Origin of the sequence: Deinococcus radiotolerans (assembly GCF_014647435.1) — a bacterium.
In the GTDB taxonomy this organism is placed as follows: domain Bacteria; phylum Deinococcota; class Deinococci; order Deinococcales; family Deinococcaceae; genus Deinococcus; species Deinococcus radiotolerans.
Genome location: NZ_BMPE01000002.1, coordinates 226,269 through 336,458, shown reverse-complemented (window position 1 = coordinate 336,458; position 110,190 = coordinate 226,269). Strand labels below are relative to the sequence as shown.

Here is a 110,190-nt window from a genome sequence, read left to right as displayed (position 1 = left end):
CGACCGGCGCGGCGAAGGTCCTGACGGGCGCGCTGTCGGGCGTGCTGGAACCCCTGGGGCCCTACGGGCTGCTGGGCGCGCTGTTCCTCGTGACGGTCGCGCTGACCCAGCCCATGAGCAACCAGGCAGCGGCGCTGGTCATGCTGCCGCTGGCCATCGGCACGGCCAAGGCGCTGGGCTACGATCCGCGGCCGTTCATCATCGGGATCACGGTCGCGGCCAGCAACTCGTTCGTGACGCCGCTGGAACCGTCGTGCATGCTGGTGTACGGCCCGGGGCGCTACACCTTCCTGGACTTCGTGCGGGTGGGGGCGGGCCTGACTGCGGTGACGTTCGTGGTGTCCCTGCTGATCATTCCGCGCATCTGGCCGTTCTGAGCGCGTTCAGCCGCGTGGGGCACCCCTCTGGACTGAGGTGGTGCCCCACGGGCGTGCTGGGTGGCGCCGCGTTCAGATGAACAGGGGCGCGTCGGGATCGTCGGGCAGCGGGCGGTCCTTGCGGGCCAGCAGGGCGGCAGCGGTGCCAATCCCGATGATCGCGCCCAGGGCAATCACGATCAGCGCCCAGGTGAGGGCGTGCGATTGGTCAGGATTGCGGTCTGAAGCCATGCGGGCAGGATACCAGCCTCCTGCCGGACCTGGCGCTTACACCGCGTTCAGGGTTCCGGTCCGGCGGACGGCCGCGTGAGCCCGCGCGGCGGCTGTCCGGTGTGGGCACGTGGGGTTCAGGCCCTCAGTCGTCCCCGGCGGGGCGGGTCAGGGTCCGGGGCAGGCGGGTCCAGAGAAGCAGCACGGCGATCAGGCCCAGGGCTGCCAGGGTGATCAGGCCGATGCGGGGCCCCAGGAGCCAGTCGCGGCTGATCAGGGTACTGGCGATCAGCGCGCCGGGTGGGCCCATGCCGACCAGCACGAAGGAGTACAGGCTCATGACCCGGCCGCGCAGCTGGTCGGGAATGGTGAGCTGAACGGTGCTGTTGGCGCTGACCAGCAGGCTGAGCATGCCGAAGCCGCAGGCGGCCAGGACCGGGAAGGCCAGGGTGGGGCCGGGCGTGAGGGCCAGCAGGGCCGCGCTGACGATCAGGATGAGCGCGCCGACCCGCAGGTTACGCAGCGGATTGGGCTTGCTGGCCTGCCAGAGTGCGCCAGCCATCGCGCCGATGCCGAACGCGGCGGACAGCGCGCCGAAGGTCGCCTCGCGCGCGCCAAAGACCACCCGGGCGTAGTAGGGAATGATCACGTTGAAGTTGACGATAGTGAGGCTCAGGGCGCCCACGAGCAGCATGACGTTCCGCACGGCGGGCGTGGCGCGCACGTACCGCAAGCCTTCTTTCACGTCGCCGAGCATGCTGCCGCGCGGACCAAAATCCCGCTCGGGGAAGGGCAGCGTGGCGATCACGTACAGCACCACGAAAAAGGACGCGACGTTCAGGTAGAAGGGCAGCGCCAGCCGCGAGATGTTCTCGGCGTTGCCCCCCGCGAGCAGGCTGACGCCCAGCGCGGCCACCACGCCGAACAGCGCCTGCCCCAGGGTACGGCTGACGTTGAAGGACAGGCTGTTCAGGGCCACGGCGTTCGGCACGTCACTCTTAGGGACGAAATCCACGACCATGCTCTGCCGGGCAGGCATGTCGAAGGCGTTCGCGGTGCCGCTGACGAACGCGATCAGCATGACCAGCGGCAGGGTCACGACGCCCAGGTGCGTGGTGACGGCCAGTGCGGTGGCGGTGCCCAGCAGGGTCAGCTGCGTGGCGAGCAGCACGCGGCGGCGCGGCACGCGGTCAATGACCGCCCCGGCGAACAGGGAGAGCAGCAGGCTGGGCATGAACTGCGCGACCGTGACCCAGCCCAGCGCGGCGCTGCTGCCGCCCGAGAGTTCCAGCACGAGGTACTGCTGCGCCGTCGCCTGCATCCAGGAGCCGACCAGGGACAGCAGCTGCGAGAACCAGTAGCGGTGGTAATGGGGGTGGCGCAGGGCGCTGAAGGTGCGCGAGCCCCACGCGCGGGAGCGGGCAATCACCCGCCCACCATACGCCCGCAGGGGGCGCGGTCCGTGTGGGCGTTCCCACTGGCGGGACCCCGGGGCCCGGCGGGTGTTCTTGCAGTGTGGCAGGGGGCGTGTTACGGTGCGCGGAGTCCCACACTTCCTTCACTGCTCTCTCACGGTGAAGCGACTGATCCCATGCCTGAAGCCCGGTTCCTGCCCGCCTTTCTGCTGCTCGGCGCACTCCTCGTGGGTGGCGCGCACGCTCAGGCGGTCTTCACGGAACCCAGCAGCTCAGGGCCAGCCGCCGCCGCGGACGGGCCGTCCTCTGTCACCGTGCAGCCCGGCGATACCGCCTTCAGCCTGGCGCGCCGCGCGGGCCTGAGCGTCGCGGACCTGCTGGCCCTGAATCACCTGAGCAGCGCGGACCTGAAAGTGGGGCAGGTGCTGACCCTGCGCGTGGTACCCACGACCTATCAGGTGCAGCCGGGCGACACGCTGTACGCCCTGGCCCGCCGGTTCAACGTGACCGTGGAGGCCCTGCTGACCGCCAGCACACTGCCCACGGGCACGGTGCTGAAGGTCGGGCAGATGCTGACCCTGCCGCCCGGCGCGGCGCTCCCCGCCGGGCCCAGCGCTGGTGCGGCGGTCCTGTCCACGCCCGCCCTGACCGCCGCGCCGGTCCCCACTGGACGGGTGGATTCCCCATTCCAGCCTCTGAACCCGGCGCAGCAGCTGCCCAGCCTGCAGCCGGGGCGGCCCATGCCTGCGCCGCACCCCGGCGGCCCGCAGGGCGTGACCGCGCCCGCCACGCCGCTGCCGGACTGGCGGAATGCCGCGCTGAATCTGCTGAACACGCCATACGTGCTGGGCGGCGTCACGCGCAGCGGCACGGATTGCAGCGGCCTGGTGCTCCAGGTGTTCACGCCGCTGGGCGTGAACCTGCCGCGCACGAGTGCCGAGCAGGCCAGGGCGGGACAGCCTGTGGAGACCGACGCGCTGGAGCCGGGCGACCTGGTCTTCTTCGACACCGAGGGCAGCGGGAAGGTGTCGCACGTGGGCATCTACCTGGGCGACGATCAGTTCATCAGTGCGAACTCGTACCAGGGGCGGGTGACGGTGGACCGGCTGCATGCCGACCGGTACTGGGCGCCCCGCTACGTGGGGGCCCGGCGGGTGCTGACCCCCGTGACGGCCTTCGCGCCAGGCCACTGACCCGGCGGGTCATCAGGTGCTGACAGGCCGGTCCTCTCCATAGAGGCGCCCGGCCGGTCTGCGGTCGGCGTCCCGGCCGGGTGTCTGTGTTGGGCTCCGGGCTGGGGGCGTGTACTCAGGCTTCGTCGGCGACGGCTTCGTGGTCGAGGATGGCGCGGTACTGTTCGAGGTTCTCGCCTTCGCCCAGTTCGCGGGCGATCTTCTCGATGGCCAGGCGCACGACCTCGCTTTTGCTGATCAGACGTTCAGGGCTGGACAGTTCGTAGGCGGTGCGGGTGAGCAGGGCGTCCTGTTCATCGCTGATCACCACTTGCAGCCGTTTGCGTTCCTTCTTGGGCATGCCTCTCCTGAAAAGGGACCGCGCCGCACGCGTGTGAGGGGGCGGGGGCCGCAGTCCGTGGGGGCAGCCTACCACGCACGACACAGCTCAACAACATGAGCTGGATGTGACTGTTTTCCCTCAGGTGAGCTCATCCCACAGGCTGGCATCATCTGTATGGTCAGTGTGGACGATGGGTGAGCAAGATGTGTAACATGCACCCATGCCGCGCGTTGTCCGGCCGACCACTCTGACCCCCCCGGCGAGCCACGCACGGCCCGACCGTCGAAAGGAAATCTGATGCACCTGACCCCACTGCACGTCCAGGGTGGCCGCCCCCTCAGCGGCCAGATCACCGTCCAGGGCAGCAAGAACGCCGCGCTGCCCGTCATTGTCGCCACCCTGCTGACCCGCGAGAAAGTCACGCTGCACGGCATTCCCCGCCTGAGCGACGTCCTGACCATCCTGGAACTCATGGCGCACCTGGGCACCCATCACGCCTGGGTTGGCCCGAACAGCCTGGAGTTGCACACCCCGGAGATCCTGCACACCGACGCCCCCTACGCGCTGGTCAGCAAGATGCGCGCCAGTTTCATCGTCATGGGCGCCATCCTGGCCCGCGCCGGACAGGCGACCGTGTCCATGCCCGGCGGCTGCGCCTGGGGCCCCCGCCCGGTCGATCAGCACGTCAAGGCCCTGCGCGCCCTGGGCGTGGACGTCACCGAGGACAACGGCAACTTCGACGCGAAACGCAGCGGCAGCCTCAGCGGGCACTTCATCTTTGAACTGCTCACCGTGGGCGGCACGCACAACGCCCTGCTGGCCGCCACCCTCGGGGACGGCGTGGTCACGCTGGAGAACGCCAGCATCGACACGGATGTCGTGGAACTCATCGAGTTCCTCAATCACCTGGGCGCCGACATTCAGGGTGCCGGCACCCACACCCTGACTGTCCGGGGCGTGCCCGCCCTGCGCGGCGGCGAGTACCGCGTGATTCCCGACCGTATCGAGGCTGGGACGTTCATGATGCTGGCCGCCGCCACGCGCAGCCGCTTCACCATCCACAACGTCCGCCCGGACCACCTGCGCGCCGTGATCGGCAAGTTGCAGGAAGTCGGCGCGGACATCACCGAGGATGGGCAGAGCGTGACGGTGGACGCCACGAACCGCGAACTGAAGCCCGTGAACATCACCACCCAGAGCTACCCAGGCTTCCCCACGGACCTGCAGCCGCAGATGAGCGCGCTGCTTGCCACGATTCCCGGCACCAGCGTCGTGCAGGACCCGGTGTACCCTGACCGTCTGACGCACGTGGCGGAACTGCACCGCATGGGCGCGACCATCACGGTCAGCGGGTACACGCAGATCATCCAGGGGGGCGCGCTGCGCTCCGCACCCGTGAAGGCCGCCGACCTGCGGGCCGGCGCGGCGCTGTTCATCGCGGGCCTGACCTGCGAGGGCGACACGGTGATTGACGGCGTGCAGTACCTCAACCGCGGGTACGAGCGTCTGGCCGAGCGCCTGCAGGGCCTGGGGGCGGACGTCATGCAGCGCGAGCCTGAACTGGTCCCCGCCGCCGACTGACCTGCCCGACCGGGAACGCCGCCCCTCGACGTGAGGGGCGGCGTCCTGCCTGAACGGCGCGGGGGCCCTCTCCCCTGTGGTTACATGACCGTGTCGCTCTCGCGCAGCAGTAGGGGCGCGCGGAACGCGGCGGGCCGCCAGTGGGTCTGCGCGTGGATGGCCTGGGGCGGGCAGGAGTGCAGGCAGGCCATGCAGCCGGTGCAGGCGCCCAGGTTCAGAAGGAGTTGCACGCCCCCGTCGGGTTGCAGGTCGCGGGTGATGGCGCCGGTGGGGCACACGTTGGCGCAGACGGGGCAGTCGATGCATGTGTCGTCCACGAGGGGCGCGGGCCAGAGCACCGCGGCGTCCTCCGGGGGCGTGGGCCTGAGGCTGCGTTCGCGCCACGTCCACTCCTGGGGCGTGCGGTCCTCGGGGACACTCCAGTCCACGAAGGGCAGGGGACTGTCGGGGATGCTCTGCGCGAGGTGCTGCTTGCCTGCGCGGAACAGGGCCCCGAAGGCGCTGCGCCGCGAGACGGTCAGGGAGCGGCTGGTGTCCTCCGGCGTGGCGGGGCGGATGGTGACCTGCGCGGGTTGACCTGTGGGCGCCCGCAGTTCCTGCGCGGTGTCCAGCACACGCGCCAGCCGCTGTGGTACGTCGGGCGCCCCGACCGGGCATCCGGCGCAGTCCCCGTGAATGAGGGTCAGGGGTGCGCCCCACGCGCCGGCGGCGGAGAGCAGCGCGGGCGTGACGCGGCCCAGGCACGTCAGGCTGGGGCCGCCAGCGCCGCTGCGCGAGCAGGTGAGGCTGGCGTCAGGCGTGGCGCGGGCGGCCGGGTCCTGCTGGTCGCGCACGCTCTGCATGGCGGGTTCGAGGTTGTATTCCAGCGCGCCGCTGGGGCACACCTGCACGCACAGGCCGCAGCCGGTGCACAGGTCGGGGTCGATCTGGACGCTGCTGCCCACCATGCCAAGCGTGATGGCCGCGTGGGGGCAGGTGGTGTGGCAGGCGTCGCAGCCGCCCACCGCCTGCCGCTCGAGCAGGCAGCGGGGCGCGGTAAAACGCGGCACGTGGTTCCCGGCGTCATCCAGCCGGGCAAGGACACCCTGAAGCATGCGTGGAGTCTACGCGCCCGGTTCCTGGGCGCGCCGGGTGGGAATCTTCATTGTGATGTACGCGACGCCCGCCAGCCCGACCAGGACCCACGCGATCTGCCCGATCAGGGCGGGGATGCGGCCCACGCTGAACGCCACCGCCACCACGATGCACGCGCAGGCGATCCACTTGGCGCGCAGCGGCATGCCCAGCCCCGCGCGGTAATCGCGCACCAGCGCCCCGATGACCGGCCGGGACAGCAGCCACGCCTCCCAGCGCGGGTCACCCCTGGAGAACGCGGCGGCCGCCAGGACGAACCACACGGTGCCGGGAAAACCAGGGAGGAGCAGGCCCAGGACACCCAGGCCGGTCATCAGGAACCCGGCGGCCACCCACAGCGGGCGGCGGCGTGGCGTGGCGGCTGGCGTGGGGTCGGGGGCCGTCATGGGGGCAGCGTACCGCGTGGCGCGCCCCAGGGTGTCCCTCCCTTCGGCGGCGTTCAGACGGGGAGGATCAGGATGCCGTCCTCGTCGGCGTGCACCGCGGCGCCCGGGTGAATGGTGACGCCCCCGAAGGTGACCGGCACGTCCCGGTCGCCCAGGCGTTCCCTGCCGCTGCGGCGCGGGTGGGCGGCCAGGGCGCGCACGCCGAGGTTCAGCTGGGCCAGTTCACTGATGTCGCGCACGCAGCCGTTCACGATCACGCCCGACCAACCGTTCGCGGCGGCCAGTTCGCCCAGTTCACCGCCCAGCAGCGCGCACGTCAGGTTCCCGCCGCCGTCCACGACCAGCACGCGGCCCGCGCCGGGTTCCGCGAGCGCCTCACGCACCAGCGGGTTGTGGCCGGGCACGCGCAGGGTCACGGCGGGACCGTTGAAGCGGGGGCGGCCACCGAACTCGCGCCAGAGGGGCGAGAGGATGGGCGCGTCGGGCCGCAGGTCGCTGAGATCCGTGACCGGCAGGTCCTCGGTGGGCAGGTCCGGCGTGGACAGCTCCGGGGTGGTTTCGTCGGCGTGGCGGGTCATGCCGCAGTACAGCAGGTGCCCCCAGCGCGCAGCGTTTACCGCGTGGGGGACGTTCCCGCGCCGGTGACGGGTTCCGGTTCCAGGGGCGGCGTGACCGGGTGGGTGGGCTCGTGGTGAATGCGGCCCGCGTGCCCGCTGAGGAACGACCCGTCGTAGCCGCGCCGCCACGCCATGAGTTCCGCCAGGATGCTCAGCGCGACCTCCTCGGGCGCCTCGGCCCCCAGGCGCAGGCCGATCGGGGAGCGCAGGCGGGCCAGCTGATCGGGCGTGAAGGTCACCCCCTCCTCTTCCAGGGCAGTCAGCAGGTCCAGCGCGCGGCTGCGGGGGCCCAGGACGCCCACGTACGGCGCGCCGGAGTGCAGCGCGTGCGCGAGGCACACCCGGTCGCGGTCGATGTGGTGGTTCATGACGATCAGGTGCGCCCGCTCGCCCGGCATGAACGCGCCCAGTTCCTCGGGCGTCAGGGCGTGCAGGGTGGCGCCGGGGAAGCGGCCGGGCGTGAGGTACGCGCCGCGCGGGTCAATGACGTGCACGTCGTAGCCCAGCGCGTGCGCCTGAGAGGCCAGGGGCATCGCGTCGTGGCCCGCGCCATACAGCACGAGCTGCGGCGGGGGCGTGCTGACGTCCACGAACACGGGCGTGCCGTCCGGGGCCGCGAGGGTCGCGGCGCGCGGCTCCAGGTGCGTCAGACGTTCGCGGGCGGCGGCCAGCGCGAAGGGCCGCAGGTCGGCCCGCAGGTCCCCCAGGGCCTCCCCTTCCGGGGTGACCAGCAGCCGCCCCGCGCCGGGGCCCAGGGGCACGATCAGCGCGGCCTTCTCCCCGGCCTCCAGCGCCGCGAGCCACGCCGCCGTGACCGGGTCCTCCGGGTCCACGCGTTCCACGCGGACGTCCACGCTGCCCCCGCAGCCGATGCCCAGGCCCCAGGTGGCGTCCTCGGAAAGGTCGTAGTGCGTCAGGGCGCTCTGGCCGGTGCGGATGACCTCCAGCGCGACCTCGACCACCTCGGCTTCCAGGCAGCCGCCGGAGAGCATGCACACCTGCGCGCCGTCATCAAGGACGAGCATGCGGGTGCCCTCGCGGCGGTAGGCGCTGCCGCGCACGCCCACCACGGTGGCGATCGCGGCGCGCTGGCCCCGGGCGTGGGCGGCGCGCAGCGCGCTCAGCAGCGCTCTGGTCTCGGCAGCGTTCATGGTGAGGTCACTGTAGCAACGCGCAGGTTGGCAGAAGGTGGAGGGACACCCAGGGTTCCCCTAAGCTGCGCCTCACGCCCCCGCGGGCTGCGCCGTGCACACTGAGGGCATGCTGGACAACATCCTGAACACCGTCAAGCGCGGAGCGGAGCGCATGCAGCGCCGGGGCGAGGAGGTCGCGTCCGCCACGCGGCTGCGCGTGGAGATCTTCAGTCTCAGCCGCGAACTCGACGCCCTGTACGGCCGCCTGGGCCGCTCCTACCACGCGGGTGCGGACCACGACGTCCTGGGTGGCGTGCAGGAGGACATCCGCCGCGTCGAGGAGGAGATCAAGGCCCGCGAACGCCTGATCGAGGAACTCGGCGAGCACGAGGACGAACCCGGCGGAACCGCCTCAACCGCGCCGGTCGGCAGCGACCTGTCAAGCGCAGCCCCGGCGGCCACGGGCGTAACGGCCACCGCCGCGTCCAACAGCCCGGCGTTCACGTCCAGCCCAGCCCAGACGCCCCGCGCGGAACCCACCGTGCCCGCCAGTGTCCCCCACCCCGGCCAGGAGGCCCGCATGCCTGACAACGACCCCTACCGCACGCCCGCTGACCAGACGCCCGACCAGCGCCCCGCCAGGACGCCCACCTCGCCCGACCCGACCATGCAGCACAGCGACGAGCGACTGGTCCCCGGTGACGACCGCGCGGGCGTGGCCCTGGAAGCCGAGCGCGACAAGGTCTTCCGCCACGACAACATGATCGAGGAAGGCAAGGCCGCCAGCCGCAACCCCGACCCGCTGGATAAATAATCCCCGGAAAGCAAGCGCGGGCCGCCGATCAGAGCGGCCCGCGTTCCTGTCCCGCTTTTACTGGGCGCCGCGGATGAACTGGGCGGGGCGCTTCTCCTTAAAGGCCGTGACGCCTTCCTCGTGCTCCCAGTGATCACCGGCAATCTGTTGCAGGGCGGCCTCCTGATCCAGCGCCTCGTCCAGCGTGTGGGTCTGCGCGAACACCAGCGCCTGCTTCGTGAGTTTCAGGGCGTTCGCGGGGCGCGCCGCGAGCCGCTCGGCGTAGGCCTGCACGTCCGCCCGGAAGGTCTCGTCGGGGAACACCTGCTCGCACAGGCCCAGGCGCAGGGCGTCCTCGGACCGGACGCGTTCGGCGAGCGCCATGAGTTCAAAAGCGCGGTGGTACCCCACGAGGCGCGGCAGGAACCACGTGCTGCCCGAATCCGGCACCAGGGCGATGTTCGAGAACACCTCGATCAGGCTGGCCGACTGCGCCCAGAGCCGCAGGTCCCCGGCCAGGGCGAGGCTGGCCCCGGCGCCCGCCGCGACGCCGTTCACGGCGCTGATCACGGGTTTACTCAGGGTGCGGATGGTGCGGATCAGGGGGTTGTAGGTGTGGTTCAGGTGCTCGGTAAAGGTCATGTCGCGGCCCGACACGTCGCCCAGGTCCTGCCCGGCGCAGAAGCCCCGCCCGGCGCCGGTGATGACGACCACGCGCACGTTGTCTTCCGTGTCGGCGCGGCGCAGGGCGTCCGTCAGTGCGAGCAGCAGGGCGTCGTTCGCGGCGTTCAGTTTGTCCGGGCGGTTCAGGGTCAGGGTGCGCACCCCGGCCTGGGTGGTTTCGGTGATCACGGCTTCGCTCATGCCCACCAGCCTAACGCGCGTTTGGCCCCGCTGGGGGCTGCTACACTCCGGCGCATGAGCGTCCCCACCCCCGATCCGCTGCCGACCACGCTGGCGCTGGACGTCAGCAAGCACCGCATCGGCTTCGCGGTCAGCACCGGGCGACTGGCGTTCGGGCGTGGCAGCGTGGACCGCAAGCGCCTGCCGCTGGACCTGAAGGCCGTGCGCCTGAAAGTCGAGGAGACCGGCGCGCAGCAGCTCGTGCTGGGGTTGCCGCTGCGGACCGACGGCGCCCAGAGTCCCAGCGCGGACCGCGTGCAGGCCTTCGGGCGGGTCCTGACCGAGAAGGGCTACCGCGTGATCTACCAGGATGAGCGCTTCACCACCCGCCGCGCCCGCGACCTAGGCGCGCAGGACGAGGACGAGGCGGCCGCCGTGCAGATCCTGGAACTGTACCTGCTGGGCCAGGACCGCTCCCTCACCTGAGCGCGCCGCGGGCCGCGCTGGAGGTGCGTGCCCCGGCTGACTGATCCGGGTTCAATTTTTTCTATACTTCCGGCATTCACAGTGAACCGGTGGGCCCGGCGGTGAACCGTCACCGCGCCCAGGGCTCATCACGGAGGTGTTCATGCAGGGCAACATGATGGACGTTCAACTGACCGTGCCGACCATTCTGGAACGCATCCGCACGCAGTACGCCGGGCGCGAGGTCGTCAGCCTCCTCGTGGCCGGACGGGACGAGCACGGCAACCCCGTGCCGCACAAGCACCGCACGACGTACGGGCAGGTCGCCGACCGCGCCCAGCGCCTCGCGGGGGGCCTGCTGGGCCTGGGCCTCACGAAGGGTGACCGCGTGGCGACGCTGGCTGTGAACTCCTTCCGGCACCTGGAGGCGTACCTGGGCGTGCCCAGCGCGGGGCTGGTGCTGCACACCGTGAACATCCGCCTGCACCCGGAGCAGATCTGCTGGATCCTGAATCACGCCGAGGACCGGGTCCTGCTGATCGAGAACGTGTTCGCCGCGATGATCCCCACCATCAGGGCCGGCTGCCCGCACCTGGAGCACATCTTCGTGCTGGGCCCCACGCCGCAGCCCATCCCGCTGCCCGGCGTGCACGATTACGACACCTTCGTGCAGGAGAGCGGGCCCCTGGCCCGCTACCCCGACCTGGACGAGCGGGACGCGGCCGCCATGTGCTACACGAGCGGCACCACCGGCAACCCCAAGGGTGTCGTGTACACGCACCGCAGCACGGTGCTGCACTCGCTGGCCAGCGCCCCGAAGGACGCCCTGAACGTCGGCGAGGCCGACAGTGTCCTGCCGATCGTGCCGATGTTCCACGTGAACGCCTGGGGCCTGCCGTACACCTGCGCCATGTACGGCGCCAAGCAGGTGTACGCCGGGGTGTTCGCGGACGGCCGCAGCGTCGCCACGCTCCTCCAGGACGAGGAGGTGACGATCACGGCGGGCGTGCCCACCATCTGGATGGGCCTGCTGGCCGAACTGGACCGCGCCGCGCAGGCCGGGGAGCCGTACCAGCTTGGCGGCCTGGAGCGCCTGATCGTGGGGGGCAGCGCCGCGCCCGAGGCGATGATCCGCGCCTTCCAGACCCGCCACAACCTGGCGCTGCTCCAGGCCTGGGGCATGACCGAGACCCACCCGCTGGGCACCGCCAGCGGCGTCCCGTACGGCGTGGACCCCACCAGCGACGAGGGCTTCACCCTGCGCGCCAAGCAGGGCCGCACCGTCCCGCTGATCGAGCTGGACGTCCTGGACGACCAGGGCGCGCGCCTACCGCATGACGGGAAGACCATGGGCCGCCTGATCATCCGTGGGCCGTGGGTGGCCAGCAGCTACTTCAAGGGCGAGGGCCAGAGCAACTTCTTCGACCTGGACGGCCAGCAGTGGTTCGACACGGGCGACATCGCCACGCTGGACGAGCGCGGGTACATGCACATCCAGGACCGTGCCAAGGACCTCATCAAGAGTGGCGGCGAGTGGATCAGCTCCGTGGACCTGGAAAACGCGATCATGGCCCACCCGGCCGTGAACCTGTGCGCCGTGATCGCCATGGACGACCCCAAGTGGGACGAGCGGCCCCTGGCGGTCGTGACGCCCAAGCCCGGCCAGAGCGTCACGCACGACGAACTGATCAGCTTCATCGCGCCCCGCTTCGCGAAGTGGTGGCTGCCCGACGCGACCGTCGTGACCGACAGCATTCCCATCGGCGCGACCGGCAAGATCCTCAAGCGCGAACTGCGTGACCAGTACCGCAGCTACAGCAGCACGCAGGGCCTCGTGACGCCTGCCGCGCCCGACCGCAGCGAGTAAGCACCGGGAGGCAGAGCGTGGGCGGGCGTGACCTGCACGCCCGCCCACGCTCAGGTGATCCAACAGGTCTCTCCGGCCAGCCTCTAGGCCACGCCCACTGCACGAGCGACACTCCACTGCCCAGCCTCACCCGGCCGTACACTTGCGGGCATGGCTGTTTCGGTGGATGGGCAGTGGGTGACGTTCTCGCCTCCGGCGGGCGCGGTGGGCTTGATCGGGGACGTGACGGACTGGCGCAAGCGCGAACCGATTCCCGTGGTGGACGGCGTGCCGCTGCGGTTGCGGTTGCCGCGGGGGGCGTGGGTGGAGTACGCGTGGGTGGACGCCGCGGGTGAGGCGTTCGCGGACCCGGACAACGCGCAGCGGTCCCTGAATCCGTGGTGGCCGTACCCGCGCGCGGCGGTGGTGGGCGCGTACGCGCGGCACCCGCTGTGGCAGATGCCCGACGCGACCCTGAAGGGCACGGCGCACCGCCTGACCTGGGAGGGTACGGTATTCCCCGGGACGCGGCGGGTGATCGTGTACACCCCGCACGGGTACGCGGGCGGGCCGCTGCCGGTGTACTACGTGCAGGACGGCGTGGCGTTCTACCGCACCGGGAAGCTGGGGGACGTGATGGACCGCGCCGCAGAGGCCGGGCTGGCGCCGGGCGCCGCGCTGGTGTTCGTGGAACCGGGGGACCGGAACGAGGAGTACTACCTGAACCCCCGGTACCTGGACTTCCTGACGACCGAGGTGATGCCGCGCGTGGAGGGTGAACTGGTGGAGGCGTCCGTGCGGGGCCTGTGGGGCGCGAGTCTGGGCGGCCTGACCAGCCTGTTCCTGGGGGCGCGCCACCCGGAGCTGTTCGCCCGGGTGGCGAGTCACAGTGGGGCGTTCATCGCGCGGCCCGGCGCGACGCGAGAGGGCGTGATCGACACGACCACGGCGGGCGAGTGGCTGCTGGACGAACTGCGCGCGAACCCGCCCACGCACCTGACGACCAGCCTGGATACCGGGACGCTGGAGTGGCTGACCGGCCCGAACCGCCGCATGGCGGGCCTGTTCGCGGACCTGGGGCTGGATCACCAGTACCGGGAGTACCCCAGCGGGCACAACTGGGTGACGTGGCGCGAGGCGCTGCCCGAGGCATTCCTGTACCTCCAGGGCCGCTGAGGGGACAGACGACACGGCGGACGCCTCAGCTGGAGCGTCCGCCGTCTGTGCTGCGGTTCAGGGGGTTTTCAGGGCGTACCCGATGCCGCGCACGGTGCGAATGATGCCGTACCCGTCGAGGTCGCGCAGCTTGGCGCGCATGTTCGCCATGTGCACGTCCACGACGTTGCTGTTGCTGGGCAGCTCGCCGTTCCAGACCTCGCGTTCGATCTCCTGGCGAGAGTACACGCGGCCGGGCTGACGGGCCAGGAAGGTCAGCAGGTCGAACTCCTTGGGGGACAGCCGCACCTCGTGCCCGTTGTAGTGGCACAGGCGCTTCTGCGGGTGGATTTCCAGCGGCCCGATGCTGATGACCTCGCCGTGCTGCTGGTGGCGCAGCTGCACCTTCACGCGCGCCACGAGTTCTTCCGGGTGGAAGGGTTTGGTCATGTAGTCGTCCGCGCCGGCTTCCAGCAGGTTGACCTTGCGGTCCACGGCGTCCATGGCTGTCAGGATGATGATGGGCACGCTGCTGGTCTTGCGCAGGCGCCGGGCAATCTCCGCGCCGTCGAAGTCGGGCAGGCCCAGGTCCAGGATGACCAGGTCGGGGCTGTGTTCGCGCGCGGCTGTCAGGCCGGTCACGCCGTCCGGGGCGGCCAGTACGCGGTACCCGGCCTGTTCCAGCTCGTACTGCACCACGCGGGTAATATCCGGGTTGTCCTCGATTAGCAGAATGCGTTGCTCCATAGTGACTGTTCAATCTCCTCAGCCCCGACGAGCGGGGCGCTCGGGGTACCCCGGGTTGCGGGACACCTTGCGCGGCGCTGGGGCCAGAGTGCGCCCTGTATTCCGGCTCATCGTAGGGCGCGCCGTGTCCAGTTCGGGGAAAGGCGCTGTTTATGGTTCTTTAACAGCCTGTCAGCGGCCGGGCACGTGAATGCTGTCCACCTGAACCCCGAAGCGCAGCAGTACGGTTTTCAGGCGCTGCGTGGCGCTGATGGCCCGCTCACGATCCTCAGGCCGGAAGGCCACAATCAGGCGCGCGGGCTGCCCGGCGCGGGGTTCCTGCGCCTGCACCTGTAGGGGCCGCGCGAAGATGGGGTCGCGCAGCACGTCCCGCAGGATGCGCGTGAAGGTCAGGTCATCCACGCCGTCCAGGGTGAAGGCCACGCCCTGCACGTCCTGATCATCTGCGGTCATGCGCGCAGGGTAGCAGTGTTCAAGGCAACCGTGGGCCACGTTGCCGCCCCTTCTGGCGCAGCCCGCCTAGAATGGCGCGCATGACCGGCCCGAACGCAGATGACCCTGACTTCATGAACGCGGAATTCAACGGCGCGGACGGCGTGTACTTCGAGCGCCTGAACGGCGCGGACCTGCATTTCGAGGTGCAGGGCGAACCCGGCGAGCCGCCCATCGTGTTCCTGCACGGCGGCCCCGGCTACAACAGTTACTCCTTTCAGGCGCTGTTCGGGGACCGCATCGAGCGGCAGGTGGTGTTCCTCGACCAGCGCGGCTCGGGCCGCAGCGGCGCCCTGGAGGACACCGAGCAGGGGGCCGACACGCTGGATCTCGACACGCTCGTGGCGGATGTCGAGGCGCTGCGCGACTTCCTGGACGTCGAGCAGATCGTGCCGCTCGGACACGGGTTCGGCGCGCTGATCGCGCTGGAGTACGCCCGCCGCCACCCTACCCGCACCTCGCGCGTGATCACCGTGAACCCCTGGGTGCACTTCCCGGACCTGGCCCGCACGCTGCTGGAGGAAGCCAGCGCCCGCCGCGGCGCGCCCTTCACGGACCCGGCCGATGAGCTGCGCGCCGCGGCGCCCGAGGGGCAGCACCCGGCGGTGGGCGGCGCGCGGATCGAGGCGGCCTTCGCGCTGCTGAACGCCCGCGACCTGCTGAACGCGCTGCAGTTCAGGGATCACGCCAGCCGCATGCACCTGGAATTCAGTGACGCCGAGGGGCAGCTGATCGGCGGGGGCGAGGTGCAGGAGGCGCTGGTGAATCAGGGCCTGTGGGAGTTCGAGTACCCGCCGTTCCTGGCCGAACTGCGCCGCCCGGTGTTCGTGATTGCCGGCGCGCACGACCGCACGAGTTACCCCGAGCAGGTGCAGTGGGTGGCGGACCTCGCGGACGCGGACGTGACTGTCCTTGACGCCGGGCACTACCCGTGGCTGGACGACGAGGACGCCTTCGCGGAAGCGCTGGGCGACGCCCTGAACCGCTGATGCGCCGCATGCACCGCCCCTCACCGCTGCATGCCCTGAACCGGTCGGCGCCCCGCGCGGCCCGTATACTTCCCGCACCGCCCATGACCGCTCCCCGACCCTCAGCCAGCCCCCGGTGCCGACCGTGAAGGGCCTGATCCTGGCCGCCGGGCGCGGCAGCCGCCTGCTGCCCCTGAGTGCCACGCGGCCCAAGCACGCCATGCCGGTCGCGGGCGTCCCGATCATCGCGCGAGCCGTGCAAGCGCTGCGTGACGCGGGCGTGCAGGACATCGGGATTGTGACCAGCCCGTCCAGCGAGCAGGACCTGCGCGACGCCACGCAACACAGCGGGCACCTGACGTTCATCCGCCAGTACGACCCGCTGGGGACTGGGCACGCCGTGCTGACCGCCCGGCACTTCCTGGAGGGCAGTTCCACCCTGCTGTACCTGGGGGACAACCTGTTCGAGGACGCCCTGACGCCCCTGGTCACCGCGCTGCGCTACGGGGACGCCGTGATCGGCGTGAAGGAAGTCCCGAACCCGCAGGCGTACGGCGTGGCGGTCGTCAAGTCCGGGCGCCTGCTGCGGCTGGTGGAAAAACCCCGTACGCCCGAGGGCAACCTCGCCGCGTGCGGCGTGTTCAGCTTCAAACCCGGCCTGATTGACGTGCTCGAAGACCTGCCGCACAGCACCCGCGGCGAGATCGAGTTCCCGCAGGCGCTCACGGCGCTGCTCGCGCAGGGCGGGCAGGTGCGCGCCGTGGAATTCAAGGGCTTCTGGAGCGACGCGGGCGCCCCCGACGACCTGCTGACCGCGAACAGTCACTACCTGAGGCACCTGACTCCCTGCACGGACGGCCGGGTGGAACGCAGCACCGTGCAGGGCCCCGTCGTGATCGAGGCGGGCGCCCTGGTGGAAGACAGCGTCATCCAGGGACCGGTGTGGATCGGGCCGCACGCCGTGGTGCGCGGTGCGACGCTGGGACCATTCGTGAGTGTGGGCGCGCACGCCCGCGTGGACAGCGCGCAGGTCACGGTCAGCCTGATCGACGAGTTCGCCCGCGTCCTGCACCCGGCCCGGCCGATTCACCGCAGCCTCATCGGGCGGCACGCCCTGATCACCGCGCCCAGCGACACCGGCCTGCAGATGGTCATTGGCGACCGCAGCGTCATGCGCATGTGACCCCAAGCGGCGCGCCCCTGCCCTTGAGCGTCCCCACACCCGCCGCGCGCCCCCCGGACGTATGCTCGGGGGTATGACTCAACGTGACGGGACGGCTCCAGCGACCTCGACTTCCGCCCCGGCCGTCAGCACCACGGGCGAGGTGCTGATCAGCGGACTGGACACCGGCCCGCAGGCGGCCGAGCGGGAGAACCTCTCCCCCACGGACAGTCACGCCCGCTTCCGCCCGCAGGATCACCCGGCGCAGGAACCCACCGACGAGGACGGCTGACCCGGCCCGCAGCCCGCGCGGCCCCTGCGCTAGAATGCTCCCTGCATGCGCCCCCGACTTACCGAGTGGGCGCCGTTTCACGCAAGGAGAGTCCTGAACATGGCCGGTCACAGCAAGTGGTCTCAGATCAAGCGGAAAAAAGGTGCCAACGACAGCAAACGCAGCGCAATGTACTCCAAGCACATTCGCGCCATTCAGGCCGCCGTGCGCTCCGGCGGGACCGGCGACCCGGCCGGGAACCTCAGCCTGAAAAACGCCATTGCCGCAGCCAAGGCCGCCACGGTTCCCGTGGACAACATTGACAACGCCATCAAACGCGCCGTCGGTGCGGGCGAAGGGGCCGCGGACTACAAGGAACAGACCTACGAGGGCTACGGCCCCGGCGGCACCGCCATCTTCATCGAGACGCTGACCGACAACGTCAACCGCACCGTGGCGGACATCCGCGCGGTGTTCAACAAGCGCGGCGGCAGCCTGGGCACCAGCGGGTCCGTGGCGTGGCAGTTCGAGAAGAAAGGCGTGATCCTGCTGACCGACACCAGCGAGCAGGCGCAGGAAACCGCCATCGAGCACGGCGCCGAGGACATCCAGGAGTCCGAGGAGGGCCTGGAGATCAGCACCGGCCCGGCCGACCTGTACGCCGTGCAGGACGCCCTGGCCGCCGCCGGTTTCGCCATCGAGAACGCCCAGATCACCATGCTGCCCAGCAACACCGTCGCAGTGGGCAGTGACGACGCGAAGAAACTCATGACGCTGATCGAGGCGCTTGAGGATCTCGACGACGTCCAGAACGTCTACAGCAACGCTGACCTTCCCGACGACGAGGAATAAGACCAGCGCCACGCGGTGAGCTCCTCAGGGTGACTGGGGGACTCACCGCGCTCGCCTGTCTGCCCCCCTGGCTCAGCCGTGGCTTATCTCGTGTCTCCACCCTCTGCTGGCGGGTGACTGGAATGCGGCCTGAACCCTGTGGGCTGATCTGATGCGCCTGCCCTGGCGCGGCCTTCCTGCTGCCTGGCCCTAAACCATAAATGACCCATCACCCAATTGGGGGATAGGTCACGCTGTGCTGATCGTCTACCATATTGTCGCCTGATCTCCTGAGATCATCTTCATCTGACACGGGGACCGCCCAGCGCCTCCTCCGGACCGTCCCCTGACTGGACGACGGTACCGGTCCGTGACGCCGCGCGGGCCAAGGCCAGCCCGAGCAGACGCCCTGAACCCGCACCCAGACCTGATCTACCGCGCGGCGGCCCGTCACCAGCCTTGACGTTCACAGGAGGGACACCATGTCCAGACGGCACTCCCTGAGCTTCATTGCCCTGTCCATCAGCCTGCTCGTCAGCAGTTGCGGGCAGCACCCCGCCCCGGCGGCCCCAGCAGCGGCAGCCCCCCGGGAGACCACGGTGACGCAGGCCCCAGCGGGCGCAGTTCTCAGCGCCCAGACCGTCCCGATCCCCACCTTCAGCAGCGCCCTGGCCTTCCGCGACCCGCTGGTCAACGGCGTGGCCAGCCTGCCCAACCTGGACAGCAGCCTCCTGCCGTGGCTGTCCGTCACCGTCTGCAAGGTGACCGGCAGCGCCTGCACCACGCTGTCCACCCTGACCGGCGCCGCGGGGCAGATCACGCTGGACAAAGACGGCGTCACGTACGTCACGTCCTGGGCGGCCGGGAAGAGCGGCGTGACCCCGGGCAACACCGTCCGCATCTCCGTGTCGGTCGGCACCCTGCTCGTGTCCTCGTACACGCTGGGCATCGAGAAGAACGACCGCACGGCCGGGAACGCACTCGTCGCCATCAACCCGAGCCGGACCCTGCCCATCAAGGTGCAGATTCAGAAGAACCCGGTCATCCGCGCGTACTTCCTGAAAGCGGCCGGGCAGACCGCCACGCAGATCGCGCAGGCCATCCGGACGGAATTCGGCGTGGCAGCCGACGTGACCGGGCAGATCCTGAAAAACCTGAACTTCACGTCCGAGGACACGGCCGCCGCCCTGAAAACCGTGTTCACCCTGACCGATGCGCAGAACGCCGACGTGCTGTTCCGCGTGGACTACACGGGCACGCAGACCGCCCGGGCCCTGAACACCGTGTACGGGCTGAGCGACCTGGCCAACGCCACCCTGCTTAAAGCGGTCGGGTACGGCGTCACAGCGGTATCCACAGCCCTTCAGAGCGTGTATGCCCTGGGGGACGCCGCGAACGCCGCGGTGCTCAAGACGGTCGGCTTCGTCGCCACCGACATTGCCAGCGCCATGAAGGTCGTGTACTCGCTGGCCGACCTGGCCACCGGCACCATCCTCAAGGGACTCGGTTTCGGCGCGGACGCGATCGCGGGCGCCATGAAGGTTGTGTACGCCCTGACGGGCGCCGCGACCGGCGCCGTGCTCAACGCCCTGAGTTTCGGCGCGAACGCCATCACGGGCGCCCTGAGCAGCGTGTACAGCCTGGGCGGCCAGGCCATCGGCGGCATCCTGCAGGGCCTGAATTTCGGCGCGGACGCCATCACGGGCGCGCTCAGTCAGGTGCTCAGCCTGAACGCCGACGTGATCGGCGGCATCCTCAAGGGCGTCGGCTTCGGCGCGGACGCGATCGCCGGGGCGTTCAAGACCGTGCTGGGCCTCTCCGCGGGCGCCGTGACCACCATCCTCAACGGCCTGAGCTTCGGCGCGACCGTGATCGCCCAGACCCTCAAGGACGTGTTCTTCCTGCCGGCCGACGCGGTCGCCGCCCTGCTTAAGGGCGTGGGCATCGACATCACGGGCATCACCACCGCTCTGAAGACCGTCTTCAACCTGGGCGCGGACGCCGTGGGGGGCATCCTCAAGGGGCTGGGCTTCGGCCTGAACCTCATCACCGGCGCGCTTAGCAGTCTCTTCTCGCTGTCAAATGACGCCCTGACCGGCATCCTCAAGGGCCTCGGGTACGGCGCCGGTCAGATCGCCACAGCCCTGCAGACCGTGCTCAGCCTGACCAGCGACGTGACGGGCGGGCTGCTGAAAGCCGCGGGCTTCGGGGCCGAGGCCATCGCGGGCGCCCTGAGCACCGCGTACGGACTGGCCGGGGACGCCGTCGCCACGCTTCTCAAGGGCCTGGGCTTCAGCGCAGGCGACATCGCCGCCGCCCTGAAAAGCGCGCTGGGCCTCGGCGCGGACGTCGTGGGCTCACTGCTCAAGGCGCTGGGCTTCTCGGCGCAGGACATCGCCAACGCCCTGAAAGACCTGTTCAGTCTCTCCTCAGACGCCCTGGAAGCCCTGCTGGGCGGCCTCGGCTTCGCCGCGGACGTCATCTCTGACATCATCTGCTTCTTCTTCTGCTGAACAACAGGCAGGCCCCGGCCCCACGTGACCTGAGCCTGCCTGAGTTCACAGCACCAGCGCCCGCGCGTTCCCGCCCAGGCGATCCCACAGGGTGAACGCCGCGCGGGACCCGGGCCGGATGACGCCCTCATCGTCCCAGCCCGCCGCCAGGGCGGGCCCGCGCGTGTGCGCCCACAGGACCTCATGCTCCGTCAGCGCCTGGTCCGGCGCGAGGCGCGCCCCGCTGTCATCCACGCGCGTGATCGCCGCCGCAAAGTTCGCGCGGTACTCGGGCGGGGCGACCGGCGCGTCACTGCCAAACGCCAGGACCGCCCCGGCCTCCTTCAGGGACCGGAAGGCGTAACTGAGGCCCTCCAGGTGCGGCATCAGCTCACGGATCATCGGGCCATCCGCCTGCAGATGAATGGGCTGCACACTGGCCGTCAGGCCCCGGAAACGCGGCAGGTCCTGCGCGCGCAGATGCTGGGCGTGCTCGACGCGCAGGCGGATGCCGCGCGCCTCGGCGTGCGGGCGCAGCGTGTCGTACGCGTCCAGCACCTCGGTGTTCGCGCGGTCCCCGATCGCGTGCGTGACGGGCGTCAGGCCCAGCTCGATCGCCTCACGGCCCAGCGCCGCGATGAGGTCCGGCGGGTCCAGCGGCATGCCTGTCCCGGAGCCGTCCGCGAAGCCCGGCGCGTGCAGCCACGCCGTGCGGCTTCCCAGCGCGCCATCCGCGAAGAACTTCACGCCACCCCACTGGAACAGCCCGCCCGGCGCGCGCGCCAGCCCCAGCGCCCGCGCGTGCCCCAGCCGGTCATGCGGCAGGCACGCCCACACGCGCAGCGGCAACTCGCCCCGCTGCGCCAGGGTCTGCAGCGCCCGGGGCGCCTCGGACGCCTCAAAGGCCATGGTGTGCGCACTCACGTACCCCCGCGCGGCCAGGTCCTCCGCGCCCGCCCGCGCCGCCGCCAGGTAATCCGCCTCCTTGGGTGCGGGAATCACGCGCGCCACCAGATCCGAGGAGTGCTCCAGCAGGCAGCCCAGCGGGCGCACGACCCGCCCCCCCTCCGGGTCCGGCGTGCCCTCGTGAATCCCGGCCAGCCGCAGCGCCGCGCTGTTCACCCAGCTCAGGTGCAAGTCCCGCGAGTACAGCATCACCGGATGATGCGGACTCACCTCATCCAGCAGCGCCGCCGACGGGTACCCACCCAGACCCAGTTCCGACAGCAGGAACCCCCCACCACGAATCCACGTGCCGGGCGGCGTGTTCATCACCTGCTGCGCCACGCGCGCCTGCACCTCCGCAACACTCCGCGCCCCATGCAGACTCACCTGCGACAACGAGAACCCGTACGTCACGAGGTGAATGTGCGCCTCCGCCAAACCCGGCGTGAGCAGCAGATCCCGGTGATCCAGCACCCCCGCACCCGGCGCGAGCGCCCGCATCTCCTCCCGCGAACCCACCGCCAGCACGCGCCCACCCCCCACCAGCACCGCGCCCACCTCCGGCCGCGCGTCATCCAGCGTCCACACGCGCGCCACCACGACCTGCACATCCTGAGTTCCCATGCCCGCCCAGCCTACGCCACGCACGCCACCCCCGCCCCACCCCGCGCCTGTTAGACTCAGCGCATGCCCCGCATCCTCGTGGTGGATGACGACGCCGCCATCCTCAAGCTTGTCAGCGTGATCCTCTCCCGCGCCGGGCACGAGGTGCGCACCAGCACCCACCCCGTCGAAGCCCTCGACCTCCTGAAAGTCTTCACGCCCGACCTCGTCATCAGCGACGTCGTCATGCCCTACATGACCGGCCTGGAATTCCTGGAGAAAGTCCGCGCGCACGAACAACACGCCAGCCTCCCCTTCATGCTGCTCTCCAGCCACGCCGAACGCGGCGACGTCCGGCGCGGCATGAACCTCGGCGCGGACGACTACCTGCCCAAACCCTTCACCCCCCAGGACCTCACCGGCGCCATCGACGCTCGGCTGCGCCGCGCCGGCCTGAACCAGCAGAACGAAAACCAGATGCAGGCCAAAGGCCTCGGCACCGCCCAGGTCATCTGGAAAGGCAGCACCGTCACCTGGGTCAGCCGCAAAGCCCTCGAACTGTTCTTCTACCTGCTGGAACACAAAGAAGTCACCAGCTGGGAAGCCGCCGAGGCCCTCTGGCCCGAAAAGGACGAGGCGCGCGCCAGCAGCCTCTTCCACACCACCCTGCACCGCCTGCGCCGGTCCTTAAGCAACGAAGCCGTCGTCAGCACCAACCGCCGCTACGCCCTCGCCAGCGACCTGAACCCCGAATACGACGTGCAACGCTTCGAACTGCTCGCCGCGCAGGCCGAACAGGGCAGCCTGGGCCTCGAAGAACTCCGTGAACTCGTCGCGCAGTACGGCCACTACCTTCCCGGCACCGACAGCCCCTGGGCCGACGACGTCCGCGCCCGCCTCGAACAGAAACAACTCACCCTCCTCGGCATTGCCGCCCGCGCCGCCACCTCCGCCGGACGCGACCGCGACGCCGCCCAGTTCCACCAACGCGCGCTGGCCATCGACCCCATGAGCGAACACGACTGGCAGGGCCTCGCCAAAGCACTCGACACCATCGGCGACCCCCGCGCCCGCCTCGCCGCGCAACGCGAAGCATGGTGGGCCGTCGACCTCGACTGACACAGACAAAACAGCAGGCCCGGCACACCAGTGACCGGGCCTGCCTCACATGAGGCACACCCACAGTACACCGCCCGGTACCCTAACTGAACCGGAGGTCACATGTTCGACACCAGAGAGCCCCTCACCGGCAAAGCACCCCAACCCAAAACCCCCACCCCAGCCGCACCCCGCCCTCTCAAAGCAGGCACCCAGAGCTGGCAACGCACCTTCCGTGGCACCGCCAACGGCATCACCTTCCAACTCCGCATCATCCGCCAACCCAACGGCCACCTCACCGCCCGCTACCAGGCCACCCCCGGCCAAGGCAGAGGCTGGCACCTTGAAGGGCAACTCCGCGACGACAACACCTTCAACCTACAAGGCACGGAAAATAATGCCGAGTTTCAGGGGAAGATCAGCCCGGACGGTAAGACTGTCACCAGCAATTTCTCCAATGAAACTGCATCTGGTGCCTTCAAAGCCTCGAGTTTGACACTTTCAGCTATTCCAGTTGCACTTCTCCCTACGCGCGCTCCTGCAACGGTTTTAACTCAGACACCTTCAGTTGAGAATACGGAAAGTCCAGCGCAGACGGCGCATATAGATAGATCCAAAGTTTCCCAGAGTGTAATCGCCGCTCTTAATTCTTCAAATTACACGCCAAAAACAATGGTGAAGAAGGACCGACACGAAGTATTTTTTAATATCGTTAAATCATTCCGGAGTTTAGGGGTGCCGCACCCCGAGCTTATTGCTGCACAGTGGGCCACCGAGTCAGGATGGGGACAATCACACTCAGGAAAGAACAACGTATTTGGAATTAAAGAATTTGACCCTAACAGGCCCAGAACATTTGCACCAACAAAGGAGTGGGATCCAAGGCTTCAAAGATTAGTTAACAAAATGGAACCTTTTGCTGATTATAAAGATTATGCAGACGCATTTATAGCTCGAGCGAATTTTACAATTGATAATCCAAGATATGCAAAAGCTGGATATTTTGAGGCAAAGACCTTGAGGGAGGCGGCATACGCAATAGATAGAGCCGGGTATGCCAATACAGGCAAACCAGGGGCATACGCAGAAAGTCTAATCGCAATCATGAGAGGATGTGGGATTGATGTCGAGAAGACCATATCGGTCGCCGCAGGCAGTTCTCAGTCACAAGCAGCGGTTGGAGGAAGTCAGAGTGCAAAATCTTCGACACCTCCAGATCAGCTGGATAAACTCATCAATCTCAATTCATACAAAAAAGCCTATACCATAAAAGAAATAAACCTGGCTCGCTCTTTGATAGTTAAATTACAAGATAATAAGATGAAGGGCGATTTATTCGAAATACTTCAAACTAAGATACCTTATCGCAATCAGAGGAACAATCAATCCATTGGCTTGCAGTCCGACCGATGGTCCTATACAGGTCGGGATGGAAAAACTCATTGGGTGATCTATACGGGTAAGCCTATAGGCGATATTATGTGTAATTTGACATCTCTAACAATGGTTATGGAAACATTGGGCATAGAAAATCCTTCCGATGGCCAGTATGAGGATTTCCTAGAGAATGTGAGACGTAAAAACAGCTTGCCGCCCAGAACAACAGAGGGCGGTTGGGAAGGTGTCGCTCGAGAGCTTAAAGCGAGGAAGGTAATGCGAAAGGACAAGTTTAGAGGCGACTACACTGAGTGGAAAGATGAGATTCTTCCATGTTTAAGAAATGGCAATGGAGTTATGATGAGCCTGAACGGCCATATTATTAGACTCCAGTCAATCACAAACGAGGGCATCACAGTTGACGACCCCTACGGCAGGCTGCCCAGCCTGTTGAACTACAGGCCGAGCAACGTTACAGGAAGTTATAATGGAAATCTCAATGGAAAAACCAAAGAGGCGGGAGTTGGCGAAGATACAGTTTTCCCCTGGAATCAGGTCAGTAAGTTTACATTTCATTGGATTGCTGCGTTTGAGAGGAAATAAATGAAGATATTCATTAGTAGTTTTGCCATACTTGCTTCATGCTCAATCAGCGGCGCAGTCAGCATAGATTCTATGTGGCAAATTCTGCCCCCATACGCAATACCAATTCTTAAGTATGATCCAGAAATAGTAAAAATGCAAACCCTAACGTCCTCATCAAGGGCTAGATTATTAACTTCTCCCAATAGCATGGTAGACCGCAAAAATCAGTACGCAATCCTCGATCTCGCCGAAGGCGGCTATCTTGAATTCACCGTCTGGAATGGAAAGGGTGGGTCTGGCGCGGTGGGTTTAAACCGTTATCGTGGAGATGAGGATGTGCAGGCGTTATATATGTTTGATTCAGCGTTCAAACTGCGAAACATCACCAATATTTTGCGGGTTTCATCTACAGACGCTGAGGCGTTTTACAGAAAGATCACGGGCGTCAATCCGAAAGGTCCGGTGCGGACGTCAGTGAACCTACCAAGGTTCGGGACGAGCATCGTGATCTCCCTGAAACCAGATGACGCCCGGCTGCTCGCAAAGTGTACGGTTCTGGCGAATAGCGAGTACACATGTGGGGATCGTCTGGACGTGTTGAAGCTGGTGTGGACGGGCTCGGGATTCAAGCGGGTTCCGTTGCGGTGAAGCTCCGTCTGCTTACGCCTGGGCGTCCTGCCTGGGCGTTTTTGTCTGCCTGGGTAGGCCAGTCGGCGTGCGCGTGGGCCGTCTGTTAGGCAGGGTGTGCGTTCTGGGTGGGCGCGCTAGACTTTGCGTTATGACGGTTTCGCTGACGACGGCGCAGATTCGGGAGAAGTACCTGCAGTTCTTTGAGGGGAAGGGGCACCTGCGGTTGCCGAGTTACAGCACGGTCGCGCCTGATCCGACGACGCTGTTCACGGTGGCGGGGATGCAGCCGTTCAAGGATCAGTTCATGGGTGCCCCGGCGGTGTTTGATGGCGTGGCGAACAAGCGCGTGACGACGGCGCAGAAGTGCCTGCGGATCGGGGATATTGAGAACGTGGGCCGGACGCTGCGGCACTGTTCGCTGCTGGAAATGTTGGGGAACTTCTCTTTCGGCGATTACTTCAAGCAGGAGTCGCTGACGTGGGCGTGGGAGTTCCTGACCAGCCCGGAGTGGCTGGGTCTGGACCGCGCGCGGCTGTACGTGACCATCTATGAGGAGGACGAGGAAGCCTTCCGCATCTGGACCGAGGTGAATGGTCTGCCGGCGGATCACATCCTGCGGTTCGGGGCGGATGAGAACTTCTGGCCGGCGGACGCGCCGAAGGAAGGACCGAACGGACCGTGCGGGCCGTGCAGCGAGATCTTCTATGACCGGGGCCCGAAGTACGGGAATGACACCTGGGCGGAGTACGCCGAGACCCGCGAGAGTGCGCGGTTCCTGGAGATCTGGAACAACGTGTTCCCGCAGTTCGACCGTCAGGACCCGCTGCCGGACGGTACGCCGGTCCTGAAGGACCTGCCGTTCAAGAACATCGATACTGGCATGGGCCTGGAGCGCATCGCGACCGTGGTGCAGGACGTGTACGACTTCTACAGCAACGACGTGTTCGCACCGATCGTGGCGAAGGTCGCCGAGCTGAGCGGGCAGGCGTACGAGGGGCCGCAGAGTGTGTCCCACCGCGTGGTGGCCGAGCACATCCGTAGTGTGAGCATGGTGATCGCGGACGGCAGTGTGCCGAGCAACACGGGGCGCGGGTACGTGGTGCGGAAGATTCTGCGCCGCGCTTGCCGTCACGCGTACCTGCTGGGTCTGCGCGAGCCGAGCCTGTTCAAGCTGGTGCCCATCGTGGCCGAGCGCATGGGTGATGCGTATCCGGAACTGCGCGAGAACCTGGCGAAGATTGAGGCGACGGTCCAGTCCGAGGAGGAGCGTTTCCTGAAGACGCTGGAGGGCGGGATTCAGCGTCTGGGTGGGCTGCTGTCGGGCATGGAGCGCGGCGCGGTCCTGTCCGGGCAGGACGCGTTCGTGCTGTACGACACGTACGGCTTCCCGGTGGACCTGACGAAAGAGATCGCGGAGGAGTACGGCATCACGGTGGATGAGGCCGGGTACGCCGAGAGCCTGGAGAACGCGCAGGAGATCGCGCGGGCCGGGAGCAAGTACGGCAAGAGTGAACTGTTCGGCGGGAATCAGGAGGCGCTGGAAGGCCTCGCACGCACGGAGTTCGTCGGGTACGACGAGCTGAGCGTGGAGGCGGACGTGGTGGCGCTGGTGGGCGCGGGCGAACGCCTGAGTCACCTGCCCGCCGGGTCGGAGGCGACGGTGGTGCTGTCCCGCACGCCCTTCTACGCCGAGGGTGGCGGTGAGGTGGGCGACACGGGCCGCCTGGAGTGGGACGGCGGCGCCGGGATCGTGCGGGATACCCGCAAGACGCCGCAGGGCGTGTTCCTGCATGACGTGCTGGTCGAGGAGGGCGAGCTGCGCGAGGGTCTCAGCGTGCGCGGCGTGGTGTCCGGTGAGCGCCGCGCCACCGAGCGGCACCACACGGCGACGCACCTGCTGCACGCGGCGCTGCGGGCGGTGCTGGGGGACGGCGTGGCGCAGAAGGGGTCGCTGGTCGCCCCGGATCGCCTGCGCTTCGACTTCTCGCACGGGGCGGCCCTGACCGCGCCGGAGATCGCGGCGGTAGAACTGCTCGTGAGCCGCTGGGTGAGTGCGAACTTCCCCGTGACGTGGCAGGAGATGCCCATCGCGGACGCGAAGGCCGCGGGCGCGACCGCGTTGTTCGGCGAGAAGTACGGCGAGACCGTACGCGTCGTGCGGGTGGGCGGCAGCGTGGAGTACGCCGGGCAGCCCGTGAGCAGCATGGAGCTGTGCGGCGGGGCGCATGTGCGCCGCACAGGGGACATCGGCGCGTTCGTGATCCTGGGGGATGAGAACGTGGCCGCCGGGGTGCGCCGCATTGAGGCGCTGGCCGGGGACGCCGCGACCGCGTGGGTGCGCGAACGCCTGAACGCCGCCGCGAAGGTCGCCAGCCTGCTGAACACGGGCGTGGACGGCCTGGAAGCCCGCGTCAGTGGCCTCCAGTCGCAGCTGAAAGCGGCCGAGAAGGACGTCACGGCCGTCAAGCGGCAGCTGGCCGAGGCGCAGATGGGCGGCGGGAGCGGCGGCGCGGCGCAGACGCGCGAGCTGGGCGGCTTCAGGGTCGCCGCGCTGAAACTCGCGGGCCTGGAAGGCAACGAGTTGCGCGGCGCGGCCGACAAGCTCCTCGACCAGAGCGGCGCGGACATGGTGGTCGTCGCGGGCGAGAAGGGCCTCGTGGTGAAGGCCACGAAGGACGCCGTGGGCCGCGGCGCGCACGCCGGGCAGCTGATCGGGAAACTCGCCGCGGCGGGTGGCGGTAAGGGCGGCGGCCGGCCCGATATGGCGCAGGCGGGCGTGACCGACGCGGACGCCGCACTGGGTGCACTCGACTCGGCCTTCTGACGTCTGACGCGCGAGGGCGGCACTGGCATCCCAGCGCCGCCCTCTGCGTGGGCTTCAGGGGGTGGGTGGCGGCCCGAAGCGCACCCGGAACCCCTGCTCTTCCTCGTACCACGGCGCCCCTGGGATCGTGCGTGCATCAGACCAGTGGCGTTTCAGCGTCAGGAACTGCAGGTTCAGGCGGATCACCTCGCACAGCTCCTGAAAGTCCACCTCGGCCTCGGCGGTCCGGTCGAAGTAGGTCATGCCGGACCAGAGGTGCGCGCGCCCGCCGCGCCGGATCACCTGGCCTTCCTCGCGGAGGTTCACGCCGTGGCCGTCCAGCAGACTGAGGATTTCGCGCAGGAAGGCGGGGTCCTCGCTGTCTTGCAGCCAGGAGGCGTGCAGGAAGGCGCAGGTGGCCACCAGCCCCTCGGGGGGGCCAGTGGCACTCAGGGTCAACTGCACCTGTGCGGTGCGGGGGTGCAGGGTCATGCCGGTCAGGCGCAGACCAGTGAGGATCGGGACGGGCAGGGTGTTCACCGCAGCTGTTCGAGGATGGTGGGGTCCTGGATCTGGCGATCCTGGGCGAGCAGGAGGGCTTTGCTGATGACCTCGGCAGTGCGGGGGTCGGGGTCGGCGAAGGGCAGGAAGATCCGGCCCTGCTGCTGGTTGTGCACGGGGATGATGCACAGGTACCCGCCGGGCTGGCGGTGGACGGTGCCGCTGCCGAGGTGCAGGGTGTAGCAGGCGTGGTGGCCTTCAATGAGGGCGTGGTCGTTCTGGATGCGGACGTTGCCCAGTTTGAGGAGGCGCAGGGTTTCGCGCAGGAGGGCGGCGCGCATCTCGGTGGTGCTCTGGGTGGCTTCGGGGTCAACGCCACCGACGTGGGCGACGGAGACGACCAGGTCGAGGTCGCGCAGGGTCTCGCTCAGAAGGCGAGGGGGCACCTCACTCAGGGGCATGGGTTCGGTGGCGTCGCGGCGGATGAAGTACGCGGCGTTCAGCGAGGTCCCCTCGACCTCGTTGGGGGTGCCGTAGCCGACGCTGGTATCAAGCCAGACGTTGATGCCCTCGGCGTGCCAGGTCTTGCGGACACCTTCCTCGGGCACGGTGATCCAGCCGCGGGTTTTCAGGAGGGCGGCGGCCTTGCCAGGCTGGACGTGCTGGTCGGTGTAGCGGGTGACGCGCCGGGCGCCCTGCTCGGCAGCGGTGAGGGGGTAGTACTCGCGGAACACCTGCTTGAACGGCTGCGTGATCTGGCGGTCCATGACCTGCGCCTGGAAGGCGGGCCAGTGGCCGCTGGTGTACAGGTCGTGCGGGTGCGCGAGGCGCAGGGCGTGGTCGAGGGTGGGCTGCGGCCCTGCGGGCGTGTCGAGGGTGTCGCCGGTCCACCAGCCGAGGTACGTTTCGTTCAGCACCCACACGAGGCTGCGCAGCATGGGCGCGATGACGGGGTGTGCGGCGAGGTCGGTGAGTTCCTGCGGCTGGAGGTGGTCACCGCGGATCATGGTGTCTTCCAGCGCGGCGCGCATGCGCCTGCGGGTGGCGCCCAGTTCCTTCGCGGCGGCTTGGAGGGCCTGCACGTCCGGGCGTTTCTTCAGGGCGGGCGGCAGGGCCTTCAGGACTTTGTCGCCGCGCGTGACGGTCAGGCTGGCCTCGCCGTCCGGGCTGAGGTGAATGCCCACGCGGAGGTCGCCGTCGGTGACGGTCTGCGTCCAGTCGGGGGCGGTGCGGGCCTCCATGGCCCACATCAGGCGCTGCGGGTCGGCGTATCCGGCGCTGCGCGCGAGGTTGAGCAGGCCGATGTCCGCGGCGCGGCGTTCACTGGCCTGCCGCTGCGCGCCGAACTGCCGGGCGTCCCGGCGGAAGTCGCTGATGAGGCGGTAGCGGCCTTCCAGTTCCCGCGCGGCCTTCCCTTTCGCGCGGGCGAGGGGCAGCAGGCCCAGGGCGCGCACGGCGTCTTGGTTGCGTTTCGCTGTGATGCGGGTGGTCAGGTCGTCTTCCTTCAGTTCGCCCAGGATGGCGCGGGCGTACGTCTCGGCGCGTTTGTGCCCGCCGCTGGAGGACGCGTACTTGGCAGCGTCGAGCAGGGCGCTGAACCTCGCGCCGCCGAGTGCTTTGTAAGTCTGGCGGAACCACGCGACGTCCACGGCGCCCTCGGTCAGGTCGGTGGGGCTTAGGGGCGTGCGCTCGCCGATCTCGGCCTCCCAGGCGTCACGGACTTCCTGCGGGACGCTCCAGTTGCTGTCGCGGGTGTGGGCGTGCAGCCAGTACACGCCGTCCTTCAGGCCGCGCCAGCCCAGCGCGTCGGCGACCAGCGGCGCCCACTGCGGGGCGAACATGGCGAGGTCCAGCAGGCGGGCGTCTGGCAGGTTCAGCGCGGCGGCCTGCGCGCGGAAGGACTCGGGCGTGTCCCCTGTCTGGGGAAACGCCACGCGGATCAGGTGGCTGAAGGTCACGTCGCGGCTCTCGTTGCGGCCCTGATAGCCGCGCTTGAGGGGATTCTTCCCCAGGCCGGCCAGGAGGCGCAGGGCCAGGTCCGCGCCGTGGACGCTGCGCAGCGCCAGGGCGGGCGCGGTGGCGGGGGTCTCCAGGTCACCGCGGGCCAGTTCCAACTCCAGCACCCGGTCGCGGACGCGGGCCACGGCGGCCTCCCAGTCGGGGTGGGTGGGCCACTCGGGTTTCAGGGTGCGGCGGGTGTAGGTGCTCAGGTCGTCGAAATCGTGGCCGTAAGAGCCGTAGTAGGACCCGTGGCGTTCGGGCCGCGGGCCGATCAGCGCATCAAGCAGGTCATCGCTGGTGGCCCAGCTCTGCGCGTAGGCGTGCAGCAGCAGCGCAGTGTTCACGCGCTGGCGGGGCAGGTTCGGGTACCCCGCGCCGCGGTGCAGGTGCAGCGCCCAGAAGCGCCGCTGCTGCTCGGGCGTCCAGGTGCGCCAGTCGCCGCGCGGCATGACGGGATTCAGCAGGTCGCGGGGGTCCTCCTGCCACCAGGTGCGCTGCGGGTCGGTCTGCATACGCGCGTCTCCTGGCAGGTAGACAAGCGCGGTCTCCCAGGCGTCCAGGGCGAGGTCGGTGTCCGTGGGTGTGGCGTGCGCCGCGTGCAGGGCGTCCACGATCACGCGCGCCAGGTCCGGGTGTTCCAGCCGCAGCGTGACCAGCGGCCCCAGCGTGCGGTGCAGCGTGCGGCGCAGCAGGTCCTGCCGCTCCTCCACGGCGCTGCGGGCAGCCTGATGCTCGGCGAGGTCGTCCTCGTCCGCGTCGGCCAGCAGGTCGTCGAGCCCTTCCTGGTCGAGGCCCAGCAGGTCCAGCACGGCCGTGTCGAGTTCGGCAGCGTCGAGTGCGGCGGCCTGCGCGCCGTTCCCGTCCAGTTCGTCCTGAAGTTCCGTGCTGGTGGTCTCGGTGCGGTTCACGAAGTGGTTCAGCGCCCAGTGCAGCCGGGTCAGGTCACCGTCCTGCGCGTCCGGGCGGCCCTGCCACCAGCCGGTCCAGACGTCCCACAGGGGCATGGGCTCTCCGTCCTTGCCCGGGCGGAGCTGCCAGGGGCGCACGTTGCCCAGCAGCTGCGTCTCCTGGCCATCCCAGCCGGCGCCGGTCAGCGGGGTCTCGCGGTGGGCGACGAGCAGGGCGTCCAGGGCGCGCAGCAGGGCCGCGCCGCGCGTCACGTCCGCGGGGTAGTCGCGCTCACGGGGCTGCGGAGCCGCGAGCCGGGTGAGGCGCGCGGGGTCGAACAGGCCCAGGCCGTCCTGAAGGCTGAGCTGCGTGTCCGGTTCGGTCAGGCGGGCCAGCAGGGTCGCCTCGGTGACGTTCTTCGGCTTGAAGTCGGCGGGCGGCGTGCCCCCGGTCTCGATCAGGAGTTGCAGGCCCGCCTGCCGCTGATCGGTGTTGGGTCCGGTCAGCAGGGCGTCGGCGCTGCGCTGCGCCTGGGCGGGGTCGCTGGCGAGCAGGCGGATCAGGCCGCGGCGCAGGTCGGCACTCTTGCGTTTCAGCAGGCCGTGCACCACGTCGACCTCGGTGGGGTCGGGCGTGAAGTGCGCCATGACGGTCACGGCCTCCTGCGACACGCTGCTATTGCGGTCCTGGAGCAGCGTGAGCAGCAGCGCGCGGGTGGGCGCGTCCAGTGGGTGAGCGGCCGCGTGGTCTTTCAGGCTGCGCAGCAGGGCGGTCTTGCCGTAGGCGCTCATGCTGCCCAGGTGCGGGGCCAGGGCCGTGAAGGGCCGCTCGCCGCGCAGGGCGGGCAGGGCGTCGAGCGCGTCCGCGCGGGCGGGCACGTGGCCCAGCCAGGGGAACAGCAGCGGCTCGTGCCGGGCGCTGTCCGGGAGGCGCAGGGCGTACGCCTCGAACTGCTCGAAGCTGTAGGGGAACGAGCCGATGCCCCAGCGGTTCACGGCATTGCCAGCCAGCGCGGCCACGCGCAGGTCGGCGTCGGTCAGCAGGGCGCGGCGGTCGGCGTCGGTCAGCAGCTCGGCGGCCGTCAGGAACTGCGCGGCGGCCATGCGGCGGGCCGGGTCGGCGTCCGTCAGGACCGTGCGGGCATGGTCGGCGGCCTGCACGGCGTCGCGCATGCCCAGCGTGAACAGCGCGAGGTACGCGTCCACGCCTTCGCCGCTCTGCACGGCCACCCGCGCGGCCTGCGGGTCTTCCAAGAAGGTCAGCGCGCGGGTGAGGTGCGCCCGGACGACCTTCAGGTCGGTCACGTCGTAGTTCAGGCCGAACCACACGCACGCGGCGCGCAGCGTGGCGGCGAAGCGCAGCAGGTCCTCGCCGAGAATCAGGCGCAGGGTGCGGGTGAAGGCGTCCGCACTGGCCTCGTCCACGGTTTCGAGGATCACCTGCCGCAGGCCCTCCTGGCGCTGCGCGGCGAGCAGCAGGCCCTCGGCGAGCGTCCAGGCGTCCCCTCTGGTGCTGCTCAGCAGGGCCAGCGGCACGTGGCGGCCCATGCGGGCGACCGGGTGCTGCGTGCCCGCCGTGTCGCGCAGGATCTGGTAGACCTCCTCGTCCCCGTCGCTGATCGCCTGACCCAGCAGCAGGCCCAGGCCCTGGGATTCCCAGGGGTTCAGCAGGCCCGCGTGCACCGCGAACCACTCGGCATTCTGGGGGTAGTCGCGGGTGGTGTGCCACGCCTGCCACAGCCAGTGGGCGGCGTGCACGGCGGCCAGCCGGTGGGCGGGGGCGCGGAAGGCGCGGCGGGCGTAGCCCAGCGGGTACGGGTGGCGGGTCAGCAGCGCGTCCAGCGTGCGGGCGGCCAGTGCGGGGATCTGCGGGAAGAACGCGGCGGCCAGGGCTTCGCGGTCGGCTGGGGTGCTGGCGTGCAGGGCGTCCACCAGTTCGTCCTGAAGGCGCTGGCGTTCCTGCTGGTCGCGGCCGCCTTTGATGTGCGCCTGGATCAGGGTGGGCCACGGGGCGGGCAGGGCTGCCACGCGCGTGTCGAAGCCGGGTTTCCAGGGTTGCTGGAAGGTCCGCAGGTGGTCCTGAATGTCCATAGTCAGCCTCCTGCCAGGGCGGTCAGGCGCAGCAGCAGCAGGGTGCTGTCCGGGCGCAGGGTGACGGGGGCCGAAAGGTCGGTCAGCTGCTCGTCGTCGAGGAACACGTAGTACAGCCCGTCGCGGAAGGCGGTCAGGGCGGTGCGGGCAGCCTCGTCCGGGGTGACGGTCGCGGCGCGGTCCTGCGGGCCCACGGCCACGCGGCCGGTCAGGGCGGCGTCCGCCAGTTCCCGTTCGGTCAGGACGCGCAGGACGCCCACGCCTGATTGCCGCTCGTGGTACGCGGCCAGCTCGTGTTCGACGAGTGCGGTCAGCAGACTTTCCAGGGTGTGGGTGTCGCCGGTCAGGGCGATGGGGCGGCGTTCGAAGGGCGTGCGGCGGCCCAGGAGTTTCGTTTCGACGATCATGCGGGGGTAACCTCCCGTGGAGTGAGGCGGGGGTGGGAATGGTGCTTTGTTCACCTTCGACTCTACCCTGCCCGAGGCGTTATGTAAAGGGCGTAATTAATCGGGTGGTTTTCACCCATTGTTCTCCCGGCGTGACACCCCTCCCCTACCCTGAAGGCGTCCCACAATCCAGCCCCCCCGGAGGTCACCCCCATGCGCCCAGCCCGCACCCCCGCCCGCCGCCTGACCGGCCTGCTGTTCCCGGCCCTGCTCGCCGCCTGCGCGCCGCCCGCCGCGCCCACCCAGACCACCACCCAGACCACCACACAGTCCCCCTCTGACCCCAACCTGCACGCGCAGGCGACCGGCAGCTGGGTCAGCGGCACGTACAGCAGCGCGTACGGCGCGCGCTTCTACCGCCTGTGGGTGCCCGCCGGGTATACGGGCACGCCCCGCCCCCTGATGGTCATGCTGCACGGCTGCCTGCAGGACGGCGCCGACTTCGCCGCCGGGACCCGCATGAACACCCTGGCCGACACGCGGGGCTTCCTGGTGCTGTACCCCGAACAGGGCACGCTGTACAACAGCGCCGACTGCTGGAACTGGTACCTGCCCGGCAACCAGTACCGGGGCGCGGGCGAACCCGCCGTCATCGCCGGGATGATCGGCTGGGTGAAGAGCACCTACGCCGTGGACAGCGCCCGCGTGGCCGTCGCGGGCCTGTCCGCCGGGGCCGCCATGGCGAACATCATGGGCTGCACGTACCCCGACCTGATCCGCGGCGTGGCCAGCGTGGCGGGCGTCATGTACCAGGGCGCCACCACCGCTGCGGGCGGCGTGAACGCCATGTCGTACGGCAGCGTCTATGACCCCAACGGGCGCGGCGCCGCCTGCGCGGCCGAGATGGGCACCCGCCGCCACGCCATGCCCACCCTGGTCTTCCAGGGCAGCGCCGACCCCACCGTCAACCCCGTGAACGCCACGCAGACCCTCACGCAGTGGGCGCAGGCGAACGACCTCGCCGACGGCACCGACAACAACGACCCGGATGACACACCCGACGCTACCGTGAGCGGCACCGCCTGCCGCGCCTACACCCGCTTCGACTACCGCACCGCAGGCGGCACCACGCGGCTCCAGCGCTACTCGGTCAGCGGTATGGGGCACGCGTGGCCCGGCGGGAGCAGCGCCGGGACGTACACCGACCCCTGCGCGCCCGACGCCAGCACCCTCATCCTGAACTTCTTCGGCTTCTGAACGACGTCAACCGGGCCGTGTGCTGAACTGTGCCGCATGACCTTGCCCCTGCTGGTGTGCGGACACGCGAATGTCGAGACGGTGCTGCGTCTGGACACCCCGGCGCTGGACCCGGCGGGGAGTGTGATCCCGGACGGGCTGAGCCTGAACGTGAGCGGCGTGGGCGTGAATCTGGTGCGGGGGCTGCGCACACTGGGCAGCCCGGTGCGGCTGCTGACGCTGCTGGGTGACGACGTGGCCGGACGCGCGGTGCGCGCCGAGCTGCGCGGGTGCGACCTGCGGGTGGTGCCCGCGCAGGCGACCGCGCAGACGCTGGCCGTGACCCGCGCGGACGGCACACACGTGTTTCACCGGGATCCGAAGAACCTGCCGGACGCCCCGGCTCCGATTGAAGCCTTCCGGGCGGCGCTGCCCGGGTGCCGGGCGGCCCTGATGACGAACATCGGCTGGACGCGCGACCTGCTGCCCCTGGCGCGCGCGGCGGGCGTGCCGGTCCTGACGGACGTGCAGGAGCTGCGCGCGCCGGATCACGCCTACGATCAGCCGTATCTGCGCGGGGCGGACGTGCTGCTGCTGAGTGCCGCGCGGCTGGATGATCCGGCGGCGGCCCTGCGGGCCGTGGGGGCGCGTGCCCGCGCGGACGTGATCGTGGCCGGGCTGGGCGCAGGCGGCGCGCTGCTCTGGACGCGCGAGACCGGCGAGGTGCGGCACCAGCCGGCCTTCCCTGCCCGGGTGCAGCACGCGGGTGGCGCAGGGGACGCGCTGGCGGCGGCGTTCGCGCATTTCCTGTTCACGCGCGGCCTGCCGCCCCAGGAGGCGCTGCAGCTGGCGTGCGCCGCTGCCGCCCTGAAACTGCGCGGCGAGGGCAGTGGTGAGGGGCACGCGGCGGAGGCGGAAGTCTACGCGCGGCTGGCCTGATCTCCGTCCAGCAGTTCCCCGACGCGCACGCCGCCCAGGCGTTTTTCGACGTAGGCGAGATCCCGCTGGAGGTCGCGGCGCAGCGCGCGGGCGTCTTTCAGTTCGCGTTCGGCGGCGGCGATGCGGGCACTGAGGACCTCAAGTTGCCCGCTGAGGTCGCGGCGCAGGTCGGTCAGGGCGCCCTCCGTGAGCACCTGTCGGCCGTCCGGGTCGAGTTCGAGCGGCTGGCTGAACGTGGCCTGAATCGTGCCGAGGCTCAGGCCCAGGGCGCGCATGCGGCGGACGCGGTCCAGCCGCGCGACGTCCGCCTCGCTGTACAGGCGGTAGCGGCTGCCGGTGCGCTGCGGGGTCACGAGGCCCAGTTCCTCGTAGTACTTCAGGGTGCGCAGGGTCAGGCCCAGGCGCGTGGCGACCTCGCCCACGCGGTGGCGGGGCGTGTCGTCCGGGGGGGTGGGGTCGGTGTGGGTCACGGGTGCCTCCAGGGTAACGGCTGGGGCCGGGCGCGGCCGGAGGTCACCCCCCGCCGTCGCCCGGCCCTGGCCGGTGCTCAGTGAATGTGAGGGTCGCTGGCGCGGGCGGCGTCGATGCCGCGGGCGGCCAGGGCGGTGATGACCACGGCCAGGGCGACGGCGGCGGCGCCGAAGGCGTAGGGGACGGGCGCGCCGAGGTGTTCGGCGATCAGGCCGCTGCTGACCGGGGCGAGAGCCGCGCCGAGCCAGCGCAGGAAGTTGTAGGCGCTCGTGGCGGTGGCGCGGGGCATGTGGCTGACCTCCACACTGAGGGTGGTGAGGGTGGCGTTCATCAGGCCGAACAGGGTGCCGCTGAGGATCACGAACGTGACCTTGACGGGCACGGTGACGGGCGCGAAGCCGATCAGGACGAACAGCGCGGTCAGGCCGGCCAGGGCGCCCAGCACGACGCGGCTGGCGGGCAGGGCGTGCAGGAGGCGTTCGGCGAGGACGGTGCTGCCCAGGCCCAGCAGCAGGCCCCAGCCGAAGAACGTGAGGCCCAGGCCCAGGGTGCTCAGGTGCAGGAACAGCGGGGTGTAGCCCAGCAGCAGGAAGAAGCCGAAGTAGTACAGCAGGCCCGTGAGGCCCACGGCCAGGAAGGCGGGCTGGCGGTAGGCGCGGAACACGTCGCTGACGGGGCGGACCGGTTCACGCGCCTCGGGGACGCGGACCAGGGTGGCGACGCTGGCCAGCGCGAGCAGCATCAGGGCGGCCGCGCCGAAGAACGGGAAACGCCAGGAGTGGCTGCCCAGCAGGCCGCCCAGCAGCGGGCCCATGCTCATGCCCAGGCCGATGGCGGCCTCGTAGCGCATGATGGCTTTCTCGGCGTGGCCGATCAGGGCCAGCAGCAGCACCAGGGCGGTGGGGGTGAACAGGGCGCTGCCCAGGCCCCAGCCGCCCCGGAAGAGGGCCAGCGCGGGGATGCTGCCGCTCAGGCCGCAGGCGAGGGCGAAGGCGGCGATCAGGCCCAGGCCGATCAGGGCGACGCGGCGGCGGCCCAGCCGGGCGCCGATGTTCCCGGCGAACAGGGTCATGATGGCCATGACGCCCAGGTAGGTGGTGAACAGCAGTTCGACCTGGGTGGGGGTCGCGCCGAGCTGGTGGCCGATCTCGGGGAGGATCGGGTCGACGACGCCGACGCCCATGAAGGCGATCAGGCAGGCAGCGGTGACGGCCCAGCCGGCCAGCGTGCGGCGGGTGTCGGGTGGGGCGTCCGTGGTGGAGGTGAGAGCAGGGCTCGACATAAACCTGAACGTACGCGTATAGGTTGTGAATGTTTGTGACCTGTCCTTCCTGTTGTCCCCGGACCGGGAACGAACTGCGCAGCCTCAGCCTAAGTGCCCCCGCCCAGGGTCGCTCAGCGCTGCGGGCGACTCAGGCGGATCAGGGCCAGCTGCCCGGCAGCGAACCACGCGCACAGCAGGGTCAGCAGGGCCGCGCCGCCCACCGCCAGCAGGGTCAGTCGCGTGGATAGGGCGCGCAGCTGCGCCTGCCACGCCTGGACCTGCGCGCGGGCGTCGGCCAGGGCGGGCCACGCCGCGCGGTCCTCCAGCGCCGCGCGCCAGTCGCGGGCGGCGTCGGCGCTGCGGGTCAGGGCGCCGTCCGGGAACAGGGCCGTGAGCAGCGGCACGCGCCCGGCCGCCTCGCTGAGCGCCTCCAGGGTGCGGGCGGCCTCCAGCGCCTCGGGGCGGGCCAGGACGTCCAGCGGGGCGAGGCTCGCCTGCACGTCCGCCAGCTGCCCGTCCAGCCGCGTCAGGGTCGCCTGCGCGTCCCGCAGCGTCGCCCGCGCCGGGGCGAGGGTCGCCCAGACGCCCAGCCATGCGCCCAGCGTGAGCAGGCCCGCCAGCCACAGGCCCGTCAGGCCCAGCCGGTACGTGACGCGTGACCGGAGCCCCACGCAACTCACCCGGCGCGACCTGAGCGCCCGCCAAGGCGCCAGGACAGGCTCGGACGTTCCGCACGCGGCAGCCCGTGACCCTCCTTCACAGGCTCAGTTCCTGCCGCTGCGCGCGGGTCAGGCCCCGCACCACGAGCGCGTGACTGCCCGTGATCAGGTCGCGGATCAGCTCATCCGGAACGCGGCCGTCCAGCGTGACGGTCACCCAGTGGCGTTTGTTGAGGTGGTAGCCGGGCGTGATGGCGTCATGCGCGGCGCGCAGTTCCTCACCCCGTTCGGGCGGCACCTTCACAGACACCGTGACGGGGTCGGCCTGCACGTCCGTCAGGGCGTACATCTTCCCTGCCCCGGCCGGCCCGACCTTGAACACCAGGGTCGTCGCATCGAACGGAAAGGTCTCCTGCGAGTGCGGCAGCTGAGCGCAGTGGGCCCGCAGGTCAGTGATGGACTGCATGGCCTCAGCGTACGGCGCCAGGCCGGCCGGGGCCGCCTCAGCTATCCGTGTCCAGACCCTCGGCGTTCGCCAGGGACTCGTTCGTCTCGGCGCGGCTGGCGTCCCCGCCGCCGATCAGGGCAGTGACCTCCTGCGCGCTCAGGCCGTCCGTGCTGGGCGCAGGAACGGGAGGCGCAGCCGGAAGGTCGTCCGGCATGGGACCCTGCTCGGCGTGGGCGTCCGTCGTGCCGGGCGGCGTGTGGGGGGCCAGGGTGGGATTCACGGGGAGGGCGTCGTCGCGTTCGGTCATGCCTCAGCGTGGCGCCGCCCAAGCCGGGGCGGCTGATGATTTCCTCAAGAAGCCGTGATGAACTGCGCTGCATGTGCCGCCTCGTGTGCCTGCTGCCGCTGCTGCTCTCGGCAGCCCCCCTGCCGCCTGTTCAGCCAGTGCGGCTGGCGATCCTGGGGGACTTCAACGGACCGTACGGCAGCACCACGTACCCGGCGCCCCTGGCGCGCAGCGTGGCCCGCATCGTCAGCGAGTGGCGACCCGACGCGGTGCTCTCCCCCGGCGACCTGATCGGCGGGCAGAAGGCCAGCCTGGGGGACGCGCAGGTGCGGGCCATGTGGGCGGCGTTCGACCGGGACGTGCGCGCGCCCCTGGCAGCGGCCGGGATTCCCTTCGCATTCACGCTGGGCAACCACGACGCCAGTCCGGTCAGCCCGCGCGACCGGCGCGAGGCGGCGGCGTACTGGAAGGCGCACGTGCCGCCCCTGGCCTTCGTGGACCGCGCGGCATTCCCGTTCCGGTTCAGTTTCACGCTGGGCGGCGGGGCGCTGTTCATTGCGTCGCTGGACGCCAGTGGGCCGGACGTGACGGCCACTCAGCGCGCGTGGCTCGCGGCGCAGCTGACCTCGCCTGCTGCGCGGGCGGCGGGCGCGCGGCTGGTCGTGGGACACCTCCCGCTGGCCGGGGTGAGTGCCGAGAAGAACCGCCCGGGCGAGGTGATCCGCGACCCCGGTCCGCTGCGGCAGGTCATGGAGGCCGGGCACGTGCTGGCGTACGTGCACGGGCATCACGCGGCGTTCTACCCGGCCCGGCTGGGCCGCCTGAACGTCCTGTCGGCCGGGGGCATCGGCGGCCGGGCGTACGTGGGGCACCCGGGCACGGCGCGCAGCACGGTGACGCTGCTGACCGTGTGGCCCGCGCAGGACCGCGCGACCTTCGAGACCATGGACGCCGCGACCGGGCAGCCGGTGGAGGCGGCGAGCCTCCCGGCGCGGCTGGACGGCCTGAACGGCCCGTTGACGCGCGTCAGTGAGTTCCGCCGCTGATGCAGAACGCCGGGTCCGTAGCGTTCAGGCCGCGGTCCCGGCGGGGAGCACCGGTTTACAGATCGTCGGTGTCGTCGCTGCTGTCGTCGAGCCCGTCCGTGTCCGGCGCGCCCGCCTGCGACGGGGTGCTCTGGGGCCGCACGAAGCGCATGTAGTCCAGCCAGGGGGGCGTGTGGCCCAGCTGGCGGATCATCAGCGCGATCTGAGCGGTGTGGCGCACCTCGTGGGTCATGACGTTCCACATCAGCTGGTCCAGCGTGACCGTATCGCTGGCCGGGTCGTCCTGCACGAGCTTCACGCTGCGGTTCAGGTCGGGCTCCTGGTCCAAGAAGGCGCAGGTGCGCCGCGTGACCTCGCGGCTGTAGTCCAGAATCCAGCTCAGGTCGTACTGCTGCGCCTGGGGCCGCACCCAGTCGTGCGGGAACAGGCGCTGCACGCCGTCCCCGAGCACGATGCCGTGCACCCAGTGGTCTTCGACGTCCGTGACGTGCAGCAGCAGGTCCTTGATCGAGTGGAAGCGGTCGGCGTCCTCGATCAGGTTGCGGTCCAGATCAGCCTGCGGCAGGGCGCGCAGGAAGTTCCAGAGCTGCTCTCGCGCGGCGGTCAGGTAGGCGTAGTACTCGCGGACGTTCATGAATGACTCACAGCATACTCTCCCGGAGCGGCGTGGGTGCGGCGCTCGCCCAGCAGCGGCGCCAGGGCGCGGCGCACGTCAGCGGCCGTCAGGACCTGGGTCAGCACGTCTCGCAGTTCCGGGTGGTCCGGCAGGTACTGTGGCAGCACCTTGCGCAGCGGACGCAGGGTCAGGCGGCCCGTGTCATCGTCGTAGAACTGCTCCTGCAACTCGGCGTGCCGCAGGGCGGTGCGGGCGCGCTCGTGGGCGTCCGGGCGGGCCTCGTCTCCGGTGGCCAGGGCCCGGAAGATCCAGGGGTTGCCGACCGCGCCGCGCCCGATCATCACGGCCGCCACGCCCCGGCGCTGCCGCTCGCGGGCCACGGCGGGCGTGGTGATGTCCCCGCTGCCCACCACCGGCACGCGCACCGCTGCCGCCACGCGCGCAATCGCGTCCCAGTCGGCCTCACCGGTGTACCGCTGGGCACTGGTGCGGCCGTGCACAGTGATCAGCGCGACCCCGGCGGCCTCCAGGCCCTGCGCGACCTCCACGCTGCGGTCATGGTCCCAGCCCATGCGGATCTTCGCGCTGACGTCCAGCGTGGTCGCCGAGCGCATGGCCCGCACCAGTTCGTACGCCGTTTCCGGCGTCTGGAGCAGGCACGCGCCGCCCCGCCCGCGGATCTTCGGGACGGGGCAGCCCATGTTCAGGTCGATGGCGGCCGGGGCGAACCACGCCTCTACGCGCGCGACCGCGCCGGCCAGTACCTCGCTCTCGGCGCCGAACAGCTGCACCACGCGGTCCTGCTCGCCCGGGTAGGGGCGGCCCAGGTTGAGTTTCTCGGTGTCGCCGCCGCCCATCAGGCCGCGCGCGCTGATCATCTCACTGACGGTCCACAGCGCGCCCTGCTCCGCGGCCAGCTGCCGCATGGGCGCGTCACTGTACCCGGCCATCGGGGCGAGGACCGCGCCGGGGCGCTGCAACCGGGACTGATAGAAACCTGGACCGCTCACCCCGTCAGGGTACCCCACCCTCCCCTCCCCGCAGGGTGAAGTGGGCCTGAATTCATGAGACCTGACGTGACGTGGCAGCCGCCCCCGGCAGCGGGTATGCTCAGGGCCAGTCCGGCAACCCGCGTCCCTTAGCTGCTCGCCCACCTTCGCCGGACGGGGGAGGCTTTTCACTTGAACGTCACGCCGCTGGCGCTGCACCACGCGCCGCTGCTTCACCAGCTGTACCAGGCCGCACCCGGCTACTTCGCCCTGCTGGGCACCCGAATTCCAAATCAGAAAGACGTCGAACGCGACGTGGAAATCGCCCTTCTCGACCCCCGACGCCGCCTGGAGCTGCTGTACGACGACCGCGGGCAGCTGTTTGGCAGCCTCGACTGCAAAAGTGACTACCCCGAACCCGGGGACCTCACCATCAACCTGCTGCTCATCCGGGAGGACCGCCAGTCCCAGGGGCTGGGGGAACAGGTCGTGCGGCACCTCGAGGCGCGCGCGCCGGGCGGCACCACCCGCATCCTGGCCAGTGTCCTGGGTGAAAACCCACGCGGGGCGCGCTTCTGGGAGCGGCTGGGGTACACCTTCACCATGGACGCCCGCCCCGTCATGAGCTGGTACGCGCGGCCCCTGACCGCGCCCCGCGCGCAGCCCGTGACCGGCGTTCCCCTCGCTGGCGACTGACACTCCGCGCGCCTCCCCGGTCAGGACTTGCGCGGTCTGGGGGGGCGTGCTACTATCCCTCTCGCGCCGGAAACGGCCACAGGCTCAGTATTCGGCAGTAGCTCAGTGGCAGAGCATCCGACTGTTAATCGGACGGTCGTTGGTTCGACCCCAACCTGCCGAGCCAGATCAGAACCCCCTCCCCGGAGGGGGTTCCTTCTTATCGACCGCGCAGGCAGTGCACAGGGGCAGGCGCGGCCCCCAGCGCGCCGCGGAACTGCCAGCCGGGGCACCTGAGTGGCGGGGCACATGACAGGTGAACGTGGGGCCAGACCTGTCAGCCGCTGGGGGATGTGTGGGAAAGCGGATTGACACCCCCCGGGGGGCGTGCCAGCATGAACGGCACGCACAACTTGAACTGTGTTCAGCGAGGCCACCGGCACCGGGCCTGGGCGCGCTGAATTTGCGGGAGGTCGTATGAAGAAACGGTTCCTCTTCCCCACCCTGCTCGCCCTAGCGGGCAGCTCCGCGCTGGCCGACAAGGTCGTGAACATCGGCTTCTCCGGTCCCCTCTCGGGCGGCGCGGCCTTCTACGGCAAGGACGTCCAGAGCGGCATCGACATGGCCATTGCCGAACTGAACCGCACGGGCGTGACCGTCAAGGGCGAGAAGGTCACGTTCAAACTGGTCGCGCTGGACGACCGGTACCTGCCCAACGAGACCGCCACGAACGTCAAACGCCTCACCAGTCAGGGCATCGACGTGGTCTTCGTGCCGCACGCCGGGGGCATCCTGACCGTGCAGCCCATGACGACCCGCGACCCGGAATTCCTGCTCGTGGCGTACAGCAGCGAACCCAAGATCCTCGACGCCCGCAACCCGCTGACGTTCATGCTGCCGCCCCGCTACGACAACTACCTGCAGCCCTTCGCGGCCACGCAGATGAAAGCGTTCGGTAAGCGCCTGGGCCTGCTGGGCACGAACAGCGCGTACGGCAAGCAGTGGACGGACGCGATCAGCGACGAGTGGAAGAAGCAGGGCGGCACCGTCCTGGGGAACAACAGCGTGGACTACAACACCACGGTGGACTACTCCAGCGCCGTCACGAAGGCCCTGGCGGACAAACCCGACGTGCTGTTCATCGGCGGGCCCAGCCAGCCCACCGCGCTGGTCGTGAAGGCCGCGCGCGAGCAGGGCTTCAAGGGCGGCTTCATCGTGATGGACCAGGCGAAGTTCGAGCAGATGGATCAGGTCGTGCCGCGCAACTACCTGGACGGCAGCGTGGGCGTGCTGCCCACCAAGGAGTTCCCGGGCACGCAGGTATTCGTGACGCTGTACCAGCGCCTGTACAAGAAGGTACCCACCAGCGAGGCCGCGCTGAACTACATGGGCATGAACATCATCGCCAAGGCGATGGAACTGGCGGGCACCACCGACAACCCCGAGGCGATCCGCGCGCAGCTGGACGCCGCTGCCAAGGCCCTGCCGCAGAACAAGACGGTCTTCAAGCTGTACGGCGTGACCGACAAGGGCCACGTGGACGCGCAGTTCCTGGTGGCCAGCGTCAAGGGCGGGCAGTACACCCGCCTGCGCCTGATCAAGACCTTCAAGTAAGCGCCGGACGTCACTGGAAGAACTGATCACTGTGCGCGCCGGGCGAACGTGTGCCCGGCGCGCCGTTTCACACGGCCATTTCACACGGCCAACGGGGGAGGAACGGGTTTTGTCGACGGTGCTGCAACAACTGTTCAACGCGCTGGCGCTGGGCGGCGTGTACGCCCTGGTGGCGCTGGGACTGACGCTGGTGTACGGCGTGATGCGCGTCCCGAACTTCGCGCACGGCGGGCTGTACATGCTGGGCGCGTACCTGACGTACGCGGCGCTGACGGGCCTGAAGGTGGGGTACGTGCCCGCGCTGATCCTCTCGGCGCTGGGCGTGGCGCTGCTGGCCGCACTCATGGAACGAGTGATCTTCCACCCTCTGCGCAACGCGCCGCACGTGCATCCGATGATCGCAGCGATCGGGGTGCTGTTCTTCTTGGAGGCGCTGATCTCGCACCCGCGGGTGTTCGGGCCGGACTTCAAGCAGATCGCCGAGCCGCTGCCCGGCATCGTGAACCTGGGCGGCGTGACGCTGACGTGGCAGCGGCTGCTGATCATCGCGGCGAGCGTGCTGGTGATGCTGGGCCTGAACTACTTCCTGAAACGCACCCTGACCGGCGCGACCATCGAGGCCATGAGTCAGAATCGCGAGGGCGCGCGGCTGGTGGGCATCAACACCAACCGGGTGGGCATGCTGACCTTCGCGATCAGCGGGGCGCTCGCGGCGGTCGCGGCGAGCCTGATCGCGCCGATCAATGCGGTGACGCCCAGCATGGGTGAGGTCATGAACCTCAAGGTGTTCGCGATCATCATCCTGGGCGGCATGGGCAGCGTGCCCGGCGCGATCGTGGGCGCGTTCCTGCTGGCGTTCACGGAGGTGTTCGGCGGCTTCTACATCAGCCTGGACTTCGCGGACGTGATCGGGTTCGCCATGCTGGTGGTCGTGCTCGCGCTGCGCCCGCAGGGGCTGTTCAGGAAGGGCACGTGAGCCGCTTCGTCTGGCCCGCACTGTTCGTCCTGGCCGCCGTGGTGCCCTTCCTGCATCCCAGCGGGTACCTGCTGGACGTCGGCGTGAACATCATGATGTGGGCGGTCCTCGCGTACGGCCTGAACGTCATGCTGGGCTACACGGGCCTGCTACCGCTGGCGCACGCGGGTTTCTTCGGGATCGGGGCGTACACGACCGGCATCCTGACCCTGAAGGCCGGGTGGAGTTTCTGGCTGGCGTGGCCCGCCGGGATCGCGCTGGCCGCGCTGGCGGGGCTGCTGCTGGGGCTGGTGGCGTTCCGCACGCGCGGGGACGCCTTCTCGATCTTCACGCTGGGCGTGGGCGTGATCATCACGCTGGTGATCAACAAGTGGGACGCCCTGACCGGCGGGAACGACGGCCTGAACGGCATCGCACCCCCCGCTGGGCTGGAGGAGGCGTCGCGGGCCATCGGCCTGAAGCTGTCCGGGGGCTTCTACCTGCTGGCGCTGCTGACGCTGGCGCTGACCGTACTGATCGTGGCGCGCGCCCGCGCGAGCAGCTTCGGGCTGTCCCTGCTCGCCATCCGCGGCGGCGAGGACCTGGCCCGCAGCGCGGGCGTGAACGTGTACACCCACAAGCTGCGCGCCATGATGCTCTCCACGGCGCTGGCCGGACTGGCGGGCGGCCTGTACGCCACGTACGTGGGCTTTCTGGGCTCGGCGGTGACCGGGCCGACCACGACCTTCACGGTGCTGCTGTACCTGCTCGTCGGGGGCCTGGGCACGCTGGCCGGGCCGCTGCTGGGCACCGCACTGATCTACAGCCTCACCCAGACGCTCAAGGGGCTTCAGGACTACCAGTACATCGTGTTCGGGCCGCTGCTGGTGCTGCTCGTCATGTACGCCCCGCACGGCCTGGCGGGCCTGTGGGCGCGCCTGCGCGCCGCCCGCCCCGCCCGCGCGGCGAAGACCAAGGAGGTCAGCGGTGCTTGACGTCGAGAACCTGGGCATCCGCTTCGGCGGGCTGCACGCCGTGAGGGACGTGACGGCCAGCATCCCCGCCGGGCAGATCACCGCGATCATCGGGCCGAACGGGGCGGGCAAGAGCACCTTCTTCAACCTGATCAGCGGCTTCTACCGCCCCACCACCGGCACCATCCGTTTCCAGGGCGAGGACCTCACCCGCCGCCCCACCCACGAGGTCGTGGCGCGCGGCGTGGCCCGCACGTTCCAGACGACCACCATCTACCGAGAACTGAGCGTGCTGGAGAACGCCATGATCGGGCACCGCGTCCGCACACGCGCCGGACTGCTCGACGCGCTGCTGCGCACCCCCCGCGAACGCCAGGACGCCCGGGGCAGCCGTGACGGCGCGCTGCGCGCCCTGGAACGCGTGGGGCTCGTCCAGCAGGCGCACCTGCCCGCCGGGGCCCTGACGCAGGAAGGCCAGAAACGCGTGGGCATCGCCATGGCACTGGCCAGCGAACCGAAGCTGCTGCTGCTGGACGAACCCGCCGCCGGCATGAATCCCGAGGAGACCGTGAACCTCATGGCCCTGATCCGTGAACTCGTCGCGGGCGGCCTGACGGTCGCGCTGGTCGAGCACAAGATGAGCCTCGTGATGGGCCTCGCCGATCACATCCTGGTGCTGCATCACGGGCAGCTGATCGCGCAGGGCACCCCGGCGCAGGTCAGCCGCGACCCGGCCGTGATCGAGGCGTACCTGGGCTCGCACGCGCACGGTGGGCAGATGGGCCAGGGCGCGCAGGGCGGGGAGGCCGCGCATGCTTGAGATCCGCGACCTGACCGTCCGTTACGGCCCCTTCACGGCGCTGCACGCCCTGAACCTCAGCGTGCAGCGCGGCGAGATCGTCGTGCTGCTCGGCGCGAACGGCGCGGGCAAGAGCACCCTCTTTCGCACCCTGAGCGGCCTGCAGCGCCCCGCAGGCGGCAGCGCCACCTGGAACGGCACGAGCCTCACGACCGGCCGCCCGGAACTCAACGTGGCCAGCGGCGTCTCGCAGTGCCCCGAGGGCCGCCTGCTGTTCCCGGAACTGAGCGTCGAGAAGAACCTGCGCCTCGGCGCGTTCGTGCACCGCCGCGACCCCGCCGGGACCGCCCGCGAACTGGACCGCGCGTACGACCTCTTCCCCGCCCTGATCGAGAAACGGCACGCGCCCGCCGGGAGCCTCTCGGGCGGGCAGCAGCAGATGGTCGCCATCGCCCGCGCCCTGATGGCCCGCCCGCAACTGCTGCTGCTGGACGAACCCAGCCTGGGCCTCGCGCCGCTGGTCGTCGAGCAGGTGTTCAGCGCCGTGCAGCGCGTCAACGAGACCGGCGTGACCGTCCTGCTGGCCGAGCAGAACGCCTTCGCCGCGCTGAGCATCGCCCACCGGGGCTACGTGCTCGAGGGTGGGCGCCTGACGCTGGAGGGCACGCAGAGCGCCCTGATGACCGACGACCGCGTCCGCAGCGCCTACCTGGGCGTGTAACCTCCACCGACCAGGGCCGCCTCCGGGGACCGTGACCGGGGCGGCCCCCCGACCGCCCGCAGGAGGGCCCATGTCCACGACCACCGGTATCTCAACCGACCGCCTCCACGCCTGGGAGGCGCACGTGAAGGCCGCGTACCTCGATCCGGGCCTCCTCCCGCATGCCCTGACCGTCGTGTACCGGCGCGGCGAACTCGTCCACCAGCACGCGCAGGGTTACGCCGACGTGGAGGCCTCGCGGGCCCTGCGGGACACCGACATCTTCCGCATCTACTCCATGACCAAGCCAGTCACCAGTCTCGCGTTCATGATGCTGCTCGAGGAGGGACGGGTCACGCTGAACGACCCGGTCAGCTCGGTCATTCCCGGCTGGGCGAACCTGGGCGTGTGGGCCCAGGAGGAGGGCGGCGTGATCACGACCGAACCGCCCGCGCGGCCCATGCGCATGATTGACCTGCTGCGCCACACCTCGGGCCTGAGCTACCACATCCAGCAGGGCGGGCGGGTGGACGCCCTGTACCGCGAGCGCGGCATCGGCTCGGCAACCGACCTCGCGGGCTTCATCGACGCGCTCGCGGACGTGCCGCTGGAGCACCACCCCGGCGAGGCGTGGCACTACTCGGCCGCGACCGACGTTCTGGGCTACGTCGTGGAACGCCTCTCCGGGCAGCCCTTCGAGAACTTCGTGCGGACGCGCATCCTTGAACCTCTGGGCATGACCGACACCGACTTCTCGGTCCCGCCGGACAAGGCGGCGCGCTTCATGCCCTGCTACGTCCTGACCGGGCGGGGCCGTACGCTGTTCGACCCCGCACACGGCAGCCGGTATCTGGCGGCGCCGCGCTTCGTGTCGGGCGGCGGCGGGCTGGTCTCCACCGCCGCGGACTACCTGCGCTTCTGCCGCATGCTGCTGCGCGGCGGCGAACTGGACGGCGCGCGCATCGTGGGACCCAAGACGCTGGAACTCATGACCCGCAACCACCTGCCGGGCGGCGCGGACGTGGCCAGCCTGGCACGCTCACCCATCGCGGTATCCGCGTCGGCCAGCCGGGGGGTGGGCTTCGGGCTGGGCTTCGCCGTGACCCTCGATCCGGTGCGCGCCCAGCGGCTTGGCAACGCCGGGGACTTCTCCTGGGGCGGTGCGGCCGGCACGTACTTCTGGATCGACCCCGTGGAGGACCTGGCCGTGATCTTCATGACGCAGCAGCTCATGTCGCCGGAGCGGGTGCAGGACGACCTGCGCACCTTCGTGTACTCCGCCCTGACCGACAGCCCGACCCGGCCGCACACACTGGCCTGAACGCGACCCGGAACCCAGAGGTCAGCGGTATTCAGGTGGCCTGACAGCGGTGTTCAGGTCCATTGAGGGGCGAACAGCACGGCCCGGCACTGCCGTGACATGCTGCTCATCCTGCTCAGCTGTCCGTCGGGCACACTGATCCGCGATGGAGTCGGCTGCCCCGTGGACGCCGCTCCGCCCGGACGAGAGCACCGCCGTACCCGGTTACGACAAGACGGCGAGACACTGGAGGTGTCCCGTATGGCATGGACTCTGCTCGTCATCGCCGGACTGCTGGAAGTCGGCTGGGCCATTGGCCTGAAGTACACGGAAGGTTTCACCCGTCCCGTTCCCACCGCCCTGACCCTGCTGAGCATGGTCGCCAGCATGGGCCTGCTGGGCCTCGCCGCCAAGACCCTGCCCATCGGCACCGCGTACGGCGTGTGGGTCGGGATTGGCGCGGTGGGCGCGGCCATCCTGGGCATCGTGCTGTTCCACGAGAGCGTCACGCCCGCCCGCGTCGCGTTCATGATCCTGATGATCGTGTCCATCATCGGTCTGAAAGCCACCAGCGGCCACTGACCCACATCAGGTGAAGGGGACGGAGGATTCACTCCTCCGTCCCCTTGCCGTTCAGACGTTCAGCCCGCGGTGCCGACCGCCTCGCGGACGTGTGTGAAGCCGTCGCGGGCGAGCAGGCGCGCCAGGCCGCTGTTCAGGTCGCGGACGAGGCCGGGGCCCTCGAAGATCAGGGCGGAGTACACCTCGGTCAGGGTGGCCCCGGCGCGGATGCGGTCGTAGGCGTCCTGCGCGCTGAAGATGCCGCCCACACCCACGATGGGGACGCGCCCGCCAGTCTGCCGGTACGCGGCGCGCACGAGGTCGGTGGCGCGGCGCGTGAGGGGCCGTCCGCTCAGGCCGCCCGTTTCTTTCTGGTTGGGGTGGGTGAGGCCGTCGCGGGAGAGGGTGGTGTTGCTGATGATCAGGCCCGCCACACCTGCAGTCACGGCGGCGTCCACGCTGGCTTCGAAGTCGGCGGGGTGCAGGTCCGGGGCAAGTTTCACGAGGACCGGGGGGGCCTTCAGGGTCCGCACCCGCTGCGCCTCGACCTCCTGCAGGACCTCGCGCACCAGGGCGCCCAGGTCGTCCGCGCCCTGCAAGGCGCGCAGGCCGGGCGTGTTGGGACTGCTGACGTTCACGACGAAGGCGTCCGCGACGTCCTGGAGGGCGGCGACGCAGCGGCGATAGTCCTGCGCGGCGTCCTCGTTCGGGGTGACCTTGTTCTTCCCGATGTTCACCCAGACCGGCGCGGGCCGCGCGCCCAGTCCGCCCAGGCGGGCGTGCAGGTCGGTCATCCCGGCGTTGTTGAAGCCCATGCGGTTGATCAGCGCGCCGTCCTGCGGCAGGCGGAACAGGCGCGGGCGGTCGTTGCCGGGCTGCGGCAGGGGCGTGACGGTCCCGACCTCCAGAAAGCCGAATCCCAGCGCCGTGAATGCCGGGACGGCCACGCCGTTCTTGTCTAGTCCCGCCGCGAGGCCTACCGGGCTCGCCAAGCGCTGCCCCCAGAGGGTCTGCTCCAGCATGGGGGACGCGGGCGCCGTGACGCGCCGCGCCAGGGCGGGCCACGCGGGCACGCGGGACGCGGCGTCCATCAGGCCGATCGTGAGGTGGTGGGCGTCCTCCGCGTCCAGGCGGAACAGCAGCGGCTTGATCAGCGAACGGTACACGGTGCTCCAGCATAGGCCACACACCACCGGAGGGGGAGGACGGCAGGCCGGGCCTGTCCATCCTCCCCCTCCGGCGCGGCGCTTCAGCCCAGGTGCGGGTAGCTGGGGTCGATCTGCACGAGGCGGGCGTGCTGCTGGCGGTTGCTGTCCTCGATCAGGTCGGCCAGGGTGGTGCCGCCCAGCACGTCGCGCAGCGCGGCGTCCACGCGGTACCAGAGGTTCTGGGTGCCGCACACGTTCTGGCTGTCGCACACGTGGTCCTCCTCGACGCAGGAGACGGGGGCGATGCTGCCTTCCATGGCGGTGACGACGTCGTACGCGCTGATGTCCCGCGCGGGCCGCGCGAGGCGGTAGCCGCCGTGCGCGCCGCGGATGCTCTTGATGAAGCCCGAGCGGCGTAGGTTGCTGGCGATCTGCTCCAGGTAGTGCTGGCTGATGCCCTGGCGTTCGGCGACGTCCTTGAGGGGCACGGCGTCCCCCTCGCCACGCGCGATCTCGATCAGGGCGCGCAGGCCGTACTGTGCTTTCGTCGACACCCACATGCGGCACATTCTACCCCGCAATTCCGGGTGCAGTGTAAGGAATTCAGGAGTTCTTGAGCCGTCCCAGCAGGCAAGGGCACGTCCAGGCGAAACGCCAGCGCAACGCCCCGCCCCCTACGCTGCGGCCCATGACCCTGACCACTGCCCGCCGCGCGCTGATGGCCCTGACGCTGCTCCTGCCCCTGGGGGCGCCCGCGCACGCCGACTGCTTCCTGATCGTCTGCGGTCTGGACACCGAGGGCACCATGGCGAAGACGGGCCTGGTGGACGACCTGTACCGCGAGGTTTTCGGGCGCGGCTCGACCCTTCAGGAGCGCAGCGACTGGGCGAAGAAGGGCTTCCGGGACAGCGACCTAAGCGGCGCGCAGACCACGCAGCTGCGTGCCGCGCTGATGGCGCAGCTGCACGGGAGCGCGGCGGAACTCGCGAACGTGGTGACCCGCGTCACCCAGAGCTCCATGGGCGTGCGCCTGAGCCCCAACAACCCGTTCTTCAAGCTGCTCACGAACCTGGGTGCCCAGCCGGACAGCACCTACCGGAGCCTGGTGGCGTTCACGCGCACGTACCTGCAGGACGCTCAGGTGAGTGGCGTGCGCGCGGCCCTGATCGAGCGGGCGTACCTGGACAGCCTGGGCCGCAAGCCCAGCAGCGGGGACGCGGCGTACTGGCAGGCGCAGATCGTGCAGACCGGCGCGAACTACGCCGACGTGCTGCGCGCCGCCGAAGAGTGGGTTCTGTCGGCCGGGAACGAGGCGGAATTCGCCGCCCTGATCCGCCGGGCGTTCCAGCTGAGCGGGCGGCCCCAGCCGAGCATGGAGAAGATCGCGCAGATTCGCGTGCGCAGTGGCGCGGCCCTGCGGAGCTTTGACGGCTGGAAGACGTACATCCGGACGTTCTGAAGGCGCGCGGTAGGATGGGTGGCATGCCGGTTCTGTTCGTGCATGGCGTGGCCGTCCGCGAGGAGGGCGATCAGGGCTGGGAGGATCTGCACCGCGCGACGCAGGGCGTGAACTGGCCGGGCGTGCAGCGCCTGCTGCGGGAGCACGTGGCGCCCACCCTGAACCCGGACGCGCCGGAACGGGTGCACATCGAGCGGGTGTACTGGGGGGACCTGGGCGCGCACTTCGCGCAGGGCGGGCAGTTCCGCGCGGCGCGCGGGCGGGAGGTCGCCCCGGAACCCGATCCACTGGCGCTGGACGCCGATGGGCTGGGCGAGGCGCTGGAACGCCGCCTAAGGGCGGCGCACCCGGTGTCCGAGTGGCCGGGCGTGATCCGGGTGGCGTGGGGCGTGGCGCGGGACGAGCGGGTGCGGGCGCTGCTGGCGGACCTGCCCCCATACGAGCGCTGGGGCGTGCTGGACGCGGCGGCGCAGGCGCGGCTGCCCGCGCCCACGCGGCGCCTGGAGCCGCACCTGCCGCCGGGGCTGCTGCGGGCGCGGCGGCAGAACGTGAAGCGCGCCATGCGTGAGGTCCGCCGCCCGCTGGAGGCGTTCGTGCCGCTGTTCCTGGGGGACGTGCTGGCGTACCTGAGTGGGCGCGGCACGCCCGAACGGCCCGGCGCGATTCCGCAGCGGGTCCTGGCGGGCCTGCGCGCGGCCCACGCGGCGCGCCTGCACCCGGCAGAGCCGCTGGTGGTCCTGACGCACTCGATGGGCGGGCAGCTGATCTTTGACGCGCTGCACGCGTTTCTGCCTACCGATCCGCAGGGCGGGACCGTGCGGGTGGATTTCTGGTGCGCGTGCGGCAGTCAGGTGGGCGCGTTCCACGAGCTGGGGTTCACATTGAGCGGCCCGCAGCCGGACGCGAGCGCCGGGGGGCGGCTGGGGTACTTCTGGAACGTATGGGCGTACTCGGACCTGCTGAGTTTCCGCGCGCAGGGCATCGCGCCGGGCGCGCACGACACGGCGTTCCCGCTGTCCGGGCTGGTGCGGTCAGATCACCTGGCGTACCTGCAACAGGCGGACTTCTACCGGACGCTCGCGGCGAAGGTCGCCGTGCACGCGGGGCCCACTGAAGTGGGCGTGGGGCCGGTAGAATCCGGCGCGTGAACGCGAGCCTCACCCCCGACCCGGTCCTCCTGCCCCCGGTCAGTCCGGCGGACGTGCTGCGGCGGGTGCGCGCGGCGGGCCTGCCGGGCGTGGTGCTGCTGGAATCCCTGGGGCCGGTCGTGTCGTACGGAGCGCGGTCGTTCCTGAGTGCCGCGCCGCTGCGGGTCACGCACGAGCTGCCCCGGCGGCCCACGGGTGAGGCGCTGTTCCCGGCGTGGCTGGGCGGCCTGAAGTACGAGGCGGCCCGGGCGTTCGGGCTGGCCGCGCACGCGCCCCGCGGCGAGGCGATGTGGTGGGGTGAGTACCCGTCGGGCCTCGTGTGGGACCGCGTGGCGGGCACGCTGAGCGTGGTGGGTGAACCGCACCTGGACTGGGCGGCCCTGCTCGCGGCGCCGCTGCCGCCGGAACCGAGCCTGAACGTGGGCGCGTTCGGCGCGGACGACGTGGACTACCCGGCGGGCGTGCGGGCCGTGCAGGACCTGATCCGCGCGGGCGAGGTGTACCAGGTGAACCTCTCACGCGGCGTGCAGGCGACCGCGCAGGGCGACCCGCTGGCCGCGTACCTGCGCCTGCGGGAGGTGAACCCCAGTCCGTTCATGGCCTTCGCGGACTTCGGGGATGAGGTGGTCGTGTCGTGCAGCCCGGAGCGGCTGGTGCGCTGGGCGGGCGAGGACCTGAGTGCGCGGCCCATCGCGGGCACCCGCCGCCGCGGCGACACGCCCGCCGAGGAAGCCGCGTTCGAGGCGGAACTGCGCGCCAGTCCGAAGGAGGTCGCGGAGCACACCATGCTGGTGGACCTCGTGCGGCACGACCTGGGCCGCGTGGCCGCGCCGGGCACGGTCACCGTGCCGGACCTGATGCTCGTCGAGCGCTACAGCCACGTGATGCACCTGGTGTCCGAGGTGCAGGCCCGCGCGCGATCCGGCGTGACGCTGCGGGACGTGCTGGCCGCCACCTTCCCCGGCGGGACGATCACGGGCGCGCCGAAGGAACGCGTGATGGAGGTCACCCGTGACCTGGAACCCGGCCCGCGCGGCTGGTACACCGGCGGGCTGGGCATTGTCAGTGGGCCGCTGGTGGACGTGAACATCCTGATCCGCACCGCCGCGTTCACCCGCACGCCGGAGGGCTGGACGGTGGAGGTCCGCGCGGGCGGCGGCACCGTCATCGACGCCGACCCCGCCCGCGAGGCGCAGGAAACGGTGCACAAGGCCCAGGCGCTCCTGAGCGTCCTGGCGGGCGTCCCAGGCCGCCCCGCGCAGCCGCCGCAGCCACCGGTGCCCGGCACGCCCTGGGCCCCGCCACCCGCCGCGTCCCAAACGGGCCTGCGGGTGCTGCTGCTGGACAACCGCGACTCGTTCACGTGGAACCTCGCGCACGACCTGCTCGCGCTGGGCGCGCAGGTGGACGTCCGCGGGCAGCACGAGGCGCTGGAGGACCTGCTGCGGGACCGTCCGGACGCCGTGCTCGTCGGCCCCGGCCCCGGCACGCCTGACACCAGCGGCGTCACGCTGGCCCTGACCCGCGCGTGCCTGGAGGAGCGCCTTCCGCTGCTGGGCGTATGCCTGGGCCACCAGGCACTCGGGCAGGTGCTGGGCGGGCGGGTAGAACGCGCCCAGCCGGTCCACGGCCGCCCCGAGTACGCCCGGCACCGCGGCACCGACCTGTTCCAGGGTGTCCCCCAGGACGCGCCGTTCGGCCGCTACCACTCCCTGGTCGTGCGGGGCCTCCCCGCCGAGCTGGTCACCGCGACCAGCCAGGACGGCGAGGTCATGGCCCTGGCCGTCCCCGGTCAGCCCGCGTGGGGCGTGCAGTTCCACCCGGAAAGCGTCCTGAGTGCCGCCGGGCGCACCCTGCTGTGCAACTGGCTGCGCCTCAGTCAGGCGTGGCCGCGAACGTGACGCCGCTGCCCGCCATCCTGAACGACCCGGCGTGGCTGCACGGCGCGACGGCTTTCACCACCGTCCGCACCCGCCGCGGCCAGCCGCTGCTGTGGGTCGCGCACCTGGAGCGGCTGCGGGCCACCTGCGCGTTCCTGAGCCTCCCCCCGCCGGACCCTCAGCCGCCCACGCTGGACGCGCACCCGTGGGGCCTGCTGCGCGTCACGGTCTCACCCCACGGCACGTACCACGCGCACCGGCCCCTCACGCCCGGCCCACGCCCGGATCAGGGGGTCACGGTACGCGTCACCGACATGCACATTCACCCACAGCTGGGCGCGCACAAGACCGGGAACTACCTCCCGTACCGACTCGCCGCCACGCAGGCCCACCCGCACTTCGAAGGCTGGTTGCAGGACGCGGGCGGACACGTCGTGGACGGCAGCCGCACCTCCCCGCTGCTGGAGATCGCGGGGCAACTCGTCGTCCCCGAAGGTGGGCTTCCCTCTGTCACGCGGGCCGCGTACCTGCGCGGGCGCCCGCACGTCACGCGGCCCGTCCACACGCGTGACCTCGCCCACGTGACCCGCGCGTGGCTGTGCGGCAGCGGCACCGGCCTCGTCCCTATCCGGCGCATCGAGGGGCACACCGCCGACCTCCCCGTCCACTGGCCCGCCCCGCACGACCCGGCGCTGGGCTGGCCAGTCGAGCACTGAAGGCCGGTCGGCCAGCTCAATCACGCGTCAGGTCGGGCCGCCCACCTGCGGGCCTACGTACCCCGCATCCTCGCCAGCGCCCATGCCCTGCATGGCACGATTCAGGCGCTCCTGGCGGCGCGCGGCGACGAACATCACCAGGAGTAGCGGTACGAACACACCCAGCGTCATCAGGCCCATGTGATCCCTCTGCGGGCAGCGTACCCCTCGCGGGTCAGATGAGCGTGCCCAGCTGCACCTCCCGGCTGAGGATCACGCCCTGCAACTCATCCAGCTCGTACCCGCAGGCCTCGTAGAAGGCCCTGGCGTCCTCGTTGTCCGCCGCGACCCACACGCTGCCGATCCCGTGGGCTTGCATCTTGGCGTGCAGGGTTCTCACCAGGGCGCGCCCCACGCCCAGCCGCCGCCACGCCCGGCGCACGCCAATCTCCTCGAACATTACGTCCAGCGGCTCGCCGTGCCGGCGGCGGTGCACGTACGCCATCAGGAACCCCACCGGAGCGCCGCTGGTGTCCTCGGCGTGCCAGTGCCAGACACCCGGGTCACGCAGGTACGCGTCGGCGGCGTCCGGGGTCAGGGGCGGGCTGGGCGGCTCGTCCGTGAAGTCAGTCTCATCCTGCGCGAGCCGCTCAAGCGCGGCGCTGTCACCCGGTCCCAGGCGGCGGATCGTGAAGGCGGGCATGGTCCATCATGCACCCGCCGGGGGCGCCGTCACCTGAGGCAGAGCGCCCCGCCCGCGCTCCGTAGCGTGCAGGCATGACCTGGCCTGAGGACACCTTCCGCCCCGCCGCTGCGCCCACGCCCCGCAAAGCGCCGAACCTCGCCGTGGGGTACCTGCTGAACGTGCTGCTGCCCGGCGCCGGTTTCACGTACATCGGGCTGGTGGGCTGGCACGTCGGGTGGATCGCCATGCTGATCGTGCTGAACCTGCTGGGCGCGTTCCTGGTCGGCCTGACCACCTCAACCATGTTCGCGGCGCTGCCGCTGGTGGGCTTCGTGGTCATGCTGGTGCAGTTCGGGCAGGCGTACACCCGGCGCAAAGCGCAGAACTTCCGCCCGGATCTGGAGGGCGGGGTGAAGATCGGCCTGATCGCCGGGCACTTCATCCTGAATGTCTTCATGGTGGGCCTCCTAGCGGCCGTGCTGATCCCGAACCTGCTGGCGGCACGCACGCGGGCCAACGGGACGGGTGAGCGGGCGGCGGCCATGTCGGCGTACACCATGGTGATCGCAGCCCAGTCGGGCGGCACGCTGCGTGACGGGCCGTGCCCGCTGGAGAACGTGGTGGGGCGCGACCGGATCGCCAGCTGCACCGTCACGAGCGCCACCACAAGCAGCCCACAGGTGGCGGTCACCTTCGGCAATGGTCACGTCGTGCAGCTCCCCTGACCTGCATCTCCGCGCGGCCCGTCCTGTGCAGGGGACGGGCCGCCTGTTCTGCGTGCCACCTGACGCTCCGCGGGTGTGGGGGCGTGCAAGACTGCGCGGGATGCCGGATTTCGACGTGATCGTGATGGGCGCGGGGCACAACGCGCTGGTGACTGCCGCGTACGCCGCGAAAGCGGGCCTGAAGGTCGGGGTGTTCGAGCGGCGGCACATCGTCGGCGGGGCCGTGAGTACCGAGGAACTGGTGCCCGGGTACCGCTTCGATTACGGCGGGAGCGCGCACATCCTGATCCGCATGACGCCCGTGGTGCGCGAACTGGAACTCACCCGGCACGGCCTGCACTACTTGGAGGTCGACCCGATGTTCCACGCGTCGGACGGGGAGACGCCGTGGTTCATTCACCGCGACGCGAACCGCACCGCGCGGGAGCTGGAGGCGCTGTTCCCCGGTCAGGGCGAGGCGTACACGAAATTCCTGGACGACTGGACGCCGTTCGCGCGCAGCGTGGCGGACCTGTTCAACTCCGCGCCGGGGCCGCTGGACATGGGGAAGATGGTCGTGTCCAGCGGGAAGGGCAAGGACTGGATGGAACAACTGCCCCGCATCCTCCGCCCGTACGGGGACGTGGCGAAGGAGTACTTCACCGAGGAACGCGTGCGTGCGCCGCTGGTGTGGATGGCCGCGCAGAGCGGCCCGCCCCCCAGTGACCCGCTGAGTGCGCCATTCCTGCTGTGGCACCCGCTGTACCACGAGGGCGGCGTGGCACGGCCCAAGGGCGGCAGCGGCGGCCTGACGAAAGCCCTGAAGCGCGCCATCGAGGCGGACGGTGGGCAGGTGTTCGTGAACGCGCCCGTGAAGGACATCCTCGTCAAGGACGGCAAGGCTCAGGGCGTCCGATTGGAGAACGGCGAGACGTACACCGCGCGGGCCGTCGTGTCCGGCGCGCACGTCCTCACCACGGCGGGCGCCCTGCCCGACGAGTACGTCCCGCCCGCCGCGCGGCAGGTGCGGGTCGGCAACGGCTTCGGGATGATCCTCCGCCTCGCCCTGAGCGAGAAGGTCAAATACCGGAACCACACCGAACCCGACAGCCGCGTCGGCCTGGGCCTCCTGATCAAGAACGAACAGCAGCTCATGAAGGGCTACGGCGAGTACCTCGCGGGCGAACCCACCAGCGACCCACCCCTGATCGCTATGAGCTTCAGCGCCGTGGACGACTCCCTGGCCCCCCCAGGCGGGGACGTGCTGTGGCTGTGGGCGCAGTACTACCCCTACGAACTCAGCAGCGGCTCCTGGGAGACCCGCACCGCCGAGGCCCGCGAGAACATCCTCAACGCCTTCGAGCACTACGCGCCCGGCACCCGCGACACCATCGTCGGGGAACTCGTCCAGACGCCCCAGTGGTTAGAGACCAACCTCGGCCTGCACCGCGGGAACGTCATGCACCTCGAAATGAGCTTCGACCAGATGTTCTCCTTCCGCCCGTGGATGAAAGCCAGCCAGTACCGCTGGCCCGGCGTGCAGGGCCTCTACCTCACGGGCGCCAGCACCCACCCCGGCGGCGGCATCATGGGCGCGTCCGGCCGCAACGCCGCGCAGGTCCTCGTGAAAGACCTGACGCGCCGCCGCTGGCGGTGAGGGAGTTGATGGGCTATGAGCTGTGGGCTGTGTGCAGAAAAGGGGGCTGTTCTGCTCCCTCTCCCCTCGTGGGAGAGGGCTGGGGTGAGGGGGCGTGTCCGCCCATCTCGCCGGGGGCGCGTTTGATCCGGCATTGGTGGCGGGGGCTACGTCCGAAGCGCCGCCTGGGCGCAGGCATTGCGGTCCTGCACGCTGGGACCGTCCTGCTGGTGCGCCGGGGCGATAACGCCCTGTGGGACGTGCCGGGTGGCGGCGCGGACGCCGGGGAGTCGCCGGAGGACACCGCCCGGCGGGAACTGCGCGAGGAGACGGGCCTGAGCGTGGGTGCGCTGCGCTCACTGGGCGTGTTTCCACACCGGTACACGTACCAGGACGGGAATGTCGTGGACTGGGAAACGCACGTGTTCGTCGCCGAGTTCGCGGGTGGTGAACCGCGCGCCTTGGATGACGCGGCGGAGGTCCGCTGGTGGCCCCTCTCGGCCCTACCGGGTGACGTGTCGGACGCGACCCGCGCGTACTTCGCGGCCCTACAGGCGGTGCGGGCGTGAGCTTCTCCCCCACCGTGTGGCGCGCCGGGCTGGGCTTCGCAGCGCTGGGCGTGGCGTTCCTGGGGGCGCTGCTGGTCCTGGCGGATCTGGCGGCCGGCTGGGCGCTGATCGCGCTGGGGCTGCCGCTGTCGGGCGTGCTGGCGCTGGCGGGGGACGCGCTGGGCCGGGACTTCGCGGGGGTGCTGGCGTCGCGGTTCGCGGGGTTGCTGGCGGTGACGCGGCCGTGGATGTGGTTCGTGGCGCTGTACGTGGCGCTGAAGATCCCGGTGCCGCTGTGGCCGGAGGGCTTCCCGGTGCTGGGGCTGGCGAGCACGGGGGCGCTGTTCGTGGCGGCGCTGCTGTTCGTGTGGGAGCGCGAGAACGCCTGGAAGGCAGGTGTCATGGCGCTGGTGGCGTTCGCGCTGGGCCTGGGCGTGGAGGTACTGGGGAGCCGCACCGGGATTCCGTTCGGGCTGTACTCGTACCAGACGGCGCCCGGGCCGACGCTGCTGGGTGTGCCGCTGATCGTGCCGCTGGGCTGGTTCGCGCTGACGCTGACCGCCACGAGCCTCTCGGGCGGGCGACCCTGGCTGGCGGGGCTCCTGATGCTGCTGTGGGACGTGGGCCTGGAGCCGCTGATGACCGCGCAGCGCTACTGGCTCTGGAGTGATCCCTGGCCACTGTGGGCGGGCGCGCCGGTGCAGAACTTCCTGGGCTGGTGGGGGGTGGGGTGGCTGATCTCGTGGGTGTTCACGGGTCTCGCGCCGCGTCTGTTCGGGCTGCGGCGTGAGGAGTGGGCGTGGGCGCTGCCGTGGCAGTCGCGGGATTTTCCGCTGCACTGGGGGCCCAGCCTGAGTCTGCTGCCGGGCGGCGCGGCGCGGGGCGCAGATTTCCGGGTGGTGTACCCCATTGAGGCGTTCTTCCTGCCGGGCGGGCTGGTGCTGGTGGGCCGGTATGCAGAGGCCGGGGTGACGCTGGCGGCGATGCTGGCGGGCCTGTGGCTGGCGCGGCGGGTGACGCGCTTTGACCGCACCTGACCGCCCCGGCACCGACGCGCCGCAGCGGCACGCCTGGGCGACCGGACTGCTGGCCCTGAGCATCCGCCGCAGCGTGCGCGGCGGGCTGGGCGGCGTGTGGGTGCGCGGCCCGCTGCCCGGCGGCGGGGCGGTGCTGGCCCCGAACCATCACAGCTGGTGGGACGGGTACGTGCTGCGCGAGGTGGCCCTGGCGTGCGGGCAGCCGTTCAGCGTCCTGATGACGGCGCGGCAGCTCTCACGCTTCCCGTTCCTGCGGCGGGTAGGCGCCCTGCGCGCGGACGAGGTGCGGGCCGGGGTGCGCCGCGCCCGCGCGGGCTGGCTGGTGGTCTTTCCGGAGGGCGAACTGCACCCGGCGGGCCCGCTGCGGGGCGTGCAGCCGGGCGCGGCGTGGATCGCGCGGCACGCGGGGGTGGCGCTGGTGCCGGTGGCGCTGCGGGTGGTGCTGCGCGGCGCGCAGTTCCCGGAGGCGTTCGTGCGCGTCGGGCCGCCGGTGGACGCCGCTGACCTGCCGGGTGCCCTGGCGGCGCTGCTGGCCGACCTGGACGCCGACCTGCTGGGCAGCGACCCGGAGGCGCCGCTGGCCGGGTACCTGCGGCTGGTGCCGGGCCGCGCGAGCCGCTCGGACCGGGTGGACTGGCCCTCGCGGCTGCTGACGTGGCTGACCGGGGACCGCGCGTGACGCGGCGCCGCGTGAAGGGGCCGCCCGAGCCGGGCTGGGCGCGGGCGTACCGCACGGTCACCGCCGTGTGGCTGCTCGGCAAGGCGCTGACGCTGGCGGTGAACGCCGTGACCTTCCCGCGCCTGCGTCCCGCCCCCGTGCCAGTGGGGGGGCCGCGCGTGTCCATCCTGATCCCCGCGCGGAACGAGGCGGCGAACCTCCCGGTCACGCTGCCCGGCGTGCTCGCGCAGGGCGCGCACGAGGTGCTCGTGCTGGACGACCGCAGCGACGACGGTACGGGCGACGTGGCCCGCCACCTGGGTGCCCGCGTCATTCCCGGCGCGGCGCGGCCGGACGGCTGGCACGGGAAGCCCTGGGCGTGCCAGCAGCTCCTGCGGGCCGCGAGCGGCGACATCCTGATCTTCACGGACGCGGACGTCACGTGGCATCCGGGCGCGCTGGGCGGCCTGCTGCGCGAACTGCACGCGTCCGGCGCGGACCTGCTGAGCGTGCAGCCGCGCCAGTCGAACGTCACGCCCGGCGAGCGGCTGCTCACGCCCCTGGTGGACGCCGCCGTGCTGTCGTACTTCCCGTTCCCGCTGCTGCGCATGACCCCGCCTCACCCGCTGGCGACCATCGCGAACGGGCAGGTCATGGCGTACCGCCGCGCCGCGCTGACCCGCGTGGGCGGGTACGCCGCCGTGCGGGATCAGGTGCTGGAGGACACCGTCATGGCCCGCAGGCTGGGTCAGCTGGGCCTGCGGGTCTCCACCGTCATGGGTCAGGCGTGCATCGGCGTGCGGATGTACCGCTCGTACCCGGACTCCGTGGCGGGCTTCGGGAAGAACGCGCTGCCCATCCACCTGAACTCGCGGGCGTTCATGCTGGCCAGCGTGGCGCTGCACGTCGCGGGGCACACGCTGCCGTGGCTGCTGCCCCTGCCGAACCGCAACGCGCTGCGCGCCGCGAGCCTGCTGGAACGGCTGGCCGTGAACCTCATCGCGGGCCGCCGCACGCCCGCCGATCTGGCCGAGGGGCTGCTGGGGCCGGTCACGCCGCTGCTGGCCCTGCCGGTCATGGTGCGCGCCCTGCGCCGCCGCGTCAGCTGGAAGGGCCGCGAGTACCGGCAGTGACCGCTGCTGCCGGCCAGGACGGCCCCTCCGGTCCCTGAACGCGCGGCAGGCGGGGGTTCATGTGCCCCTCAGGGGCCGGGCGGAGGCTCTGGGCATGCCCGCCAACCGTGTCCGTCTGGCCGCCACACTGCTCCTGTCATCCCTGCCCCTGGCTTCTGCGGCGGGCTTCACTGAGGCGTCCTTCGCGCAGGTGCGTGCGGGCGCGTGGAGCCCTGTGCGCTTCTGGTGTGACACGCCGGGGCGCGTGCTGGCGCTGTCCACCAGTGCCCCGGGCGCCGGGACGCTGATGCAGTGGGTGGGTGGGGCGCGCTCGCAGGTCGCTGTAACGGTCGGTGCGGACGATGCGGGGGCGGGGCAGGTGTACACGCCGCTGACCTTCGCGGGCCGCCGCGCTCCGGCGCCGGGGTTCTTCGTGCACAGCAGCAACATGGAGAACGTGCAGGACCCCGCGTACCGCCTGACGCACGTGAACGAGTTCCGGGTGCCCGATGGGTCGTTCGCGTGCCGGTACGTGCCGCAGGCGGCGGTGCTGGCCGCCACCGCGAAGCACAGCGTGATCGTGTGGGAGGCTGGTGGGAAGGTCACGTACGCCAGCCGCAACCGCGACGGCACGCCGGGCGTCACGATTACGGGCGGGACGCGCACCACCCGGGACGGCCGGGCCGAGTACCGCTGGAACCGGGGCGGGTACGGATACGTCCTGACCGTGGGACTGGCCGGGCATGCGGGCGGCGAGTTGCGCGTGGAGCGCGCCGGGCGGGTCCTCAGCCGTGAATCGCTGCTGGCGTACTCGGTCAGCACGCTGCGCTGAGCGGGTCTCTCATCTGACACTGTGCGCCGCTGGGGGTGCTCTATGCTCTGCCTCGTGACCCGTTCATCCGTCTGCCCGTTCAGGGCCCTGCCGTGAGGCGCACCCCGCAGCATGTCGCGGTGATCGGTGCGGGCTTCGCGGGTCTCGCGGCGGCGCTGCGGCTGGCGCGGGCGGGCGCGCGGGTGACGGTGCTGGACGCCCTGGACGGCCCCGGCGGGAAGGCCGCGCTGGGCCTGACAGAGTTCTCCAGCGGGCCGACCGTGGTGACGATGCCGCAGGTGTTCCGCGCGCTGCACGCCCGCCTGAACCTGCCCCTGCCGGAGCTGAGCGCGGCGCGGCCCACCACGACGTACCACGCGCCAGGCGGGCGGCTGTTCGCGCCCGAGGCGCTGCACGTGGCGGGCAGCCTGGAGCCGACGCTGGCGCAGCTGTCCCGCACCGAGGGGCGGCGGTACGCGGCGCTGCTCGCGTCATCGCGGCGGATGTACCTGGACGCGCAGGACACGTTCCTGTTCGCGCCGCCCCCTGGCCCGGCGCGGCTGGCCCGCTACGCACTCACGCGCGGGCGGCGGGCCGCTCCCCTGTCATCCCTGCACCGCTTCGTGCGGTCGGGGCCGTTCATGACACCGTTCTGGCTGCGGTTCGCTACGTACCTGGGAGCCGACCCGTACCGCGCGCCGGCCGTGCTGCACAACATCGCGTGGGTGGAACTCGGGTACGGCGTGTGGCACCTGCGCGGCGGCCTGCTGGATCTGGCCCGCACCCTGCACGCGCAGGCGGAAGCGCTGGGCGTGCGCTTCGAGTTCGGCACGCGCGTCACCAGCCTCAGCGCGCACGGGGGGCTGGTGCTGGGCGCGCACACCAGCCAGGGGGCGTTCGCGGCGGACGCGTGGGTGAGTGCCGCCGACCGGGCCCTGACCCTCTCCTGGCTGGGCAGCGCCGAGAAACCCACCCCGCGCGGCGTGAGCGGCTTCGCGCTGCAACTCCAGCTCTCGGAGGACCGGGGGCAGGCGCACCACATCTTCTGGCCCGCCGAGTACGCCCGCGAGTGGCGCGACATCCGCGCCGGGCGCCTCCCGCGCGATCCGACGCTGTACCTTCACCTGGACGGCACGCGGGCGTTCCTGCTCGTGAACGCCCCGCCCGACCCCGGCGTTACCGATCGGCCCGAGGAGTACGGCGCGTGGCTGCTTGAACACGTGCAGGAGCGGCAGCGGGACACGCCGGGCGGCCCGCTGCCCATCGCGGACTGGCGAGCGCTGTCCCCGACGGAGTACGCCCGCACCGCGAAGGGCGGCGCGCTGTACGGCCGCGCCCCGCACGGCCTGACCGGCAGCCTCCGCCCCGGCTGGCAGCTGCCACACGCGCGGAATCTGGTGCAGGTGGGCGGCACCGTCCACCCTGGCGGCGGCGTGCCCCTCAGCGTCCTGAGCGGCTGGAACGGCGCCGGGCAACTGCTGGGCCTGAAGTTCGACGATCTGGACGGACGGCAGGTGCCGCAGGGGACAGAGGTGTGGCCATTCGGGCTCTGAGCACGCTGCCCGAGCCGCCGACCCGTCCGGGGAACGGGCACCTGCAGGACTGGGCGCTGCGACCGCTGCCGCTGATCGAGGAGGGCGCGGCGCGGGCGCGCGCGGCGGGTGGGGACGTGTTCCGGTTGCGGCTGGGCCTCCCGGCGGTGGTGGGGGTGGGAGCGGCGTGGAACCGGGCGGTGCTGACGGATCTGGGGACGTTCCGGAGTGCGGGGAGCCTGTCGCGGATCGTGCCGTACCTGTCGGGCGGGGTGATCCTGTCGGACGCGCCGGGGCACGCGGGGCGGCGCTCGCTGATGAATCCGGGCTTCGGGCGGGCGCACCTGCTGGCCTTGCAGGCGCGGACGCGGGCGGCGCTGCCGGGGGTGCCGGACAGGGCGTTCGATGCGCTGGCCTGGGCGGATGGCGCGGTGCTGCGGCTGCTGAACGCCGCGTATTTCAGCGGGGAGTTCGATGAGGGGCTGCTGCACGCGTTCCTGGCGCCGCTGCGCCGCCCGTTCCCGGTCCCGGCGATTCCGCGTCCGCTGCTGTTCGCGCGGGTGGACGCGGAGGTGCGCCGCCTCGCGCACGCGCGGCTGAGGGAGCGCGGGCACGACGACCTGCTGGCGGTGCTGGCCCCACTGCCCGGGGGACTGGAGGAGACGCGGGTGTCGCTGGCCGCCGCGCACGATACGACCACGCACGCGCTGGCGTACGCCATGTGGTTCCTGGCGCGGCACCCGCAGTGGCACGCGCCCGAACATCATTCGGCGGTGCTGAAGGAGGTGCTGCGCCTGTTCCCGCCGGGCTGGATGGGCAGCCGCCGCCTGAGCCGGGATCTGGACTGGGGGGGCGTACGGCTGCCGCGTGGGGCGCTGGCGCTGTACTCCCCGTATCTGTCGGGGCGGGACCCGGCGGTGTGGGGCCATCCCGCCGAGTTCGATCCGGGCCGCTGGGCGGCGAAACCCCCGGCGTGGGCGTACCTGCCGTTCGGGGGGGGCGAGCGGCTGTGTTTGGGCATGCACCTGGCGCAGCTGCTCATTCAGGACGCGCTGGGGGCCCTGCCGCCGCTGCGGGCGGTGCGGGGTGACGCGGCGCCGCTGCCGGGCCTGACCCTAGGCCCGCGCGGGCCGCTGGTGGTGACGGCCCGGCCGTGACCGAGCTGGATCTCGCGGGGTTGCGGGCGGCGCTGCGGCGGCTCGCGGTGCGGCGCGGTGGGCTCGTGGCGGGGGTGGTGGGCCCGCCGGGTGCCGGGAAGACCTGGGCGGTGCGGGCGCTGCGGCGCGACCTGAACGTCCGCAGCGCGGAGCTGCACGCCGCCACGCCGCCTGCTGGGGTGGTCGCGGCCCTGCCGGCCGGTGCGCGCGGCCCGGCCTGGCTGGAGGGCGCGCGGCGGCGCCTGCAGGCGGGTGAGCTGCCGCCGCAGGAGACGGCGGATCTGGTGGCGGCGCTGCTGGGTGCGGCGGCCCCGTTCGCGCTGCACATCGAGGACCTGCACGACGCCCCGCCGGACGCGCAGGCGTGGTGGGTGAGCGTGGCGGCGCAGCTGGCGCGCACGCCGGGCGCGGCGCTGATCGTCACGTCCCGCGCGGCGCTGCCCGTGCCGTTCGAGACGGTCACGGTGCCGCCCCTGGGTCCGGCGGAGGTCGCGGCGCTCCTCACGGCGGAGCTGGGCCTGCCGGTGCCGGACGCCGCGGCCCGCTGGGTGTGGGCGCAGGCGCGTGGGCATCCGCTGTTCACGCAGGCGTACCTGCGGCTGCTGGCGGCGCAGGGCGCGCTGTGGAATGACGGGCGCAGCTGGCACTGGCGGGCGCCGCCGCAGGCGCTGGTGCCGGGGGGTGTGGAGGCCCTGATCACGGGCGTGCTGCGCGGGGCACCGCTCACGGAGGGTGCGCGCCGGGCGTGGCAGGTGGGCGCGCTGCTGCCGCCGGGTACGCCCGCCGCGGCGTGGCAGCGGGCGGCGGGCGTACCCGGCGGCGCGTGGACCGGGGTGCTGGCGGAGCTGGACCGGGCGGGCCTGACCGTGCGCGGAGAGCCCGCTCACCCCCTGTACCGCGAGGTGGAGGCCGCGGGGCTTGATCCGGCGGTCCGGGCGGCCCTGTCAGACGGGGCGGCGCGGGCGCTGCGGGACTCGGATCCGCTGCTGGCGTCGGGCCTGGTGCGGGACGCGCGCTGGCCGGCGCAGGAGGCGCGGGCGCTGCTGGAGGCGGGCGCGGCGGCGGCACTGGCGGCGGGCCTGCCGCGCGCGGCGGCCGAGCGGCTGGCGTGGGCGGCGGACCTGACCGGCGGGGCGGACCGGGCGGCGCTGGCGCTGCGGGCGGCGCGCGCGTGGCAGGACGTGGACCCGGCGCGGGCCGAGCGGCTGGCGGGCGAGGCGCGGCTGGTGTGGCCGGATCATCCGGAGGCAACGTTCGTGCAGGCAGGCGCGCTGGCGCAGCTGGGCGAGGAGGACCGGGCCGCGCAGCTGCTTGCGGCGCTGCCGGTCCCGCCGGACCCGCCGGCGCGGGGGGCGTGGCTGGCGGGGCAGGTGGCGTGGCTCTCGGGCCTGCACCGCTACCCGGCGCTGCTGGAGCTGTGGGCGGCGCATGGGGACGCGCAGGAGTGGGTGGGGCCGGCCACGTGGGCGCAGGTGGCGCGCGCCCTGGAATTCACCGGGGACGCCCGCGCGGGCCTGGCGCTGCTGGACGAGGCGCTGCGGCGCAGTCCGCCGGGTGACCGCGCGGCCCAGGACGCGGCTCAGGCGGCGGGGCGGGAGCTGCTGTGGGCGCGCTGCCGGGTGCGGTACGCACTGGGCGAGCTGCCGGGCGCGCTGGCGGACGCGTCGGCCCTGGCGGACCTGGCGGGTAGGCAGGGGGCGCTGGGCGTGCGGGCGCGGGCGCTGTCGGGCCGCGCGACGATCCGGGACACGCTGGGTGAGTACGCGGCGGCCCGGGCGGACGCGCAGGAGGCGCTGGACCTGTTCGCGCAGCTGGGTGCCGCGCGGGAGTTCGCGCAGCAGCAGACGCGCCTGGCGTGCCTACTGCTCGAGTACGGCGAGTACGACCGCGCCGAGGCGCTGCTGCAGGAGGGCCGGGCCGCGCTGCGCCGCGCGGACGCCACGCACTTCCTGGCCCTGAGTGAGATGAATCTGGCGTACCTGGCGCTGGAGCGGGCCCTGCCGGGCGCGGCGGCAGCGGCGGTCACGTACGCGGATGCGGGGGTGGCGGCAGCGCGGCGCAGTGGCAGTCCGCTGGTCACGGCGCAGACGCTGGGGGTCGCGGCGCGCGCGCACGCGGCCGCGGGTGACGGCGCGCGCGCCCTGGCCCTGGCGCGTGAGGGGCTGGCGGCCCTGCCGGATGCCGACTCGCATGACGGGGCGTGGGCGACCTGGGCGCTGGGGTTCGCGCTGGAGGCCAGCGGGGACCACGCCGGGGCGCTGTCGGCGTTCGTGGCGGCACAGTCGGCGCTGGAGGCGCGGGACCTGCCGCTGTGGGCGGCGCGGCTGGGCCTGGAAGCCGACCGGCTGCGCGGGGACGCCGCCGCCGCGCAGGCGAAGCGGGCGCGGTTCGCGGCGCTGGATCTGCGCAGCTGGGTGCACGTCACGGACCGCTACTTTCCGCCGCAGGCCGCGCCGTCCCCGGACCGGCCGGGGGCCGAGGTCCGGGTGCTGGGGCCGCTGCGGGTGGTGCGGGGCGGGGCGCTGGTGACGGTGCGGGGCGGGCGCGTGCAGGAGCTGGTGCTGCGCCTGCTGGACGCGCAGCTGTCCGGCGAGGGGCCCGTGTCGGCCCTGGCGCTTCAGGCGGCGCTGTACCCGCAGCTGCCGGACGCGCAGGCGGGCGCGGCGCTGCATCAGCTGGTGTACCGCACGCGCGCGCTGCTGGGCCCGGGCACGCTGCTGCTGGAGGGCGACGGGTACGCGCTGGGGCCGCTGGTGCGCAGTGACGCGGCCGAGTTCCTGCGCAGCGGCGACCCGGACCTGTGGGTGGGGCCGCTGCCGGGCGGGGCGGGCGGGCTGCTGGAGCGGCTGCACGGCGCGGCCCGCCGGGACCTGGCGGCCCTGTGCGCGCGGGACCCGGCGCGGGGGGCGCGGCTGGGCCGGCTGCTGCTGCGGCACGATCCGCTGGACGAGCCGGTGCTGCGCGTGACCGTGGCGGCCCTGCGCGCCCTGGGCCGCCCGCGGGAGGAGGCCGCCCTGCGCCGGGAGCTGCGCGCCGCGCACGCCGAGGTGCAGCTGCCCTGGCCGACCTGAGCCCGTGCGCCGGCTGCGCGGGGCGGCCCCGCCGGGGGGCGCTTCCCGTGAGTCTCCTGTCAGCGGGGTGCGGGTAGGCTGCTGTTCAGCGCGGCCCGCCTGGACGGCGCGCGCCGGAGGTGAGGGATGGTGTCTCAGTGGCCTGCCCAGTACGCCCGCTGCCCGCAGTGCGCCCGGACGGTACCGGTCCGCAGTGGGGAGGTGTTCTGCGTGAATGACGGCGCGCGGCTGGTGACGGCCTGCCCGGCCTGCACGTGGCCGATCACGTCGCCGTACGCGCGGTACTGCCCGGGGTGCGGCGGGTCCTACGAGGCGCTGCTGGAGGCCACGCACGTCCGGACCGGGTTCCGCTGAGCGGCCCGGCCTCTTCCCCATTCCTGCCTGCCGTACTGAAGGAGCTTGCATGCGACGAACCCTGATCACCCTGACCCTCCTGCTGTGCAGCTCGGCCCTGGCGGCCGGGCCGAAATCCGTGCTGGTGGACGCAGCGTTCATTGACGGCGCGCAGATCGTGAACGGCTCGCCGGAACTCACGGAGTTCGCCGGGGCGCTGCGCACGGTCGCCTCGAAGGCTGGGGGCAGCTGCACGAAAAGCGAGTTCGTGGTGTGGGACTCCGTGCCCGGCCTGGAGGGCAGTTTCCGGCAGGTGCTGGGCGGCCTGGGGTACGCGTACTCGGAACTCAGTGCCAGTGACGATCAGAGCGGCCGGTTCGTGGCGTTCAAGCTCACCAAGGGGACGGCGGCCCTGTCGGGCATCTGGGCGGACAGTGACGGCACGACCCTGCTGGGCTGGTGCACCCTGAAACTCAGTGCGCCCGCGGCGGCCCCGGCGGCCCTCACGCCCACCACGCCCGCGAAACCGGCGGCGCCCTCGGCCCAGGCCGCCCCGACGCGCACGCCGGCCCCGGCCACGCCCGCGCCCACCGTGAAGCCGCCCGCTCCGAAGCGGGGGTTCGTGACGGGACTGGTGCTGGACACGCAGGGCCGGCCCCTGGCGGGCGCGGAGGTGTACATCGTGGGCACCACGTTCACGCAGGGGCAGCGGACGAGTTTCACGGCCATCAGCGGCAAGGACGGCACGTACGCCATTCGCGTGCCGGACGGCCGGTACCACGCGTCGGCCAGCGTGAAGAAGACGCTGGGCGGCACGACCTTCACGTTGCCGCTGCACCCGGAGTCGGGGTCCCTGAACACCGAGATTGACTCCAGTGACGGCGGGAACCTGAATTTCCGCTGGCGTCTGGCGGGCAGCAAACCAGGCGGCGGGAAGGACTGGGACGACTACTACGGGGCCAGCGTGGACCTGAGTTACTGCGGGCTGCCCGCCAAGGCGTACTGCAACGAGCGCTACGCCGAGGTGATTCGGACCGCCGCGCCCGGGGGCAGCACCGTCACCCTGACCTTCACGCCGCAGGGCGCGCTGGTGGACGGTACGGCAGGCCGCCCGGTGGTGATGACGTTCAGCACGGCGCCCCTCTCCCCTCCTGGCGGGTACCCGTACACCGACCCGAACGGTGGGGGGCGCACCACGCTGGGGCAGGGCTGGCCGTACCACAGCCAGGACTTCAACGATCTGCCGCTGGGCGTGTACACCGTGAGCGCCGTGGCCACCACCCCGGACGGCCGCAAGCTGCCTCTGAAGCTGGGCCTGACCGACAATGACGTGGAGCACGCGAGCGTCACCCTGCGCTGGTCGTCGTACGACGTGAGTGGCGCCCTGAAGCAGCTGCGGGTCTACGTGCGCGACTGAGGAGCGGCGGGGCGCGCTAGCCTGCGGTGGATGACCGAGCCTGCCCCCGCGCCCCTGCCCCCGGACCTGGCCCAGCCCGCCGCGCCGGAGGTGGGGCCGGTGCGGGACCGGGCGCTGCTGCCGGACGTGCTGCGCGGCGTGGCGCTGCTGGGCATCCTGATCGTGAACATGCAGGACTTCGCGGGGTTCCTGGAGTGGCAGCAGCGCGGCCTGGACCGCGCGGCGCAGGTCGTGACGGACACCCTGGCGAACGGGCGGTTCATCTCGATCTTCGCCATGCTGTTCGGGTGGGGCGCGGCGGGCATCCTGAGGCGGCGGGGGGTGGGCGTGTTCCTGCGGCGGCACGCGGCGCTGCTGCTCGTGGGCGCGCTGCATTACGTGCTGGTGTGGCACGGGGACATCATCAGCAACTACGCGACGCTGGCCCTGGCCCTCCTGATCGTGGCCTGGCTGCCCGCGCGCAACCAGCTGGGCGTGGCGGGCGTGCTGGGCGCGTGGTGGCTGGGCCTGACCGTGCTGGAGACGCTGGCTGCCCTGAGCCGCACCGGCCCGCGCTTCGCGTTCCTGCCGGACCTGCTGCCCAGTTACGGGGCGAACGTGCAGGAGCGCGCCGCAGAGTTCTGGCCGCTGCTGTGGCAGGGGGACCTCTTCAACGGGCCGTGGCTGGTGGCGCTGTTCTGCCTGGGGGCCGCCGCCGGCCAGACGGGCCTGCTGACCCGCCCGGCCGAGCACCGGCCGCTGCTGCGCCGCCTGGCGGTGGGGGGGCTGGGCGTGGGCGTGCCGCTGGGCCTGCTGCTGGCGTACCTGAACACCCGCCCGGACTACGCGGCGGGCATGCTGGCCTTTCCCGTGCGCATGGCAGGCGGCCTGGCGGGCGCGCTGGGGTACGTGGGCCTGCTGGGCCTGCTGGCCGCGTCGGGCAGGCTGGGCGCGTGGCGCTTCTTCGCGGCGAGCGGCCGGATGGCCATGACGAACTACCTCACCCAGAGCGTGATCATGACGCTGATCTTCTACCCGTACGGGCTGCACCAGGGCTTCGGCTGGGTGTCGGGCGTCCCGGCGGCCGGGGCGGGCGAGGCGTTCCCGTACAGCGGTGAGTTCGCGGTGTGGGGCGCGGCGCAGACGCTGGCGCTGGCACTGCTCGTGGGGCTGGCGCAGCTGCCGCTGAGCGCGTGGTGGCTCTCGCGGTTCGGGCGGGGCCCGGTGGAGTCGCTGGTGCGCTGGGTGGCGTACGGGCCTGCGGCCCGGCAGAATCGTGAGCATGACTGACTCGAAGCCGCTGCGGGTGCTGGCGCTGTGCCTGGGGAACATCTGCCGCAGTCCGCTGGCGGAGGCGCTGCTGCGCCGCGAGCTGGAGGCGGCGGGCGTGCGCGCAGTGGTGGACAGCGCCGGGACGGGCGCGTGGCACATCGGGGAACTGGCCGATCCGCGCAGCCGCGAGGTGGCCGCCCGGCGCGGCCTGAGTCTGGACGGCCACGCGCGGCAGCTGGACGCGGCGGACTACGCCGAGCAGGACGTGATCCTGGCGATGGACGCCTCGAACCTGCATGACGCGCGCCGCATGGCCCCGCGGGACGCGCAGGCGCGCCTGGTGCTGATGCGGGCGTTCGATCCGCTCGCGCCGGGCGCGGACGTCCCGGATCCCTACTACGGCGGCGCGGACGGCTTTGACCACATGTACGACATGCTGGAGCGCAGCGCCCGTGAGTTTGCGCGCCGGGCCGCGGCGGGCACCCTGAACCGGTAGGTCGGTGGGAGGTGTGTGAGAATCGCGCGCTAGACTGCGGGGCATGGATAACCGCACGAATCTGGACGACTACCTCGCGGGGCTGGGCATCAGCGACGCGGACGAGAGCGAGCTGCCGCCGCCCGCTCCCGACGCGGCCCCCAGCGCCCCCACGCTGGAAGCCGCGCCGGAAGATCCTCGCGCGGCGCTGGAACGCTTCTTGCAGGGCCTCGTGACCCGCATTGACCCGGGCCTGTCCGTCACGGTCCGCGAGGCCGAGGACGCCCTGGAAGCCGAGATCACCGGTGAGCACGCCGCGCGCCTCGCCGGGCGGGACGGCCGCACGCTGGGCGCCATCGAGGTGCTGGCGTACACGGTGCTGGCCAAGCAGGAGGGCCGCGGGCACCTGCGCGTGCGCGTGGACGTGGGCGGCTTCCGCAAGCGGCAGGCGGACACCCTGACGAAACTGGCCGAGCGGCTGGCGGTGCAGGTCGCCAAGAGTGGCGAGCCGCACGAGCTGCAGCCCATGCCGCCCGCCGAGCGCCGCGTGATTCACATTGCCCTCAAGGAGCATCCGGACGTCATGAGTGAGTCCGTGGGCGAGGGCGCCGCGCGGCGCCTGATCATCCGGCCCCGGCACGGCTGACCCGTGCGGCTGCGTGACCTGCTCCGGCGGGGCGCGGCGCGGCTGGACGCGGCGGGCGTTCCCTCTCCGGAGGTGGACGCCCGCGCGCTGCTGCTGCACGCCCTGAACCTGACCCCCACGGCGCTGCTGACCCGCGCCGCGTCAGAGGTCGCCCCGGAGGACGAGGTGCGGTTCGAGGCGCTGCTCGCACGGCGCGCGGCGCGGGTGCCCCTCCAGTACCTGCTGGGCGAGGTGGAGTGGGGCGGCGTGCGGCTGCGCTGCGACGCCCGGGCGCTGGTGCCGCGCCCCGAGACGGAGTGGCTGCTACACCTAACCCTGGAGACCCTCGCGCCCCTGCCCGCGCCCCGCGTGCTGGACGTGGGCACCGGGACGGGCGCGCTCGCGCTGGGCGTGAAGGCTGCCCGCAGCGGCGCGCAAGTCACCGCGACCGACCTCAGCCCGGAGGCCCTGACGCTGGCCCGCGAGAACGCCGCGCTGAACGGCCTGGAGGTCACGTGGGTACAGGCGGACCTCCTGACAGGCGTGCCGGGTCCGTTCGACCTGATTGTCAGCAACCCCCCGTACCTGCCGGACGCGGACCGCGCGCAGGTGCAGCCGGAGGTAGCACATGATCCGGAAAGCGCGCTGTACGGCGGTCCGGACGGCCTGAGTCTGGCGCGGCGCCTTGCGGTGCAGGCGACCGGCGTGCTCGTCCCCGGCGGGCGGCTGCTGCTGGAACTCGACCCGCGCAACGCTCCAGACTTCGCCGCCGAGCTGCGCGCCCAGGGCTGGGCGGCAGGCACGGCGGCAGATCTGACGGGGCGCGAGCGGTTCGTGCTGGCGCGGCGGGCGTAGGGCCGAACTAGCCCTGGGGCGCCGCGGAAGTCTCGGCGTCCACGGTTCTTCTGCGGGCTAGGGCGTCGCGCATGGCGCTCAGGCGCGCGCCGTGCAGGGGGTAGAAGCTCAGGATCGCCAGGGCCAGCAGCGCGCCCGTGATGGGCGGCACGGTCATGAAGAAGCGGAAGCCGTCCGCGACCGCGTCGGGCTGCACGCTCAGCTTCGGGTCGTAGCCGCTGGCGCGGGTGACGGCCCCGAAGGTCTGGGAGGTCAGGGCGCTGCTGAGTGTGGTGATGAAGCCCGCCATGCCGTAGTACATGCCTTCGCGGCGCTGGCCGCTGCGGAGTTCGTCGTCGTCGATGACGTCCGCGAGGATCACGTCGCCCATCAGGATCAGGCCCGCGAGGGCCGCGCCGAACAGCACGGTCGTGATCGCCGCGCCCACCAGGGAGGTCACGAGGGCCAGGGGGATCAGGGACACGGCGGTCAGCCCGAAGGCGAGCATCAGGGTGCCGCGCGGGCCCAGGCGCGGCGCGATGAACGTCCGCCAGGGGTACAGGGCCGCGCCGGCCGTAATGAACGCCCCGGCCAGCAGGACGGTGGTGGCGGCGCCGCTCTCGATGCCGAGGCTGTAGCGGACATAGAAGCCCATCCCGGCGGCCAGGGTGCCGGTCGCGAAAAACCGCATGGTGAGGGCGGCCACGACGATCAGGAACGCGCGGTGCGTGAACGTGGCCCGCAGCGCCGTGAGGAAGCCCAGTTCGCGGCCCACGCTGCCGGGCCGTTCAAACAGGCCGCCCAGACCGGCGAAGATCGCGGCGCCGGCCAGCGCGGCGAACACCCACGCCATGGCGGTCCAGCCGATCATGCCGGCCAGCAGGGGTGGCAGCGCCAAGCCCACGAGCAGGCCCACGATCTGCACGACGTTCATGCGCCAGGCGACGTCGGTGCGTTCGCGGTACGTGCGGAACATCTCGGGCAGCAGGGCCAAGTAGCCGGTGCCGGCGGCGGTGGCCAGGCCCTCCCACAGGACGAACATCACCACGAAGTACGCCATCAGCGCGACCGGCTCGGTGGTGCCGCTGAACGGCGCGCTGAACAGCAGCCCGAACAGGATCAGGCTGGGCAGCGCCCCGAAACGCACGTACGGGATGCGGCGGCCCCAGCGGCTGCGGGTGCGGTCACTGAGAAAGCCGATCAGGGGGTTGTTCGCGGCGTTGTACAGCGCGAAGATCGTCATGGCAGTCGCGGCCCAGCTGGGGTTCAGCTTCAGGTGGTCCACGTAGTACAGCAGCAGGAAGCTGGTGGTCTGCGCGGGGATGGTCAGCCCGAAATTCATGACGGCGTACTTCCAGCGCTGCGCGGAGGTCGTGTCGGGCGTCAGTTCGGTGGGTGCGGGGAGAGGCGTGGCGGTCATGTCTGAGCTCCGGGGGTGCGCAGCGCGCCGCGCAGGGCGCGGTAGGTGGTGGTGTGTACGCCGCTGCGCGCGAGCATGGGCGCGAAGTCCGGGGACAGGAACGCGGCGTGGTTCGCCACGCGGCCTGCCCAGTCGCCGCAGATGGCGCGCAGTTCGGGCGTGTCCCGCGCGGGGTGCAGGATGAAGTGCGTCAGGCCCACCGGGAGGCCCGTGAGGATCTCCTCGATCAGCGGCAGGTGGTCGCCGCCCACGTGCAGGGGCAGCATAACCAGGTGATCCACGAGCGGCACGCCCCGCGCCTCGAGCGCGCGGGTCACGGCGGCCATCTGCGCGGCCTCGGCTTCACCCAGGCCGTGCGAGCTCCACCCGGCCTCATCCAGGCGCGGAAGCATCGGCACGATCCCGCGGGGCAGGGCGGCGTCCAGGCACGCCTGGAGGAACTTGGGGTGCGCGGCGGCGCCCATGTGCGCGTCCAGGTGCGAGACCTCGATGCCCCAGTCCAGGGCGCGGCTCACCTGCGCGTCCAGTTCCGCGCGCGCGGCAACCGGGTCGGCGTGGGCCTGCACGGCCTCCACGCCGGCGTGCATGAAGCCCTGCGCGTCGATCAGGCCGCTGGCGGGATCGCAGGTGCTGATGGGCGCCCAGCGGTAGGTGCGCCACTCGCTGTTCAGGGTCAGGTGCACGCCCAGGTCCGCGCCGGGCAGGTCGCGGGCCAGTTCGGCCGCAGCGGGCGCCCACGCGCAGGGCGTCATGACGGACGCGCTGCCCAGTGTGCCCGCGCGGAACAGGTCGGCGCAGCCGCTGACGGTCGCCTCGCACATGCCCAGGTCGTCGGCGTGGAAGATCACGACCCGGTCGCCGGGACTGAACCCCAGGGCGGTCAGGGCGGGGTTGAAGGTGGGGGTGGTCATGCCGGTCTCCTTGCGGGGTGAGGGTTGTGGCGGGGAAAGTCCATTCAGCATGCCACGCCCCCGCGCGCCGCGCGACAAAAAACCCGCCCCGGAGCAGGGGGCGGGCGTGGGGGCGCGGTCGCTGGCGCTCAGTCGTCAGCGGCGCTGGACCCCGTACGGGGCACTTCGGGGTTCTCGATGAACTCGGTCGGGTCGATCGCGTCGAAGCCGATCTCCTTCTCGTAGTCCTGGATCTTCACGTGCAGGCGGCGCACGTCGCCCTCCACGGCGCCGTAGTCGAAGGTGTCCCAGATGGCGGTCGTCTTGAAGTTCCCACCGTCGAAGTCCGGCACCTCGCGCGTCTTGCGGATGCCCTCTTCCAGCGCCTTGCGGCTCTCGATGCCGAGGTTGCGGAAGGCGACCTGCATCACGTCGCGCTGGAAGTCGCGCGGGCCGTAGATCCCGGCGCGGTACACCGTCTCGAAGAAGTGCTCCCAGTTCGGCACGAGCTGCGCGGCGGGCATGCTGAACTGAGTGATCACGTTCTTGATGGCGCTCAGGGTCTGCTCGGGGTAGTAGTACAGGTACATGCGCACGCCTTCCAGGAAGAAGTTGTAGTGCGCGGCCTCGTCCACCGCGATGGTCTGCGCCACGCGCGCCAGCACGGGGTCCGACACGCCCTTCAGGTGCGGCTTGTCGCTCTTGCCCTGCGCGATTTTCATCATGTTCAGGTAGTTCAGCTGCGTGGCGCGCTCCTGGAACACGGTGTACACGAGGTTGTGGATCGCGTCGGGGAACGGCAGTTCCCACGTCTGGGATTTCAGGCGGTCCTTGTACTCCTCGACCCACTCGGGGCTGCGCTGGCCGCTGAACAGCACGGCGTTCTCCCAGGCGTCAGCGTGTTTTTCCTCCTCGCTGCCCCAACGGAGCTGGAAGTGCGAGCGGCCGTGGCTGCGGCGCACGAGGTGCACGAGGTTGCTCGTGAAGTCCGGCGCGTACTGCTCGACGGCGAAGAAACCTTCGAGGACAGTGATCACCTCGGGCGGCAGGTTCTTGTTCAGGCTGCGCCAGTCGAAGCTGCGGTCCGGGTTCCAGTTGCGGGTCTCCTGGCTGCGGGCGGTGTACCAGCGGTACAGGCCCAGGAAACCGCGTTCAATCAGGCGGTCCTTCTCTCGGTTGCTGAGCAGCCCGGCGGGGGTTTGGGGGCGCTCCTGAAGCATGTTGGGGGGCATCACATCGGCCATGGGTTCCTCCTCGGATGGCGCGCCGTTCCCCTGCGGGAGCTGCGCGTGGCAGACGGCGGGGACGGTACTCACCCAGGGTACCCCCAGCCCCGGGCGGCGCAGGCAAACCGGGACGCAGTTCAACGTCAACGTTCCTCTCAGCTGACCCACAGGGACAGGCCAGAGCGGGCGGCATCCCTGCCCGCCGCCGGAGCGCAGGCCCGCTACACTGCCGGGCATGAGCCTCGTCGGACAGCCCGCGCCCGATTTCACCCTGCCCGCCTCCACGGGCGAGCAGATCACCCTGAGCAGCTACCGCGACCAGAAGCACGTGGTGCTGGTGTTCTACCCGCTGGACTTCAGCCCGGTGTGCTCCATGCAGCTGCCCGAGTACAGCGGCCGCCAGGATGACTTCGCGGACGCGGGCGCCGTGGTCCTGGGCGTGAACCGCGACAGCGTGCACGCCCACAAGGCCTGGGCCGCCGAGTACGGCATCGAGGTGCCCCTGCTGGCCGACATGACCCTGGCTGTGGCCCGCGCGTACGGCGTGGCCATCGACGAGCGCGGCATCAGCGGCCGCGCCGTGTTCCTGATCGACCGTTCAGGCGTCGTGCGCTACCAGCACGTCGAGGAGACGACCGGCGCGTACACCGTGCGCCCCGAAGCGGTCCTGGCCAAACTGCGCGAACTCTGATGGCCCCGCACGTCCTGAGTTTCATCAACCTCAAGGGTGGCGTCGCCAAGACCACGGCCACCGTCCAGCTGGCCGACACGCTGGCGTTCATGAAACAGAAGCGCGTGCTGGTCATCGACCTGGACCCGCAGACGAACGCCACCCTCGCCTTGATTGGCGAGGACCGCTGGGAGCAGGCCGACGACCAGGGGCAGACCCTCGCGCACCTGTTCCTTAACCTGCTGCGCGGCGACGGCACCTTCACCTTCGACGCCACGCAGGCCATCATCCGGGGCGTCAGCAACCTCAACCGCGTGCCGCCCGAGATGATCGACCAGCTGCCTGAAAGCACCCGCTACGGCCGCGTGGATCTCCTGCCCAGCTCCATCCGGTTGATTGACGTGCAGGACCGCATGCAGGACATCGCGGGCCGCTCGCACTACTCGGTCGGGCCCATGGAGGCCGTCAAGAAGTTCGTCGCGCCCGCCTTCAGCGCGTACGACTACGTCCTGATCGACTGCCCGCCCAACCTGGGCTTCGTCACGCAGAACGGCCTGGAAGTCAGCGACCACTACCTGATCCCCACCATCCCCGACCGCCTGAGCACCTACGGCATCCCGCAGATCGCGTCCCGCATCGCGCAGATCCGCCGCGCCCGCGACCTGCGCCTGCGCTGCCTGGGCGTCCTGATCACCAAGTACCAGAGTCAGAGTGCCCAGCACCGCCAGGGCCTCCAGCGCCTCCCGGACGACCTGAACCGCGCCTTCGAGACAACCGGCGAGGACACCCCGCCCATCCTCACCACCGTCCTGCCGCAGACGAACGCCAGCGCCGAAGCCATGACCAGCGACCGCGCCCCCGCCAACTACCGCGAGAAGTACGGCAGCGGCGTCGTCGCCGGACAGGCCGCCTACAAGTACGGCCTCGACCTCGCCGACGAGATTGAGGACCTCCTGGGCGGCCAGACCCGCGCCCCCAGTCCCTTCAGCCAGTGGGCGCAGACCATGGGCGGGCGCTGAACCCTGTAGGGCGACGAACTACAGCGTCAAGGGGTCCACCAGCAGTGCGTCCTCGGCCTCGAACGCCTCGGCGTAGCGGACGCGGGCCATGGTGCCCCAGTACGTCATGCGGGCGCGGCGGCGCTCCACGATCTCCGGCGTGACCGTCTCCGAGATGGCCGCGCCGGAGAACTGACTCTCGTGCGCCAGCACCGACTGCGCCCACACGTCCTGCAGGTCCGCCACGTCGATCAGCACGTTCGGGGTGATGTCCGCGTTCCCCTGGTACAGCAGCACGCGGGAGACGCGGTGCGGGTCGCCCGGCAGGTCCGCCTTGGCCAGCTGCGCCAGATGTACCGCCCGCTTGCTCAGGTGGTACGACCCGAAGTGATCCGGGTGCCGGTCGCGGTGATGCGGGACGACCAGCACCCGGGGCCGCACGGCGCGCAGGACCGCCGCCAGGGCGTGCGCGCCCTCCAGCGTGTCCCGCAGCTCCCCGTCCGGCAGGCCCAGCTGCCCCCGCCACGCCAAGCCCATGATCTCGGCCGCCCGCGCGCACTCCGCGACGCGTACCTGCGGCGAACCCTGCGTGCCCCGCTCGCCGCGCGACAGTTCCAGGATGCCCACCGCGCGACCCGCCCGCGCCAGGCGGATCAGGGTGCCGCCCGCGCCGATCTCCGCGTCATCCGGGTGCGGGGCCAGCACCAGCCACTCCAGCGGCTGCACCCGCCCATGAATCGTCTCGAACACCAGTCCCGCGTCACTCATGGCCCGCAGCATAGGCCCCCCACCCCACCCGGCCTGCGCGCCTTGACACCCCCCGCCCCCCTCCCTATACTTTTTGAGCTTCCCACCGGAAGCCAAAAATCGTAGCCCGCCAGTGTAGCTCAGGGGTAGAGCAACTGATTCGTAATCAGTAGGTCGTCGGTTCAAATCCGACCTCTGGCTCCAGGTGAACGCCTCCGCATCCAGCGGAGGTTTTTTCGTTTACACGTCGGCGATCATGTCCACACGGTGCAGGCCGGGGCCGTAGCCGTCGGGCGTGCGCTTCACTTCGCGGAAGCCCAGGCGGGCGTAGAACGGCGCGGTGTGCTGGCTGGTGTCCAGCGTGGCGTGCGGGATGCCCAGGGCGCGCAGGCGGTCCAGGCGGGCCAGGGCTAGGGTGCGTCCCAGCCCCTGCCTCTGCCGGTCCGGGTGCACCATGCCCCACGCGAACCCAGCGGGTCGGGCGGGGTCCGGGCTGAACCACAGGCCGCCGCAGGCAATGACCACCCCCTCTTCCTCGATGACAAGGTACTCGGCGGGGCCTTCCTCGCCGTCCAGCCAGCCTTCGAAGTCGCGGCGTTCTTCCGGCAGGAAGTAGCGGGGCGTGTTCGCATCGAACAGGTGCAGGCACGCGGCCCGGTCGCCGGGCTGGTAGGGGCGCAGGGTGGACATGCAGGTCAGTGTGGCACGCGGCACCGCAGTGGGGCCGTAGAGTGGGCGGATGCGGGAGGCTCTGGAGTTGGCGGTGCTGGGCGGGCTGGACGTGCCGGTGTCGGCGCGGCTGTCGCCCCTGCTGGCGGACGCGCTGGCGGGCCTGGAGGCGGACCGGGTGGACGCGGCGTACGTGCGTTCGGCGGCGTTCCGGGCGAACGTGATGCAGGCGAACCGCGCGGCGGAAATCGCGGAATCCGACGGGAAGCTGGCGCTGATCGCGCGGGCGCTGGCGGGCTGCGCGCGGCTGCACCCCTCCCCCACCCCGGACCGCTTCCAGGCCCTGCGGATCGTGGAGGGCCTGTCCGCGCGGGAGATGGACGCGCTGGGCGAGGTGTTCGACCTGCTTGACCGCATCGAACCATTCGCGGACGCGCTGCCCCTGCGCGGCGGCGTGCCGCTGGGCTGGTCGCGGCTGGAGTTCGAGGGGGCGCTGGGTGGACTGGCGGGCCTGGGCCTGCTGGCCCGCGAGGACCGGCTGGGCAGCCTGGACACCCCGGAGCGGGTGTGGGTCCTGACACCCCTGGCGCGCGGCGTGGCGGCGCTGTGTGGTCTGGTCGGGGGCGCGTGACGGGCGGCGACTGGCTGGACGTGCTGTTCCCGAAGAACGCGGAGCGGACGGTACCGTGGCCGCCGGTGGAGGACGTGGTGACACTGTGGCGGCCGACGGGGCTGCACGAGTTGCAACTGGTGGCCGCGTTCGACGTGCGCGCGGACGTGGCGACCCGCTACGCCATTCAGGTGGTGGGCGCGCAGGACCGGCATCAGGAGTTGTGGGTGCCGGCTGGGGAGTTGGAGGCCTTCAACGTGGCCATCGTGGGGCCGATTCGGGTGGTGGCGCACTTCGCCGGGCCGGACTTCGCGGAGCGCATTGACCCCGTCACGCATCTTCCGCTGGACTGAGCGGGGCGCAGGCGGCAGAGTGTCCGCATGACGGAACCGGGCGGGGATCTGAACGGGCGGGTGCATCTGGAGCGGCTGGTGGCGTACCGAGCGGACGGGTCGGTGTCGCCGGTGGTCGTGGCGGGTCGCCTGTCGCCGGACGGGGTGTTCGGGTGGGAGGGGCAGCCGGGCCCGCCGGTGGACGGGGCGGGCGTGCAGGAGGGCGTGGCGTTCGCCGGGGCGCTGGTGTCGGCGCTGGGGGGGCTGACCGAGTCGAGCGACACGGACTCGCCGTTCGTGCCGTTCGTTCTGCCGCGCGCGTTCACCCCGGAGGAATTGGCGCGCGTGGACTGGCTGGGGCTGCTGCCGCTGCCGACCGGGGAGGTCGAGGTGGAGGTCGAGCCGTCCGCCTTCCGGCTCGCGGAGCGCCTGACGAGGCGGGAGGCCGAGGGGAACGCGGCGGACTTCTACGCGCCGGGTGAGCCGGAGGCCATCCGCGCGGCGGCGGCGCTGTTCGCGTCGGGTGCGGACGGACAGCTCATGACGGTTACGGCGGGCCGCGTGGCGCTGCTGCTGATCGACGTGGTGCGCCTGCCGCGCGGCGCGTGGGCGGGCGTGGCGACCCTGAGGATCGACACGTGAGCCGCGCGGCGCCTGCGGGCAACGAGCGGCCGGAGATCCGGTTTTATGAGACGAACCGGCCCTTCGGGGAGTTCAGCAACTTCAGTCGGCATCCCCTGAAGCTGGACGGGGTGGTCTGGCCGACCAGCGAGCATTACTTTCAAGCGCAGAAGTTCGCGGGCACACCGCACGCCGAGGAGGTGCGGGCGCAGGCGACGCCGATGCTGGCGGCGCGCTTCGGGCGCCGGCGTGATCTGCCCCTGCGGGCCGACTGGGACGCTGTGAAGGATGATGTGATGCGCGCCGCACTCCGGGCGAAGTTCACGCAGCACCCGGCGTTGTGTCAGCTGCTGCTGGACACGGGAGACGCGGTGCTCGTGGAACACACCGGGAACGATTCGTACTGGGCGGACGGCGGGGACGGCTCGGGCCGCAACCGCCTGGGGGAACTGCTGATGGACCTGCGCGCGGCCCTGCGGGAGGACGGATGAACCTGTTCGGACTGAATGTGCCGCCGCTGCTGCTGGACCTGTCGGGTGGGGTGTGCGTGCTCGTCAGCCTGTACTTCCTGTGGTCGAAGCGGGCGGTGTACTGGCACTGGTCGAACCTGTCGCTGCTGCCGTACTTCCTGCTGTTCCTCAGCGGTGGGCATTGGATGCTGGCGGGGTTGCAGGTCACGTACCTGCTGTTCGGCATTCACGGGCTGTACCTGTGGCACCTGGAGGCCCGGCGGGCGCGGGGGGAAATCCGCTTCAACGAGCCGCTGTGGTACGGGGTGACGTGGGTGGCGAGCCTGCTGATCTTCGCGTACACGGTGGCGGTGACGGATTTCGGCGCGGTGTGGAACTGGGTGCAGTTCGCGGCGGTGACGCTGTCACTGGTGGCGAATTTCGGCACGACGCGCCGCTGGGCGTGGTCGTGGCCGGTGTGGATCGCGGTGAACGCGGTGCAGGCGGTGTTCTTCTGGCATACGGGGTACTGGGTGCTGTTCGCGTTGCAGTTCGTGCTGGCAGGCATGAGCGTGTACGGCTGGCGCGAGTGGCGGCGGGACGAGGCGCGGGAGGTGGCGTTTGCCTGACGTGACGGGTCGGCGTTACCGGCACGGGCTGGTGGTGGGGAAGTTCGCGCCGCTGCACCGGGGGCACCTGAGGGTGCTGGACGAGGCGCTGGCGCGCTGCGAGCGGGTGAGCGTGTGGGTGTACTCCCGCCCGGACTTTCCGGATATGCCCAGCCCGCTGCGCCGGGGCTGGGTTCGGTCGCTGTACCCGGCGCGGCTCTGCCCGGGGCTGGAGCTGCTGCCGGACGCGCCGAATCCACCGCTGAACGAAGAGCCGGACGCCACCCACCGCGCTTACGTGCGGGGCGTGCTGGACGGCTGGGGCGTGCGGCCCGACGCGGTCTTCACGTCCGAGGCGTACGGCGAGGCGTTCGCGGCGTCGCTGGGCGCGGCGCACGTGTGCGTGGACCAGGCGCGGGCAGCGGTGCCGGTCAGCGGCTCGGCCCTGCGCGCGGACGTGCACGGCCTGCGCGGCTTTCTGGAGCCGCTGGTGTACGCGCATTTCGTCCGGCGGGTGGTGATCCTGGGTGCGGAGAGCACCGGTAAGAGCACCCTGACCCGCGCGCTGGCAAAGGACTTCGGGACGGCCGGGGTGCGTGAGTACGGCCGGGACGTGTACGAGCGGGAGAACGGCGCGCTGACAGAAGCGCACTTCCTGGAGATCGCGCGGGGGCACCGGGCGCTGGAGGACGAGGCGATCACCTCGCCCGGCGTGCACCGCTGGGTGTTCAGTGATACGGACGCCGCGACGACCCTGATGTGGTCTCACCTCCTGACGGGCGGGGCGCTGCCGGAGTTGCGGGCGCTGGCCGACGAGTGCCGGTCGCGGTACGCGCACGCCTTCCTGTGCGACACGGACCTGCCGCACGAGCAGGACGGCTGGCGGGCGAATACGGAGGTGCGCGCGGTGCAGCAGGCGTTCATCCGGCAGGATCTGGAGGCGCGGGGCGTGCCGTTCACGCTGCTGCGCGGCTCGGTCCCGGAGCGGGTGGCGCAGGTGCGCGCCGTGCTGGAGGGCGCGTGACGGGAGACCGCGTGCGCGCGAACGAGGCGCTGTTCAACGCCGTCGCGGACCGGTATGACGCGGTGGGCTTCCTGGCGCAGGCGGCGCGGTTCGTGGCCGACGCGGCGGGTGTACAGCCGGGCGAGGCGGTGCTGGACGTGATGACCGGCACGGGCGCGGTGGCGGCAGAGGTCGTGGGCCGCGCGGGCCGGGTGGTGGGGGTGGACGTGTCGGCGGGCATGCTGACGCAGGCGCAGAGGCGGGTGCCGGGCGCGGCGTTCGTGCGGGGGGACGCGGCGTCGCTGCCCTTCCCGGACGGCACGTTTGACGTGGCGGTGTGCGCGGCGGGTGTGTTCTTCCTGCCGGACATGCCGGGCGGCGTACGCGAGTGGGCGCGGGTGGTGCGCCCCGGCGGGCGGGTGGTCGTGTCGTCGTTCGGGGCGGGCCTGCTGGGCCCACTGCCGGGGCTGTGGCGGGCGCGGCTGGCCTGGGCAGGCCTGAAGCCGGGCGCGCCGCCCCTGGGTCGCCTCCCCACCCCAGAGGCATTGGCGGACGTGCTGCGCGCGGCCGGTCTGACGGACGTGCAGGCCACGCTGAATCCACTGACGTACACTCTTCCGGACGTCGGGGCGCGCTGGGCCGACATCCGCGCGGGTCTGGAGGGGGTGCCGCTGGCGTCCCTGTCCCCGCAGGAGGTGGCGGCGCTGGAGGCCGCGCACCGCGCTGACCTTGCGCCTCTGTTCGCCGGGGGCGCGCTGTCCGTGCCGGTGCCCGTGATTGTCGCCACCGGTTGGGTCGCCTTCTTTTGACGGACGCAACGGCCCGCGTGGGAATCGCGTAATGTGGAGCATGACCAACCCGGACGACAAGCAACCCGCCGCCTCCAGCAACGCGCCGTCGTGGGTGGACGAGGTCCTCGGCGGTTCCAGCGCCAGCCCGGCGGCACCCAGCCCCAAGCCCGCAGGGGCGGACGACCTGCGCATCCCGGACCCTGCGGGCAGCGCGCCTCGCCCCGCGGCGCCCTCCTGGGTGGACGAGGTGGCTGGCTCAGGCGCGGCCACCCAGGCCGCCCAGCCTGCTGGCAGTGCCCCGGCCCCCTCATGGGTGGACGCCGCTGCGGGCACGTCCAGCCCCACAGGCAGCAGCCCCAACAGCACGCCGGTCAGCCCGGCGCCTGCGCCGTCCTGGGTGGATCAGGCCGCCGGGACGAGCAGCGCCGCGCACACCCCGCAACCTCAGCCGCAGCCGGCGCATCACGTGCCACCCGCCCCGGTCGCCCCGACGGTCGTGCCCCCGCCGCGCCCCCCGGCGGACGACGACTGGGTGGCGCGCGCCACGGGCGGTGCGAAGAACCCCAGCATCCCGCAGGGCCCCGCCCCCATGCCCCACGCGCCCAGTCAGAGCGGAAACTTCGACGATCTGGAACGGCAGGCGCGGCAGGCCATCAACCAGTTCACGCAGGGCGTCCAGAGTGGTGACGTGGCGCAGAAGAAACTCATCGCGGGCCTGCTCGGCATCTTCCTGGGCGGCCTGGGCGTGCACAAGTTCTACCTGGGCAACACGCAGCCCGGCGTGATCATGCTGGCCGCCACGATCGGCGGCTGGATCCTGGGCATCATCGGGTCGTTCATCATTGTGGGCGCGGTGTTCTTCCTCGTGCCGTTCCTGGTGGGCCTGCTGGGCTTCATCGAGGGCGTCATGTACCTGACCAAGAGCGACGCGGACTTCCAGCGCGAGTACATCGTGGGGAAAAAAGCCTGGCTGTAAGGGGTAAACCGTTGAAAGATGATGGTTGACAGAGGGGATGACCCTTCTATCAACCATCACCTTTCGACCATCAACGCCCCTTACAGGGCCTGTTCAATGTCCGCCTGGAGGTCGCGCAGGGCTTCCACGCCGACGCTCATGCGGATGGTGGTGGGCGTGACGCCGGCGGCGTGGCGGGCTGGTTCGGGCACGCGGCCGTGCGTGGTCGTCCAGGGGTGCACGACGAGCGTGCGGACGTCCCCGAGGTTCGGGGCGATCCGCAGCACGCGCACGCGCGACAGGAACGCGCTGGGGTCTGGCACCTCGAAGGTCAGGACGGCGCCCTGCCCGCCGCATAGGTATGTCTGCGCGAGGTGATGGTGCGGGTGGCTGCTCAGGCCGGGGTAGCTGACCTTCCCGACCTTTGGGTGCGCCTCAAGCCACTGTGCCAGGGCGAGGGCGGTGGCACTCTCGCGCTCCAGGCGCAGCGCGAGGGTCTCCAGGCCCTGCGCGATCAGGAACGCGCTGTGCGGCGCGAGGGTCATGCCCAGCTGGTGCGCGCCGAACCAACGCTGTCGCCAAGCGAGGGCCGCGTCGCCCCGCACCTTGAGGATGCTCTGCTCGCCGCCATCCGCGAAGATGGGATTGTGGGTCAGGTCATGCCCGGTCCCGACGGTCACGGCGCCGCCCAGGACGCTGCCGTGCCCGCCCGCCCACTTCGTGAGGGATTGGCTGACGATGTCCGCGCCATGCTCCAGCGGTCGGCACAGGAAGCCCACGCCGCCGCAGGTGTTGTCGATCGCCAGCAGCGCCCCGTGCTCGTGGGCGATATCCGCGAACGCGCGGATGTCCGCGATGTCCCCGGCGGGGTTGCTGATCATCTCCGCCCACACCAGCCGCGTGTTCGGCTGCATGGCGGCGCGGACGGCGTCCGGGGTGTTGTCGACCAGCGTGACCGTGATGCCCATCAGCGGCAGGATGTTGCTGAGCATCCCGGTCGTCCCGCCGAACAGGCTGCTGGCCGACACGACGTGATCCCCGGCGCGGCACACGCTGAGAATCGCGGTGAGGGTCGCCGCCTGCCCGCTGGCCACTGCCACCGTCGCTGCGCCGCCCTCCAGGGTCGTGATGCGGTCCTCCAGCGCGCGCACGGTGGGATTCTGCAACCGGGCGTAACTCAGGCCGGTGTTCTGCTGGAATTCCAGTTGCGCCTCCTCCAGCGTGTCGAACTGGAACGCGGCCGCAGCGTGGATCGGGAAGCCGATGGTCTGCCCCAGCCCCCGCGGAATGCTGCTCTGCACGGCAGTCGTTTCGTACGTCCACCCCTCGGGGTGCATGGTGTCGGCGGGCGTGTCGCTCATGCCCTCACGCTACGCCGCGCCGCCCGGGCACGCGCGGGCCATGTCCGACCTGCCTGGATACCCCGGCTGGGGGGGTGCGTCACCTGCGGACGACAGACGAATGAAGGTTCCTTAAGGTGACGGTGTGAAACGCACCACTGCCCTGCTGACCGTCACGACCCTGCTCCTCGCCGCGTGCAAACCCACGCCCACGCCCACCAACCCTGCCCAGACGGAACCCGCTGCCCCCGTCGTGGGTCAGAGCCTAGACGTGCAGGACGTGATGGGCACCGCCCAGAGCGCCGCCAAGCAGCTGGTCGCCATGACCGACCCGAACAGCCCGAACATGGACGCCGACCTCAAACCCCTGCTGGGGCTGCTTGGCATGGGCAGCGCGCCCGTCCGCCCGAACAGCCTGGACCTGAGCGGCGCCGCATCGTTCGGGAAGACCTTCGTGCAGGGCCTCGGCGGCCATGGGCGCGTGACCACGCAGGCCATGGCCGCCGTGCAGGAAGCCTTGGCCACCGGCACGCACACATATACCCGCAACGGCGGCTACCAGTACTCCGAGCTGCCCAGGGACGGCTACGTGCAGATCGACGAGCAATCCGGCGTGCGCATCGAGACCAGCTGGAAGGTCGGTGGCGCCCCGACCGTCTGGGTGAACAACGGGTACACGTACGACTCCAACACCGGGCAGGTGCTCCCCCTTCAGCAGGAAGTGCCGACCAACGCAACCGGCAGCGTCACCGTCTCCGGGAAGACCGTGGCAGGCCTGAAGTTCAGCATGACGCCCGGCGACTGCCTGAACACCGCCGGTCCCACCGCGCTGACCCTCAGCGGCTGGGCGGGCCGCGAGACGAACGCCCCCGCCAAACTGGACCTGACGTACGCCTGGACCGAGAAGGACGTGCTGCTCAGCGGCTCGGCGCTGTACGCGACCACCAGGGAGAAGGTGGCGGCCAGCATGAAACTGAACGTGACCGGCACCACCAGCGACCGCTGTGGCAACGCGTTCACGTTCACGCCCACCCGCGCCGACCTAACCGGCATGCTGGACATCCCCAGCCACAAGACCGAACTGAACGTGTACCTGCGCGACCTGAGCAACCTGGAATTCAGCGAGAAGGCCATGAGCGCCCCCAACGCCCTGGACAAGATTGGCGGGACCGTGAATGCCGCCCTGACCTTCAACGGCAAGGCCGTCGTGACTGCCTTCGGCCCGCTGGCCGACGGGAAAGACATGGACCTGCAGCCGGGCGATCAGGTGAAGTTCCGCTACGTGAAGAGCGGCAAACTGATCGAAACGGACTTCCGCACCGCCGAGAAGGACATGCAGGAACTCGCCAACCCGCGCCGCTGACCGCAGGCAGGGCAGGCCGGGGCCGGTGCTCCGGCCTGCTCCGTTCCGGGTTGCGCGGTGTGCGGCCACGCCAGCGTGAGCGGTACGGTAATGTGACCTCATGCACATTCAGGGTATGAACTGGGGCATGGTCGAGGACCTGCTGACCCGCGAGGACCGCTGCGTCCTCCCGCTGGGCTGCACCGAGCAGCACGCGACCCTCAGCCTCGCGACGGACACGCTGCTGGCCGAACGGGTCGCGCGTGAGGCCGCCGACGGCAGCGGCGTCCCGGTGTTCCCCGCCCTCCCCTACGGCATCACGCCCACGTTCGCGGCGTACCCGGGCACACTCAGCCTGCGCGTGGGCACGTACCTGAATCTGCTGGACGACCTGCTGAGCGGCCTGCACGAGCAGGGCTTCCGGCGCATCCTGATCGTGAACGGGCACGGCGGGAACACGCCGGGGCAGGGCTGGCTGGGCGAGTGGCTGGCCCGCCACCCGGACGCGCGCGTGCAGTGGCACAACTGGTGGAACGCCCCCCGCACCTGGGCCGCCGTGCAGCGCGTGGATCCCCTGGCCAGTCACGCCAGCTGGATGGAGAACTTCCCCTGGACCCGCCTGGACGGCGTCGCGGCCCCCGAGGAGCGTAAACCCATGGTGGACGTCGCCGCGCTGCGCCAGCTGCCCCCCGCGAAGGTGCGCGAGGTGCTGGGCGACGGGAATTACGGCGGCCTGCACCGCCGCCCGGACCGTGAGATGCAGCTCATCTGGCAGGAAGCCGTCGCCGAGACCCGCGCGCTGCTGGACAGCGGCTGGGCCTGACACGGCACGGGGCGCAGGTACGGAGTCTCCCCCACCCGCGCCCCGCACCGCCCCCGTTTACCCGATCTGCTTCAGCAGGTTCACGGTCTCGATCATCGCCAGCACCGCCTCCGCACCCTTGTTCCCGGCCTTGATCCCCGCGCGGTTCAGGGCCTGCTCGACCGTGTCCGTCGTCAGCACGCCGAACGCCACCGGCACCCCCGTATGCAGACTGGTGTTCAGGATGCCGTTCGCCGCGCCGCCCGCCACGAAATCGTAGTGGTCCGTGTCGCCCTTGATGACGGCCCCCAGGCACACCACCGCGTCATACTTCCCGCTCTCCGCCAGTTTGCGGGCAATCAGCGGCACCTCGTAACTGCCTGGCGCCAGGAAATGATCCAGGTTCTCCGTCTTCCCACCGTGCTGCACGAACGCCAGCTCTGCCCCATCCACCAGACGGTCCACGATCAGGTGATTCCAGCGGGTGCTGACAACAGCGAACTTCAGGTCGGTGGCGAGCAGGTTGGCTTCAATTCGGTTCATGGTGATTCTCCTTATGGGATATTGCGCGAGATGACAGAAGCTGCGGAGCTTCAACTGATCTTTCAATCTTCAGTCGATTTGGAGCGGTGGGTGTTGACTCATGGTGTTGGCCTTCTCTACGCCATTCGGCAGGGCGTCATGGCACCCATCGCAGCAGAGAGCGAGCTGTTTAAACCGGCCTACCTTCATCTTCTAGAGAAGAAGAGTTGCTCTCTTGAAGTTTGTGACTTCGTTCAGAGGGGATTCTTTCTCGATGACGTGCAACACCTCGTTGGCGAGGAAGCTCTGCAACACACGGTAGATGAGATGCTGGACATAGCTGTGCGTCTCCTGCGGGAACGGCCGAAAGACATCTGGGTTGGCAGGGTCTCGCCGGCTTAATCCCCGCTGCCGTCGGTGCCGATGTGGCCGAGTTTCGCGGCCTTAGTGTTGAGGTACGCGGTGTTGTGTTCGTTGTGCCCGACGTGGAGGGGCACGCGTTCGACGACGTCCAGGCCGAAGCCGCCTAAGCTGTGGAGTTTGCGGGGGTTGTTCGTCAGGACGCGCAGGTGCCGCGCGCCGAGCAGATGGAGCATCTGCGCGCCGATGCCGAAGTCGCGGGCGTCGGCGGGGAACCCCAGTTGCAGGTTCGCCTCGACGGTATCGGCGCCGCCGTCCTGGAGGTGGTAGGCGCGGATCTTGTTCAGCAGGCCGATGCCGCGCCCTTCCTGGCGGAGGTACACGAGGACGCCGCGGCCCTCAGCGGCGATGGCCTGCATGGCGGCGTCGCGTTGCGGGCCGCAGTCGCAGCGCAGGCTGTGGAAGCCGTCCCCGGTGAGGCATTCGCTGTGCACGCGCACGAGGAGGGGCTCGGGGGTGACGTCGCCCATGACGAGCGCGACGTGTTCCGCGCCGCTGAGGGTGTCCTTGAAGCCGACAAGGCGGAACTCGCCGTACTCGGTGGGCAGCCGGGCTTCCGCCACCAGCTGCATGAAGGGGTCATGTTCCATGCGGTACGAGATGAGCGCCTCGATGCTGCCGACCTTCAGGCCGTGCCGTTCGCCGAACGCGAGGAGGTCCGGGAGGCGGCTCATCTCGCCGGAATCATTCATGATCTCGCAGATCACACCGACCGGCGCGAAGCCCGAGAGCCGGGCGAGGTCGCAGCCGGCCTCGGTGTGTCCGGCGCGGCGCAGCACACCGCCGGGCCGCGCCACCAGCGGGAAGATGTGGCCGGGGCGGCGGAAATCGGCGGGCCTGGCCGCGTCGTCCATCAGGGCCGCGATGGTCGCGGCGCGATCGAAGGCGCTGATGCCGGTGGAGTTGCTGACGTGGTCCACGCTGACGGTGAAGGCCGTACCGTTCGGGTCGCTGCTCTGCCCCACCATCGGGGTCAGGTCCAGCGCCCGCGCCCGCTCGGGGGTGAGGGTCACGCAGATCAGGCCGCGTCCCTCGCGCGCCATGAAGTTCACCCACTCGGGCGTCGCCGTGGCGGCCGGCATGAGGAGGTCGCCCTCGTTCTCGCGGTTCTCGTCATCCACCAGGATCACGGGGCGCCCGGCGCGCAGTTCCGCCAGCAGGTCAGGGATAGAGGCCAGGGTCATACCGTCACCTCCTGTTCGGGCGTCCAGTCGCGCATCAGGATCAGTCGCTCGACGTACTTGGCCATCTGGTCGGCCTCCAGATTCATCTGCGTGCCCGCCGCCCAGGTGTGTAGGGTGGTGACCTCCAGCGTGTGCGGCACGAGCCACAGCGTGAATTCGTCCGGGCGCAGGTCCGCGCGACTGCCGGCCGGGCCGCCCGCGTCCACGACGGTCAGGCTCACGCCGTCCACGGTGACGCTGCCCTTCGGCACGAGGTAGCGCGCGAGGTGCGGCGCGGTGCGCACGGTTATGGTGTATGCGCCGGGCTGGGCGTCCACGCGCAGGACCGTGCCCACGCCGTCCACGTGCCCGCTCACCACGTGCCCGCCAAAACGCGCCTGGGCGGTCATGGCTCGCTCCAGGTTCACCTTCATGCCCTCGCGCCAGTGTGGGGCGGTCTTGGCGAGGGTTTCTCGGCTGAGGTCCACGGTGAAGCCCGCCGCGTCCCAGGTGGTCACGGTCAGGCAGGTGCCGTTGACGGCGATGCTCTCACCCAGTTCCACGTCCGCCCACATGCGCGCGGGCTGGATGGTGACGGTCAGGTTCCCCTCGTGCTCGGTGGTGCGGGCAATGACGCCCACCTGTTCGATGATTCCAGTAAACATGTAGTGACCTCGTATTGGGCGGAAGTGGTGGTCACACGCCCCCCCACCCCAACCCTCCGCTGCGCGGCTCTGCGAGTCCCCGCAGGAAGGGAGAAGAAGTTAGACGCGCGGGATGTCGTGCAGCAGGCCGGTGATCAGGACGTCCGGGCCGAGTGATTCGACCGTCACGTCCCGCAGCGCCTGCGCCTCGTGCATGAGCCGCGTGGGGCCGGTCAGGGGACTCAGGCCCGCGCCGAGGAGAGCTGGCGACACGAAAACCCGCACCTCGTCCACCAGACCCTGCCTCAGGAAGGCACTCAGGAGGGTGGGGCCACCTTCGAGCAGCACACTGTTGATGCCCAGGCCCGCCAGTCCGCTCAGGGCGTCCGGAAGCGATCCGGCGCGCTGCACAGTGATCCCGGCAGCCTCATGTGCGGCCACGTCGCTATCGGGAGCGGTCACGAGGACGGCCTCCTCGCGCCACGCGCGGGCCTGCGGGTCACTGGCAGCGCGGCGGTCAAACACCACCGGGCGTGGGTCACGGCCACCCGGCATGCCACGCGTCGTCAGGGCCGGGTCGTCCAGACCCAGCGTGCCGCTGCCGATCGCGAGGGCGTCCAGTTCATTGCGCCAGCGCATGGTGCGCTCGCGGGCCTCAGGGCCGCTCACAGCGCCGTTCCCTTCTCCCAGCGCGGCCACCTTGCCGTCCAGGGTCATGGCGTACTTCGCCACCACCCACGGGCGACCCCGCACCATGGCGCTGCGGAAGCCCGCCTGCTGGCGCACGGCCTCAGCCTCCAGTACGCCCACCGTGACCTCAATCCCGGCGTCCCGGAGCCTTTGCACGCCGCGCCCCGAGACGCGCGGGTTCGGGTCGAGCGCCGCCAAGACCACGCGCCGCACGCCCGCCGCGATCAGCGCGTCCGCGCAGGGTGGCGTGCGGCCGTGGTGACTGCACGGCTCCAGCGTCACGTACGCCGTCCCGCCGCGCGCCCGCGCACCTGCGCCTCGCAGGGCGAACACCTCCGCGTGCGACTCACCGACCCTGGGGTGGAACCCTCGGCCCACCACTTCATCGCCTTGCACGATCACACAGCCCACGGGTGGGTTCGGCGCGGTTCGGCCCAGTCCTCTGGCCGCCTCTGACAGCGCGAGCGTCATGAACCGCTCGTCCGCTGACAGGACGGCCGCCACCCCGGGGGGTGGAGCATTCACTTCATACATGGTCTGTCGCTGCCCGCCGGGGGGCAGGGCAGCGTTCCTCCTTCTCTCATCCGGACTGACAGGCGGGAACGCCTGGGCCTGAACCCTGACGTGCCGCCAGAACACCGTCGGCCCCGGAGTTGCACCGGGTCGGGCCTGCGCGTGGTGCAGTTTGCGCGGGCTTCGCGGGCTGAGGCTCACGCCATCACCGCCGGTAGGGACTCTCACCCCACCCCGAAGGAAGTCGGCCCACCCGGAAGCGGGCCAGCCCTGACCCTAGCACCCTCCCACCCGGCGACTGTGGGCGGGATCAGACACCCTGCGGGGGACAATCCGCCGCGCGCCGTCCTGTCTGCTGAGGTGAACGGCCTGCCGGTTACCTTCCCCTCTCACCCCTTGGAGGCTCCCTCATGAACACGATCCTCGTTACCGGAGGCAGCGGCGTGCTGGGCCGCGCCCTGCTCCCCACCCTGGAGGGCCGCGCGGACGTGCGCGTTCTGTCCCGCCACGCCGACCCGCGCCCCACGTACCGGCAGGGCGACCTGAGCAGCGGGGCGGGCCTCGCGGACGCGCTGCGCGGCGTGAGCACCGTGATTCACGCGGCCAGCCAGCCGTCCCGGCCGCAGGCGGACGTGGACATGACCGGCGTACTGCTCGCCGCGGCGCGAGAGGCGGGCGTGCGGCACCTCGTGTACGTGAGCATCGTGGGCTGCGATCAGGTGCGGGCGTTCCCGTATTACCGCGCCAAGACGCAGGTGGAAGCGCTGATTGCAGGGAGCGGCGTCCCCTGCACGGTGGTGCGTGCCACGCAGTTTCACGAGTTCGTGGCGTTCATGCTGTCGCGCCTGACCCGCGCGCCGCTGCTGCCGCTGCCGGGCCTGCCCCTCCAGCCCGTGGACGTCTACGCGGCCGCGCAGCAGATCGCCCAGGTCGCGCTGGGCGCCCCACAGGGTCGCGCCCCGGACATCGTGGGGCCGCAGGTGCTGCCCCTGCCGGAACTGGCGCGCACCTGGGCCGACGCGACCGGGGCGCGCACCCGCGTCCTGGCTGTCCCGGCCGCGCGGCGCTTCACGCCCCTGACCCGCTCCGACCTCAGCGGCGTGGGCCGCACTTGGGCCGAGTGGCTGGCGCAGGAGGCCACCCGGCCCAACCCCTACGCGGGCTGAAACAGGCTGGCCAGCCCGCGCGATGCCACCTCGCGAATGTTGAACGTCATCTGGTGCGAGATTTCGGTCTCGGTGGGGTTGATCTCGATGGCGATCCCGCCGCGCCGCAGGGTCTCGGCGGCCAGTCCGGCAGCGGGGTACACGGCGCCGCTTGTACCGATGACCAGCGCGACCTCGGCGGTGGCGAAGGCGTCCTGGGCGGCTTCCAGAGCGTCCTCTGGGAGGTATTCGCCGAACCAGACGACGTTGGGCCGCATGCGGTTCCCCAACGGTGAGGTGGGCGGCGTGACAAGCTGGTCGGGCGCGGCGAGGGGGAAGGTCTCCCCCGTGACCTCGTCGCGGCCGCTGAGGAGGTTGCCGTGGAGTTCCACGACCTGCCCGCCGTGCGTGCCGCTCCCTGCGCGGTGGTGCAGGCCGTCCACGTTCTGCGTGGCCAGGAAGAACCCTGGTCCCTTCTGCGCTTCCAGCTGCGCGAGGAGGTGGTGCGCGGCGTTCGGCTGCGTGGCCAGCACGTCCCGGTAGCGGCCCGCGTACCACTCCCAGACCATCTCGGGGTCGCGGGCGTAGGCGGGCGGACTGGCGAGATCCTCGGGCCGGAAGCGCGCCCAGTGGCCGGTCTGCGCGTCCCGGAAGGTGGGGATGCCACTCTCGGCGCTGACGCCCGCGCCGGTCAGCACGGCGACGCGGGTGGCGGAGTGCAGGGCGGCGCGGACAGCAGCGAGATCCATGCCGGAAGGGTAGCCCGCAGCGGGAAACCATGCGCCCACAGATGACCTGAACCCCAAGCCGAAGCTAACGGACAAACAGTCAATCAGCGGCCCGCACCGCCCACCGAAGCGCCGACCGCAGACTGCCACCGTGACGGCAGGATGGCGTCGAGGCTGGCCCTGTCACTGCCCGAATCAAACACGCCGCCAAAGTAGAAGCTCTTACCCAGTGCAACGTAAGCTCCCCCTGCCCCTCTGCTGCGCAGCTCTAAGAGTCTGGGGGAGGGGGCTGGGGGGTGGGGCAACACCACGCAGAACAACCCAAAAACAAAAAACCCGCCTTCTTAGGCGGTTATAAGAAAAGGATACCCCGGTATGCAGGCCGCGTCAACCCCTGCCGCGCGGTCCGGTTTCTGCCGTCCAGCACGCCCACATCCAGAGTGCACTTCCAGGTCTTATGCACCGTCAATGTACTTGGGGGCTACAGCGTCCACCAGCCACACGCCGTTCTCGCTGATGAAGAACACGTGTCCGGCGCCGTGCATCTCCCCTGCGCGGATGGTGAGGATCAGGGGTGTTCCGCGCCGCGCGCCGACCTGCCGGGCGGCGTCGGGGTCGCTGGACAGGTGGACGTGGTGGCGGTTCATGGGCCGCAGGCCCTCACGGTAGATGGCGTTCAGGGCTCCGGGGTGCGTGCCGTGGTACAGCAGCGCGGGTGGGATGGCGGGTTCGAGTTGCAGGTCGACGGGGACACTGTGGCCCTGGTTGGCGCGGATGTGGTCGCCGCGCAGGCTGAAGCGCTGCTTGTCGCTGCCCGCGACGACCACCTCGACCTGCGCGCGGGTGACGTTCAGGTGCGTGAGGAGTGGCGCAAGGGGGACCCAGCCGCCGGGCGCGAGGGTCAGGCCGGCCTCGTGCGGGGCGTGCCGCAGCAGGTACGACAGGCGTTTGGAGAGGGTGCGGTCGGTCATGCGGTCAGTCTGCGCCGGGGCGGGCGGCGTGGGCATCCGCCAGGTCGCGCAGTCTGAATGGCGTGTTTACAGGCGCCGCTGGAGGTAGTCCGCGATGAGCCGGGTGGTGCGGATGCGGGCGGCGGGGTCGGCGGTGCCGTGACCCTGATCGTCGAATTCCACGTACTCGTAGTCCTGGCCTTCGTGTTTCCCAGTGGCGTTGAGGGCGTCGCGGAAGCGGCGGGCCTGGTTGATGGGGCAGCGGGGATCGTTGGCGCCGTGCAGGATGAGCAGGTGGGCCCTGAGGTTCGCGGCGTGGGTGATGGCGCTGCGGTCGCGCCAGAGGTCGGCGTTCTCGTCGGGGTGGCCCATCATGGTGCGGAAGTAGTACGCGAGCTGGGGAATGTCGCGGCTGTTGTCGGCGTGCAACTGGTGCAGGTCGGTGATGCCGACGATGGGGACGGCGACCTTGAACAGGTCAGGGTGTTTGACGGGCGCGAGGTAGGAGAGGTAGCCGCCGTAGCTGCCGCCGTACAGGCCGATGCGGGTGGGGTCGATGTGGGGGAGCGTGGCGAGGTACTGGGCGGCGGCGGCGATGTCCTGGAGGTCGCGCCCGCCCCAGTCTCTGAGGTTCGCGTCGCGCCAGGGGGTGCCGTAGCCGGTGCTGCCGCGCACGTTGGGGCAGAGAACGGTGTAGCCGAGGCTCACGAGGTACTGCACCTCGTCGTCGAAGGCCCGGAAGAACTGCGCGGTGGGGCCGCCGTGCGCGTGCACGAGGGCGGGGTGGCGGACAGCCGGGTCGAGGCCCTGGGGGACGTAGAGGATGGCGGGGACCTGCACGTCGCCCTGATCGCCGGAGCTGGGGTAGTGAATGTACTGGCCGGGCGTGAACTGCGCGGGGTTCAGGGGGCCGTACTCGGCGGAAATGAGGGTGCTGGTGGTGTCGGTGTGCAGGTCGTACAGGAGCACGTCGGCGCGGGTGGTGGTGGTGCTGTGCTGCGTCAGGAGCTGGTCGCCCAGGGCGAACTGGGTGCCGGCGGCGAGGCCGGGGGGCAGGTGCAGCGCGCGGGGCTGGGCGGTGTGCAGGTCGTACAGGAGGGGCGTGAGGGTGCTGTCGGCGTTGCGGGTGACGCTCAGCCACTGGCCGCCGGGGCTGATGCGGCCTGGGGTTTCCTCGGGGCCGCCTTCGGGCGTGAACCACTGCGCGGCTCCGGTGGTCAGGTCGAGCAGTCCGGCGCGGCCGTGTCCGGCGGCGTCGCTGGCAGCGGTGAGGTGCGTGCCGTTCGGGTGCCAGTGGCCGACGCTCTCGCGGGTACCCTCCTGGGCGTGCAGGACGCGGCGCAGGTCGGTGCCGTCGGCGTTCATGACGTACCCGTCGAGGTTGCGCAGGTCGGGGCTCTCGTTGGTGTTCAGGCTGATGCGCGTCCCGTCGGGGCTGTACGCGACCGCCTGGGTGCTGTTGGGCTGGGTGGTCAGGGGCGTCCAGGCGTCCTCGCCGCTGCGGGTGAGGTCGTACTGCCAGACGTTCATCTGCCCGCCGCGCGTGGAGTTCACGAGCAGGCGCGTGCCGTCCGGGTGGGCGTGCACGGGGAAGTCCATGCTGCCGGGCTGGTGGTGCAGGGCGCGCAGTTCGCCGGTATCCAGGGCCAGGGCGTGCAGGGCGGTGCGTTCGTTGCCGTCCTCATCCCACGCAAGGTACAGGGTCTGGCCGTCGGCACTCCAGACGGGGGCGCTGCGGGGCGTGGCGGGCGCCTGCCCGCGAGTATGCTGGCGGCGCTCGCGGGTGCGCAGGTGCAGGGTGCACAGTTCCATGCGGCCGCTGCGGTTGTCGTAGTACGCGACCTGCTCGCCGTCGGGCGAGACGGTCAGCCAGGTGGTGACCGGCAGGGTGATGAGGTCCTCCAGCGGCAGTGGTGTGGGCATGGACGCAGTGTGGCACCTGCGCGGGGTGCAGCGCACGGTAGGCTGCTCGGCATGACACAACCTGAGACGTGGGCGGCGCTGCGGGCGCACTGGCAGGACCTGGCGGACCTGGGCGGGATTGGGTCGCTGCTGGGCTGGGATCAGAGTACGTACCTGCCGCGGGGTGGGGCGGCGGGGCGGGCGCGGCAGCAGGCGCTGCTGTCGGGCATCCGGCACGCGCGGGGCACGGACGCGGCGTACGGGCGGCTGCTGGATCAGGCGGGCGCGCTGGACCTGGACCCGGTGGACGCGCGGATGCTGGCGGTGGCGCGCCGGAATTTCGAGCGGGCCACGCGAATGCCGGGGGCGTTCGTGCGGGCGTTTTCGCAGCATGCGGGCGAGTCGTACGCGGCGTGGGTGGAGGCGCGCCCGGCGAATGACTGGGCGCGGATGGTGCCCCTGCTGGAGCGGACGCTGGACCTGAGCGTGCAGAACGCGGCGTTCTTCCCGGAGTTCACGGACCCGATGGATTACTTCGTGGACGCGTCCGATGAGGGCATGACGGCCGCGCAGGTGGACGCGGTGTTCGCGGAGTTGCGCCGCGAACTGGTGCCGCTGGTGGACGCGGTGGAGGCGGCCCCGGCGCCCCGGACGGACTTCCTGTTCCGGGCGTACCCGGTGCCCGCGCAGCTGCGGCTGGCCGAGGAGATCGCGGGGCTGTACGGGTACGATTTCACGCGGGGCCGGCAGGACCTGACGGCGCATCCGTTCATGACGCGGCTGGGCGCGCGGGACGTGCGGATCACGACGCGGGCGCAGCTTTCAGACCCGACGGACGCGCTGTACTCGACGCTGCACGAGGCGGGGCACGCGCTGTACGAGCAGGGCGTGGCCGAGGCGCTGCTGGACACGCCGCTGGGCGGCGGGGTGAGTGCCGGAGTGCACGAGAGCCAGTCGCGGCTGTGGGAGAACCTGGTGGGGCGCTCGCGGGCGTTCTGGGCGGGGCAGTTCGGGCGGGTGCGGGACGCGTTCCCGGAGCAGCTGGCGGACGTGAGCGAGGAGGAGATGTTCCGCGCGGTGAACGTGGTGCGCCGCAGCCTGATCCGCACGGACGCGGACGAGCTGACGTACAACCTGCACGTGATCACGCGGTACGAGCTGGAGCGGCAGCTGCTGGGCGGTACGCTGGCGGTGGCGGACCTGGCGGACGCGTGGCACGCGGCGTACGACGCGAACCTGGGCCTGCGCGCGCCCAGTGACGTGGACGGCGTGCTTCAGGACGTGCACTGGTTCGGCGGTGGGATCGGTGGGGCGTTCCAGGGGTACACGCTGGGGAACGTGCTGAGCGCGCAGTTCTTCGCGGCGGCGCAGGCCGCGACCCCGGATCTGGACGCGGACATCGCGCGCGGCGAGTTCGGGCGCCTGCACGGCTGGCTGCGGGAGCACGTGTACGCGCCGGGCCGGACGTTCACGCCGAACGAGCTGGTCGTGCGCGCGACCGGGCAGGGCATGACCGCCGCGCCGTACCTGGCGTACCTGCGCGGGAAGTACACGGACCTGTACAGCCTGTAAGAGCTGAAACGGCTGAGGGTCAAAGGGGCTGAGAAATAATCTCTCAGCCCCTTTGACCCTGAACTCGCCGGCAGCGGTCAGTGGCGTTCGGCGAGCACCTCGATCTCCACGCGGACGTCGCGGGGCAGGCGGGCGACCTGCACGGTGCTGCGGGCGGGGTAGGGGGCGGGGAAGTGCGCCTCGTACACGGCGTTCATGGCGGCGAATTCGTTCATGTCGGCCAGGAACACGGTGGTTTTCACGACCCGCGCGAGATCGGTGCCGGCGGCAGCCAGGACAGCTTTCAGGTTCGCGATGACCTGCTCGGTCTGTTCGGTGATGCCGCCCTCGACCAGTGTGCCGTCGGGGGTGAGTGGGATCTGGCCGCTGGTGACGACGAGGTTCCCGAAGACGGTGGCCTGACTGTACGGGCCGATGGCGGCGGGCGCGTCCGGGGTCTGGATGATGTCTTTCATGACCGGCAGCATAGCGGGCGCGGCGCGGTCGGTGCGCGGCTCAGCGGGTCTGCCGGACGCCGGGTTCGTGGGGGGCGGCGGGGGCCGCCCCGCTAAGGCTCGCGGCGGCGGTGCCCAGGGGGTTGTGGGTGCGCCGCTGCTGCATGAAACGCTGGCCGAGCAGCAGGCTGAGCAGGACCGTGATGCCCAGCATGCCGATCAGGGTGCGGCGTTCGGGGATGAGCATGATGCCCAGCAGCGTGAAGTAGGCAATCATGAGCAGCAGGTAGGTCATGAGGCTGTTGCCGCGCTGCGTGCTGAGCAGCACGTCGATGTACATGGGGCCGTCGTCCCGCCGGGCGGGGAGGGGGTAGGTCGGGACGGGCGAGGGACGGTGAATGTCGACGATCAGGGCCGTGATGTTGTCGGGGCCGCCGCCGTCGTTGGCGGCGTTCACGAGCAGGCGCGCGGTCGCTTCGGGCGGCAGGGGCCGGGCGAGGATGCCGCAGAGTTCCTCGTCGGTGACGACGCCGCTCAGGCCGTCGCTGCACAGCAGCAGGCGGTCGCCGGGCTGGGTAGGCAGGCCGTGCAGTTCAAGCCGGACGCGTTCCTCGCCGCCCAGGGCGTTGCTGACGACGCTGCGCCACTGGTGGTCGCGCGCTTCGGCCTCGGTCATGTGGCCGAGACGCACCTGTTCAGCCACCCAGGAGTGATCCTCGGTCAGGCGGTGCAGGGACTGGCCGCGCAGCAGGTAGGCGCGCGAGTCGCCGACGTGCGCGATCAGCAGGGCGCCCCGGTCGATCAGCGCGGCGAGCAGGGTGGTGCCCATGCCGACGTACTCGCCCACGGCGTGCCGCAGCACGGCGAGGTTCGCGGCCTGCACGGCCTGCGCGAGGCGGGCGGGCGGCGCGCCGCGCCCGTCGAGGTAACTCTGGCTCAGGGCGTCCAGGGCGAGGTTCGCGGCGAGCTCCCCGGCGGCGTGGCCGCCCATGCCGTCGGCCACGGCGTACAGGCCGCCCTGGGGCAGATCCAGGGCCAGGGCGGCGTCCTGGTTCACGCCGCCCTGCCGCTGCCGACCAACGTCGGTCAGCAGACCGGACGTCAGTGAGGGCGTCGCGGGGGCGCGCATGAGTTCAATATAAGCCACCTGACCACCGGGTCGGAGGGGCCGGGCGGGCGCCCCAGGCCCGTAGCCGGCTGTGGCGGCGCGGTCTGCGCGCCTCACGTCGGCGGGCAGGCGGCAACCTTGCGTGTTTCTTGAGGTTCCCGCCGTCCGATGTCCCGTGCAGGGCCAGGGCTTTTTAGGCTTGCGGGTCGTCCAGCTGCTGGCGCAGCCAGAGCATCAGGGCCTCGGCACTGGCGGGGTTAGTGGCCAGGGGGATGTCGTGCACGTCGCACAGGCGCACCAGGGCACTCACGTCAGGCTCGTGGGGCTGCGCGGTCAGGGGATCACGGAAGAAGAACACGGCCACGAGGCGTTCCTCGGCCAGTCGCGCGCCGATCTGCTGGTCGCCGCCCAGCGGACCGGACAGGACCCGCTCGACGCTCAGGCCCGTCTGCTTTTCCAGGATGCCGCCGGTGGTGCCGGTCGCCACCAAGTGAAACTGGCCCAGCACGTCCCGGTGGTTCAGGGCGAACAGGGCCAGTTCGAGTTTCTTCTTGTCGTGCGCGATCAGCGCCACCTGTCGGCTTGGGTTGGGGGCCATACGCGCGATTGTGGCACGCGTGCCGGGCGGGGCCGGGTGGGGCGGGTCAGGCAGCGTCGTGGCTGCGGGTCCCGTCCTCCAGGCGGATGCGGCGGTAGCGGGCCTGCACGACGCACCACACGCCGTAGCACAGCGTGCCCAGCGCGACCGCGCCGAGCAGGAGGTTCCCGCTGGGCTGGGTGCGCAGCCAGGTCAGGGCCTCGCTGATGCCCACGGTCTCGCTGGCCTTGTGGTGCCAGGCGGCCAGCAGCGCGAACACCCCGATGATGATCATCAGCACGCCGCGCGAGGCGATGCCCACCTGACCGATGCGTTTCAGGACGTCGCAGGTGCGCTGCGGCAGATCCGTGAAGGCCATGCGTTTCATGAATTTCGCGCCGTACGCCACGTACAGCTGACTGCCCGCCACGACCAGCAGGATCAGGCCGCCCAGGGCCAGCCACACCTGCCCGCCGGGGAGGTTCAGGACGGTGCCCGCCACCTGATCCTCGCTGTTCTGCGAGCGGGCGGCGTTGCCGAGCAGGGCGAGCCGGGCCGTGAAGAACGCCAGGGCGAGGTTCGCGAAGCCGCTGAGGGTGTACCCAGCGCGTTTCACGATGCCCTTGGCCTCGTGCCCCTGCCCTTCGGGGTCCAGGGCGGCGCGGATCAGCTGCCACAGGGCGTAGCCGATCAGGCCCAGCGTGAGCAGCCACATCAGCACGTTCCCGGCGGGCAGGTCCTGAAGGCGCAGCAGGGCGCCCTTGGTGTCGGTGGTGGCCCCGCCGCGGCCCAGCGCGACACTGAGGGCCAGTAGGCCGACGGTGCCGTACACGACGCCCTTGCTGGCGTACCCGGCGCGGGCCAGGGTTTCCAGCCAGGGCGCGGCGTGGTGGGTGGCGTGCGCGGCGGCCGCCTGCGCGCTCTGGGCGCCGGTTTTCAGGTTGCTGGCTGCTTGCTGCCCCAGGTGCTTGATGTCTGACATCAGACGCTCAGTGTGCCGGACGGGCCGGGCGGGGCGGACCTGCCGGGCCTTGAGCGCTCTTGAGCTGGCCTGTCGACTTTCTTCACGTCAGGGGGCGCCGGGGCACGTGCGCAGGTTACTCGCTGGGCAGTTCGTCCTCGAAGTAGGTCACGTCTTCCAGGTACTCGGTGATCCAGGCTTTCAGGGTCGCCTGGGTGTAGCCGCCGCGGATGGGCATGGTGCTGTCCAGGTAGTAGCTGCCCTCGTAGGCGTACGCCTGGGTGTAGTAGTTGCTGTTCCAGTCGTTCAGGACGGCCGTGTCGAGGTCCTCGGCGTCGCTGTAGTCCCAGGAGGTGCTGGCGGTGACGCGGCTGCACACGCCAGCCTTGCAGCCGCTGAGCCACACCTGCACCTCGTGCCCACCGCTGGTGAAGGTCATGCTGGGGTCACGGTCGGGGGCGGTGGGGTTCATGGTGACCTTGTACCCGGCGGTCTTCAGGGCGGCCATGACGGCGGCGGGCGTGGCGGGCTGCACCTGAGCGCTTGGGGCGGCGGCGCCCCCGGCCACGGCGGGCGCGGCGAGGGAGAGGAGGAGGGTGGCGGCCAGCAGGGTGCGGGTCATGCCTCAGCGTACGCTGCCGGGCCGCGGACCGTCTGGGCAGATGAGGCGGCTGCACCCGGTTCAAGGCAATCAGCACCCCAACTCATGTTTTTCATGGTCGACCCGTGTCAACGTGAGGAGTATGACCACGCCCAGCATGCCCTCCCCCACCCCGCGCCGCCGCCGCACCTTCGGGGTGTACATCGGCCGCTTCGAACCCCCCCACGCCGCCCACCTCGCCGTCATGCTCGAAGCCCTCCAGAGCGTGCAGAAACTCATCGTGGTCATCGGCAGCGCCCGCGCCGCGCGCAACATCAAAAACCCCTTCACCGCCGAGGAACGCCAGGACCTCATCAGCGCCATGCTCCAGAGCGCCGGCATCCCCAAGGCACGCGTGCTGTTCGTGCACGTCCGCGACTACTACTACAACGAGGCCCTGTGGCTCAGCGAGGTGCAGGCCGGCGTCACGGCCCACACGCGCGGCAGCAGCGACGTCGCCCTCATCGGCCACATCAAGGACGAAAGCAGCTACTACCTGCGGTCCTTCCCCGCCTGGGAATTCATCCCCACCCACGTCGTCAGCCCACTCAGCGCCACCGACGTCCGCCGCGCCTACTTCGAGGGGCACCTGGACACCGTGCAGGGCATGGTGCCCCCCACCGTCCACGCCTTCCTGACCGCCTTCCAGGCCACCCCCGACTACCGCGACCTGCGCGACGAGTACGAGTACCTCGCCCGCTACCGCGCCGCCTGGAAGGACGCCCCCTACCCCCCCATCTTCGTCACGACCGACGCCGTCATCACCCGCAGCGGCCACGTCCTCCTCGTGCGGCGCGGCGGCCTGCCCGGCCGGGGTCGCCTGGCCATGCCCGGCGGGTTTCTGGAGCAGAAAGAAACCCTCCTCGACTGCTGCGTCCGCGAGGTCCAGGAAGAAACCGGCCTGGGCAGTGGTCTCGACCTGAAAGCCTCCCTGCGCGCCCAGGCGGTCTTCGACTACCCCGACCGTAGTCTGCGCGGCCGCACCATCACCCACGCCTTCCACTTCGACCTCGGCATCGGGCAGCTCCCGCGCCTCAGCGGCGGCAGCGACGCCAGCGAGGCCCTCTGGATGCCCCTGAGTGACATCCTGGCCAGCCCCGAACTGTTCTTCGAGGACCACCACGCCATCATCGAACACTTCGTCATGCGCGGGTAAACGGAGGTGCGGCGTGGTCAGGGGCCCGGACCTGGCATGCTGGAGCGGATGATCGGGACGCCCAGGTGACGCCGGACAAGCCGTACTACGTGTACGCCCTCAAGGACCCGCGCCAGCATCCGGCGCGGCCCTTCTACATCGGCAAGGGCACCGGCACGCGCGCCCACGATCACCTGATCCGCCCGGACCACACCCCCAAGGGTGACCGCATCCGCGAGATCGAAGGGGCGGGCGCGCAGGTCCTCGTGAGCTATCTGGTGGAGCACCTGACTGAACCCGAGGCGCTGCGGCTGGAGGCGGAACTGATCGCGGCGTTCGGCACGCAGGCCAGCGGCGGCCTCCTGACGAACACCGTGCTGCCCTCGGGCCTGGGCGGCAAGAAGCGGCCCGGCCTGACGGTGCCCGCCGGCGTGCCGGAGAAGGCGCAGGTGGGCCTGACGCTGCTCAAGGACGCCGTGCTGGAGTTCGCGCAGGCCAACCCGGGCGGCGTGAAGAACGCCGAGGTGGCCAGCCTGCTGGGCCTGCGCAGCGACTACGGCGGCGGCTCAAAGGACTACCTGTCGTACAGCCTGCTGGGGCTGCTGATGCGCGAGGGCCGGATCGGACGCAGCGGCAAGGGCCGGCACGTGGCCCAGGTGAAGTGAACGCGCGCCCCACACCGGAGTGCGGGGCGCGCGAGGGGGGCCGAGGTTCAGCCCTTGACTGACCCGGCGAGCAGGCCGCGCACGAAGTAACGGCCCAGCAGGATGTACACGAGCAGGGTGGGCAGCGCCGCGAGGATCGCGCCCGCCATGGGCAGGTTCCAGCTGACCGCCTGCCCACCCGCCAGCTGGGACAGGGCGTACGTGACGGGCTGTGAGGAGGTGTTCGTGAGGGTGGCGGCGAACAGGAATTCGTTCCACACCTGCGTGAACTGCCAGATGATCACGACGACGAAGCCTGGGATGCTGATCGGGAAGATGACGCGGCCGTAGATCTGCCAGAAGCCCGCGCCGTCGATGGTGGCGGCCTCGATCAGGGCATCGGGCACGTCGGCGTAGAAGTTGCGGAAGATCAAAGTAGTGATGGGAATGCCGTACACGACGTGCGCCAGGATCAGGCCCCAGATGCTGCCGTACAGGCCGAGGCTCTTGATGAACTGGAACAGCGGGATCAGCACGGCCTGGTACGGGATGAACATCCCGAACAGCATCAGTGCGAACAGGGTGTTGGCGCCGCGGAACTTCCATTTGCTCAGGGCGTAGCCGTTCAGGCTGCCCAGCAGGGCACTCAGCAGGGTGGCGGTGATGGCCAGGAAGAGGCTGTTCAGGACGTTGCCGCCGATCTTGTTCCAGGCGTCGCTGAAGCTCGCCCAGTTCAGGGCGCTGGGCCAGTGCCAGGTGGTGGCGAGGTTGATGGCGTCCGGGCTTTTCAGGGCGGTGGCGACCAGCAGGTACACCGGGACCAGGAAGAACAGGGCGGCCAGCACGAGCAGGGCGTACATGATGACGCGGCCGGGCTTGATGGGGCGGCGGGGCGCGGCGGTGGGTGCGGCGGCCGGGGCGTTGATGGGGGCGCCTGTCGTCATGCGTGGCCCTCCTCGGTGCGGAACTGGGAGGCGAGGTACGGGACGATCACGAACGCCACCAGGATGAGCAGGATGGTGCCGATGGCGGCGCCCAGCGCGAACTGGTTCTGGCGGAAGCTGGTGAGGTACATGTTCAGCGCGGGGACGCTGGTGTTGATGTTGTCCGGGCCCGCCATGGCGTACACCAGGTCGAAGATCTTGAGGCTGATGTGCCCCAGGACGATCATGGCGCTCAGGGTGATGGGGGCCAGCAGCGGGAAGATGACGTGCTGGTACATGCCCAGGTCATTGGCGCCGTCAACCTTGGCGGCCTCGCGGAGTTCCTCGGGAATGCCGCGCAGACCAGCGAGGTACAGGGCCATGGTGTAGCCGCTCATCTGCCACACGGCGGCGATGATGATGCCGATCAGGGCGAGGTTGAAGCCGTGCAGTTCCGGCGCGGGCAGCAGTTTGACGTTCGGCCCGATGAACAGCGCCCACAGGAACAGCAGCGCGGCGCATCCGCCGGCGACCAGGGTGCGGGTGCGGTCCCCGCTCCGCGCGGCGCGCACGGCCATGATGACCAGCACGAGGCCGACGACGCTGGCGGTCAGCAGCGGCAGTTTGTTCCAGTCGAATTTCCACAGGGCGTCGGTGCTGCTCAGCCACGCGAAGCTGCTGGGCTGCGCGCCGAACAGGGTGGGGGCCTGGTTCAGGCCGCCCTGGGGTTGCAGCATCCAGCGCCAGATGGTGCCGGTCACGATGAACGACAGGCTCATGGGGAACAGGAAGATGGTGCGCCACAGCCCCTCCCCTTTCGGGTTGCGGTCCAGGATGAGCGCGAGGCCCAGACCCAGGCCCAGGCACCCCAGGATGAAGAACAGCGTGAAGAAGATGGTGCTGACGAGCTCCTGCCGGAAGCGCCCCTGGAGGAACCCGGTGAACAGGTCCTGGTAGTTGGTCAGGCCCGTGAAGCGGATGATGGGGTTGAGCGCCAGGGCCTGCGCGGGGTCGTTGCCCCAGTCGGTCATGCTGACGTACACGCTGCGCGCGATGAATCCGTACACGAACACCGCGATCAGGATGATGCTGGGCGTCAGAACGGCAATGGACCACAGGCGGTCTTTACTCAGGCCTTTCATGCGGGGCCTCCTTTCACAGGGGACGGTGCGCGGGAAGCGGCGCGCGGCTGACCGCGCATCCGAATTCCGCGCACCGCTGGCTGGTGCTTTACTTGCTGATGCCGGCGCGTACGGCCAGCTGCTGCGCGGCGGCGGCCGCGGCGGCGCTGTTCTTGCTGGCGACGAACTGGTCGATGATCGCGCCGAAGGCGCTGGTGAAGCTTTCGGGGGCGACGGCGCCGTGCACCATGCTGCCCACGATCTTGTTGCTCTTCCAGTCGGCGGCGGCGCTCTTGCTGTACGTGTTGTACTTGCTCAGGTCGCTGTCGGTGCGCGCGGCGATGGAGCCCTTGAGTGGGTTGAAGGCGTCCTGGCCGGCCTTGCTGCCCAGGACTTTCAGCCAGTTCAGGGCCTCGGCGCGGTCCTTGGCGCCCTTGGGCAGGCCGAAGGAGTCGGCGAGCATCACGAAGGTCTTGGTGGTGCCGGGGGCGGGCGCCCAGCCGAAGCCGGTGTTCGGGGCGAGTTTCTTGGTGGTGGTGAAGTACCCGGCGGCCCAGTCGCCCATGACGTTGAAGGCGCTGGTGCCGTCGATGATGCGGTCACTGGCCTGCTGCCAGCTCAGGCCACTGGCGTCCTTGTTGGCGCAGTCCATGACCTTGCCGAAGGTGGTGAACGCCCCCACGACCTTGGGGTCGGTGAACTTCAGCTTGCCGGCCCACAGGTTCTCCCAGTTGGCGGAGCCGAGGGTACCGATCATGACGCTCTCCCAGAGGTGCTGCTGGGTCCAGTTCTCACCGACGACCAGGGGTGCGGCGACGCCCTTGGCTTTCAGGGTGGAGCAGGTCTTGAGGAATTCGGGCCAGGTCTTGGGTGCGGTGACGCCCCAGGCCTTGAGTTTGGCGGGGTTGTACCACATGACGTTGCTGCGGTGCACGTTCACGGGCACGCTCCAGGGTTTGCCGCCCTGGCTGATCAGCTTGACGAGGTCCTTGGGGAACACCTTGTCCCAGCCTTCGCTCTTGAAGAGGCTGCTGAGGTCTTCCATGCGCCCGGCGACAACCCAGGTGCCGATGAGTTCCTGCCCAGCGTGCGCCTGGAAGCTGTCGGGCGGGGTGCCGCCCAGCATGCGGGTTTTCAGGACGGCCTTGGCGTTGGTGCCGGCGCCGCCGGAGACGGTGGCGTTGTCCACGGTCACGCTGGGGTACTTCTGCTTGTACAGCTTGATCAGGGCTTCCAGGGCGGGACCCTCGTCACCGGACCACCAGGAGAAGATCTCGAGTTTGCCAGCGGCAGAGGCGCTGGTGGTGACGGCGAGGGCGGCGGCGAGCAGCAGTGCTTTTTTCATGGTGTTCCTCCGTGCGAAACGGGTGCGTTCAGGGTCTGGGTGGGCCGGGGGGCCAGGGGTGGGGCGCGGCTGCCCGCGAGGTCACGGGCGTTCTGGTTCATGCGGGCAATGCCGTACAGGTGCGGCAGGCCCCGGGGGGTGAAGAGGGAATCGAGCATCATGGCCCCGGCGCCCAGCACCCCGGCGTCCTGGCCGAGGGTGCCCAGGTCGATGCGGGTGCGGTCGGCGTTGATGCGCATGGTGCGGCTCTGGGCGCTGACGCGGATGGCGCGCAGCAGCACGTCACCCGCCTGGGAGAGGCGCCCGCCGATGACGACGGCGGCCGGGTTGAACAGGTTCAGCGTGGTGCTGATGGCGACGCCCAGGTGATGCCCGGCTTCCTCCCACACGACGCGGGCCAGGGGGTCCGTGCCGGCCTGCGCGAGCAGATCCTCGATGGTGATGGGCTCCGTGAGGCTGGTGGGGTGCCCCTGGAGGCGCAGGCTGCGGGCGTGGTGCTCGATGACCTGCGCGGCGGCGTAGCTTTCCAGGCTGCCGGGGTTGCCGCTGCGGCCCACGGGGCCCTGCTCGTTGATGCTGATGTGCCCGATCTCGCCGGCGCCGCCGCGCGTGCCGCGGTGCAGGCGCCCGCCGAGCAGGACGCCCGCGCCGATGCCGGTGGCGACTTTCACGTAGATGAGGTCCTGAATGCCGCGGTGCGCGCCGAAGCGGGCCTCGGCCAGGGCGCCCAGGTTGGCGTCGTTGTCCACGAGCACTTCCAGGTTCAGGGCGTCCTGCAGGGCGGCGCGGACGTTCTCGCCGTCCCAGCCGGGCATGTTGGGTGGCTGCACGACGCGGCCCGTGTCGTGGTCGACGGGGCCGGGGATGCCCACGCCGACCAGGGCGACCTGCGCGGCGCTGAGGTGCGCCTCGGCGAGCACCTCGGCGCTCAGGGCACGCAGCAGGTCGTAGGTGGGCTGGGGGCCCAGGGCGATGTCGTGCGGCACGGTGCGGGTGGCGAGGGTGCGGCAGTGGAGGTCCAGGGCGTCCACGCGCAGGTGGCTGGCCCCCAGGTCGATGCCGAGCAGCGCGGCGGCGCGGGTGTTGAGGTTGAGCATGGTGGCGCGCCGCCCGACGCCGCCGGTGCCGCGCGTGCCGACCTCCTGCACCAGGCCGACGCTGATGAGTTCCGTGACGATGGAGCTGATCGCGCTGCGCGACAGGCCCAGTTCGCGGGAAATGTCCACGCGGGCCAGGTCGCGATTCCACAGCAGGCCCAGCAGCAGCAGGGTGTGCCGCGCGCGGATGGCCGCGAGGTCCAGGGTGTCCGGGCTGTGGGAGTCGGCAGGCAGCATGGGTGGTCCTTCGGCGGCTGTGGCAGGCCGTCACGGGAAAAGGGCGCTGGAAGCAGCAATCGGCGGTTCCGATTGCGGGTTGGGTGGGGCTTGTGTCCTGGTATGCTGCGCCGACATAATTTTGTTTGTCAAACAAACGAATTAATGGAAGCGCTTCC

Annotated in this window: 111 protein-coding genes, 2 tRNA genes and 2 riboswitches (1 of these 115 cut by a window edge); of the genes, 66 read left to right on the top strand and 47 right to left on the bottom strand. The window is 70.8% G+C overall.

Annotated elements, in window-relative coordinates; all coding sequences use genetic code 11:
- Positions 1-377, top strand: partial view of an SLC13 family permease gene (locus tag IEY63_RS07555; protein ID WP_189068376.1) — the end only. The gene continues 1,360 nt to the left of window position 1, outside the view; 377 of the gene's 1,737 nt are visible here — the last part of the coding sequence; its start codon lies beyond the left edge, outside the window; the stop codon is at positions 375-377.
- Positions 378-449: 72 nt separating this feature from the next.
- Here the strand turns inward: IEY63_RS07555 and IEY63_RS07550 are convergent, their stop codons facing one another.
- Complete coding sequence (locus IEY63_RS07550) at positions 450-608, bottom strand: hypothetical protein (protein WP_189062537.1); 159 nt, start codon at positions 606-608, stop codon at positions 450-452.
- A 124-nt stretch (positions 609-732) separates the two neighbouring features.
- Positions 733-2,016, bottom strand: coding sequence for an MFS transporter (locus IEY63_RS07545; protein WP_189068375.1), 1,284 nt, complete (start codon positions 2,014-2,016; stop codon positions 733-735).
- 162 nt (positions 2,017-2,178) lie between these two features.
- Between IEY63_RS07545 and IEY63_RS07540 the strand changes: the two genes are divergently transcribed.
- Positions 2,179-3,195, top strand: coding sequence for a C40 family peptidase (locus IEY63_RS07540; RefSeq protein ID WP_189068374.1), 1,017 nt, complete (start codon positions 2,179-2,181; stop codon positions 3,193-3,195).
- A 115-nt stretch (positions 3,196-3,310) separates the two neighbouring features.
- On the opposite strand, the gene IEY63_RS07535 is transcribed toward IEY63_RS07540, so the two are convergent.
- On the bottom strand, positions 3,311-3,535 hold the full coding sequence (locus tag IEY63_RS07535; RefSeq protein ID WP_189068373.1) for a transcriptional regulator: 225 nt from the start codon (positions 3,533-3,535) through the stop codon (positions 3,311-3,313).
- A gap of 279 nt (positions 3,536-3,814) precedes the next feature.
- Between IEY63_RS07535 and murA the strand changes: the two genes are divergently transcribed.
- Positions 3,815-5,098: a UDP-N-acetylglucosamine 1-carboxyvinyltransferase gene (gene murA / locus IEY63_RS07530; RefSeq protein ID WP_189068372.1), complete on the top strand. Its 1,284-nt coding sequence runs from the start codon at positions 3,815-3,817 to the stop codon at positions 5,096-5,098.
- 80 nt (positions 5,099-5,178) lie between these two features.
- Here the strand turns inward: murA and IEY63_RS07525 are convergent, their stop codons facing one another.
- The 4 genes from IEY63_RS07525 to IEY63_RS07510 are packed head-to-tail and all read right to left on the bottom strand — an operon-like array spanning position 5,179 to position 8,386.
- A complete protein-coding gene (locus IEY63_RS07525) occupies positions 5,179-6,192 on the bottom strand; it encodes a 4Fe-4S dicluster domain-containing protein (protein ID WP_189068371.1) in 1,014 nt (337 codons plus the stop codon).
- A 9-nt stretch (positions 6,193-6,201) separates the two neighbouring features.
- On the bottom strand, positions 6,202-6,618 hold the full coding sequence (locus tag IEY63_RS07520) for a YbaN family protein (protein WP_189068370.1): 417 nt from the start codon (positions 6,616-6,618) through the stop codon (positions 6,202-6,204).
- 53 nt (positions 6,619-6,671) lie between these two features.
- Positions 6,672-7,196: a ribonuclease E activity regulator RraA gene (gene rraA / locus IEY63_RS07515; protein ID WP_189068369.1), complete on the bottom strand. Its 525-nt coding sequence runs from the start codon at positions 7,194-7,196 to the stop codon at positions 6,672-6,674.
- A gap of 35 nt (positions 7,197-7,231) precedes the next feature.
- A complete protein-coding gene (locus IEY63_RS07510) occupies positions 7,232-8,386 on the bottom strand; it encodes an XdhC family protein (protein WP_189068368.1) in 1,155 nt (384 codons plus the stop codon).
- A gap of 109 nt (positions 8,387-8,495) precedes the next feature.
- Here IEY63_RS07510 and IEY63_RS07505 point away from each other — a divergent pair, with 109 nt between their 5' ends.
- A complete protein-coding gene (locus IEY63_RS07505; protein ID WP_189068367.1) occupies positions 8,496-9,182 on the top strand; it encodes a hypothetical protein in 687 nt (228 codons plus the stop codon).
- 57 nt (positions 9,183-9,239) lie between these two features.
- Here the strand turns inward: IEY63_RS07505 and IEY63_RS07500 are convergent, their stop codons facing one another.
- Positions 9,240-10,025 (bottom strand): enoyl-CoA hydratase-related protein, encoded by a 786-nt coding sequence (locus tag IEY63_RS07500; protein ID WP_189068366.1) that lies wholly within the window; start codon positions 10,023-10,025, stop codon positions 9,240-9,242.
- A 54-nt stretch (positions 10,026-10,079) separates the two neighbouring features.
- Here IEY63_RS07500 and ruvX point away from each other — a divergent pair, with 54 nt between their 5' ends.
- From ruvX to IEY63_RS07485, 3 genes are all read left to right on the top strand, one after another.
- On the top strand, positions 10,080-10,490 hold the full coding sequence (gene ruvX, locus IEY63_RS07495; RefSeq protein ID WP_189068365.1) for a Holliday junction resolvase RuvX: 411 nt from the start codon (positions 10,080-10,082) through the stop codon (positions 10,488-10,490).
- 142 nt (positions 10,491-10,632) lie between these two features.
- Complete coding sequence (locus tag IEY63_RS07490) at positions 10,633-12,336, top strand: long-chain fatty acid--CoA ligase (RefSeq protein ID WP_189068364.1); 1,704 nt, start codon at positions 10,633-10,635, stop codon at positions 12,334-12,336.
- A gap of 150 nt (positions 12,337-12,486) precedes the next feature.
- Entirely contained in the window at positions 12,487-13,491 is a 1,005-nt protein-coding gene (locus tag IEY63_RS07485; RefSeq protein ID WP_189068363.1) for an alpha/beta hydrolase, read from the top strand.
- Positions 13,492-13,548: 57 nt separating this feature from the next.
- Here IEY63_RS07485 and IEY63_RS07480 read toward each other — a convergent pair whose 3' ends face one another.
- Both IEY63_RS07480 and IEY63_RS07475 read right to left on the bottom strand, forming a co-directional pair.
- On the bottom strand, positions 13,549-14,217 hold the full coding sequence (locus tag IEY63_RS07480; protein ID WP_189068362.1) for a response regulator transcription factor: 669 nt from the start codon (positions 14,215-14,217) through the stop codon (positions 13,549-13,551).
- A gap of 171 nt (positions 14,218-14,388) precedes the next feature.
- Positions 14,389-14,670 carry a hypothetical protein gene (locus IEY63_RS07475; protein ID WP_189068361.1) on the bottom strand — a complete coding sequence of 94 codons (282 nt, stop codon included), beginning with the start codon at positions 14,668-14,670 and terminating at the stop codon, positions 14,389-14,391.
- Positions 14,671-14,783: 113 nt separating this feature from the next.
- Between IEY63_RS07475 and IEY63_RS07470 the strand changes: the two genes are divergently transcribed.
- From IEY63_RS07470 to IEY63_RS07450, 5 genes are all read left to right on the top strand, one after another.
- Positions 14,784-15,698 carry an alpha/beta fold hydrolase gene (locus IEY63_RS07470; RefSeq protein ID WP_189068491.1) on the top strand — a complete coding sequence of 305 codons (915 nt, stop codon included), beginning with the start codon at positions 14,784-14,786 and terminating at the stop codon, positions 15,696-15,698.
- A 124-nt stretch (positions 15,699-15,822) separates the two neighbouring features.
- On the top strand, positions 15,823-16,860 hold the full coding sequence (locus tag IEY63_RS07465) for a sugar phosphate nucleotidyltransferase (RefSeq protein ID WP_189068360.1): 1,038 nt from the start codon (positions 15,823-15,825) through the stop codon (positions 16,858-16,860).
- A 73-nt stretch (positions 16,861-16,933) separates the two neighbouring features.
- Positions 16,934-17,131, top strand: a complete 198-nt coding sequence (locus IEY63_RS07460) for a hypothetical protein (RefSeq protein WP_189068511.1) — start codon at positions 16,934-16,936, stop codon at positions 17,129-17,131.
- Between the two features lie 99 nt (positions 17,132-17,230).
- On the top strand, positions 17,231-17,962 hold the full coding sequence (locus tag IEY63_RS07455; protein ID WP_189068490.1) for a YebC/PmpR family DNA-binding transcriptional regulator: 732 nt from the start codon (positions 17,231-17,233) through the stop codon (positions 17,960-17,962).
- Positions 17,963-18,423: 461 nt separating this feature from the next.
- Positions 18,424-20,454 (top strand): hypothetical protein, encoded by a 2,031-nt coding sequence (locus IEY63_RS07450; protein ID WP_189068359.1) that lies wholly within the window; start codon positions 18,424-18,426, stop codon positions 20,452-20,454.
- 45 nt (positions 20,455-20,499) lie between these two features.
- Here the strand turns inward: IEY63_RS07450 and IEY63_RS07445 are convergent, their stop codons facing one another.
- Complete coding sequence (locus IEY63_RS07445) at positions 20,500-22,002, bottom strand: amidohydrolase (protein ID WP_189068358.1); 1,503 nt, start codon at positions 22,000-22,002, stop codon at positions 20,500-20,502.
- Between the two features lie 63 nt (positions 22,003-22,065).
- Here IEY63_RS07445 and IEY63_RS07440 point away from each other — a divergent pair, with 63 nt between their 5' ends.
- The 4 genes from IEY63_RS07440 (at position 22,066) to alaS (ending at position 28,495) form a co-directional block, all read left to right on the top strand.
- Positions 22,066-23,100: an AfsR/SARP family transcriptional regulator gene (locus IEY63_RS07440; protein ID WP_189068357.1), complete on the top strand. Its 1,035-nt coding sequence runs from the start codon at positions 22,066-22,068 to the stop codon at positions 23,098-23,100.
- Between the two features lie 102 nt (positions 23,101-23,202).
- The gene (locus IEY63_RS07435) at positions 23,203-25,059 is read left to right on the top strand and encodes a glucosaminidase domain-containing protein (RefSeq protein ID WP_189068356.1); all 1,857 of its coding nucleotides are present in this window, start codon (positions 23,203-23,205) and stop codon (positions 25,057-25,059) included.
- Between the two features lie 72 nt (positions 25,060-25,131).
- Positions 25,132-25,689 carry a hypothetical protein gene (locus IEY63_RS07430; protein ID WP_189068355.1) on the top strand — a complete coding sequence of 186 codons (558 nt, stop codon included), beginning with the start codon at positions 25,132-25,134 and terminating at the stop codon, positions 25,687-25,689.
- Positions 25,690-25,819: 130 nt separating this feature from the next.
- A complete protein-coding gene (gene alaS, locus IEY63_RS07425; RefSeq protein ID WP_189068354.1) occupies positions 25,820-28,495 on the top strand; it encodes an alanine--tRNA ligase in 2,676 nt (891 codons plus the stop codon).
- Positions 28,496-28,549: 54 nt separating this feature from the next.
- On the opposite strand, the gene IEY63_RS07420 is transcribed toward alaS, so the two are convergent.
- Genes IEY63_RS07420 through IEY63_RS07410 form a run of 3 tightly spaced genes read right to left on the bottom strand, consistent with a single transcriptional unit; the run spans position 28,550 to position 34,361 of the window.
- Positions 28,550-29,014 (bottom strand): hypothetical protein, encoded by a 465-nt coding sequence (locus tag IEY63_RS07420; RefSeq protein WP_189068353.1) that lies wholly within the window; start codon positions 29,012-29,014, stop codon positions 28,550-28,552.
- Positions 29,011-33,954 (bottom strand): DUF5724 domain-containing protein, encoded by a 4,944-nt coding sequence (locus tag IEY63_RS07415; protein ID WP_189068352.1) that lies wholly within the window; start codon positions 33,952-33,954, stop codon positions 29,011-29,013. Before IEY63_RS07415 ends, IEY63_RS07420 begins: the two co-directional genes overlap by 4 nt.
- 2 nt (positions 33,955-33,956) lie before the next feature.
- Entirely contained in the window at positions 33,957-34,361 is a 405-nt protein-coding gene (locus IEY63_RS07410) for a hypothetical protein (protein ID WP_229784550.1), read from the bottom strand.
- Positions 34,362-34,553: 192 nt separating this feature from the next.
- Here IEY63_RS07410 and IEY63_RS07405 point away from each other — a divergent pair, with 192 nt between their 5' ends.
- Together IEY63_RS07405 and IEY63_RS07400 are read left to right on the top strand one after the other, a co-directional pair.
- Positions 34,554-35,597: an extracellular catalytic domain type 1 short-chain-length polyhydroxyalkanoate depolymerase gene (locus tag IEY63_RS07405; RefSeq protein WP_189068351.1), complete on the top strand. Its 1,044-nt coding sequence runs from the start codon at positions 34,554-34,556 to the stop codon at positions 35,595-35,597.
- Positions 35,598-35,633: 36 nt separating this feature from the next.
- The gene (locus IEY63_RS07400; protein ID WP_189068350.1) at positions 35,634-36,515 is read left to right on the top strand and encodes a carbohydrate kinase family protein; all 882 of its coding nucleotides are present in this window, start codon (positions 35,634-35,636) and stop codon (positions 36,513-36,515) included.
- On the opposite strand, the gene IEY63_RS07395 is transcribed toward IEY63_RS07400, so the two are convergent.
- The 5 genes from IEY63_RS07395 to IEY63_RS07375 all read right to left on the bottom strand — a co-directional run bounded on the left by IEY63_RS07395 (position 36,497) and on the right by IEY63_RS07375 (position 39,664).
- A complete protein-coding gene (locus IEY63_RS07395) occupies positions 36,497-36,985 on the bottom strand; it encodes a MerR family transcriptional regulator (RefSeq protein WP_189068349.1) in 489 nt (162 codons plus the stop codon). The genes IEY63_RS07400 and IEY63_RS07395 overlap by 19 nt on opposite strands.
- A 77-nt stretch (positions 36,986-37,062) precedes the next feature.
- Positions 37,063-38,268, bottom strand: coding sequence for an MFS transporter (locus tag IEY63_RS07390; RefSeq protein ID WP_189068348.1), 1,206 nt, complete (start codon positions 38,266-38,268; stop codon positions 37,063-37,065).
- Between the two features lie 113 nt (positions 38,269-38,381).
- Positions 38,382-38,921, bottom strand: coding sequence for a hypothetical protein (locus IEY63_RS07385; protein WP_189068347.1), 540 nt, complete (start codon positions 38,919-38,921; stop codon positions 38,382-38,384).
- An 85-nt stretch (positions 38,922-39,006) separates the two neighbouring features.
- On the bottom strand, positions 39,007-39,375 hold the full coding sequence (locus IEY63_RS07380) for an MmcQ/YjbR family DNA-binding protein (RefSeq protein ID WP_189068346.1): 369 nt from the start codon (positions 39,373-39,375) through the stop codon (positions 39,007-39,009).
- A gap of 37 nt (positions 39,376-39,412) precedes the next feature.
- Positions 39,413-39,664, bottom strand: a complete 252-nt coding sequence (locus tag IEY63_RS07375; RefSeq protein WP_189068345.1) for a hypothetical protein — start codon at positions 39,662-39,664, stop codon at positions 39,413-39,415.
- Positions 39,665-39,735: 71 nt separating this feature from the next.
- Here IEY63_RS07375 and IEY63_RS07370 point away from each other — a divergent pair, with 71 nt between their 5' ends.
- Positions 39,736-40,689, top strand: coding sequence for a metallophosphoesterase family protein (locus tag IEY63_RS07370; RefSeq protein ID WP_189068344.1), 954 nt, complete (start codon positions 39,736-39,738; stop codon positions 40,687-40,689).
- Positions 40,690-40,744: 55 nt separating this feature from the next.
- On the opposite strand, the gene IEY63_RS07365 is transcribed toward IEY63_RS07370, so the two are convergent.
- Together IEY63_RS07365 and IEY63_RS07360 are read right to left on the bottom strand one after the other, a co-directional pair.
- Complete coding sequence (locus tag IEY63_RS07365) at positions 40,745-41,323, bottom strand: DinB family protein (RefSeq protein WP_189068343.1); 579 nt, start codon at positions 41,321-41,323, stop codon at positions 40,745-40,747.
- Positions 41,320-42,255 carry a tRNA dihydrouridine synthase gene (locus IEY63_RS07360; RefSeq protein WP_189068488.1) on the bottom strand — a complete coding sequence of 312 codons (936 nt, stop codon included), beginning with the start codon at positions 42,253-42,255 and terminating at the stop codon, positions 41,320-41,322. The genes IEY63_RS07365 and IEY63_RS07360 overlap by 4 nt, the downstream gene beginning before the upstream one ends.
- Before the next feature lie 231 nt (positions 42,256-42,486).
- On the opposite strand from IEY63_RS07360, the gene IEY63_RS07355 reads away from it, so the two are divergent.
- The 9 genes from IEY63_RS07355 (at position 42,487) to sugE (ending at position 49,893) form a co-directional block, all read left to right on the top strand.
- Entirely contained in the window at positions 42,487-42,990 is a 504-nt protein-coding gene (locus tag IEY63_RS07355) for a GNAT family N-acetyltransferase (protein WP_189068342.1), read from the top strand.
- A gap of 91 nt (positions 42,991-43,081) precedes the next feature.
- Positions 43,082-43,156: transfer RNA gene (locus tag IEY63_RS07350), tRNA-Asn, on the top strand.
- A gap of 290 nt (positions 43,157-43,446) precedes the next feature.
- Positions 43,447-44,583: an ABC transporter substrate-binding protein gene (locus IEY63_RS07345; protein WP_189068341.1), complete on the top strand. Its 1,137-nt coding sequence runs from the start codon at positions 43,447-43,449 to the stop codon at positions 44,581-44,583.
- Between the two features lie 109 nt (positions 44,584-44,692).
- Positions 44,693-45,559, top strand: coding sequence for a branched-chain amino acid ABC transporter permease (locus tag IEY63_RS07340; protein WP_189068340.1), 867 nt, complete (start codon positions 44,693-44,695; stop codon positions 45,557-45,559).
- Positions 45,556-46,533: a branched-chain amino acid ABC transporter permease gene (locus IEY63_RS07335; RefSeq protein ID WP_062159240.1), complete on the top strand. Its 978-nt coding sequence runs from the start codon at positions 45,556-45,558 to the stop codon at positions 46,531-46,533. Before IEY63_RS07340 ends, IEY63_RS07335 begins: the two co-directional genes overlap by 4 nt.
- Positions 46,526-47,332 carry an ABC transporter ATP-binding protein gene (locus IEY63_RS07330; RefSeq protein WP_189068339.1) on the top strand — a complete coding sequence of 269 codons (807 nt, stop codon included), beginning with the start codon at positions 46,526-46,528 and terminating at the stop codon, positions 47,330-47,332. Before IEY63_RS07335 ends, IEY63_RS07330 begins: the two co-directional genes overlap by 8 nt.
- The gene (locus tag IEY63_RS07325) at positions 47,325-48,032 is read left to right on the top strand and encodes an ABC transporter ATP-binding protein (protein ID WP_189068338.1); all 708 of its coding nucleotides are present in this window, start codon (positions 47,325-47,327) and stop codon (positions 48,030-48,032) included. The genes IEY63_RS07330 and IEY63_RS07325 overlap by 8 nt, the downstream gene beginning before the upstream one ends.
- A gap of 70 nt (positions 48,033-48,102) precedes the next feature.
- Positions 48,103-49,332, top strand: coding sequence for a serine hydrolase domain-containing protein (locus tag IEY63_RS07320; protein ID WP_189068337.1), 1,230 nt, complete (start codon positions 48,103-48,105; stop codon positions 49,330-49,332).
- Positions 49,333-49,491: 159 nt separating this feature from the next.
- A riboswitch (guanidine-III (ykkC-III) riboswitch) is annotated at positions 49,492-49,555 on the top strand.
- A 17-nt stretch (positions 49,556-49,572) separates the two neighbouring features.
- Complete coding sequence (gene sugE, locus IEY63_RS07315) at positions 49,573-49,893, top strand: quaternary ammonium compound efflux SMR transporter SugE (RefSeq protein ID WP_189068336.1); 321 nt, start codon at positions 49,573-49,575, stop codon at positions 49,891-49,893.
- 59 nt (positions 49,894-49,952) lie between these two features.
- Here the strand turns inward: sugE and IEY63_RS07310 are convergent, their stop codons facing one another.
- Positions 49,953-51,038, bottom strand: coding sequence for a quinone-dependent dihydroorotate dehydrogenase (locus IEY63_RS07310; RefSeq protein WP_189068335.1), 1,086 nt, complete (start codon positions 51,036-51,038; stop codon positions 49,953-49,955).
- Positions 51,039-51,121: 83 nt separating this feature from the next.
- Entirely contained in the window at positions 51,122-51,580 is a 459-nt protein-coding gene (locus IEY63_RS07305) for an RrF2 family transcriptional regulator (protein ID WP_189068334.1), read from the bottom strand.
- Positions 51,581-51,708: 128 nt separating this feature from the next.
- Here IEY63_RS07305 and IEY63_RS07300 point away from each other — a divergent pair, with 128 nt between their 5' ends.
- From IEY63_RS07300 to IEY63_RS07285, 4 genes are read left to right on the top strand one after another with little or no spacing between them, the layout of a single operon-like run.
- On the top strand, positions 51,709-52,479 hold the full coding sequence (locus IEY63_RS07300; protein WP_189068333.1) for a hypothetical protein: 771 nt from the start codon (positions 51,709-51,711) through the stop codon (positions 52,477-52,479).
- A 23-nt stretch (positions 52,480-52,502) separates the two neighbouring features.
- The gene (locus IEY63_RS07295; protein ID WP_189068332.1) at positions 52,503-53,627 is read left to right on the top strand and encodes a hypothetical protein; all 1,125 of its coding nucleotides are present in this window, start codon (positions 52,503-52,505) and stop codon (positions 53,625-53,627) included.
- Entirely contained in the window at positions 53,624-55,528 is a 1,905-nt protein-coding gene (locus tag IEY63_RS07290; protein ID WP_229784549.1) for a chorismate-binding protein, read from the top strand. Before IEY63_RS07295 ends, IEY63_RS07290 begins: the two co-directional genes overlap by 4 nt.
- Positions 55,513-56,223 (top strand): aminotransferase class IV, encoded by a 711-nt coding sequence (locus IEY63_RS07285; RefSeq protein ID WP_229784548.1) that lies wholly within the window; start codon positions 55,513-55,515, stop codon positions 56,221-56,223. Before IEY63_RS07290 ends, IEY63_RS07285 begins: the two co-directional genes overlap by 16 nt.
- 27 nt (positions 56,224-56,250) lie before the next feature.
- Here the strand turns inward: IEY63_RS07285 and IEY63_RS07280 are convergent, their stop codons facing one another.
- Together IEY63_RS07280 and IEY63_RS07275 are read right to left on the bottom strand one after the other, a co-directional pair.
- Positions 56,251-56,403, bottom strand: coding sequence for a preprotein translocase subunit YajC (locus tag IEY63_RS07280; protein ID WP_189068331.1), 153 nt, complete (start codon positions 56,401-56,403; stop codon positions 56,251-56,253).
- A 34-nt stretch (positions 56,404-56,437) separates the two neighbouring features.
- Complete coding sequence (locus IEY63_RS07275) at positions 56,438-56,905, bottom strand: GNAT family N-acetyltransferase (RefSeq protein WP_189068330.1); 468 nt, start codon at positions 56,903-56,905, stop codon at positions 56,438-56,440.
- 74 nt (positions 56,906-56,979) lie between these two features.
- On the opposite strand from IEY63_RS07275, the gene IEY63_RS07270 reads away from it, so the two are divergent.
- The 16 genes from IEY63_RS07270 to prmC all read left to right on the top strand — a co-directional run bounded on the left by IEY63_RS07270 (position 56,980) and on the right by prmC (position 74,109).
- The gene (locus IEY63_RS07270) at positions 56,980-57,612 is read left to right on the top strand and encodes a hypothetical protein (protein WP_189068329.1); all 633 of its coding nucleotides are present in this window, start codon (positions 56,980-56,982) and stop codon (positions 57,610-57,612) included.
- Positions 57,613-57,712: 100 nt separating this feature from the next.
- Entirely contained in the window at positions 57,713-59,248 is a 1,536-nt protein-coding gene (locus IEY63_RS07265) for a phytoene desaturase family protein (protein WP_189068328.1), read from the top strand.
- A gap of 122 nt (positions 59,249-59,370) precedes the next feature.
- A complete protein-coding gene (locus IEY63_RS22440; RefSeq protein ID WP_373290897.1) occupies positions 59,371-59,796 on the top strand; it encodes an NUDIX domain-containing protein in 426 nt (141 codons plus the stop codon).
- Entirely contained in the window at positions 59,793-60,812 is a 1,020-nt protein-coding gene (locus IEY63_RS07255; protein ID WP_189068326.1) for a carotenoid biosynthesis protein, read from the top strand. The genes IEY63_RS22440 and IEY63_RS07255 overlap by 4 nt, the downstream gene beginning before the upstream one ends.
- Entirely contained in the window at positions 60,799-61,491 is a 693-nt protein-coding gene (locus IEY63_RS07250) for a lysophospholipid acyltransferase family protein (protein ID WP_229784546.1), read from the top strand. Before IEY63_RS07255 ends, IEY63_RS07250 begins: the two co-directional genes overlap by 14 nt.
- An 11-nt stretch (positions 61,492-61,502) precedes the next feature.
- Positions 61,503-62,603 carry a glycosyltransferase family 2 protein gene (locus IEY63_RS07245; RefSeq protein WP_373290904.1) on the top strand — a complete coding sequence of 367 codons (1,101 nt, stop codon included), beginning with the start codon at positions 61,503-61,505 and terminating at the stop codon, positions 62,601-62,603.
- A 94-nt stretch (positions 62,604-62,697) separates the two neighbouring features.
- Positions 62,698-63,414: a hypothetical protein gene (locus IEY63_RS07240; protein ID WP_189068325.1), complete on the top strand. Its 717-nt coding sequence runs from the start codon at positions 62,698-62,700 to the stop codon at positions 63,412-63,414.
- 92 nt (positions 63,415-63,506) lie between these two features.
- Positions 63,507-64,946 carry a phytoene desaturase family protein gene (locus IEY63_RS07235; protein WP_189068324.1) on the top strand — a complete coding sequence of 480 codons (1,440 nt, stop codon included), beginning with the start codon at positions 63,507-63,509 and terminating at the stop codon, positions 64,944-64,946.
- Positions 64,934-66,082, top strand: coding sequence for a cytochrome P450 (locus IEY63_RS07230; protein WP_373290903.1), 1,149 nt, complete (start codon positions 64,934-64,936; stop codon positions 66,080-66,082). Before IEY63_RS07235 ends, IEY63_RS07230 begins: the two co-directional genes overlap by 13 nt.
- Positions 66,079-69,153: an ATP-binding protein gene (locus IEY63_RS07225; protein ID WP_189068322.1), complete on the top strand. Its 3,075-nt coding sequence runs from the start codon at positions 66,079-66,081 to the stop codon at positions 69,151-69,153. Before IEY63_RS07230 ends, IEY63_RS07225 begins: the two co-directional genes overlap by 4 nt.
- A gap of 126 nt (positions 69,154-69,279) precedes the next feature.
- Positions 69,280-69,507: a double zinc ribbon domain-containing protein gene (locus tag IEY63_RS07220; RefSeq protein WP_189068321.1), complete on the top strand. Its 228-nt coding sequence runs from the start codon at positions 69,280-69,282 to the stop codon at positions 69,505-69,507.
- A 49-nt stretch (positions 69,508-69,556) separates the two neighbouring features.
- Positions 69,557-70,903, top strand: coding sequence for a carboxypeptidase-like regulatory domain-containing protein (locus IEY63_RS07215; protein ID WP_189068320.1), 1,347 nt, complete (start codon positions 69,557-69,559; stop codon positions 70,901-70,903).
- Between the two features lie 30 nt (positions 70,904-70,933).
- Complete coding sequence (locus tag IEY63_RS07210) at positions 70,934-72,172, top strand: DUF418 domain-containing protein (RefSeq protein WP_189068319.1); 1,239 nt, start codon at positions 70,934-70,936, stop codon at positions 72,170-72,172.
- Positions 72,165-72,650 carry a low molecular weight protein-tyrosine-phosphatase gene (locus IEY63_RS07205; RefSeq protein WP_189068318.1) on the top strand — a complete coding sequence of 162 codons (486 nt, stop codon included), beginning with the start codon at positions 72,165-72,167 and terminating at the stop codon, positions 72,648-72,650. Before IEY63_RS07210 ends, IEY63_RS07205 begins: the two co-directional genes overlap by 8 nt.
- A gap of 43 nt (positions 72,651-72,693) precedes the next feature.
- Complete coding sequence (locus IEY63_RS07200; RefSeq protein ID WP_189068317.1) at positions 72,694-73,275, top strand: Jag family protein; 582 nt, start codon at positions 72,694-72,696, stop codon at positions 73,273-73,275.
- Positions 73,276-73,278: 3 nt separating this feature from the next.
- A complete protein-coding gene (gene prmC, locus IEY63_RS07195; RefSeq protein WP_189068316.1) occupies positions 73,279-74,109 on the top strand; it encodes a peptide chain release factor N(5)-glutamine methyltransferase in 831 nt (276 codons plus the stop codon).
- A gap of 7 nt (positions 74,110-74,116) precedes the next feature.
- On the opposite strand, the gene IEY63_RS07190 is transcribed toward prmC, so the two are convergent.
- The 3 genes from IEY63_RS07190 to IEY63_RS07180 form a co-directional block, all read right to left on the bottom strand.
- Positions 74,117-75,508 (bottom strand): MFS transporter, encoded by a 1,392-nt coding sequence (locus tag IEY63_RS07190; RefSeq protein WP_189068315.1) that lies wholly within the window; start codon positions 75,506-75,508, stop codon positions 74,117-74,119.
- Entirely contained in the window at positions 75,505-76,419 is a 915-nt protein-coding gene (locus tag IEY63_RS07185; protein ID WP_189068314.1) for a polysaccharide deacetylase family protein, read from the bottom strand. The genes IEY63_RS07190 and IEY63_RS07185 overlap by 4 nt, the downstream gene beginning before the upstream one ends.
- Positions 76,420-76,547: 128 nt before the next feature.
- On the bottom strand, positions 76,548-77,642 hold the full coding sequence (locus IEY63_RS07180; RefSeq protein ID WP_189068313.1) for an acyl-ACP desaturase: 1,095 nt from the start codon (positions 77,640-77,642) through the stop codon (positions 76,548-76,550).
- 217 nt (positions 77,643-77,859) lie between these two features.
- Between IEY63_RS07180 and IEY63_RS07175 the strand changes: the two genes are divergently transcribed.
- Positions 77,860-78,315 carry a peroxiredoxin gene (locus IEY63_RS07175; protein WP_189068312.1) on the top strand — a complete coding sequence of 152 codons (456 nt, stop codon included), beginning with the start codon at positions 77,860-77,862 and terminating at the stop codon, positions 78,313-78,315.
- Positions 78,315-79,313, top strand: coding sequence for a ParA family protein (locus IEY63_RS07170; RefSeq protein ID WP_189068311.1), 999 nt, complete (start codon positions 78,315-78,317; stop codon positions 79,311-79,313). The genes IEY63_RS07175 and IEY63_RS07170 overlap by 1 nt, the downstream gene beginning before the upstream one ends.
- 18 nt (positions 79,314-79,331) lie before the next feature.
- Here IEY63_RS07170 and bshB1 read toward each other — a convergent pair whose 3' ends face one another.
- A complete protein-coding gene (bshB1, locus tag IEY63_RS07165) occupies positions 79,332-80,060 on the bottom strand; it encodes a bacillithiol biosynthesis deacetylase BshB1 (protein WP_189068310.1) in 729 nt (242 codons plus the stop codon).
- 108 nt (positions 80,061-80,168) lie between these two features.
- Here bshB1 and IEY63_RS07160 point away from each other — a divergent pair.
- Positions 80,169-80,243, top strand: a tRNA-Thr gene (locus IEY63_RS07160).
- Between the two features lie 36 nt (positions 80,244-80,279).
- On the opposite strand, the gene IEY63_RS07155 is transcribed toward IEY63_RS07160, so the two are convergent.
- Positions 80,280-80,729: a GNAT family N-acetyltransferase gene (locus tag IEY63_RS07155; RefSeq protein WP_189068309.1), complete on the bottom strand. Its 450-nt coding sequence runs from the start codon at positions 80,727-80,729 to the stop codon at positions 80,280-80,282.
- Between the two features lie 49 nt (positions 80,730-80,778).
- Here IEY63_RS07155 and IEY63_RS07150 point away from each other — a divergent pair, with 49 nt between their 5' ends.
- The 8 genes from IEY63_RS07150 to IEY63_RS22165 are packed head-to-tail and all read left to right on the top strand — an operon-like array spanning position 80,779 to position 86,098.
- The gene (locus IEY63_RS07150; RefSeq protein WP_189068308.1) at positions 80,779-81,339 is read left to right on the top strand and encodes a hypothetical protein; all 561 of its coding nucleotides are present in this window, start codon (positions 80,779-80,781) and stop codon (positions 81,337-81,339) included.
- Positions 81,336-81,671 carry a hypothetical protein gene (locus IEY63_RS07145; RefSeq protein WP_189068307.1) on the top strand — a complete coding sequence of 112 codons (336 nt, stop codon included), beginning with the start codon at positions 81,336-81,338 and terminating at the stop codon, positions 81,669-81,671. Before IEY63_RS07150 ends, IEY63_RS07145 begins: the two co-directional genes overlap by 4 nt.
- Before the next feature lie 27 nt (positions 81,672-81,698).
- Complete coding sequence (locus IEY63_RS07140) at positions 81,699-82,292, top strand: hypothetical protein (RefSeq protein WP_189068306.1); 594 nt, start codon at positions 81,699-81,701, stop codon at positions 82,290-82,292.
- On the top strand, positions 82,289-82,762 hold the full coding sequence (gene ybiA, locus IEY63_RS07135; protein ID WP_189068305.1) for a riboflavin biosynthesis intermediates N-glycosidase: 474 nt from the start codon (positions 82,289-82,291) through the stop codon (positions 82,760-82,762). Before IEY63_RS07140 ends, ybiA begins: the two co-directional genes overlap by 4 nt.
- Positions 82,759-83,349, top strand: coding sequence for a nicotinamide mononucleotide transporter family protein (locus IEY63_RS07130; protein WP_189068304.1), 591 nt, complete (start codon positions 82,759-82,761; stop codon positions 83,347-83,349). The genes ybiA and IEY63_RS07130 overlap by 4 nt, the downstream gene beginning before the upstream one ends.
- Position 83,350: 1 nt before the next feature.
- Positions 83,351-84,352, top strand: a complete 1,002-nt coding sequence (locus IEY63_RS07125; RefSeq protein ID WP_189068483.1) for an AAA family ATPase — start codon at positions 83,351-83,353, stop codon at positions 84,350-84,352.
- A complete protein-coding gene (locus tag IEY63_RS07120; protein WP_189068303.1) occupies positions 84,349-85,140 on the top strand; it encodes a class I SAM-dependent methyltransferase in 792 nt (263 codons plus the stop codon). The genes IEY63_RS07125 and IEY63_RS07120 overlap by 4 nt, the downstream gene beginning before the upstream one ends.
- A gap of 40 nt (positions 85,141-85,180) precedes the next feature.
- Positions 85,181-86,098: a TM2 domain-containing protein gene (locus IEY63_RS22165; protein WP_229784545.1), complete on the top strand. Its 918-nt coding sequence runs from the start codon at positions 85,181-85,183 to the stop codon at positions 86,096-86,098.
- Between the two features lie 80 nt (positions 86,099-86,178).
- On the opposite strand, the gene IEY63_RS07110 is transcribed toward IEY63_RS22165, so the two are convergent.
- On the bottom strand, positions 86,179-87,438 hold the full coding sequence (locus IEY63_RS07110; protein WP_189068302.1) for an aminotransferase class I/II-fold pyridoxal phosphate-dependent enzyme: 1,260 nt from the start codon (positions 87,436-87,438) through the stop codon (positions 86,179-86,181).
- A 124-nt stretch (positions 87,439-87,562) separates the two neighbouring features.
- Here IEY63_RS07110 and IEY63_RS07105 point away from each other — a divergent pair, with 124 nt between their 5' ends.
- Both IEY63_RS07105 and IEY63_RS07100 read left to right on the top strand, forming a co-directional pair.
- On the top strand, positions 87,563-88,780 hold the full coding sequence (locus IEY63_RS07105) for a hypothetical protein (RefSeq protein ID WP_189068301.1): 1,218 nt from the start codon (positions 87,563-87,565) through the stop codon (positions 88,778-88,780).
- Positions 88,781-88,895: 115 nt separating this feature from the next.
- Entirely contained in the window at positions 88,896-89,582 is a 687-nt protein-coding gene (locus tag IEY63_RS07100) for a creatininase family protein (RefSeq protein ID WP_229784544.1), read from the top strand.
- A gap of 57 nt (positions 89,583-89,639) precedes the next feature.
- On the opposite strand, the gene ribH is transcribed toward IEY63_RS07100, so the two are convergent.
- A complete protein-coding gene (ribH, locus tag IEY63_RS07095) occupies positions 89,640-90,104 on the bottom strand; it encodes a 6,7-dimethyl-8-ribityllumazine synthase (RefSeq protein WP_189068299.1) in 465 nt (154 codons plus the stop codon).
- A gap of 30 nt (positions 90,105-90,134) precedes the next feature.
- Here ribH and IEY63_RS07090 point away from each other — a divergent pair, with 30 nt between their 5' ends.
- Positions 90,135-90,485, top strand: coding sequence for a DUF3969 family protein (locus IEY63_RS07090; RefSeq protein ID WP_189068298.1), 351 nt, complete (start codon positions 90,135-90,137; stop codon positions 90,483-90,485).
- Here IEY63_RS07090 and IEY63_RS07085 read toward each other — a convergent pair.
- The 3 genes from IEY63_RS07085 to ribD all read right to left on the bottom strand — a co-directional run bounded on the left by IEY63_RS07085 (position 90,482) and on the right by ribD (position 93,534).
- Positions 90,482-91,687 (bottom strand): bifunctional 3,4-dihydroxy-2-butanone-4-phosphate synthase/GTP cyclohydrolase II, encoded by a 1,206-nt coding sequence (locus IEY63_RS07085; protein ID WP_189068297.1) that lies wholly within the window; start codon positions 91,685-91,687, stop codon positions 90,482-90,484. The two genes, IEY63_RS07090 and IEY63_RS07085, sit on opposite strands and share 4 nt — an antisense overlap.
- The gene (locus IEY63_RS07080) at positions 91,684-92,331 is read right to left on the bottom strand and encodes a riboflavin synthase (RefSeq protein ID WP_189068296.1); all 648 of its coding nucleotides are present in this window, start codon (positions 92,329-92,331) and stop codon (positions 91,684-91,686) included. Before IEY63_RS07080 ends, IEY63_RS07085 begins: the two co-directional genes overlap by 4 nt.
- Positions 92,332-92,430: 99 nt before the next feature.
- Entirely contained in the window at positions 92,431-93,534 is a 1,104-nt protein-coding gene (ribD, locus tag IEY63_RS07075; RefSeq protein ID WP_268239647.1) for a bifunctional diaminohydroxyphosphoribosylaminopyrimidine deaminase/5-amino-6-(5-phosphoribosylamino)uracil reductase RibD, read from the bottom strand.
- Positions 93,535-93,568: 34 nt separating this feature from the next.
- Positions 93,569-93,759: riboswitch (FMN riboswitch) on the bottom strand.
- Between the two features lie 164 nt (positions 93,760-93,923).
- Here ribD and IEY63_RS07070 point away from each other — a divergent pair.
- Complete coding sequence (locus IEY63_RS07070) at positions 93,924-94,679, top strand: SDR family oxidoreductase (protein WP_189068295.1); 756 nt, start codon at positions 93,924-93,926, stop codon at positions 94,677-94,679.
- On the opposite strand, the gene IEY63_RS07065 is transcribed toward IEY63_RS07070, so the two are convergent.
- From IEY63_RS07065 to IEY63_RS07055, 3 genes are all read right to left on the bottom strand, one after another.
- On the bottom strand, positions 94,667-95,407 hold the full coding sequence (locus IEY63_RS07065) for an SIR2 family NAD-dependent protein deacylase (protein WP_189068294.1): 741 nt from the start codon (positions 95,405-95,407) through the stop codon (positions 94,667-94,669). The genes IEY63_RS07070 and IEY63_RS07065 overlap by 13 nt on opposite strands.
- A 434-nt stretch (positions 95,408-95,841) precedes the next feature.
- Positions 95,842-96,357 (bottom strand): RNA 2'-phosphotransferase, encoded by a 516-nt coding sequence (locus IEY63_RS07060; protein ID WP_189068293.1) that lies wholly within the window; start codon positions 96,355-96,357, stop codon positions 95,842-95,844.
- A 66-nt stretch (positions 96,358-96,423) separates the two neighbouring features.
- The gene (locus IEY63_RS07055) at positions 96,424-98,259 is read right to left on the bottom strand and encodes a S9 family peptidase (RefSeq protein ID WP_189068292.1); all 1,836 of its coding nucleotides are present in this window, start codon (positions 98,257-98,259) and stop codon (positions 96,424-96,426) included.
- Between the two features lie 51 nt (positions 98,260-98,310).
- Between IEY63_RS07055 and IEY63_RS07050 the strand changes: the two genes are divergently transcribed.
- Positions 98,311-99,810: a carboxypeptidase M32 gene (locus tag IEY63_RS07050; RefSeq protein WP_189068291.1), complete on the top strand. Its 1,500-nt coding sequence runs from the start codon at positions 98,311-98,313 to the stop codon at positions 99,808-99,810.
- 77 nt (positions 99,811-99,887) lie between these two features.
- On the opposite strand, the gene IEY63_RS07045 is transcribed toward IEY63_RS07050, so the two are convergent.
- From IEY63_RS07045 to IEY63_RS07025, 5 genes are all read right to left on the bottom strand, one after another.
- Positions 99,888-100,265 (bottom strand): RidA family protein, encoded by a 378-nt coding sequence (locus tag IEY63_RS07045; RefSeq protein WP_058978236.1) that lies wholly within the window; start codon positions 100,263-100,265, stop codon positions 99,888-99,890.
- 40 nt (positions 100,266-100,305) lie between these two features.
- Positions 100,306-101,373 carry a PP2C family protein-serine/threonine phosphatase gene (locus IEY63_RS07040; protein WP_189068290.1) on the bottom strand — a complete coding sequence of 356 codons (1,068 nt, stop codon included), beginning with the start codon at positions 101,371-101,373 and terminating at the stop codon, positions 100,306-100,308.
- A 172-nt stretch (positions 101,374-101,545) separates the two neighbouring features.
- Positions 101,546-101,950 carry a methylglyoxal synthase gene (locus IEY63_RS07035; RefSeq protein ID WP_189068289.1) on the bottom strand — a complete coding sequence of 135 codons (405 nt, stop codon included), beginning with the start codon at positions 101,948-101,950 and terminating at the stop codon, positions 101,546-101,548.
- A 46-nt stretch (positions 101,951-101,996) separates the two neighbouring features.
- Positions 101,997-102,911: a DUF1206 domain-containing protein gene (locus IEY63_RS07030; protein WP_189068288.1), complete on the bottom strand. Its 915-nt coding sequence runs from the start codon at positions 102,909-102,911 to the stop codon at positions 101,997-101,999.
- A 115-nt stretch (positions 102,912-103,026) separates the two neighbouring features.
- A complete protein-coding gene (locus IEY63_RS07025) occupies positions 103,027-103,512 on the bottom strand; it encodes a YbjN domain-containing protein (RefSeq protein WP_189068287.1) in 486 nt (161 codons plus the stop codon).
- Between the two features lie 121 nt (positions 103,513-103,633).
- On the opposite strand from IEY63_RS07025, the gene IEY63_RS07020 reads away from it, so the two are divergent.
- Positions 103,634-104,686, top strand: a complete 1,053-nt coding sequence (locus IEY63_RS07020) for a bifunctional nicotinamide-nucleotide adenylyltransferase/Nudix hydroxylase (RefSeq protein ID WP_229784543.1) — start codon at positions 103,634-103,636, stop codon at positions 104,684-104,686.
- A gap of 65 nt (positions 104,687-104,751) precedes the next feature.
- Positions 104,752-105,330 carry a GIY-YIG nuclease family protein gene (locus IEY63_RS07015; RefSeq protein WP_189068286.1) on the top strand — a complete coding sequence of 193 codons (579 nt, stop codon included), beginning with the start codon at positions 104,752-104,754 and terminating at the stop codon, positions 105,328-105,330.
- Between the two features lie 47 nt (positions 105,331-105,377).
- Here IEY63_RS07015 and IEY63_RS07010 read toward each other — a convergent pair whose 3' ends face one another.
- From IEY63_RS07010 to IEY63_RS06995, 4 genes are all read right to left on the bottom strand, one after another.
- Positions 105,378-106,253 carry a carbohydrate ABC transporter permease gene (locus IEY63_RS07010; protein WP_229784542.1) on the bottom strand — a complete coding sequence of 292 codons (876 nt, stop codon included), beginning with the start codon at positions 106,251-106,253 and terminating at the stop codon, positions 105,378-105,380.
- A complete protein-coding gene (locus tag IEY63_RS07005) occupies positions 106,250-107,374 on the bottom strand; it encodes a carbohydrate ABC transporter permease (RefSeq protein WP_189068285.1) in 1,125 nt (374 codons plus the stop codon). The genes IEY63_RS07010 and IEY63_RS07005 overlap by 4 nt, the downstream gene beginning before the upstream one ends.
- 88 nt (positions 107,375-107,462) lie before the next feature.
- On the bottom strand, positions 107,463-108,698 hold the full coding sequence (locus IEY63_RS07000; protein ID WP_189068284.1) for an ABC transporter substrate-binding protein: 1,236 nt from the start codon (positions 108,696-108,698) through the stop codon (positions 107,463-107,465).
- Positions 108,695-110,032 (bottom strand): ROK family protein, encoded by a 1,338-nt coding sequence (locus IEY63_RS06995; RefSeq protein WP_189068283.1) that lies wholly within the window; start codon positions 110,030-110,032, stop codon positions 108,695-108,697. The genes IEY63_RS07000 and IEY63_RS06995 overlap by 4 nt, the downstream gene beginning before the upstream one ends.
- Positions 110,033-110,190: the final 158 nt, after the last annotated feature.

What these genes read in the sequence shown, in the direction of transcription:
- IEY63_RS07550 (WP_189062537.1), bottom strand. Translation starts at nt 608, where the DNA reads ATGGCTTCAGACCGCAATCCTGACCAATCGCACGCCCTCACCTGGGCG.
- IEY63_RS07540 (WP_189068374.1), top strand. Translation starts at nt 2,179, where the DNA reads ATGCCTGAAGCCCGGTTCCTGCCCGCCTTTCTGCTGCTCGGCGCACTC.
- IEY63_RS07535 (WP_189068373.1), bottom strand. Translation starts at nt 3,535, where the DNA reads ATGCCCAAGAAGGAACGCAAACGGCTGCAAGTGGTGATCAGCGATGAA.
- murA (WP_189068372.1), top strand. Translation starts at nt 3,815, where the DNA reads ATGCACCTGACCCCACTGCACGTCCAGGGTGGCCGCCCCCTCAGCGGC.
- IEY63_RS07525 (WP_189068371.1), bottom strand. Translation starts at nt 6,192, where the DNA reads ATGCTTCAGGGTGTCCTTGCCCGGCTGGATGACGCCGGGAACCACGTG.
- IEY63_RS07520 (WP_189068370.1), bottom strand. Translation starts at nt 6,618, where the DNA reads ATGACGGCCCCCGACCCCACGCCAGCCGCCACGCCACGCCGCCGCCCG.
- rraA (WP_189068369.1), bottom strand. Translation starts at nt 7,196, where the DNA reads ATGACCCGCCACGCCGACGAAACCACCCCGGAGCTGTCCACGCCGGAC.
- IEY63_RS07510 (WP_189068368.1), bottom strand. Translation starts at nt 8,386, where the DNA reads ATGAACGCTGCCGAGACCAGAGCGCTGCTGAGCGCGCTGCGCGCCGCC.
- IEY63_RS07505 (WP_189068367.1), top strand. Translation starts at nt 8,496, where the DNA reads ATGCTGGACAACATCCTGAACACCGTCAAGCGCGGAGCGGAGCGCATG.
- IEY63_RS07500 (WP_189068366.1), bottom strand. Translation starts at nt 10,025, where the DNA reads ATGAGCGAAGCCGTGATCACCGAAACCACCCAGGCCGGGGTGCGCACC.
- ruvX (WP_189068365.1), top strand. Translation starts at nt 10,080, where the DNA reads ATGAGCGTCCCCACCCCCGATCCGCTGCCGACCACGCTGGCGCTGGAC.
- IEY63_RS07490 (WP_189068364.1), top strand. Translation starts at nt 10,633, where the DNA reads ATGCAGGGCAACATGATGGACGTTCAACTGACCGTGCCGACCATTCTG.
- IEY63_RS07485 (WP_189068363.1), top strand. Translation starts at nt 12,487, where the DNA reads ATGGCTGTTTCGGTGGATGGGCAGTGGGTGACGTTCTCGCCTCCGGCG.
- IEY63_RS07480 (WP_189068362.1), bottom strand. Translation starts at nt 14,217, where the DNA reads ATGGAGCAACGCATTCTGCTAATCGAGGACAACCCGGATATTACCCGC.
- IEY63_RS07475 (WP_189068361.1), bottom strand. Translation starts at nt 14,670, where the DNA reads ATGACCGCAGATGATCAGGACGTGCAGGGCGTGGCCTTCACCCTGGAC.
- IEY63_RS07470 (WP_189068491.1), top strand. Translation starts at nt 14,784, where the DNA reads ATGAACGCGGAATTCAACGGCGCGGACGGCGTGTACTTCGAGCGCCTG.
- IEY63_RS07460 (WP_189068511.1), top strand. Translation starts at nt 16,934, where the DNA reads ATGACTCAACGTGACGGGACGGCTCCAGCGACCTCGACTTCCGCCCCG.
- IEY63_RS07455 (WP_189068490.1), top strand. Translation starts at nt 17,231, where the DNA reads ATGGCCGGTCACAGCAAGTGGTCTCAGATCAAGCGGAAAAAAGGTGCC.
- IEY63_RS07450 (WP_189068359.1), top strand. Translation starts at nt 18,424, where the DNA reads ATGTCCAGACGGCACTCCCTGAGCTTCATTGCCCTGTCCATCAGCCTG.
- IEY63_RS07445 (WP_189068358.1), bottom strand. Translation starts at nt 22,002, where the DNA reads ATGGGAACTCAGGATGTGCAGGTCGTGGTGGCGCGCGTGTGGACGCTG.
- IEY63_RS07440 (WP_189068357.1), top strand. Translation starts at nt 22,066, where the DNA reads ATGCCCCGCATCCTCGTGGTGGATGACGACGCCGCCATCCTCAAGCTT.
- IEY63_RS07435 (WP_189068356.1), top strand. Translation starts at nt 23,203, where the DNA reads ATGTTCGACACCAGAGAGCCCCTCACCGGCAAAGCACCCCAACCCAAA.
- IEY63_RS07430 (WP_189068355.1), top strand. Translation starts at nt 25,132, where the DNA reads ATGTGGCAAATTCTGCCCCCATACGCAATACCAATTCTTAAGTATGAT.
- alaS (WP_189068354.1), top strand. Translation starts at nt 25,820, where the DNA reads ATGACGGTTTCGCTGACGACGGCGCAGATTCGGGAGAAGTACCTGCAG.
- IEY63_RS07415 (WP_189068352.1), bottom strand. Translation starts at nt 33,954, where the DNA reads ATGGACATTCAGGACCACCTGCGGACCTTCCAGCAACCCTGGAAACCC.
- IEY63_RS07410 (WP_229784550.1), bottom strand. Translation starts at nt 34,361, where the DNA reads ATGATCGTCGAAACGAAACTCCTGGGCCGCCGCACGCCCTTCGAACGC.
- IEY63_RS07405 (WP_189068351.1), top strand. Translation starts at nt 34,554, where the DNA reads ATGCGCCCAGCCCGCACCCCCGCCCGCCGCCTGACCGGCCTGCTGTTC.
- IEY63_RS07400 (WP_189068350.1), top strand. Translation starts at nt 35,634, where the DNA reads ATGACCTTGCCCCTGCTGGTGTGCGGACACGCGAATGTCGAGACGGTG.
- IEY63_RS07390 (WP_189068348.1), bottom strand. Translation starts at nt 38,268, where the DNA reads ATGTCGAGCCCTGCTCTCACCTCCACCACGGACGCCCCACCCGACACC.
- IEY63_RS07380 (WP_189068346.1), bottom strand. Translation starts at nt 39,375, where the DNA reads ATGCAGTCCATCACTGACCTGCGGGCCCACTGCGCTCAGCTGCCGCAC.
- IEY63_RS07375 (WP_189068345.1), bottom strand. Translation starts at nt 39,664, where the DNA reads ATGACCGAACGCGACGACGCCCTCCCCGTGAATCCCACCCTGGCCCCC.
- IEY63_RS07370 (WP_189068344.1), top strand. Translation starts at nt 39,736, where the DNA reads ATGTGCCGCCTCGTGTGCCTGCTGCCGCTGCTGCTCTCGGCAGCCCCC.
- IEY63_RS07365 (WP_189068343.1), bottom strand. Translation starts at nt 41,323, where the DNA reads ATGAACGTCCGCGAGTACTACGCCTACCTGACCGCCGCGCGAGAGCAG.
- IEY63_RS07360 (WP_189068488.1), bottom strand. Translation starts at nt 42,255, where the DNA reads ATGGCCGGGTACAGTGACGCGCCCATGCGGCAGCTGGCCGCGGAGCAG.
- IEY63_RS07345 (WP_189068341.1), top strand. Translation starts at nt 43,447, where the DNA reads ATGAAGAAACGGTTCCTCTTCCCCACCCTGCTCGCCCTAGCGGGCAGC.
- IEY63_RS07325 (WP_189068338.1), top strand. Translation starts at nt 47,325, where the DNA reads ATGCTTGAGATCCGCGACCTGACCGTCCGTTACGGCCCCTTCACGGCG.
- IEY63_RS07320 (WP_189068337.1), top strand. Translation starts at nt 48,103, where the DNA reads ATGTCCACGACCACCGGTATCTCAACCGACCGCCTCCACGCCTGGGAG.
- sugE (WP_189068336.1), top strand. Translation starts at nt 49,573, where the DNA reads ATGGCATGGACTCTGCTCGTCATCGCCGGACTGCTGGAAGTCGGCTGG.
- IEY63_RS07305 (WP_189068334.1), bottom strand. Translation starts at nt 51,580, where the DNA reads ATGTGGGTGTCGACGAAAGCACAGTACGGCCTGCGCGCCCTGATCGAG.
- IEY63_RS07300 (WP_189068333.1), top strand. Translation starts at nt 51,709, where the DNA reads ATGACCCTGACCACTGCCCGCCGCGCGCTGATGGCCCTGACGCTGCTC.
- IEY63_RS07295 (WP_189068332.1), top strand. Translation starts at nt 52,503, where the DNA reads ATGCCGGTTCTGTTCGTGCATGGCGTGGCCGTCCGCGAGGAGGGCGAT.
- IEY63_RS07280 (WP_189068331.1), bottom strand. Translation starts at nt 56,403, where the DNA reads ATGGGCCTGATGACGCTGGGTGTGTTCGTACCGCTACTCCTGGTGATG.
- IEY63_RS07275 (WP_189068330.1), bottom strand. Translation starts at nt 56,905, where the DNA reads ATGCCCGCCTTCACGATCCGCCGCCTGGGACCGGGTGACAGCGCCGCG.
- IEY63_RS07270 (WP_189068329.1), top strand. Translation starts at nt 56,980, where the DNA reads ATGACCTGGCCTGAGGACACCTTCCGCCCCGCCGCTGCGCCCACGCCC.
- IEY63_RS07265 (WP_189068328.1), top strand. Translation starts at nt 57,713, where the DNA reads ATGCCGGATTTCGACGTGATCGTGATGGGCGCGGGGCACAACGCGCTG.
- IEY63_RS07240 (WP_189068325.1), top strand. Translation starts at nt 62,698, where the DNA reads ATGCCCGCCAACCGTGTCCGTCTGGCCGCCACACTGCTCCTGTCATCC.
- IEY63_RS07220 (WP_189068321.1), top strand. Translation starts at nt 69,280, where the DNA reads ATGGTGTCTCAGTGGCCTGCCCAGTACGCCCGCTGCCCGCAGTGCGCC.
- IEY63_RS07215 (WP_189068320.1), top strand. Translation starts at nt 69,557, where the DNA reads ATGCGACGAACCCTGATCACCCTGACCCTCCTGCTGTGCAGCTCGGCC.
- IEY63_RS07210 (WP_189068319.1), top strand. Translation starts at nt 70,934, where the DNA reads ATGACCGAGCCTGCCCCCGCGCCCCTGCCCCCGGACCTGGCCCAGCCC.
- IEY63_RS07205 (WP_189068318.1), top strand. Translation starts at nt 72,165, where the DNA reads ATGACTGACTCGAAGCCGCTGCGGGTGCTGGCGCTGTGCCTGGGGAAC.
- IEY63_RS07200 (WP_189068317.1), top strand. Translation starts at nt 72,694, where the DNA reads ATGGATAACCGCACGAATCTGGACGACTACCTCGCGGGGCTGGGCATC.
- IEY63_RS07190 (WP_189068315.1), bottom strand. Translation starts at nt 75,508, where the DNA reads ATGACCGCCACGCCTCTCCCCGCACCCACCGAACTGACGCCCGACACG.
- IEY63_RS07185 (WP_189068314.1), bottom strand. Translation starts at nt 76,419, where the DNA reads ATGACCACCCCCACCTTCAACCCCGCCCTGACCGCCCTGGGGTTCAGT.
- IEY63_RS07180 (WP_189068313.1), bottom strand. Translation starts at nt 77,642, where the DNA reads ATGGCCGATGTGATGCCCCCCAACATGCTTCAGGAGCGCCCCCAAACC.
- IEY63_RS07175 (WP_189068312.1), top strand. Translation starts at nt 77,860, where the DNA reads ATGAGCCTCGTCGGACAGCCCGCGCCCGATTTCACCCTGCCCGCCTCC.
- IEY63_RS07170 (WP_189068311.1), top strand. Translation starts at nt 78,315, where the DNA reads ATGGCCCCGCACGTCCTGAGTTTCATCAACCTCAAGGGTGGCGTCGCC.
- bshB1 (WP_189068310.1), bottom strand. Translation starts at nt 80,060, where the DNA reads ATGAGTGACGCGGGACTGGTGTTCGAGACGATTCATGGGCGGGTGCAG.
- IEY63_RS07155 (WP_189068309.1), bottom strand. Translation starts at nt 80,729, where the DNA reads ATGTCCACCCTGCGCCCCTACCAGCCCGGCGACCGGGCCGCGTGCCTG.
- IEY63_RS07150 (WP_189068308.1), top strand. Translation starts at nt 80,779, where the DNA reads ATGCGGGAGGCTCTGGAGTTGGCGGTGCTGGGCGGGCTGGACGTGCCG.
- IEY63_RS07140 (WP_189068306.1), top strand. Translation starts at nt 81,699, where the DNA reads ATGACGGAACCGGGCGGGGATCTGAACGGGCGGGTGCATCTGGAGCGG.
- IEY63_RS07130 (WP_189068304.1), top strand. Translation starts at nt 82,759, where the DNA reads ATGAACCTGTTCGGACTGAATGTGCCGCCGCTGCTGCTGGACCTGTCG.
- IEY63_RS22165 (WP_229784545.1), top strand. Translation starts at nt 85,181, where the DNA reads ATGACCAACCCGGACGACAAGCAACCCGCCGCCTCCAGCAACGCGCCG.
- IEY63_RS07110 (WP_189068302.1), bottom strand. Translation starts at nt 87,438, where the DNA reads ATGAGCGACACGCCCGCCGACACCATGCACCCCGAGGGGTGGACGTAC.
- IEY63_RS07100 (WP_229784544.1), top strand. Translation starts at nt 88,896, where the DNA reads ATGAACTGGGGCATGGTCGAGGACCTGCTGACCCGCGAGGACCGCTGC.
- ribH (WP_189068299.1), bottom strand. Translation starts at nt 90,104, where the DNA reads ATGAACCGAATTGAAGCCAACCTGCTCGCCACCGACCTGAAGTTCGCT.
- IEY63_RS07090 (WP_189068298.1), top strand. Translation starts at nt 90,135, where the DNA reads ATGACAGAAGCTGCGGAGCTTCAACTGATCTTTCAATCTTCAGTCGAT.
- IEY63_RS07085 (WP_189068297.1), bottom strand. Translation starts at nt 91,687, where the DNA reads ATGACCCTGGCCTCTATCCCTGACCTGCTGGCGGAACTGCGCGCCGGG.
- IEY63_RS07080 (WP_189068296.1), bottom strand. Translation starts at nt 92,331, where the DNA reads ATGTTTACTGGAATCATCGAACAGGTGGGCGTCATTGCCCGCACCACC.
- ribD (WP_268239647.1), bottom strand. Translation starts at nt 93,534, where the DNA reads ATGTATGAAGTGAATGCTCCACCCCCCGGGGTGGCGGCCGTCCTGTCA.
- IEY63_RS07070 (WP_189068295.1), top strand. Translation starts at nt 93,924, where the DNA reads ATGAACACGATCCTCGTTACCGGAGGCAGCGGCGTGCTGGGCCGCGCC.
- IEY63_RS07065 (WP_189068294.1), bottom strand. Translation starts at nt 95,407, where the DNA reads ATGGATCTCGCTGCTGTCCGCGCCGCCCTGCACTCCGCCACCCGCGTC.
- IEY63_RS07060 (WP_189068293.1), bottom strand. Translation starts at nt 96,357, where the DNA reads ATGACCGACCGCACCCTCTCCAAACGCCTGTCGTACCTGCTGCGGCAC.
- IEY63_RS07055 (WP_189068292.1), bottom strand. Translation starts at nt 98,259, where the DNA reads ATGCCCACACCACTGCCGCTGGAGGACCTCATCACCCTGCCGGTCACC.
- IEY63_RS07050 (WP_189068291.1), top strand. Translation starts at nt 98,311, where the DNA reads ATGACACAACCTGAGACGTGGGCGGCGCTGCGGGCGCACTGGCAGGAC.
- IEY63_RS07045 (WP_058978236.1), bottom strand. Translation starts at nt 100,265, where the DNA reads ATGAAAGACATCATCCAGACCCCGGACGCGCCCGCCGCCATCGGCCCG.
- IEY63_RS07040 (WP_189068290.1), bottom strand. Translation starts at nt 101,373, where the DNA reads ATGCGCGCCCCCGCGACGCCCTCACTGACGTCCGGTCTGCTGACCGAC.
- IEY63_RS07035 (WP_189068289.1), bottom strand. Translation starts at nt 101,950, where the DNA reads ATGGCCCCCAACCCAAGCCGACAGGTGGCGCTGATCGCGCACGACAAG.
- IEY63_RS07030 (WP_189068288.1), bottom strand. Translation starts at nt 102,911, where the DNA reads ATGTCAGACATCAAGCACCTGGGGCAGCAAGCAGCCAGCAACCTGAAA.
- IEY63_RS07025 (WP_189068287.1), bottom strand. Translation starts at nt 103,512, where the DNA reads ATGACCCGCACCCTGCTGGCCGCCACCCTCCTCCTCTCCCTCGCCGCG.
- IEY63_RS07020 (WP_229784543.1), top strand. Translation starts at nt 103,634, where the DNA reads ATGACCACGCCCAGCATGCCCTCCCCCACCCCGCGCCGCCGCCGCACC.
- IEY63_RS07010 (WP_229784542.1), bottom strand. Translation starts at nt 106,253, where the DNA reads ATGACGACAGGCGCCCCCATCAACGCCCCGGCCGCCGCACCCACCGCC.
- IEY63_RS07005 (WP_189068285.1), bottom strand. Translation starts at nt 107,374, where the DNA reads ATGAAAGGCCTGAGTAAAGACCGCCTGTGGTCCATTGCCGTTCTGACG.
- IEY63_RS07000 (WP_189068284.1), bottom strand. Translation starts at nt 108,698, where the DNA reads ATGAAAAAAGCACTGCTGCTCGCCGCCGCCCTCGCCGTCACCACCAGC.
- IEY63_RS06995 (WP_189068283.1), bottom strand. Translation starts at nt 110,032, where the DNA reads ATGCTGCCTGCCGACTCCCACAGCCCGGACACCCTGGACCTCGCGGCC.